Source organism: Pelagicoccus sp. SDUM812003, assembly GCF_031127815.1.
Lineage (GTDB): Bacteria > Verrucomicrobiota > Verrucomicrobiia > Opitutales > Opitutaceae > Pelagicoccus.
The window spans coordinates 1-115343 of sequence record NZ_JARXHY010000013.1 but is presented as its reverse complement, the minus strand read 5'-3'; the positions used below and the strand labels follow the sequence as shown (position 1 = coordinate 115343).

Sequence of the window (115343 nt, the reverse complement as noted above, 5' to 3'; positions counted from 1 at the left end):
AGACGATCGACGTGGCGACCAATCCACCGGACTACGTGGAGCCGCCGTATAGCGCCGACATCCGTCTGCAGGTGGTGGAACTGCGAAACGTAGGCAGCACAAGCGACTACCAGATCACCTTCCACAGTTCGGTGAACAACAAGCTCACCGAGAAGATGCCAAACACGGACACGACTGTGACCAGATCCACGTCGGGATCCACCATCGCCACGGCCGAGTTCTCAGCTCCGAACGCGTTTGGGCAATGGCTATGGGACAATGGATACAGTCTTGACGACGACCGCGCCTCGAATCGAAACGGCGTGCCCTTAGCGGTCCTCTTCGCGTTCAATAGAGCCGCGGCCGATGCTCGTTCGCTACCCTGGAGTTTCTCCACCGAAAACGGATCCCTCATCCTAACCCTGCAACTCCCTGAAAGCGGGATCGCGAAGGCCCTAAGAGTCGAAAGGCGAGACGATCTGTCTACCGGAGTGTGGCAAGCGCTCACCGAGGCGGACTTCCTCGAGAACGATTCAAGCCTGGATAGTGGCGCTTCCGGAGCGAGACGCATTCAGTTTTCCGGGTCCGGCTCTCGGTTCTATCGTGTGGTACCAGACGACGAACGAATCTCGAACTAGCAAAAACCGATACCCATCGCTGCCGCTCGCTTGTACCGGCGGGCCGATGGAGAGCGTACCAAGCAAGCAGCATCGAAGTAGAGCTCTCTTTGTTATCCAATCTTGGATACGCTTCCACACGATAGGCTCAATAGCGTCTACGCTCCATTGACCGGCATGCGTCACGATCACTATTAGCGGCTCCTGCTTTCCGAAAACGATCGGCATCCGCGCGTCCGTCCCGCGTTGGACTCAGCCCTGTGCGCATGCACGACAACTCTTCGTCTCACAAGATCAACCACACACTTTTGTATTCTTTTTCTTTATACTCTCACAACAAGCCGCCCCACTTTTGTTCGTCCTCATGCGCTTAGCGAAACTTGAAGGCGGCTACAGTGACTTCGCCCATCACTGTAGTTACGCTCAACTTGAATGATTTTGAGCGCTCTCGCTACTGGGAATCTACAATGACATTCATAGCATAGGGCGTTTGCCCGGAGGAACGCTCAAGTCCATATGCCCTTCCTTGAAAAGGAATCAAGTCGAGGCTAAAGCAAGAATCCCGACGGGGGTTGGCACCGCAGTTGCTGAACAAGCATCTAACCACACGAACCTAACCCAGAGATCTCTTCGGTATTGAGATCTCGAATACTTAGCTATGAACAACCACCTAAGGACCCTCATCGGAGGGACTGCAACCCTCTGTGCCTTAATCGGGCTTAACGCGACAGCCGCTGAACTCGATGACACTCGCTCCACTTTTATCGAGTGGTCAAAAGTACAGTCGCAGATATCCAAGGAATCAACGGATTGGAAAAACGAAGAAGCTCTTCTAAACGACATGATCGACGCTTCGAAAGCGGAGCTTGAGTCCATCAGCAAGCGAATAGAGGAACTCGAAAACTCGTCAACAGAAGCGGATGAAAAACGGGCGGAGCTTTCCGAGAAGATCGAAGAGGCGAAAGCGACCGCTGCTCTACTAGAGGAGGCTGCAACGAGCTATGAAGGGGTTGCTCGCAGTGTGGTTCCCTTGCTTCCGGAGCCGCTCAAGATGGACATCCAGCCCCTCATCCAGCGTCTTCCCAAGGATGCAGAAGCCGCTAAGAAAGCGCCCCTTTCCCAACGGATTCAAACTGTAGTTGGAATTCTGACACAAGTTGAAAAATTCCATTCGCAGATCTCCATGGTATCGGAAATCAAGGAAGTCGAGCCGGGAGTATCGAAGGAGGTGAAGACGATCTATTTCGGTCTATCGGTCGCCTACTACGCCGACGCCAACGCGGAGAACGCTGGATATGGACATCCCACTCCAGAGGGGTGGACCTGGACCACCGTCGCGGGCGATGAGGCCATGAGTATCGCCGACGCCATCGCCATCCACTCCAACGACGCGCCGCCAGCGTTTGTCACTCTCCCAATCGAAATCCTTTAGCTCCCTTCCCTATTTATGATCACCTTCACCACCATTGGTCTAAGGCGCGTCCTCGCGGCGACGCTTGCTGCCTCGCTCCCCGCTTTCTCGTTTGGCCAGTCCGATCTCGGCGCCATATCCGGGAAAGCTGAAAAACGACTGGAAACCGCTATCCAGGAGCTCGCCGAACTCCGGGAATCCATCGCCGAAAAGAAGATCCCTCTAGCGACCGAGCTGAGAGAGATCGAGCAGATCGTCGAGGAAAAGCGCTCCGAACAACGGTCCCTTCAGCGGCAACGCGACAACTCCGGTTTGGAATTGAGTTCGCTGGAGACCCAACTCAGCGCTCGCGAGGACGAGATTTCCTACATTTCCAACCTTCTGCTCGACTACTCCAACCGGCTCAACGCCTCGATTCATCCAAGCGAGGTGCAGCTCTACGGGGACGATCTGCTCGAGATCCTGAACGCTAGCGAAAAGTCGGGAATCAGTCGCGACGACCTGATAGAAAAGCGCCTTTCGGCCATCGGAATGGGACTGGAACGCGTAAAAGACAATGCCGCCGGCCATTCCTTTGGCGGGAAAGCGATCCTTGCGGACGGTAGCTTCGTCGACGGGCAGTTCGCCTTCCTCGGCCCGATCGCCTTCTTCGCGTCCTCCGACGGCAAGTCCGCTGGGCTGGCGGAGCGTGGCTCCTCCTTGGAGCCGAGACTTCTGGTCTTCGACCCCGAAGCGACGCCGGCGATCGCGGAATTCGTGAAACAAGGCGAAGGGAGCGTGCCTCTGGATACCTCGGGCGGCCGAGCCACGGCGATTTCCGCAACCAAGGAATCGCTCATCGAGCACATCGGAAAAGGCGGGCTTTGGATGTATCCAATTCTTGGTTTCGCATTTCTGTCGCTCGCTATTGCAGCGTTCAAGTTCCTCGAGCTCAGCAAGTACAAGCTGCTTCCCAAGGAAGTGGTGTTCGAAGTGCTCTCGAAACTCTACAAGGGCGACAAGGCAGGAGCCGAGCGGGTAGCGAAGGAGAATGGTGGCGCCGAATCCAAAATGCTGGTCGTCGGAATCAAGAACAGCCACCTGCCGAAGGAACTGCTGGACGAAATCATGTTCGAAAACCTCCTCGAGGAAAAACCCAAGCTCGAGCGCGGGCTGTCCTTCATCAGCGTGACCGCGGCGGTGGCGCCCCTGCTAGGGCTGCTGGGCACGGTCACCGGCATGATCAACACCTTCAAACTGATCACGCTCTTCGGCACCGGCGATGCGAAGTCGCTCTCCTCTGGAATCTCGGAGGCCCTCATCACCACCGAGTTCGGACTGGTGGTAGCCATCCCTTCCCTGCTTCTCTCCGCCTTCCTGAGCCGCAAGGCGAACTCCATGATCGCAAAGATGGAGAAGACCTCCATCACCTTCGTGAACGGGATCGCCGCCCATGCCGCCCCTAACGTAGTGGAGTTCGAAAAACGCATGGCGGGAGGAGCAAAGGCATGATCGAATTCTTCAAAGAAGATGCGCTCGGCCTCTGGATCGAAGGCGGCTGGCTCATGGGTCCGCTCTTCATCCTGGGCATGTTGATCTACTACTCCGTATTCGAAATTTACTTTCGACTGCAGTCGAAGGACTACACCCGCGTGGGTCAAAACGAATGGCGGCACTGGATCGACCGGCCGCAGGAAGCGCGGGGCGACATCGGAAAGATCCTCAAGTTCGTGCTGGCGGACAAGAAGACGCCCGGCGCGGTACGGCTTAGGTTCCAAGAGGTGCGCGACACCTTGATCGAACGACTCAAGCGCCGCATCAAGTTCGTCACCATCATCGTCAGCTCTGCTCCCCTCACCGGCCTGCTCGGCACGGTAGGCGGCATGCTCACTACCTTTAGCGGGCTTTCCTCCAGCGAAGGCTCGAACACAGTGGGGCTGATCGCTGGCGGCATCTCCGAGGCTCTGATCACCACCGAAACAGGCCTCGTGCTCGCCATCCCGGCCCTTGTAATGATCTCTTCAATACGTCGAAAGCTCGACGCTCTCGAGCTCTTTCTCACCAAGCTGGAAACCTCCACCTTCCAACGCCTACTCGATCCAAAGCGCGGACACGCATAAACGAAACGAACATGCCAAGAGCCCGTACACTTTCCCAATCATCCTCCGGCAGCGACGAAATAAACATCTCGCCGCTCATCGACATGGTATTCATTTTGTTGATATTCTTCATCGTCACCACGGTTTTCGTGGAAGAGACCGGTGTGGAAGTCAGCAAACCGCAGGCGTCCTCCGCGGTCGACCTGGAAAAAAACAGCATCCTCGTCGCCATCACTTCAAATGGACAGGTCGTCTATGGAGGCCGCGACGTCGGCGTCGGCGGCATTCGCTCCACGGTGCAGCGACTGACCGCCGAGGAAGACATGCCGGTCATCATCCAAGCGGACCGCACCGTGCCCACCGATCTGCTGGTTCGCGTGATCGACGAAGCCAAACTGGGCGGAGCGAACTCCGTGAGCATCTCCACCGACGACATCAAATAAAGACCGATGATCGAACAAGCTGACTACGAAACTCCACGCTTCGAGGAGGAGGAGTCGTCGGGTGGACCCAAGACTGTTATCGCGATGGTCATCTGCGCCGCGGGGGTCTTCCTGATCCTCCCATTCACCCAGTACATCAGCGGGGGCGGAGATGACAAAAGCGATGTGGTCACGGTGGACGTGGCGCTTCCGCCGCCTCCGCCGCCTCCGCCGGAACCGCCGCCGCCCGAAAACGAAAAGGTCGAAGAGCCTCCGCCGGAAATGCAGCGCAATGTCCAGCAACTGTCGCTCAGCCAGATGGACCTCGCGCTCAACCCCGGATTCGGCGATGCCATGGCAGGCGCCTTCGCCTTCGAGGGCTTCGGGGTCGAACCGGACACAGTGGGCGATCTGCAAATCTTCGACGTGTCCGACCTGGACCAGCCGCCCAGACGCGTGAAGACGGTTCTGCCCGTGTATCCGGCCGAGCTGCGCCGCATGCGAATCAATGGCATGGTCTCTCTCATCCTCATCATCGACACCAACGGTACCGCTACAGTGGAAAAGGTCGTCAGCTCGACTGCTCGCGAATTCACCCAGCCCGCCATCGACGCCATCGAACAATGCCTTTTCGAAACGCCAACCAAAAACGGTGAGCCCGTGCGTGCCCGTTACAAAATCGATGTTCCCTTCCGTATCCAATAAGCTGATCAAAGTCCGAATCACCATGAACAAACTTCTTTCCAAACTAGTGGCCGCCGGCCTGTTTTCCTTCGCTCTCAACGCCCAATCAGCCGTCTACGAGCTGGAAGAAATCAGCTGGGACAATCCCAGCTTCGTCAAAGCCTTCACCGGTTCATACGCCTTCGACACCGAGAAGACCCCGAGCATCAACAGCGAGGAGAAAGCCCTGTTCGAAACGCTCACTCCCTTGATCGCGAACAACCCGCAGGAGGCCATCGCCACCCTCACAACCGCCATCACTCCAGAATCCAGCGGAGCGCTCGACTACACCTTGGCGAACCTGCACTTCCAGGCCGGCAACACCGCGGAAGCGATCAGCGCCTACAAGGCGGCGCTCGACAAGTTTCCCGGATTCGCTCGGGCCTACAAGAACCTCGGCATTCTCTACGTGCAATCGGGAGACTTCGAAAACGCCCTCTCGGCCCTGCTCAAAACGGCCTCGCTCGGCACCATGGATGGTTCCCTGCTGGGGTTGATCGGTTTCGTTTATCTGAACACGGGCGAAACGGCCAGCGCCTTGGACGCCTACCGACTCGCCCTCATTTTCGAGCCTGACAGTCGCGACTGGAAACTCGGAAAAGCGCAATGTCTGATCAACATTGGCGAGAACAAGGAAGCGATCAGCCTGCTGGACGAACTCATCTCGGCCAACCCGAACGACACCAGCCTTCTCATGCTTCAAGCTAACGCCTTCATAGGCGAAGGCGAGGAAATGAAAGCCGCCGCGAACCTCCAGATCGTGAACGAGCTCGGCAAATCCACCGGCACCAGCCTCACGCTGCTGGGAGACATCTTCATCAATCGGGACGCCCCCGACCTCGCGGTCGACTACTACATCGCCTCCCTGAGCCTGGACGACCTGAGCAAGGACCGCCTCATGCGCACGATCCGCGCCTTGGCAATCCGACAAGCCTGGAGCGAGCTTGATCAGCTGATCGCCGCGACCCGGTCCGCTATCGGTGAGCGACTCAGCCCCGAGGAGGAAACCACCCTGCTCAACTACGAAGCTCAAGTCGCCATGGGCACGAACGACGACGATCGAGCCGCATCGATTCTGACCGAAGTCGTGAAGTCCGATCCCTTGAACGGACAGGCTCTGCTCCTTCTGGCCGACTACTACAGCAAGCAAAACGAGCGCGAAAAGGCGGTCCTCTACTACGAACGCGCTCAAGACGTGGAAGAGACTGAAGTGGAGGCCTTGATACAGCACGCTCGCATGCTGGTGCGCGAACGAGACTTCGCCGAGGCAGCGCGACTCCTAGGACGCGCCCAGTCGATCCAGCCTCAGAACAACGTGGAAGCGTTTCTCGTAAAGGTCGAATCCGCCGCGCGTAGTATGAGATAGCGGATACAAATCCCCATCCCCGCCCTCCTCTAAAAGCTCAACCTGAACCGGTCAGTTTCCTCATTCTTCAAACCGAGTCGTAGCGCCCGCGCGACGACCGTTTGGGCAGCGTTGCTATACCACTACAATGAAAGCCTTCCTCTCGCTAGCCTGCGTATTCACGCTTTCAGGGCAGCTTTCCATGGGCCAAGCGATAGAGGGGGCCGAGTCCCTACGAGACCGGAGCCGAATCTTGCAGAAAAAGAACCCAGTTTCTTCCGAAACCTCCGGTTTCTCCAGCTTCGATGGACTCACCTCCAACGGCGATGCGGAAGGCGTCTCCCAGTTCGGCTACCTCTGGGCCACTTCGATTTCGTCGTCGCCATCCGGCTCTATCAACCTGCTCTCCCGCTACAACGCCATGACTGAGAATTTTGGATACGGCGCTCGAGCTCGGTACGAGCACCCCTTCGACGAAAACGGCAGGTACGGCATCTCCATCGACATCGGTACGAATCGCTTCGACCGCCGCTTCGACTCGCTGCAGTATCTTTGGGATGAGGAACCGGACAGTTCGGTGGGCCTCACCCTGCCCAATACAGCTCGCTTCGACGTACGCACCCTGGAAACGGAATCGAAACACGCTCGCCTGTTCGGACAAGCGACTTTTGGAAAGACGCGCGTCTACGCAGTGGGCAGCCATAGCGTGATCGACGACATGGACGAGCGCCTTCGTCTTGAGTACAAGACCAGCGGAGACACGAGTAGCGACGACTCGCTCGTAACATTTCAGAAGAACCGCAAGCGAAACAGCCTGCGCAGAAGCCCGGATCAACGGACCGAAAACGTCTATGGCGTGGGCGCTGAGCTCGCCCTAGAAAACACTCAGTTTCGGGCGGGAGCCGTGACCCGTTCCTGGAAACGTCTCAGACCTGGTACCTACACCGTTCAATTCGAGGACGGCATTCGCGATCAGCTCACCTTGGACTTGAGCGACCCTACCCGCCCTGTAGCGGTCGAGCCTCTGGTTCAGGAGAATCTTTCCACTTTCGAATTTCTTGAAATCCGCTTCGAAGACAAAACCACCCACGACAGCGATGACATCGTCTACTTCGACACGGACATCACGGGTACGACTCCAAACTTCAACTACAAGATCTCCACCGGAGCCCTCTATCGAGAGAAGAATAGAGACAACTTCGAACTCCGCCGAAACTACGACGGCTACGAAGGCGTTTACGGAATGGAAACGACGCTCAACGACCAGCCTGTCGGCGACTTTCTAGAGGGCGACTACACTCTGGGCTATTTCCCCGCAGAACGCCCGGTCCTCGAGCACTTCGAGACTCACCTCGACGGATACCTCTACAACGCAAGTTCCTCAGAACAGGATTCGCTTTCGCAAAACTACGATTCCTACGAGCGCGTTTTGGGCGGCTACCTAAACGCGCTATTCGAGTTCGGAGAGTGGAGCCTTTCGACCGGAGCGCGCTACGAGGACACCAAAATCGAGACCTTTGGGTACGAGGTGATCGCAAACGTAGACGACTCGATAGAAGTGTCGCCTGAATACGGATCGCAAACCTATCAAAACGGCTTCCCGACTCTTTCGATCGCTTATCGGAAATCCGAAAGCTCTTTGTTTCAGTTCAGTTGGCAAACCACCATCGCTCGTCCCGACTATTACGACCTGATCCCCTACCAGATCATCGCCCGCAGCAGCGAAGTCGTCAGATCGGGCAACCCGAACCTACGTCCTACTTTGCTGGATACGGCGACGCTCTCTTGGGCTAAGCAGCTCGGCGACGACTCATCGCTCACACTCGGCATCTCATCGGTAGATATTCAAGACTTCATCTACTCCACCGAAGAGACCATTGTCGACGGGACCTACGAGGGATTCAAATTTCGATCTAAATTCAACGGCTCCTCCGCTCGCATCCACGGCATCGATTTCTCGCTCTCTCGCGTATTCGAACCATCGATACTGAAAGGCAAGGGCATCACAGCGCGCGTGCTTCACCAATACAAGGAATCCACCGCCGACACCGACAACGTCGCCTTTTCGGAAACGCCTCTTCCCATGGTCGCGCGAAACAAATCGCGCCTATCCATCGAGCAAACCATAGGTCGACTGTACTGGCTGCTGCAAATGGACTACACCGACCAGGCCCTCGATCAGTTCGGACCAAGTTTGAGCACCTTCGAATACCTTGATCAAAGGTTAACCACCAACGCCCGAATCGTGTATAAAATCGATCAAAGTTGGGTGGCTCGCTTCGATTTCCTGAATATCGGCAACGCTCCCCTCGACGAATCCATCGGACGTCTAAATCGAATGGGAAAAACGACTATCGATTCCTGGCAATGCCGGGTCGATATCGGCCGAAAATGGTAGAATTATAAACAAATGAAACCGCTCCTTGTAATTTCATTCAATTTCCTAACCCGCCCTTCGACTAATATTCAACTGGGGTGAGGAATGGGCAGTTGGTATACCAACTGCTCTCGATATCGTAACCACACGAACACAAAAACAGATATGAACGAATACCAACACCCAATCCTCGGGAGTACGGTAGGTCGACTGGTTAAGCTGTCAAGCTTGGCTTTGCTAGCAACGTCTTCCACTGTATATCTTTACTCCCAAACCCTGTCGGACGATGTAGAGGGATCTCTGGAGGATCTCGTCACCTATGGCGGCGAAGACCCGAACTTCGTCCTGCCCAACCAGCCGATTGAGGGCGTGCTCGGATTCTCGAAATCCATTCTTGAAACGCCGCGCTCCGCCACCGTCGTCAGCTCCGAGATGATCTCGGACTTGTCCATCAGCGAAGTCTCCGACCTTTCCCGTATCGCTCCTAGCACCAACACCGTAACCCGTTGGGGTGTACAGGGTAACATCGATATCCGAGCCATGACTGCGGATACCTACTTCCGCGGTATGAAGCGCATCGAGCCTCAGGGCAACTCGCGTACCGTCCTTGGCGCCAACGACCAGATAGAAGTGGTGAGAGGCCCGGCGCCCGCCTACTTCGGTTCGGGCAAGATTGGTGGATACACCAACATGACCCCAAAATCAGGACGTTCACGCCAAGGAGCCTATCTTGAGGACGACGAAGGCTTCGTACAGATGATATTTGGCTCCTATAGCAAACAGGAAGTATCACTTGGCATGGGCGGCCCTATCAACTTTACAGGCAATTCGGATCGCCGGGGTGGTTATTATATATACGCCCTGAGCGAGGACTCTGATTCATACTATAAAAATATTCCGATCGGTCAGAAAATTCTGCAAGGAGCTATATCACAGGAACTCACTGACAAGTGGCGTGTGGAAGCAGGCTTCAACTTGCAGGAAACGCGATCCGCTGGCGGCTTTCTAACGCGTCTGACGCAAGACCTGATCGACAACGGCGACTACTGGGGAGGCACCTTCCTCGTCGATCTCGACTTGGACAACAGTGGCAAGATCGGACACATGGAAATGGAGCAGGCATCGCCGGTGATCATCGGCAACACCTCCTCCTCCGGAAACAATGCGCTGCGTCAGCGCTTCGACTCGCGCTACCAGGACGCCCTTGCTGGCCCGGTCCCCACAGTGGCGAATGAAAACAGCGCTTTGGACGCCTTGCAGACCATGAGACCCGAGTTCGCCGCTCTGCTCAGCGACGACAACATGAAGCTGCTCAACGTACTGCCTCAAGGCTTCGTCATGGACCCGGACACCGTCGAGCTCACCAAGATCGACTACAGCCACGTCTCCTTAGAGAAGGAGCTCCTCGCGAAGCTCGGCCTCTTCTACCTCGACTTCGTAAACGACGGCGGAGATGTGAAGATGAAGAACCAGATTCTCTTCGACACTCAGGACCAGTTCAAGGATTCCGAATTGCCCTTCTACCAGAAGCAGGACATCTGGGTCGTGGAGGACAAGTTCTCAGTCGAAACCGAGCTCATAAACTCGGAACGCTTCACCGTGAATTCCATCTCCGCTGTCAGCTTTCGCCACACCAACGCCCAGCGGCATAGCAACTCCGGCGACTACGACAACCGTCCAAACCTGGCCCTGCCTCAGAACGAACGCACGCCAAAGGACCTCTTCATCACTCCTCGGGAAAATTCGGACTACTACAATGGCGGCGCGCCCTACACGAACTGGCGTCATAGCAAGTACGACGAATTCGGGCTCGGCTCCATGTTGGATATCGCAATCGGCGACAAGACCAACATCATCCTTGGCGCTCGCTACGATACGATCTCAATGGAGACTACCGACTACGCGGATCTCGTTTCCGAAGGCGGCGAAGGCATCTACATCTTCGGATCCGGAGCAGACGGCGTTGATCCTCGCTTCCGCACCGCTGACAATACGCAGACCGGTAGCGACGACGGATTCTCCTACACTGGCAGCTTCTTCTACCGCCTCCCCGCGAACCTGAATGTCTACTACACCTACGGCATTCAAACCGCCCTCGCGGACAGCTCCGACCTGACGCTGCCACGAAACCTCGTGGAAGGCGGTCCCTACGCGGAAGCTAAGATCGAGGAAGTCGGCATCAAGGGCTCGCACTTGGATGGCAAGCTCTACTGGGCCCTCGCTGGATACAAGCAGTCACGCAACACGGTGAACGAAGATCCCAACGGCAACCCGCTGCTCGGAAGTCTCGGCCTTCTCTCCGGCGAAGGCATCGAGCTGGAAGTGCGTTGGGTGCCGAGCGAGAAGTTCTACCTCAGCGCCTTCAGCGTAACGCAGAAGACGGTCGATCTTTCCAACGATGGTGGCTGGCTCCGCCTGCACGGCGAAACCCATGGATTCGAGGATGTGCTTGATCCGGAGACGGGCGAAGTCATCTTCCCCGCTCAAGCCTTCACATGGGGCGGTCAAGCCGCTCATCGAGTTGAACCGGGCGAAAAGATCGAAATGCCTGCGTATCCAAATACCAGTCACGGTATCGCCATGGGATACAAAGCGCCTTACGGCCTCTCGTTGACCCTTAGCGGAAACTACATTTCCGAAGTGCAATCAGGCCGCTACGGGGTCATCATGCTGCCGGAAGCCACCACTGCTAATCTTGCCATCGGTTGGAAGAAAGAGAGCTTCTCCGCCAAGCTCGATATCTTCAACCTAACAGACGAGCTCTACTACACAGGACGAAGTGGTAGCACTTCGGGAGACGAGCTTATATCCGTGAAGCCTCCACGTCGCTGGCAGATCACGGTATCAAAGGAATTCTAATTACATAGGAAGTTAGAATAGTAGACTAGACATCCTTGCAGAGCGGGGACGCCCGCTCTGCTTGGAGTCTACCCCAAGCCCACCACCGCCGCAGCGGTTTCCCCTATCCATTTCCTGCCCGCCACGGGCCTAGGCGTAGCCGAGCTATGCCTACATGCACCCGGATTTCGAAGCTCTCACGACTTCGGCACGCCTGATCCCAAGCCTTTCCCATGAACCTGACCCGACTTTCCCTTACGACCGCCATTGGTCTCCTGTCCCTGTGCATCGCAGGAACGACAAGCCTCGCGAAAACCTTTTCCCTCGAAACAGCGACCATCGAGGATATCAACGAAGCCCTCGACTCCGGAGCCCTCACTATCGAGAAGCTCGTATCCATGTATTTGGCACGCATCGACGCGTACAACAAATCGGGTCCGGAGATCAATGCCATCATCACCTTGCAGCCAAACGCCCTCGAGATCGCTCGGGCACTCGACAAGGAACGCGCCGAAAGCGGACCACGCAGCAAGCTTCATGGCATCCCTGTCGTACTCAAGGACCTCTTCGATACTTACGACATGCCGACCTCCGCCGGTTTTCTTCCTCTCAAGGACTCCCAGCCTCTCTACGACGCCACCGTGGTAAAGCGCTTGCGCGACGCTGGGGCCATCATTTTCGCGAAGGTCAACATGAGCGACTGGTTTGGTCGCCCGAAGGATCGCAAGGATCAAAGTACCGTGCTCGGCCGCACCAACAATCCCTACAATCCCGAGCTCACGCCAGGCGGATCCAGCGGCGGCACCGGAGCAGCCCTCGCAGCCATGTTCGGCCAAATCGGTCTCGGTACCGAAACGGGCGTATCCATCCGCAACCCGACTTCCAACAACAGCCTCGTCGGCCTGGCCCCAACGCGCGGATTAATCCCGCGTACTGGTCAAGTCATGACATCCTTCACGCAAGAACGTTGCGGTCCCATGGGACGAAGCGTCTACGACGTCGCTGCAATGACGGATGTGGTGCAGGGCTTCGACGCGGAAGACCTGCTGACCATCATTTCGCCGGGTATGACGCCTGAGGCCTCCTACACAACCTTCCTCGAAAAGGACGGCCTGCGTGGAGCCCGCATTGGCGTATTCAGAGACCTGTTTCGCGAAGGCGAGATGCACGAGGAAGGCGTGGCCTTAGTCGAAGCCGCTATCGAGAAAATGCACGACGCGGGAGCCGTGATCGTGGACGACTTGAGCATCGGCATGGATCTCTTCACCCTCCTCTCTGAAACCCGCACCAACTACTACGAAGCTCAATTCTCCTACGATCTCTACTTTCGCAGACTGGGTCCCGACGCGGTCATCCACAACGTGGATGAACTGATCGAAAAAGGGGGCGACTTGACCAAAGACAGCATCATCAAAGGGCGCGAGGAAATCGACTCCCTTATGCACAACAAGGAATTCCTAGCCCGCCGCGACAGCCAGGAAACGCTCAAGCAGGCCGCCATCGATCTGATGGACAAGTACCGCCTCGACGCATTGGTCTACCCTTTCAAGTCGGTCCCTCCCGAACCGCATGGCACACGCCATTCGGAAAAGGACAACCCGTTTAGCTCCGTCACCGGTCTCCCTGCTTTGCTCGTTCCCGCGGGTTACACCGAGAAGGAAAACGGTCCGATCTCGGTGGAGTTTCTTGGTCGCCCATTCAGCGAAGCGACGCTCTTCAAGCTTGGCTACGCCTACGAACAGCTGGAGCCGGTTCGCAAGACTCCTGAGACGACGCCTCCACTCAAAGGCGAAACGATCAAGTATTAATCGTTCAACTACAATCGAAATACGATGAGGCACCTTATTCAAACAAGCGTTGTCGGCGCTACGTTGGCTCTCTTGACGCCGCTCCAAGCCCAGCTTGATCTCACCACAGCCGACATTAGCGAAATTCAAGACGCGGTGGCGGATGGTTCGCTCACCTACGAAGACCTGTGTGAACGCTTTCTTGAGCGCATCGTTGCCTACGAGTTGAACGGTCCGAGCATTCACTCCGTCATCTCCATCAATCCGCACTGGCGCCAGGAAGCTAAAGCTTTGGATGAGGAGCGCCAGACGAGCGGCCCACGAGGCCCGCTGCACGGCATCCCTATCGCGGTGAAGGACAATGTGGATACGGTTGGAATTCCTAACTCTGGCGGGGCGATCGGTCTCGAGCGCAACTATGCTCCCAATGACGCCTTCGTGATTGAACAACTGAAAAAGGGCGGCGCGATCATCTTTCTGAAAACGAACCTGAGCGAATTCGCTTCGGGTTCGCGTGGCCTGCCTGGCGCCAGCACCTTGGGAGGCCAGCCACGCAATCCCTACAATCTTAGACGACACAGCGACGGATCTAGCTCCGGCACCGGCTCGGCCCTCGCCGCTGTATTCGCGGTTTCAGGACTGGGTACCGAAACCGGATCCTCAGTTCGCGGACCTTCTAGCGCCAACAACCTTGTTGGCCTCGCCCCAACTGAGGGGCTGATCAGTCGCGACGGAGTCATCCCCCTCTCTCCCACCCTCGATCGGGTCGGTGTCATGGCTCGCCACGTCTACGATGTGGCAGCGACGCTTAACTATACCACCGGCGTCGATGACAAGGACCAGGTCACCGCCCGAAGCGAAGGAAAGCTTCCGCCTCAGCCCTACGAATCCTATCTCGACGAATCTTCGCTTGATGGCGCCCGCTTAGGCGTAGTAAACGAACTCTTCGAAGAAGACGATCCCACCTGCGCTGAGGCGATCGCAATCGTCAAAAAAGCCATTGCGGACTGCGAGTCCATCGGAGCTACCTTAGTTCCAGTCTCCACCGGATACGACGACCTGATGGAACAGCTTTCGTTGAGCAACATCACGCCTACGGAAATTGGACCAGCGCTCGAGGACTATTTTGCCTCGCTCGACGCATCGTCCGGTATCCAAAGTTTGGAGGATTTCTACGATACGGGAGGCTTCATCATTGGAAAGTGGGAACGGTATGAAGAAGCTCTGACTTCGGAACCGGATTTCGACGCTCCTGGCTACAAGGAACACCTTGCCCGCCGTTCCGAGATGAGAGCTAGATTGCTGGGACTTCTCAACGACAACGATTTGGACGCTCTGGTCTATATCCACAACAATTACCCGTCGGAATACGTCAACCAGCCATCCACTTACACAAAGGTGCGACTCAGCTCCGTTTCCGGCCTGCCGGCCATCGTCGTCCCCGCTGGCATCACCTCTCACGGCCAGCCGGTCGCGGTGGAGTTCCTTGGCCGTGCGTTCGACGAAGCTACTCTTCTCTCTCTGGCCTACTCGTACGAGCAAGCTACCGGCCACCGTATCCTTCCTCCCAATACACCGACGTTACCAACGGACTATGTTTCCAAATAAACTAAAAACCGCTCTCGTATTTTCTCTCGTCTTTGCCGCAGCCCACGCGTTGCCAGCGAAGGAGTTCAATCTGCAGACCGCAACCGTGGCGGATATCAACGAAGCCTTTGACGCGGGAGCGCTCACCGCGGAGCGGTTGGTCGAACTTTGCACCGCTCGTATTGAAGCCTACGACCAGAAGGGCCCGAAACTAAATGCCGTCATTGCAATCAATCCGAAGGCTCTGGAAATCGCTCGAGCGCTCGACGAAGAGCGAAAGACTTACGGTCCCCGCAGCCCGATCCACGGAATTCCAGTGTTGTTGAAAGATAACTACGACACTTATGACATGCCCACCACCGGCGCCTCCAAGGCCCTCGTTGGCAGCATGGCTCCTGACGACGCCTTTACCGTGAAACAGCTTCGCGACGCGGGAGCTATCATTTTCGCTAAAGTAAACCTCAGCGAGCTCGCCCGCAGCGGCGTATCCATCAGCTCGCTCATGGGGCAGACTCTCAACGCTTTTGATCAGAGTAGAACCCCCGGCGGCTCTAGTGGAGGCACTGGAGCCGCCATCGCTGCTACCTTCGGGATTCTGGGAACGGGCTCCGATACTGGTCAATCCACTCGCTCTCCCTCTTCCGCCAACAATCTCGTGGGCATCCGTCCCACCTTCGGCTTGATCAGTCGCGACGGCATCATACCGATTTCCTACACTCAGGACACCGCTGGCCCCATCACTCGATACGTGGCCGACGCCGCGGTCATGATGGACTATCTAGTCGGCTTCGATCCGATGGACAAGTCGACCTGGGAAGGCGTCGACAAGTATCCAGAATCCTATACGGACTATCTTGACGCGGATTCCCTGAAAGACGCTCGCATCGGATTCGTGCCACAGCTGTTGGGAGACGGCAGCCATTCAGAGCATGCGATCGTGACCGAGGTCACCTTGAAAGCGATCGAGGACATGAAAGCTGCAGGAGCTACCGTATTTCCCGTTCATATTCCCATCCTAGACGAAATCGCAAATGACCGGTTCGACCTTAGCGTTAGCGGTTTCGAATCGAAGTGGACCATGGATGAGTACTTCGCCAGCCTCGGACCCGACGCGAAATACAAGAACCTCAAGGAGTACGTCGCCGCAGGGTTGACCTACGAGCCGATTCTCAACCGGCTCAGGCAGAACGCGGAGATGGAAGACGCGTTACAAGATCCTGAATACGCGAAACGCCTTACTAATCAGTCGCGATTCCAGGATGCTCTCGTTGCCACCATGGATGAATACGGATTGGACGCCCTTCTCTACACCCACCAGAAGCGCCTCGTGGTCCCGGCTACCAAGAACCCTGACCAAGTCGAACGCAACGGTTTCATGGGGTCGAGCTCCGGCCTTCCCGCCATCACGTTTCCAGGCGGCTTTTCTCCCGTAACCAAAGACGCCCCCAAGGGAGTACCCATCGGCATCGAATTCTTAGGACGGCCCTTCAGCGAAGCTCAGTTGATCCGTCTGGCTTACGGCTACGAGCAAGCGACCAAGCACCGTACCACACCACCCAAAACGCCCTCACTCCCGGGCGAATCCTTCTCCTACTAAGCCTGTATCTCCGCCTCCCATCCTCGACATGAATCCTTCCTGTAAAAAACTTCTGAATACCGTTGTAGTTGGTTTCTCTCTACAGGCGCTCGCCACGACCTCATTGCAATCCGAAACCTTCACGCTCACCACCGCGGGAATTCAGGACATTCAGGACGCCATGGCAGCTGGAGCGCTGACCGCGGAAAAACTCATCGAGCTTTCCATCGCCCGTATCGAAGCCTACGATCAAACGGGCCCGGAAATCAAAGCGGTCCTCACCCTCAACGAGGAAGCCCTCGAAACGGCTCGCGCCCTGGACGAAGAGTACAAAACGTCCGGACCGCGCTCTCCTCTGCACGGCATCCCGGTCCTCGCAAAGGATGTATTCGATACGTATGACATGCCGACAACGGGCGGCTACTCTCCCTTGAAAGATGTCACCCCCGCTCGCGACAGCACCATCGTTGCTCGACTGCGCGACGCGGGAGCGATCATCCTAGCGAAAGTTAACCAGAGCGATTGGTATACCCGGCCTGAAATGGTCGCCTCTTCCACCTTGGGCGGCAACACCAAGAACCCCTTCGCTCTCGACCGCACGCCTGGCTGGTCGAGCAGCGGCACCTCGGGTGGGCTCGCCGCAAGATTCGGTACGGTTGGCTTGGGAAGTGAAACCGGATTTTCAATACGCACCCCGACTTCCGATGGAAACTTGTTCGGACTCTCCACGACCTCCGGCCTCATTAGTCGAGCTGGACAAATGTGGAGCTACATCACTGGCGAGCGCGGCGGTCCCATGGCTCGGAGCGTCTACGACGTGTGCGTCACGCTTGATGCGATCGCCGGCTTCGACTCCGAAGATCTTTGGACCGCAAACAGCCTCGGAAAGATGCCTCTCGAGCCGTACGTTAGCTTCATCGATCCCAACGGACTGGAGGGAGCTCGCGTGGGCGTGCTTGCGGAAGCCTGGGACTTCACTCCCGTAGACGAGCAAGTGATCGACCTAGCAAAGGCGTCCATCGAGGTCTTCAAGGAGAATGGTGCCTACGTCTTCGATCCTGTCTCCCTCGGCCTCGACCTACCCGATTACCTGTCTGCCAATCCCTCGCCAAGCCGCTTCGAGCGCATTGCCGCCATCAATCAGTACCTGATTCGTCAAGGCCCCGACTACCCTTACAAAAACGCTGAAGAACTTTTGCTCAGCCATCAGGACCTTCCCATTCGGGATTCCGATGTCCGGGCCATGGAGGATCCGATCGATCTTGATCGCGACCTCGCCTATCGGGCGACGCTGCGGGGCAAGGAAACGCTTCGCCAGGCGGTTCTCGACCTCATGGATAAATACGATTTGGACGCCCTTATCTACCCTCACAAGTTGCACGGTCCCCTAAAACTGGGTCCACGCAACGATCCAGAACGTGAATACACTCCCAACCAGCTCAGCCCGGTCACCGGTCTGCCGGCATTCATTGTGCCGATGGGACTCACGGAAGACGGTTTGCCCGTAGGGCTTGAAATCCTCGGCCGTCCCTGGAGCGAGCCGACGTTGATCAAACTCGCCTCTGGTTTCGAGGCCGTGACTGACAACGTGAAGGTCCCTAGCGCCACTCCTTCTCTACCTGGCGAAACGATTTCCTACTAATTTTCGGATTCGTATTCAGAATATGAAACATCACTTCCTTCCCAAACTCGCGCTCCTCTTCATCGCATTTCTTAGCGGGGCCGCTTACGCTCAAGATCTTCCAACCGTCGCTCTCTTCACCACCGGCGGTACCATTCAGAGCAAGGGCGCCCATCGTCAGAAACTTATGGAATACGGCGAGGGACGCGTCACTCCCGCCGAACTCCTAGCGGACCTTCCGGAGCTGAAGGATATCGCCATCATGGAGGTACACGAAATCAGCAACGTCGGCAGTGGCAGCATCGGAGCAGACCATCATCTTCGCCTCGCAAAGCAGATCACCGAAACCCTTGCTAGAGACGATATTTCAGGAGCGGTCGTAACCCACGGCACTACCACCCTTGAGGAGACGGCCTACTTCCTCCAGCTCACGGTGAAGTCCGAAAAACCGGTTATCGTCGTCGGAGCCATGCGTCCGTTCACGGCGGCGAGCCGCGACGGACCGTTCAATCTCTACAACGCGACGCGCGTCGCCATCGAACCAACCGCGGTCGGCAAAGGAGTTATGATTGTGCTCAACGACACCATCCACTCCGCCCGCTTCGCCACCAAGGGGCATACCTACCATGTGGAGACCTTCGACTCGCGTGACATCGGGCCGATCGGATACACCGACTCCGACCGCGTCGTCTTCTACCGAACTCCGTTGGTAAGGCACACCGCGAATAGCGAATTCGATGTGATGGACTTGGATGAGCTACCCAAAGTGGACATTGTCTACGGTTATCAGGAAGCCTCTGCCGCTCCCATCCCGGCGCTGGTTGAAGATGGCATCGACGGTCTCGTCTTATCGAGCGGATCGAGGAACTTTGGCGGCGAAATCAAAAAAGCCCAAGCGGCCGGAATCATCGTGGTAAACAGCGACCGCAAAGGAGCAGGTCGAGTGGTGCTAAGCGACCGGCGTTTCTCGTCCGGCTATATCACCGCCGACAATCTGAACCCCCAGAAGTCACGCATTCTCCTGCGTCTCGCCCTCACCAAAACCTCGAGCCTCAAAGAAATTCAACGCATCTTCAATGAGTACTGATCTTTCAACTACAAAGGCTCGCGCCATACAACCTTTCGCCCGCAGCGCCGCAACTGTCTGCCTGGCAGCGCTCATGTGCAGCCTATCTCTCCGAGCTCAGGAAATTCCTTCCGCCTACCCGGTTCCGGGTACCGAGCTGCCAAATGTACGACTCGTTTCCCTCGGAGGGACCATTTCCGGTACCGCCAAGGAACGTCTCAACATTACCAACTACGGAGCGCCACGCGTGGACCCTCAAGGCTGGATCGACGCTCTTCCAGAACTGGCGCTCGTGGCGAACGTTACACCAGAAGACCAACGGCAGCCAGAGGATCGTGATCAGCGGGGCCCCACGGAACAGCATTGGATGAAGGTCGCAAAACGTCTCCAGGAACTGGCTACAGACGACAGCGTTGACGGAATCGTGGTCACCCATGGGACCAATACCATGGCGGAAACTGCATTTTTCATGAACCTGACGGTCGACATCAAGAAACCGGTCGTCTTCGTGGGAGCTCAGCGTCCATGGACGGGACTGAGTGGGGATGGTCCGGTAAACATGTACAACGCGGTCCGCGTAGCAGCCCACTCTGAGGCTACCGGCAAAGGCGTACTGCAATGCATGAACCAAAGCATCCACGCCGCTCGCGATGTCACGAAGACCAGCGCCTATCGCCTTCATACCTTTCAATCTATCGACTTGGGCATGATGGGGGTCGCAGATCCGGATATCGTTAAGTTCTACATGGAGCCGACGCGCAAGCACACCTACCTGTCGGAGTTCAACATTTCGGAACTGCCCGAAACCTTGCCCAAGGTCCACATCGTCTACGGCTATTCGGACGCCGCCGAATTCCTCATCGACGCCCTCATCGAAAATGGTGTCGAAGGCATCGTCGTAGACGGCACTGGCGCCGGTTCCCTCAGTGGGTATAGCGACGCCGTGGAGCGTGCTCAGGAAGCTGGCATTGTAGTCGTCGCTACCGCTCGAACCCGAGGGGGGCGCGTTCAGGAAACGCCACGCCGCCTGGAGGCCAACGTGGTCCCTGGCGACAATCTTCCCCCTGAGAAAGCTCGCATCCTTCTCCAACTCGCCCTGACCAAAACCAAAGATGTATCCAAAATATCAGAAATATTTGTCGAATACTGAAGGACTCCTCACCGTCGCCCTTCTCGCCGCGGCGCTTCCTTGCCTCGCTTACGCGAAAACCGTCGACTTGAGCAACGCGACCATCGACGACATCAACGCCGCCTTCGACGCCGGTACGTTGACGTCAGAAGAACTGGTTAAACGCTACCTTGCCCGCATCGAGGCCTACGATCAGAAGGGGCCAGCGGTGAATTCGATCATCGCTATCGCTGAAAACGCCCTCGAACGGGCCCGGGAACTCGACAAGGAGCGGGCCGAGAGCGGGCCGCGCTCCCCTCTTCATGGCATTCCCTTCGTTGCAAAAGATACGGTCGACACGATCGATGCCCCCACCGCGGGCGGTTGTATCGGACTTGCCAATACCTTCCCACTCGACGACTCGACTGTAGTACGCAAACTGAAGGACGCGGGGGCCATTCTTCTGGCCAAGGGCAATCTTGACGAATTCAACCGCGGTTCCCAAGGCTTAAGCTCGCTGGGAGGCCAGGTCCTCAATCCCTATGATCTCTCTCGCAATCCCGGCGGCTCCAGCGCAGGGCCGGGAGTGGCGGTCAATTGCGGATTCGCCACGCTTGGAATCGCCACCGAAACAGGTGCCTCTATCCGAAGTCCCGCTTCCAACAACAGCCTTGTCGGCTTCGCTCCCAGTCAGGGGCTAATCAGTCGAGCTGGATTGATCGCCATTTCTTATACGCAGGACCGGGCGGGAGCCCATGCCAAATCGGTCAAAGACGCCGCCATTATGGCCAGCTACATGCGCGGTTTCGATGCCGAAGACCTTTTCACACACGCTCAATTGGGCGTCGTATCCGATTCGCCATACACGGATTTCCTCGATCCAGAGGGGCTCAAAGGAGCAAGGGTCGGGGTCTTCCGGGATCTGTTCCGCAAAGGCGATCAGTTTCAGGAAATCAATGATCTAATCGATCTGGAAATCGTAAAGATACAGGAGCAAGGAGCCCTCGTCATCGACGGTCTCTCCATCGGGATGGACATCGTCAAATTCTTCCCCCTGGCTCGAGCCAGCAACCACGAGTTCTACGAGGCCTATCGCGCCTACATCGCTTCGCGGGGCGACACGGTTCCCTACAAATCACTAGAGGAATTGTATGAATCTGGCGAATACCTCGACGGTATGGGTCCACGATACTTGCGCTCCATCGAACTCGGCAACGTGGAGTACGACGACGAATACCTCGCCCGTCTCAAGAATCGCGAAACGCTAAAGACCATGATCATCGAGCTGATGGACAAACATCAGGTCGACGTGCTGGTTCACCCATTCAAGTCGCTCACTGCCCCTCCTCTTGGCACGGGCGACCGCGGCCCCCGTGACAACCCGGTCAGCTCCGTCACAGGCCTCCCCGCCCTCGTCCTTCCCGCAGGTTTCAACTCCGAAGGACTCCCAATCTCCATCGAGTTGCTAGGTCGCCCTTTCTCCGAGCCCACTCTCTTCAAACTGGGATACGCTTACGAGCAAGCGACACAGCACCGGAAAGCGCCTGAAAGCACCCCACCACTACCAGGAGAAGCAATCACCTACTAGGTATTCAATTATCAATACAATTTCTATGCGTCTAAACTATCTATCACTCGCCTTCATTCTCGCCCTTCAAATCGGCTTGTCCGCATCCTCGCTACGGGCCGAATCCATCGACCTCGCCAACGCGACGATCGAGGATATCAACAAAGCCTTCGATGCCGGCACGCTCACCTCCGAAAAGCTGGTGCAAATGTACCTCGACCGCATCGAAGCGTACGACAAAGAAGGCCCCGCGATCAACGCCATGATCTACGTCGATCCGAAGGCTCTGGAATTCGCTCGCGAACTGGATAAGGAAAGAGCGGAAAAGGGTCCTCGCTCTACGATTCACGGAATTCCCTTTATTCTTAAAGATCTCTTCGATGCCGAAGGGCAGCCGACCACAGCTGGATTCGTTGGACTTGAGGGTTCCATGCCATGGCGCGATGGATGGGTCGCCAAAAAACTCCGTGAAAACGGCGGCATCATTCTGGGAAAGACGAACATGAACGACTGGTTCGCCCGCGCTCCCTGGGGTGCGAGCACGCTCGGCGGTCAAACCCTCAACCCCTACGCCCTCGAATACGTTCCCGGCGGCTCGAGCTCAGGCTCGGGAGCTGGCATCGCGGCGGCCTTCGCGCAGGTCAGCTTCGGCAGTGAAACCGGTGTTTCCATCCGCAACCCGACTTCGGAAAACAACCTTGTCGGGCTCGCGCCTACCCTCGGTCTGGTCAGCCGCACCGGCATGATCATGAACGCCCTCACCCACGAGCGTGGCGGTCCCATGAGCCGCAGCGTCTACGATCTCGCGGCCACCTTGGAAGCGGTCGCTGGCTTCGATCCCGAGGATCTGGTTACGATGGCCTCCCGCGGTCATGTTCCAGAAGGTGGATACGTCCAGTTCGTCGATCCCGAAAGTGGTTTGCAAGGGGCTCGCATCGGGGTGCTCCGCGATATGTTCCGCTCTGGAGAGATCCATGAGGAAGCCACAGCTTTGATCGAAACTGCTATCGAGCAGATCGAAGAAGCCGGCGCCACCGTGATCGACCCGCTCAGTACTGGATTGCCGCTGCTTAGCCTCGCTACCAATACCCGCGTTTCCGCATGGGAAAAGAAAGCGGCCACCGACTACTACCTTTCCGGTCTCGGCCCCAACGCCCGATACAAAAACATGACGGAGATGATCGACGCCAACCCGGATCATCTGGAGCGACTCCGCGAGCGGGATCAAGTGGACGACCTAGACTTCAACGGTCCCTACCTGAGCAGACTCAAAAACCGCGAGATGATGGGCGAAGCCCTGATCCGATTGATGGACGAGTACCAGCTCGACGCTTTGGTGTTCCCTTTCAAAACACTGCCCGCATCGAAGATCGCCGATGGCTGGAGCAACCGGGAGGGTGACAATGCCCTCTCCTCCCAAACCGGATTTCCCGGCCTTCTTGTGCCAGCTGGTTTCACGGAGGAAAACCTTCCGATCGCCATCGAGTTTCTCGGACGTCCCTTCAGCGAGCCTACCTTGATCAAATTGGCTTCCGGATATGAAGCGGTATCCAAAAATCGGAAACTTCCCGAAAACACTCCGCCCTTGAAAGGGCAAACAATCTCCTACTAGCCCAACGCCTCACAACCACAGGTTCCTCATGTATCCGCTCTCGCCTGACAACCATACCGATCGCCGCCGTTTTCTTCAAAAGACTGGCTTGGGGGCTATCGCCCTCGGCATCGGCTTTCCGCAAATCGTCAAATCGGCAAGCTCGAAAAACGGCGGGCTCTCCATCGAAAGCTCAGCCACCAAGCTCGCTGAGGCGGTCAAATCGGGAAGCATTTCAAGCGTGGAGTTGGTTCAGGACTACCTGAGCCGCATTAGCGAAGTAAACCCAGCCATCAACGCGGTGGTGGCCACCTGTCCCGAGCGAGCTCTAGTAGAAGCGAAAGAAGCGGACGCGGCTATCGCTTCAGGTAGCCCAGTCGGGCCGTTACACGGAGTTCCTTTCACCATCAAGGACTCGCTCGACACGGAGGGGGTTGTATCCACCGCGGGAACACTCGGCCATGCCACTCGTATTCCAGACAAAGACGCTACCGTAGTGGCGCGTCTGCGGGCTGCCGGGGCCATATTGATCGGAAAAACGAATACGCCTGAATTCACCCTCGGCGGCGGGGGAAAAGGTACGTTTAACCTCGTCTACGGGCAAACCTTCAATCCGCACAACATCGCCCACTCCCCCAGTGGTTCGAGCGGCGGAGCGGGAGCCATCGTTTCTGCCTGCGGATCGGCATTCGATATCGGAAGCGACTTTGGCGGCAGCATTCGCGGCCCTGCTCACGCCAATGGCATCTGCGGCATCAAACCGACCACCGGTCGCGTGCCCCGAACCGGCCATTGGCCAGGGTACGGAGGAGCCTTCGACGCCTATCAGCAGCTGGGCCCGCTCACTCGCTACGTGGAAGACCTCGCCACCATTCTACCCATCATCTCCGGTCCCGACTTTCGCGACGCAGCAGTGATACCGGCTAAGTTAGGCGACCCTTCGGGCGTTTCGCTTTCCACGCTTCGCGTCGCCTACTATTTCGACAATGAGCTGTCCCCGCCTACTCCGGAAACGCGTAAACTGGTGGCGGACGCCGTCAAGCTGCTAAAACCCAAGGTCGCCAGCGTGACCGAAGACTATCATCGAGGCGACCAAGTCGTCTATCCGCTACGCAACCAGATCACCGATGCCGATGGCGGGGCTTGGCTCGAGCGCCTGCTCGCGAAATCAAGCACGAGCAAACCCTCCTCTGGTCTTATGCGTCGCATCAACGGAGAACCCATTTCCACTCCAGAGTTCACCGCGCTGCTCGAAAAGCAGGACGCCTTTCGTTCGAAGATGGCGTCATGGTTTTCCAAATACGACATTATCGTCTGCCCGGCGAACGCCTCCCCTTCCCGTCGCTTGGACGAAACCTCCAGCAGCGGAGGCGGCGGCTACACGCGTGTCTACAATGTCACCGGTTGGCCAGCGGCGGTCGTTCGCGCCAGTGAAGGCCCGGATGGCATGCCCATCGGCCTACAGATCGTCGGCCGCCCTTTCAAAGAGGACAACGTCCTAGCGGTCGCGTACGAGATCGAAAAGGCCTTTGGCGGCTGGAAAGCCCCGAAACTCACCGGAGCGGAGTTCAATTCTTAAGCTACGACCATGAAGCAAGAACCACTTTCGCTAAGCAAACGCTCCTTTCTGAAATCGCTAGGAGTTGGAGCGATCGCCTCCACGCTCGCCACCCCACGGCCGAGCAAAGCGGCTTTTTCGTACAAGCCCCTTCCTGAAAAGCTTCTTGTCGCTGGTATTCGCGAATCGAACGACCCCGAGGATGAACTGCATTTCATGTCCGCCACCAAGCTGGCTTCGCTCATTCGGTCTAAGCAACTCTCATCGACGGAGGCGGTTCAGCTTTTCGTGGATCGTATTCATAAAGTGAATCCGTATATAAACGCGGTGGTCACGCCTTGTTTCGAACGCGCTTTCGATGAGGCCAAAAAGGCCGACGAGCTGCTCGCCAAAGGCCAGTCGCTGGGCCCTCTGCATGGAGTTCCGATGACCATCAAGGATTCGATAGACACCGAAGGAGTCGTATCCACGGGAGGAACACAGGGACGCTCTCATTTCGTTCCGGAAAAGGATGCCACCACCGTGGCTCGTCTCCGGGGAGCTGGGGCCATTCTTCTGGGAAAGACCAATACGCCTGAATTCACCTTGGGAGGCGTATCCGGGTTGAATACCACTTCCAACATCCTTTTCGGCATGTCCCGGAACCCCTACAATACGAAGTTCTCCACCTACGGCTCCAGCGGTGGAGCGGGAGCGATCGTGGCGGCAGGAGGCTCCGGTTTCGATATCGGCAGCGACTTCGGAGGCAGCATTCGCTCTCCGTCCCATGCCAATGGCGTCGCCGGTCTCAAACCGACCACTGGTCGCGTCCCGCGCACTGGCCACATCGTCGACTACGGCGGGATGTTCGACTCCTACCAGCAGCTTGGGCCTATGTGTCGAAAAGTGGAAGACATCATCACCTTGATGCCGATCATCTCCGGTCCCGACCACCTTGACGCCATCATCCACGACGTGCCCATGACCGATCCGTCCACGGTCGATATTTCAAAGCTTCGCGTGGCCTACTACCTGCAGCAGGGCGCTGGTGGCATGCGGGCGACGTCCGAGGTTCGCGACGTCGTGCTAAAAGCTGCCAGAGCCATGGAAAACGCAGGCTGTCCGGTTTCCGAGGATACGCCGCCTCGCATTTTGGAAGCGATCGACATTCGCAGCGAGCTCCGCAACGCGGATGGCAATGCCTGGCAGGAGCGCTTGACCAAGAGGTACGGCACCATCGTGCCCGGCCCTTCGCGTCGCTTCGACTACCCGCTGGTGCCCATGCCCCGCGTAACCGAGCTGCTGGAGCTTCAAGACGAGATAAAGAGCGAAATCCTCACCTTCATGGAGGACTACGACATTCTGCTCTGTCCGGTGCGCGGTTTCCCGGTGAGCGAGATCGGCGACCCTCTGGACACGCGTTCCCATCCGGGAGGCAGCTTCACCGCGATCTACAACGTCACTGGCTATCCCGCCGGAGTTATCAGAGGTGGCACCGACAGCAATGGCGTTCCGATCGGCTTCCAAGTCGTTGGTCGCCCATGGGCGGACGGCGTCGTCATGGCAGCCATGTCCTATCTCGAGTCTCAGCTTGGTGGATACATCAAGCCCAATCTTTGATCACCAACTAAGATGAACCGCCTCCTAAAAACAATCGGGATCGCTTCCCTCCTTTTGGCTGGAAGCGCTCCCCTGTCTGCCAAGACCTTCGATCTTTCGACCGCTACCATCGCCGACATCATCGACGCCACCGATGCCGGTGCCTTGAGCTCCGAGAAACTTGTCCAACTCTATCTGGATCGCATCGAGGCCTACGACAAGCAGGGACCGAAGATCAACTCGATCTTCTACCTGAACGAAGAGGCTTTAGCCGAGGCGAAGGCTCTTGATAAGGAAAGATTGAATACAGGCCGCCGATCGCCCTTGCACGGGATTCCGGTCATGGTGAAGGACCTCATCGACGTGAAAGGCTTTCCCACGACAGCGGGTTTCAAGCCTTTCGGCTATCCGATGCCTGAGCGGGACGCCGAGGTCATTCGCAAGCTCAAGGAGGCCGGGGCGATCGTGCTAGCGAAGGTTGCCACCGTGAACTGGTACGGCAACGGCGGTTTCGATTCGGAACAACACCCGACTGGCTGGACGCTGAATCCTTACAATATCGAGCACTCGCCCGGCAGCTCGTCCAACGGTACAGGCGCTTCCATCGCTGCCTGGTTCGCTACCGTGGGCCTGGGAACCGACACCGGGGGCAGCGTGCAAATCCCCTCCTCCTATTCCAGCCTCGTGGGCATGGTCGGCACGCAGGGTCTGGTTTCGCGCAGCGGCATCGTACCGCGCGGTCCCACCCAGGACCGGGCCGGACCGATGACACGTTCCGTCTACGATACCGCGGCCCTTTTTTCGGTAATCGCAGGATGGGATGTGGAAGACCTGACAACGGCCGACGGCATTGGGTACTTTCCCGAAAGCGACTGGGCGGAGCTGCTGGGTACGCCTTCTCTTGAAGGCAAACGCATTGGCGTATTAAGAGAGATGATACAGGACCCCTCCGATCCGGAAGTGATTGAGCGCTTCGAGGCTGCGGTGCAGGATCTGAAGGATGGCGGAGCCCTCGTCGTCGATCCCATTCTCACCGGCACCAACTTGCGCGAATTTTCGGGCAGCCCGATCACTGGCACCACCCATCCTTACGAGCTTGTCCCCGCGTCCAACGCCTACTTGAGACGCCTCGGACCGGACCGCCCTTTCGAAACGATTCAAGACATGTTCGAAGCGGCTGGTATGGATATCGCCCACCCGCGCTACGTGACCGCCATGAGCCTGCCGTCTCCGGAAACGATCGAAGACTACCAAGGACGCCACAAGTTGCGCCTCGCCCTTCGCGAACTGATTGAGGAAACCATCGACAAATGGCAGCTGGACGCCTTGGTCCTGCCTTATCGCACCTTGCCTCCTCCCGCGATTTCCACCGGCCGCACCAGCGGCGATGGCGATCGCAACACGCTCACCTCAGTGACCGGACTGCCTGGCATCATCATGCCGGGTGGATACACCAGCGAAAACCTGCCGGTCGGTATCCAGTTTGTGGGGAAGCGTTTCTCCGATCTCGATTTGCTTCGTGTCGCCTACGGATACGAAGCCGCCTCCCAAAACCGTAAGCCGGCCGAATCCGTGCCCGCTCTTCCCGGTGAAGTCTTCGAATACTAAACGTATGCCAATCCATCTGCTAAAACCATTTGTCGCAGCTAGCATCCTGATCACCGGAGCCCTCGCTCCCTGCTCCGCCAAAACGTTCGATCTGTCCACCGCCAACATCGCCGACGTGCAAGAGGCCATGGACGCGGGCGCCCTCACGGCTGAAAAGCTGGTCCAGCTCTACCTCAATCGCATCGAGGCCTACGACAAGAAAGGGCCCAAGATCAATACGGTCATCACCCTGAACCCGAACGCGCTCGCTGAAGCCCGAGCCTTGGACAAGGAGCGAGCCGAGAGCGGACCGCGTTCGCAGCTGCACGGCATCCCCGTGGTTTTCAAGGATCTGGTAGACATCGTCGGACTTCCCACGACCGCAGGCCACGTTCCCTTCGGAGCACCCATTCCCAAGCGCGACGCCACTCTGGTGGCGAAGCTGAAAGACGCGGGAGCCATCATGCTCGCCAAGGTCTCCACTCGCAACTGGTTCGGCAGCTGGGAACAGCATCCCATCGGCCTGACGCTCAATCCCTACAAGCCGGGCTATTCGCCGGGCTTCACCAGCAACGGAAGCGGAGCGGCCATCGCCAGCTATTTTTCCCAACTCGCCATCGGCACCGACAACAGCGCCTCGGTGCAGCACCCGTCCGCCAACTCCAGCGTGGTCGGCATGGTCGCCAGCCAGGGAATGGTCAGCCGCGCGGGCGTGTTGACCAACTCCGCCACCCAAGATCGCCCCGGCCCCATGGCCCGCAGCGTCTACGATGTCGCGGCTATGATTTCCGTCATGGCGGGCTGGGACGCGGAGGACTTGATGACCTTTCGCCCCATGGGCCACTTTCCGGAGAGCGATTGGTCATTGGAACTTGGAGACAACGAACTTGTGGGAAAACGCATCGGCGTGCTCCGCGAGATGATCTACGAGGGCGAGAAGCACGAGGAGGCGCGCAAGCTTTTCGAAATCGCTCTGGAGGACATGCGCCGCGCCGGGGCCTTCGTCGTCGATCCCATCCTCACCGGAATTGACCTGAAGGAGATGACTCGCAGCGCCTACATCTCACCCGCTCGTTACGAGAAGCGCCCTCATCAGGAAGTTTATCTTAAGCGCCTTGGAGACGCCACAAAGTGGGACTCCATCCAGACCATGTACAATCAGACCGTCGAGCCCGAGGAACCGCTTCCGATGCCCGGAACGGCCGAGGATTCCAAGGCCCGCTACGCCGCTCGCCAGGCCATCATCGACTTGATTCACGAGACCATGGATCGCTTTGATCTCGACGCCATCGCTCTGCCTTATCGCACGCTCCCGCCGGAGCCCTATCCCGGCCCGCGTCCTCCCGAATCAACTACCAACCTCACCTCCTGCACCGGATTGCCCGCTGTCATCGTTCCTGGAGGCTACATTCCAGACAATCGCCCCATCGGTATCCAGATTTTCGGACGGCAGTACGATGATCTGAACGTGCTCAAGATCGCCCACGGCTACGAGCTCGCTAGCAAAAACCGCAAGACGCCCGCTCTCACGCCTCCACTCGATGGCGAAGTATTCGAATATTAAACACACCGCTTCTTTCCCGATCCCTCGCCTTCTCATGTCCTACCTAAAAACGATCACCCGCTGGTCCGCCATGCTCGCTTGCGCCGCCTCGCTCAACGCGGAGACCTTCGATCTATCGCGGGCAAGCATCGCGGAAATTCAATCCGCTATCGACGCGGGAAAACTCAGCTCCGAAAAGCTGGTCCAGCTCTGCCTGAACCGCATCGAGGCTTACGACAAGAAGGGGCCTGAGCTGAAAGCGATTTTTCATCTGAGTCCTGACGCGTTGGATACAGCCCGCAGGCTTGATGCTGAGAGGGCCCAGAGTGGCAAACGCTCTGCCCTTCACGGCATTCCAGTCATCGTGAAAGACCTCGTAGACGTCGCCGAATTGCCCACCACTGGCGGTTTCAAGCCGTTCGGCACGCCGGTTCCCGCTCGTGACGCGGAAATCGTGCGGCGCATCAAGGAAGCGGGCGGGATCATTCTGGCGAAGGCGGCCACCACGAACTGGTTCGGCAACGGCTTTGACGAAACCCATTTCCACGGTCCCACCAAAAACGCCTACAACCCGCTTCACTTTCCCGGCAGCTCCAGCAACGGTCCGGGCGCCGCCATGGCCGCCTGGTACGCCCCCATCGCCATTGGCACCGATACCGGCGGCAGCGTGCGCATCCCCAGCGCCCATTCGGGCCTCGCTGGCATGGTCGCTACGCAGGGCATGGTTTCGCGAGCGGGCATCATGCCGCGCGGGGCCACTCAAGACCGGGCCGGGCCGATGGGACGCTCCATCGAGGATATCGCCACCATGCTCACCGTCATTTCCGGTTGGGACGTAGAAGACGTCATGACCTTCCAGGGATCCGGGCACTATGCCGATCCTAGCTGGTTGGAGGAAATCAAGGCTGCCGATCTGCGAGGCAAACGTATCGGCGTGCTTCGGGAGATGATCTACGAAGGACCGGAGCACGAAGAGGGCCTGACGATCTTCAAACAGACGCTCGAGGCGCTCGAGTCCGCTGGCGCTCAAATCATCGACCCGGTGGTGACAGGGCTCGACTTGAAAACGCTTTCCACTTCCCGCGTGGGCCGAACTGCCGAATACGAGAAAATCTTCGCCCAAAACGCCTACCTTGCCCGCTTCGGAGACGACCGTCCCTACGCCTCCATACAGGAGATGATCGCCTCAAATGACGACGCGCTTTTCTCGGACGCCATGCACAGCGCCCTCGAGCTCGAACATCCCGACACCAGTCCCGAGTATCAAGCGCGGCTCCGACTGCGTACCATGCTGCGAAGCGCCATTTCGGATACAATCGATACCTACGATCTCGATGCCCTGATCTTTCCCTTCAGCACCCTTCCGCCTCGTCGCATCGATAGCGACCAACCACGAGCTCCCGGTGGCAGCAACAGCCTGGCCTCCAACAACGGTCTGCCATCCATCATCCTTCCCGGAGGATACACCAGCGAGAATCTTCCCATCGGTATCGAATTCATCTCAAAGCCCTTCGCGGATCTCGAGCTTCTCAAAGTCGCCGCTGGAGCGGAGAAGGCCATGGAGATGCCAAAGCTCCCTACCACCACGCCTGCCCTTTCGGGAGAGGTATTCGATTACTAGATACACAGTTTAACACCACACGAACACCGAACAACGCCTAAGACCATATGATCAAAGCAAAATCGATACCCCGTATCCTGCTCGCAGCCGGATCGCTACTTGCGACGCAACTTCCGGCAAAAACCTTCGACCTCGCTACGGCGACCGTCGCTGACATCAACGACGCCATGGACGCCGGAGCTCTAACCTCCGAGAAACTTGTCCAGATGTACATCGATCGCATCGAGGCCTACGATAAGAAGGGGCCCGCCGTGAACTGCGTCATCCACTTAAATCCGAAAGCGCTGGAGCAAGCTCGCGCCCTCGACAAGGAGCGAGCGGAAAGCGGACCCCGGTCTCCGATTCATGGCATCCCAATCGTGCTGAAGGACCTCATCGATGTGGCCGGTCTGCCTACCACCGGTGGATTCACCCCTCTGGGAGCGCCCGTGCCGGATCGCGACGCCACCATCGTGGGAAGAATCCACGACGCAGGGGGGATCATTCTCGCCAAGGTTTCCACTACTAACTGGTTCGGAAACGGATTCGACGAGACCCATCCCATCGGCGTAAGCAAAAATCCATACAATCTCGACTACTCTCCGGGCGGCTCGTCCAATGGCAGCGGCGTCGCTATGGCTGCTAATTTCGCTACGCTCGCCATCGGCACCGACACCAGCGTGTCCGTGCAGAGCCCCTCTTCCAACTGCAGTCTCGTTGGCATGGTCGGCACTTACGGCATGGTTAGCCGAGCAGGCATTATCCCTCGCGGAGCGACCCAAGACCGACCCGGTCCCATGGGACGCAGCGTCTACGACGTCGCGACCCTCTTCAGCATTATTTCCGGCTGGGACGCGGAAGACTTCACCACCTTCAATCCGATTGGCCACTTCCCGATGAGCAATTGGGCAGAGGAACTTGATATGCCAAGCCTCGCTGGCAAGCGCATTGGTGTATTGAGAGAAATGATACCTGAAGGTCCCGAGTTCGAAGAAGGCACCGCCATTTTCGAAAAGGCCCTGGTGGACATGCGCGAAGCGGGAGCTTTCATCGTCGACCCGATCCTTACCGGAAACCCTTCCATCGCGGACGAGACCTCGCAACCTCGCCTGCGCACGGCTGAGTACGAAAAGATTCACTTCACCAACGCCTACCTAGCTCGCCTTGGAGCCAAGGCTCCCTTCAAGAACGTGGCCGAATGGATGGAGGCTGTTGGCGAAGACAAATTCTCACGCCGCATGGTAGAGGCCATGTCATTGGAATCTCCTGACAAAAGCCTCGACTACCAAGCTCGCTACCGCACACGTGTGATGTATATCGCTCTCATCGAGGAGCTCATGGATCGCTATGAGCTGGACGCCATCGTGCAGCCTTTTACCGCTGACCCTCCGCCTGCCCTCGACCGCGAACGCCGCCGCGGCGATGGCAACTGGTGGACCGCCAGCCCTGGCACCAACAATCTCTCCTCCTCCCTCGGTTTGCCAGCAGTGGTCGTCCCAGGTGGATACACGGAGGAAACGAACCTTCCGATCTCCATCCAATTCATCGGAAAGCGTTTCGAAGACCTCGACGTTCTCAAGATCGCCTACGGCTACGAGCAGAACTCCATGAACCGCGTATCGCCTCCGACCACTCCTCCTCTCGAGGGCGAAACCTTCGACTACTAAAACGATCAATCCGAGGAGAAAGATCATGAGCGACGGCGCATGGCTATTTACACATCCAGGGAATACAGAAAATTTAGCAACCATAGTCCTTGGCTCGGAAACCAGCCAATCGGTACAGAACACGTCGTGTCTCAAGCGCGGCGTCGGTATGGTGAAACCCTTCGGATTGGTGAGTCGAGCTGACGTAAGGGCGCGCTCCGCCTGGCGCGATCGTGTGGGGCCTAAGGCGAAATGCGTCGCAAATGCAGCCGTCTCCTCTTCCGCCATTTCCGGCTGGGATGCCGGAGAGCTGACGACATCTGACGCGCTCGACCACCATCCGATTCACAACCGGGCTCTTGAGCTCAAGCATGCGATTCGATCGCTCGCAACACCCGAATACCTGAAACTAAGTTATGAATACAAGCCGCATCGTCCGTTACAAGAATCGCCTTAGAGGCGCTTGGCTCCTCTTGCTCTCTTTCGCTGCGCCTCTTCTCTCTCGAGCTGAGTTCGAGCTGATAGAAGCCACCATCGCCGATGCCCACCGGGCTTTCCGCTCCGGCGAGCTCACCGCTAAGGAGCTCACCCAGATGTACTTGGATCGCATCGAAGCCTACGATCAGAAAGGCCCCGCGATCAATTGCGTCATTTCCATCAATCCGGATGCCCTTGAGGATGCGGAGGCTCTCGACGCGGCGTTCGCGAAGGACGGTTTCGTTGGGCCCTTGCACGGCATTCCCGTTCTGGTGAAGGACGAAATCGATGTCGCCGACATGGCCACCACCCTTGGAACGCTGGTATTCAAGGACTACGTCACGCCCAAAGACGCCTTTGTCATTGAAAAACTGAGACAAGCAGGAGCCATAATACTCGGGAAGACGACTTTGAGCGAGTACGCAGGTGGCGACACCTATGGATCCTTTTTCGGAGCATCGCTCAACCCCTACGATCTGACGCGCACCGTGGGAGGATCGTCAGGCGGCTCTGGCGGGGCCATGGCGGCGAACTTCGCCATGATTTCCCTCGGAGAGGAAACCTACGCCTCCATTCGTCGTCCCTCGACATGGAATGGCGTGGTTGGCCTGCGCCCTACCCCTGGTCTCGTAAGCCGCACCGGCATGTGGGATGGCTACCCGACCGTCGCGGCTCAGATGGGTCCCATGTGTCGTACCGTGGAGGATACAGCGAAGCTGCTCGATGTCATGGTCGGGTACGACCCAGAGGATCCTTCCACCGCATGGGGCATCGGCCGAGCTCCGAAAAGCTATACCGACGCTCTTGAAAAGGAGGGTCTGGTTGGGGCTCGCGTTGGCGTTATCCGCGAAAGCATTGGCGGGCGTTCCGACCCGAGCAGCGACGATTTCAAGATCGTGCAAAAGGAATACGATCGAGCGGTCGATGAGCTGAAAGCGGCGGGAGCGATCGTCATCGACGACTTGAAGATCCCGGAGCTAAAGGAGCTCATGTCGCTGCGTTCGGATGATCGGTGGCTGAATGAGGAAGCGCTGCGCATCTACCTGGCTCGCAACCCGGACTCTCCCATCAAAACCCATCAGGATATCGGCAACTCGCCTTATATCGACCAGTCCATTCCCCCACGAAAAGGCGAACGCTGGACTAGCCCGCCTCGCGAAACCGACTACCAGGCAGCCATTGAAGGCAACCGAGCCCGACAGGAACTGCTCACGCGCATACTGGCGGTGATGGCTGAACACGATCTCGACGCGATCGTGCATAATTCCGTCGAGCACCAGCCTTCCCTCGTCAAAGACGGCTTCAATCCGCCCTATGTCAGCGGCAAAGGTGTGCCCTCGATCAATACCAACGTGCGTATGCTTTCCGCCATTACGGTACCGTCAGGCTTCACCTCCATGGGGCTGCCAACTGGGATCACCTTTCTGGGACGCCCCTACGACGAAGCCACCATTTTGAAACTGGCCTACAGCTACGAGCAATCCTTTCCCCATCGCAAGTCGCCGGAAACCACTCCGCCTCTTTCGGACTCCTGAAAAACGCACCTTTGAATCGAGCATAAATTGATTGGGTGGGGGTATCGCTTCGATGCCCCCGCCCTCTCAAATACCAGCAAACACTCTGAAAGCCCTTTCAACTATGATCCAAACACGCCTTTCAAAAACGATGACGCTATTCGCCATCGCTCTCGCTATTCCGCTCGCCGCGACCTCGCTCCAAGCGAAATCGAAAGTTCATGTCCTCGGCACGGGCGGTACCATCTCTGGCGCCGCTCCCAGCCCTGAAATGCTTTCTGGATACAAGTCCGGAACCTATCCCGTCGCCGATCTACTGGCCGAAGTCCCCGAAATCACCGAACTCGCCGACGTCACGAGCGAGCAGATCATCAACGTCGGCTCGGGTCGCATCACCGGCGAGATCCTCCTAAAACTTTCCAAACGCATCAACCAGCTTTGCCAGGAGCAGCCGGACATCGATGGCTTCGTAGTAACCCACGGAACCGGAACGCTGGAGGAAACCGCCTACTTTCTCAATCTCACCGTCCTCAGCGACAAGCCAGTGGTAGTGGTCGGAGCCATGCGTCCATGGACCGCAATCAGCGGCGATGGCCCGCTCAATCTCTACAACGCCGTTCGCGTCGCCTCCGCTCCCGAATCCCGTGGCAAGGGCGCCATGATCGTGCTCAACGACGAGATCAACTCGGCCCGCGAAGGAACGAAAACCGATACATACCGCGTCGAGACTTTCAACTCGCGCGAGTACGGCTTTCTTGGATACGCCGATCCGGATAAAATCGTGTTCTACCGCAAGCCGCTCAAACGGCACACCTTTCAGACTGAGTTCGACGTTACCAAAATCGATGAGCTTCCCCAGGTGGACATCGTCTACGGTTATCAGGAAGCGTCTCGCGGATCGGTCGATGGACTGGTAGCCGCAGGGGTAAAAGGCATCGTCTCCGCATCTGGCTCGCCCGAGATATCCGATGCCCTCGAAGACGCTCAGGCGAAAGGCGTGATGGTCGTGCGCAGCGACCGGAAAGGACAAGGTCGCGTCCTAAACAGCGAACGTCGCCTCGAACAGGGAACCATCAGCGCCGACAATCTACGGCCGCAAAAGGCCCGGCTGCTTTTACAGCTCGCGCTGACCAAGACCAGCGACCCCGTCGAAATCCAACGTATTTTTAACCAGTACTAAGAAAGCGAACCGATATGCGATTCAAAAAACTCTTTCCTTCTTCTCTCGCCCTTGTTGCGACCCTCTCGCTCGCCGCGCTCGCTAGCGCGGCTGTACCCACCGTTGTGATACTGGGGACTGGCGGCACTATTCAGAGCAAGGGTGACACCCGCATGACGCGCTACGACTACCGCGCGGGGCGATTCGACATCACCGAAATCATCGATCTCATTCCTCAAGTAAAGGACCTAGCGAACCTAGAAGCCGAACAGTATACCAACATCGGGAGCCCCAGTATGACGCCCGAGGTCTGGAAGGGCCTGGTCGAGAAGATCAACGAAAAGGCGCTTCGCTCCGATGTATCCGGATTCGTGATAACTCACGGCACCAATACCCTGGAAGAGACAGCGTTCTTTCTCCACCTCACGGTGCAAACCGACAAGCCGGTCGTTGTCGTGGGAGCGCAGCGTCCTTCCACTTCGATCAGCGCCGATGGTCCCATGAACTTCTACAACGCGGTACAAGTCGCGGCCTCTCCCGACGCTCGTGGCAAGGGCGTCTTCATCTGCATGAACCAACAGATCAACAGCGCCCGCGAAGGCACCAAGACCAGCGCCTACAAGGTGGAAGCGTTTCAATCGCGCGATCTCGGCTTCCTCGGCGTCGTCGATCCTGACGGCGTGCATTTTCTCCGCGCTCCCGTTCGCCGTCATACCTACCTTTCGGAATTCGATATCAGCGACATTTCCGAATTCCCGCGCATTGACGTCATCCCTTCCTTCGCGGACGCTTCTGGCGACATCGTGGATTTCGTGGTGGGTGCCGGAGCGAAAGGCCTCGTGCTCGCCGGTCATGGAGCGGGGGGAGCCTCTCCCGCTCAAGGCGACGCCTTCAAGGCCGCGATCAGCAAGGGCGTACCCGTCATCGCTTCCTCACGAACCGGCAGCGGTCGGGTCATCGAAAGCTCGCGCATGACGGAGTCGGGCATCGTCGCGGGAGACAATCTGCTCCCACACAAAGCTCGCATCCTGCTCATGCTCGCCGTGGCCAGCGGCAAGACCGATCGCGAAGAGCTGAAGCGTATCTTCGACCAGTACTAGTTTTAAAACGCCTTTTCCAACTCCGAGATTTCTCCATTCATGATCCGTACACGACTCGCCACTTCATTCATCGTATCCATTTTTCTGATCGTATCCGCCTACGCGGAAAAGGTTAAGATCCCTCTTCACGAAGCGACAATTCTGGACATCCAGAATGCCTTTGATCAAGGGACCTTGACCTCGGAAAAGTTGATACGGATGTATCTCAAGCGCATCGAGGCCTACGACCAAAAGGGTCCTTCTCTCAACGCACTGCTCACGCTAAACGAAGATGCCATCGCGGAAGCGAAGAAACTTGACGCTGAACGCAAGAAGAGCGGTCCGCGCAGCTTGTTGCATGGCATTCCCATTATACCGAAAGACAACTTCGACACCATGGACCTAGCGACCACTGGCGGATTCAAAGGGCTCGAAGGCTCGGTCCCGGTTCGTGATGCGTTCACCATTCGTCGTCTGCGAGAGGCGGGAGCCATCATCCTCGCCAAGTCGAACCTCGACGAGTTCAACAGTGGCTCCAGCGGCACCAGCGGCCTCGGCGGACAGGTTCTCAATCCCTACAATCTCGAAAAAGTGCCGGGCGGCTCCAGCGCCGGCTCAGGCGCGGCGATCGCAGCCGTCTTCGGACAGGTCGGCCTTGGCACGGAAACGGGTTCCTCGATCCGCAATCCTTCTACCAAAAACAATCTGGTAGGCATCGCCTCCACCAACGGTCTGGTGAGCCGCGCCGGCATCGTACCCAGTTCTATCATACTGGACCGAGCAGGCCCCATGGCTCGTAGCGTCACTGATGCTGCCATCGTTCTACATGGGATGGCCGGCATGGACGCGGCCGATCTGACCACCATCGCTAGCATCGGCAAGCTGCCCAAAGAGGGATACCTCTCCTACCTCGACGAAGAGGCCCTCAACGGAGCCCGCATTGGCGTGTTGAGAGCAAATTTCGGCAGCGATCCGGAAGACGAGGAGGCCCTCGCACAAATTGAGGCTGCCATCGAGGCTCTCTCGGAAAAAGGCGCCACCTTGATCGATCCGCTTCCGGTGGGCGAAATAGACATGTTCAAAATGCTGCGCACCGTGAGCGGTTCTCGCGGAGAACGTATGGAGGCCATGAACCACTACCTGGCAGGTCGCGGACCGGACGTGCCCGTCAAGACCTTGAAGGATATCGCCGACAGCGGACTGGCCCTCGGCAAGCTGCAAGAGGGATTTGAACGCGCTCTGGAAGAGCCGCCAATGTATTTCAACGAGAACTACGCCAACTTCGTTCGCAATCGCGAAGCCTTTAAGAGACTCGTTCTGTCATGGTACGACGACTACGAACTCGATGCCATCATCTACCCTTACCAAACCAAACCTGCGTACACCATCGAGCAGGCCGTTCCCGAAGGCGGAGCGGTTCGCGCCGAATACAACAACTACGACGTTATGGGACGCGGCACCCGCATGAGCACCGTGACGGGTTTTCCTGGCATCACCGTACCCGCGGGATTCACGGAAAGCGACGGCATGCCGGTGGGACTGGAGTTTCTTGGAAAGCCGTTCGACGAGGGCAAGCTCATCGGCCTTTGCTACGCCTACGAACAAGCTCATCCCATGAGGAAACTCCCCGCTACCACTCCCGTGCTCAAGGGAGAATGGATCGAATACGAAAAGTAACGAGCGCCTCGCCCTCTCGGTCCCGAGCAAAACCAAGCAATCCATAGTCCGATGAGCCTGCCACCTTGTGCTCATCCGTTCGCTTCGCTCGATGGGCGTCGCCTTCGCTCTTCTCGCTACCACTCCGCTGCACGCGGATTTCGGTCCGTTGCCAGCTTACTCCACGAACAAGGACGACTAACCCCAGCTTAGGTCCTCCTTCGACAAGGGGAGACGGCGTATCCGTTTTCCGGTGGCTGCGAAAATCGCGTTGGTCAAAGCGGGCGGAACCGGAGGAAAGACCGGCTCGCCCAGCCCGGTTGGCGGATTGTCCGTGATCAGAAAATGCGTTTCGATCTTCATGGGAGCCTGATCGATACGCAGCAATGGCATGTCCTCAAAGCCGCTTTGTTCGACTCTGCCTCCCTCGATGGTGATCTCCTGCATCAGCGTGGAGCTCAAAGCATCGCAAACGCAGCCTTCCGCCTGGTTTTCAGCTCCACTGCGGTTCACAATCTGACGTCCCACATCGACCGCCACCACCACACGCTCCACCGTCAGCTTTCCTTCTTTGGAAACATCGACTTGAGCGACGATCGCTGCGTATCCAAGGTGACTGAATCGAAACGCGATTCCTCTTCCCTTTCCTTTAGGAAGGGTTGCTCCCCAATTGGACTTCTCGGCCGCCAGCCTAACGACGCCTGCCATGCGTCCGGTGTCGAAGTCCGGCGAACGCGGGTTCTCCGCTGGCAGAATCCTCGCGTCTCCTAGCAGGTCGAGCCGAAAAGCGACGGGATCCCGACCTGCGGCATGGGCAAGTTCGTCCATAAAGCTCTGCTGGGCGAAACACTGGGCATTCGCTCGCGGAGCGCGATACGGGCCCAAAGGGATGCCATGCTGCATCGGTTCTTGTCGTATCAAGCAATTGGGCACGAGCTGACTGGGGAACTCGTCGGTCCGCAGGCGAGCGACGCCTGACACCTGAGAGGTTTCGTATCCATCGGAAAAGGTCACGAAATGGTCGCTCCAAGCAACGAGTTTTCCCTGGGGATCGACCGCTCCGCGAAAAGAGTGATAGCCCGCGGGACGATACCAGTCGTGCTGCATGTCGTCTTCCCGCGTCCACAAAAGCTGGATGGGGATGCCGGGCATCTCCCGCGCGATGACCGCCGCCTCTACCATGAAATCGTTTCGCAAACGCCTGCCGAATCCCCCACCGATCCGCGTTAGATGCACCGTCACCGCTTCAGGATCAATCTCCAGAACGCGAGCCACGTCGTTGCGGCCTCGTTCCGGAGCCTGCGAAGGCGACCAGATTTCAACCCGCCCTTTGTCAAAAAGCGCCACGGTATTCTGCGGCTCCAAATTCGCGTGCGAGATAAATGGATACTGATAGCGCGCCTCGATTCCAATCGCGTCTTTCTGAGTGAATGCGCTCTCGAAATTCCCATCATTTCGCAAGACCTCTCCCCCGTCGCCTTTTTGCCAAGCCTCTTCCGCATAGCGATAAAACGTCTGATCAGACTCTTGGGAAGTTCGCCCTTCATCCCAGTCGAGTTCCAAGAGCTCTCTAGCCTTCATCGCTTGCCAAGTAGTCTCAGCGACGACGACCACTCCCGAAGCCACCCCTTTCACCGAAATCTCGAACACCTTCAAAACGCCCGCCGCGGACCGAGCTTTGTCGAGTTTCGCGGACCGCAGCGTGCCATTGAACACCGGACACCTGACGAAGCAGGCTACTTTCTGTTGGGGCCGACGAACGTCGATCCCGAACAAGGGTTTCCCCGTCACCAGGGCGCGGTTGTCCACTCCGCTGATTCGCTTTCCCAAAATGTTAAACGCTTGCGGCTCCTTCAGTCGGAGCTGGGACGGATCCGGCACCGCTACGTTCGATGCCTCCATCGCCAGGTCACCGTAGGTCGCGACCTTTCCCGACTTCGAATGCCTCACTTGCCCACGTCCATCCGTATCCAATTCTTCATACGGGACGTTCCAACGCTCCGCCGCCGCCCTCACTAGCATAACCCGCGCGCTGGCGCCAAGGATGCGGTACGGCTCGTAATGCGTGGGCGTGGCTCGGCTTCCTCCCGCCACTTGGCGGCCGTAGTCCTCGTTAAGATCGCCTTGGGTGACAGTGACTTGCTCCCACGCCACGTCGAGCTCCTCCGCGATGATCATGGGCAGGGAGGTTTTCGTACCTTGCCCGCATTCTGGATTGGACGCGATGATTTCGATCTTTCCCTCCGGGCTAATGCTCACGAACAGGTTTGGCGAAAAGTCGGCGCCGCTCGCCGCGTCCTTCGATCCTACAAATGCGCTGGCAAACGTAACCTTGGGCACCATCAGAGCAAGGGCGATCCCTCCACCAGCTAGACTCACCCGCTTGAGAAAGGACCGTCGATCCAATGCCGGCGCGCTCGTCTCGTTTGGAGGAAAGGTGATGGGGTCGATTTCTGAAAGATCCATATACTGATAGGGTAACTGTTTTTGTCGGGAGGTCAAAAGCCCCCTATAAAGCAGGAAAGCCTTCGGGCGGTTCACGGTGTCCGGTGCCTGCTTCATAGGCAGCGGCGATGCGGATGAGCAAGGGCTCGGAAAATGGCCGCCCAAGAAAGTCCACTCCGACAGGCAACTTCGCTGGCACCGGACCGACGAGAATGGTTTCTCCCGGCGTATCAGGATCCTCTATACGGTCGTAGACCTCGGTGGTGAACCCTGCCGGCATGGAGATCGCGGCAAATCCATTTTGCCCTAAGATATTCCAGGAAGAACGCCCAGATCGTCCGTTCTTATTCGGTTCGTTGGGAGCGCCCAAAATAGGAGATGGAATATTTCCAGTCGGATAGACCAAGGCGTCGATATCCAGATCGGCCATCGCCTGCAAGACGGCTTGCTGAATGGCGAAGCGCCGCTGCATTCTATTTCGCGTATCAAGGGTCGTGTCCTTCGAACGCTCGATCAACGCGGCTTGACGATCGATAAAACGGTCGTCTCTGAAAAAGCGGGCTTTGGTGATGAGGTCAGCGATCGACTTGATGTTTTCATCTCCCCGACGCTGCAAGTAGGTCTCCAGCCAATACCGACTTTCGCCCTCGGTGGGCGCTGGACCGAAACTTCTCATGGTCGGTCCCGTGAAAGGCGTTTCATTCAACGACACCAATTCCTTCAAGTGATCGCTGGTCGGCTGGCCCTCAGCGTTCACTGGAAAGCGCTCCGGATACTGAGCCGTGAAAAGGGCGTTGTCTCCACGAGGGAAATACCGATCGATATACGGCTGGAAAAGACTGCCGCCTTCGCCAGGGTCCAAAACCGTAGCTCCCAGCTCCTTCAAGTCCTCGATCGCTTGCTCGACAAGAGCGATGCTCTGCTCGTCGGCCACCGTGAACAAGCTGCGATCCATAAACTCGCGCACCACCGCGATCCGCACTCCTTGCAAGCTCGGATTGCGAGCAAAGGATACATACGGTTCATCGGGCAGTCTCCCAACGCTGAACGCTGTCAACTCGTCGTCGGGATCGTATCCAGCAATCACATCCAAAACGATCGCCGCATCCTCGACGGTGCGAGCGATGGGACCGGTCCGCGTATTCATTCCGGCCCCCATCATGCCGTGACGAGATACCAGCTCCTGCGTGGGGGCGATGCCAACCAAATTGTTCATCCGAGCGGGAGTGCGGATGCTAGCTCCCGTTTCCTCGGCGATAGCAACGGTCACCAGGCTGGCCGCCACCGAGCTTCCCGATCCACCACTGGAACCTCCGGGATAGCGGTCCGTCGCATAGGGATTTCCAAACGTACCTCCAAAGGAACTACGAGCTTGCGGCGACGCGTATTCACCCAGGTTAGACTTCGCCAGAATGATCGCTCCTGCCGCGCGAAGCCGTTTCACGAAATTGGCGTCCTCCGGTGGGCGGTCATTGGCATAAAACGCATCCGCGCCTGCGGTTGTGCGCAGATCGAAAGTATCGTACTGGTCCTTGATCGCGATCACCACTCCGTGAAGCGGTCCGATCAATTCGCCTGTCCGGGCGAAGTGCTCATCAAGCTGATCGGCCACCTCCAGGGCATCCGGCATGTTCGGATCGTCATCCACCAAATCCGTCATCGAGCGAGCCTTGCGCTCATCGAAACCCCACGCTTGGCGAGACGCCGGCCGAAGGTTGAGCGTGCTCAGGGCATTGATCTGACCCGCGTTCGGAATGGGAATGACGTATCCAAGAATCCCATCCGGCTCTTCGACGCACACGCCATTGTAGGCCTGAATCCGTCGAAGGTAGGATTCCACGATCTCGCGTGAGGTAGCCCGCCCTTCTTGAATCGCTGCATGCACATCGGCAATTGTGGCTTCGTGCGGCTCGAAACCGCCATTCGCTCTTGAAAGGCTAGCGATGGATAGCAGCCCTAGAAGCGCCAATACGCTACGCACCCGTGTCTTTGATAAATGAATACTCGGAAGGTTTTGCATGGTTTGCTGGGTGATCGGGATTATTTCGTAGCCAAGGCCTTTGATGCCTGGTCTTCCTTCATGCGAGTCCGGTAGATCTCACGCGCTTCTTCAAACTGCGAAAGCACATGATCGATCTCTTTCTGCGATCGCCAATCCGGCCACTCCAGAGCCATCGTTTCCAACTTGTCTATCCAATCGAGGGAGTACTGGGCGGAGGCGGCATCACGAATTGGCTGGCCGGCCACTTCGATCCAAACGGGGTTGGTAAAGCCTTGGGCGTAACGGGCGTCCAAGGGAAAGCGCTCGTCGCTGCTTCCCTGAGCTTTCACATGTATCCAACCACTCTGACTGACTTCGATTTCGCGTTCGATCTGCAAGGAACGACGATCTCCATCGAAGGCGATTTCCTCGATCACCTCCCCGTCCTGAATAAGGTAAAACGTTTCGAGCGGCACGATCGACTCTACGCTCGCCTTGAGGGTAACCGAGTTTCCCGAACGCTCGAGATCGATCTGCTGACCGGGCAACTTTCCTTCGATGGTCATATCCATCAGCGGTCCGTTGGAGACGAAGACATGCCCCTTTCGAATCGCCTCGAGCCAGTTTCGCAAGGTCATTTCCTGGTCACCTAAATAAGCGAAGGTGCGCATGGTCGCAATCAAAGCGGTTTGATGCAGATCGCTCAGCGAATCCTCGCCCCCGACCGCCGCTACCCGGAGTCCGTTGTTCCAAACCGAATACAGCGGGAAAAAGCCAGAGTTCTGGGCTCGCGACCATTCCAAGGCGTCCGTCGTACCCAAGGCAGCGTCCACCATGAACGCCTTGCCATGGCCCAGCTTACCTTGCAAAGGGTCGCTTTCACCCGAGAATGGATGCACGAAACCGGTCAACGCGCCTTGCCGTTTCGCTTTTCGGAACATGTCCGTATTGCTTGGATACAGACTTTCCACCCCCGTAGCTTCGTAGCCCGTGAGGTAGGGAGAAATCAGATGCTCCTCTAGTCCAATCATGAAGACATGTCCCCAAAACGGTGGTCGGTATTCCTGAGCCGCCACCACGAGCACATCGTCGCGGGAGCTCGAGTGTTCCTTTCCTCCTGGTTCGAAGAAGTGATAATCGAGCACGCGATTGTCCTTGTTGGCGATCTGGTCTACCGCGATGTCGGCATCCTCCGCCGAGGTCATCATCATGAGATTCTCAAGCGAGTTGAGCAGATTCGCCCCGTAGTTGACGTGCGAATGGGTCGATCCGCTATACCAACCTTCTTTCTCCAGATCGGCGAATCGATTCAGCGTCACGGTCCGTTCTAAAACTTCTCCCGGAGCGAGGGAAAGCTCCAGCTTTTCGGGTTCGTATTCAAATCCCCTGACAAAATAGAGCTCCGTCTTTCCTGCGGGCAGGTCCACTTCGAAGACTCCCTCGTGGTGAAATACTCGATCCCCTGCCCGGCCAATTCGAGCGTAGGCGTCGCTCGGAGCGTAGAACTTCCCATCCGACGCCGTGATCAGCGCCCGCGTGCCCATCAGCTTCCCCGTGTCCTCGTCAACCGTGCGCAACTTGAGCGTCGCCATCGGTTCCTTCCAGTTGCGTTCGGTGATTTCGATAACCTTGTTTTTGCCGCCATAGGTTTCCAGAAGCGCCAGCTGCGGCAATCCATCGCGGTTGTCGATGTAAGCGATCCATTCCCCGTCCGGCGACCAACGCGGATGAAAGGCGTCGTTCTCCAGGAACGTCAGTTTGTAGGGATAGCCGCCATCAACCGGCTGCACATAGAGATTGTTGAACTGGTCCGCCGCTCCCGAGGTGGAAGCATAGACGAAGCGTTTTCCATCGATCGAAACATCCGGTTTGGTGCGATAGAGCGTTTGCTCACGAAGAACGGTATCCGCTCTATCGATACCTCTTTCTTCAGCCGGCACCTTCAGAACGTTTCCCGATCCCAGGGGCACGTCTCGGTTCGACACCAGCAGCAGGAACTCTCCATTCGGAGTCCACGTGGGAGAAATGTGCATATCCCATTCCCCGAAATACAAGCGGCTGTTCGCATAGCTATTGTCGTAAGTTATCGGAATCGCTTCCCCCTGCCACGCTCCCTCTCCCAAGGAGCGAACGAAGACATTGAAGTAGCCCGATGGCTGATTCGAAACGTAAGCGAGCTTGCTTCCGTCCGGCGAAAAGACCGGATCCAAATACAAATGCTCGTCGTCCGTCAGTTTCGTCACCTTGCCCGATTCCGTGTCCAGCAGTTCCAGCTGAATGGTCTTTTCGCCGTCGTTGGCCACGTAAACGAGCCAGCGACCGTCGGGCGACCAATCGGGGGACGAGTGATACGTTTCGCTCCGCGTCAGCTCCGTCGCGACTCCGCTAGAGGGGTCGACATTCCAGATGGAGCCAGACATTCCCACCGTGATGGCGGACCCATCCGGGTGCCATGCAGGGGCCCATGGGGTTGAGCTCGGGGCGGGCGGAAGGTAGAAGTTGTACATGTAGTTTCCGCCATGCTTGGAACTCGGATAAAAGTCCTTCGTCTGGGAAAAGCAACTACAGGCGATTGCAATCAAGCTGGGCAACAGACTTCGTCTCGCGACCTGACTGGATCGGGACGAAAGACGAATAAGGCAGCGCGAGAAACCCGGCCACCTGATAGCGACCGACCCCCTGCCGGGAACGGGTATATGGTAAGAGAACATAGCGAGAGCCAGGCAAGCGATGCGATTGCCCGTATTTATTTTTTGTATTCGTGTGGTTGCCTGCCCGCAGCATAAGCAGGGCCAAACCCCCTAGCGGCCGACGATTCGCAAACGATTTTTGAAGCTACCAAACAGGACCGTCTTGGCGGGCCAACTCAGCGTATCTGGCCCATATTCGAGCTCCGTAAAAAACGCTGCGTCTCGTATTCATATTTTCTCTACCTATGAAGTCCGACTCTCGCCTGGAAAAGCCACTCGCGCCTACTCGAGGGCGCAAGGCGAAGCGCCCATAGAGGCTCTAGACGCGACAGGTTTGCACGCGAAACAGATCAGCGGCCCAGTTCGGCAGGGAATGAGCATCGCCGCTGCTCTTGTTTTGCGTACTTGCGCAAAAGAACCTCCAAAACGCCTCCACATCCTCGATCGTCAGGGCAGGCCCGTCTCCTTCGGGGCGTTGAAACCGGCATCGAACGCCATCTTCGCCGCCAACGCCGACAGGATGAAACAGCCCCAGCAGTTGCTCATCGTCCAGCTCCCAGCTTTCTGGGCGGAGGATCTCGAGCAACGTTTCGCCATTATCCGGATCGGCGATCCACTCCGCCGCTCGATTCAACAAGCCCGATATCTCCGCGTAAAAGCCATCGTTGGTACGCAGGAAGTCGTTTTTGATCGCCAGGATACGCGTCGCTCCCGCCTGCGTCCCTTCGTCGCTAACGCGAGTCAAGGCTTCTCCGATGCCATGCTTCCGAGCGATCTGAATCCATGGTTGGTAGCTTAGATAGGCATCCACGAATCCCTCCTTGATCAGCGAGATGCTCTGGGTCACGGGAATTGGCACGGTGACCAGTTTCACCTCCTGAATCGACAAGCCATTATCACGCATCCAATGCTCGATCACGCAGGAATCCGGGAAGTCCGGACTGAACGTGCCGAAGCGAAGCTCGCCCTTGCGGCGGCATTGCTCCGCGAAGCTTTGCGTGGAGGATCTTCCCACCAACGCCATGCCTCCGTAGCTCATGCCGAAGCAGCCACGGCAGTTGAGCTGCTCCGATCGACGTCCCGCGGCCATGGCGATCAGCATGGAAGGATGCATGATCCCTCCGTCCAACTCGCCGTAGAACAAACGATTCGCCAAGGACCTCCAGCCGACTTGGCGCGTCAAGCCGAGCTGCCATCCGCGCTGCTGAAACCACCCCAGGTGCTTACAAACGAGCAGCGGAGTGGCCGCCAATGAGCTAATGTATCCAATTTGGAACTTTTTCATCGAGCAGAACTAGACAATCTACGCACTACAGGCGCTGTGGCGCACCTAATGCAACCACCCCCGCATCAGCACTCGAAGCGCCACAAATCCGGATATATGAGAGAAGATCCAATAGATAGTCGCCAGATGCAGATTTTCGTGGCCCTAGCCCATGGTGGCAGCCTACGGGCCGCGGCCACCCACCTCAAAGTCACCGAGTCCGCCATCAGCCACGCCATCCGAAATCTGGAAAACAACCTCGGGACGAAACTCTTCGCGCGCGTCGGCAAGGGCCTGTCTCTGACCGAGGACGGAAAGCTCTTTCGCACCGAGGCGGTGAAGATTCTCTCCCGTATGCAGGACCTTCGCAGCCGCTTGTCCAACCGCTCCAGCAAACGCTTGAACGAAATCCACCTGACCTGCGCCACCTCGTTCATCCAATTCGCTTTGCCTGACATTCTGAGGGAATACCGCCGCTGTTTCCCAAACGTGGAGGTCAAAGTAAGCCCGGCGGATCGAGACACCTGCCTGAAGCGACTGGAAACCGGCAATACTACCGCGGCGATCCTGGTGAACATGCCGCCCGAGTCGCCAAAATACCAAGGCTCTCCGCTCTTCGTCGACGAACTGCAGGTCCTCATGGCCGCCGACCATGAACTCGCCGCTCACGCCGCCATTCCGGTGCATCGGCTCAGCGCCGAAAACGTCTATCTGCAAAACCACAACAACTTCACCTCGCGCATGGTTCTCAGCGAAATCCAGCGCTGGTCGTTCCAGCCGAAGAACCTGACCTACGTCGGCAACCCCGAAGCCCTGCGCGAGCTGATCAAGATGAAACTGGGCATATCCCTGCAGCCCCTCTGGGCTTTCCGCGAAGGACTGGATAGCCATCACTTCGTTTGGCGCCCCGCGGAGGGATTGAACCTTCAAAGAAAATGGTACTTCGCCTGGCCGCGAAACTCCGTCAAGGACCTGCGCGTGCGCTCGCTGATGTGGCTCTGCGAGGCTGCCGGTCAAGGACTCGAGCAGGGAAACCTGCGCAGCGCCCCCGCCGTTTGACTGCTTTCCTCACCGGACCGATGCGCCGATCGCCAGCAGCGAAGCGGGCTGAAACCCGATAGCTCGTAGCCCGAGCTAGGCCTTATCGATTTCGCTCTTTAGCTCGCTCAGGTAGTCCGTAAAGGCGTCCCACTTCTTTCTGGTCTCCAGCTTCACTTCCTCCCAGTTTTCAGACGTGGCGTTTTTCGCCTTTTCGATCTGCAGGGAGAGCTCCTGGCGCTTGATCTTCAAATCGTCGATGGCATGCTCGGTTTCCTGCTTGGCCTCCGCGGACAAGTCCTTGGACCTCGCTCGCAACTCATCGAGCTGCTCATCCGCCGCTTCCACCTGCTCTTCTAGAAAGACGACCGCTTGATCCCGTTTCGCCAAACTGTAGTTGGAAAATGAATTCCATGCCTCGACCGAACGCTCTTTTAGTTCGCTCGCCGCTTGCTTGGTTACGGATGCTGCCTTTCCGACAGCGGTTTTAGTTTCTTCCGCTAGATTCATTTCGTCTCCTTTCGTATTCTCATTTTCGCTACATCCAAACAGGCCGATCAGGACCAAAGGCGCCAACGCGACCCGTGTTAGTAACTTCTGTGCAGTCTTCATAAAATTCTTCCTAGTTTTCAACTTCCCGAGAACTCCTGCCTCGTCCTGAAAACGCGGATACCGTGCACGCGAAAAGCGATACGACAAAAAGGACCAAAGTGATCCGCGACGCTCCTCCAGCCGCTCCGGAGAGAGTAAGCGTCCCAGAGACCATCGCTAGAAGGAAGTAGATGAGGGTGCTTTTCATGGTGTGACGTGTCAGGTCTAGCGTTCCAAGATCGAATGCCCCTCCTCTCTTGCACGCAGAGCGCCACCTCCCGTACGCAGTGAACTCTCAGCGACGCTTCCTCCTTATATCCAGGGACTTAAGAGATCAAGATTTCACCGGCGGCCGCAAACCGTCTCAGGTGTCGAGGCCTTAACGTTGCAGGGCGCACGATCGGAGACCGACGCGACCCATCTTCAGCGCCGTCCGCATATCCTCGATCGTTCGCACGTCAGTTCGAGACCTGGGCTCGATCGGCCCATATCCACCTCAACACCCACAACAGCAAAAAAAACCCGGAAGCTGCATCGCGCAATCGCGCATTCCCCCGTTTCTCTGGGCGCCAGAAGTATCCATCCTTTCTCTACGAGCCGTCACGGCCACGTCCGCATCAGGGCAAGGGGCGACTCGTTTTCAGGTTCGTTCACGCTCTGTACGACAAATGTCGAGCTCCTGCTCGTACGAACGGCCAGCGGTCCAATCAACGTCGAAACCGCCGCTTTGCAGAACGCACCCTGTTTTCGGGAAATAAATGCAAACGGCAAACGATCTGAACCGCCTTCCGCCAACTCCTATCCGTAATCACCCGAGGGCCCAAGCCTGCTCACCCTTGATTTCTAATAGGAAACCCACGACCGTATTCGCTCCAAACGCACGAAGCATCGCGAACTAACAATTAGACACAGCTTCCCCGTCCCTCCGCCATCGGTCCATGGAGCGCTTCTCTCGTAATGCGAATTCGACCACCGAAGCTGAAGACGCGAGCGATCCGCTTCATTTTCCTCGATCAAAGGCCCGCTCCCGCAACGCTCGGTCGCCCCGAAAGGCCCAAAGCGAGACTCTAGCGCTCCGAACCAGACGGTTCTAGACTCAAGCGTTTTTGGATACGCCGCTTCTGCGACCCCTACCAGCGCGCAATCGGATAGGCCGTTTCCAGCGCTGCGATCAGCCTTCCAATGACGCCGTGTTCATTTTCAATCTAGCTCCTAAACACCCTACGTATTCGCACCTCAACTACTACCCTAGGTTTTTCTGTTCAATATAAAGCAAACTATCTCGAAAGAGCAGACCGCAGCCTTCAACACCGCTCGAAGAACACCGGACCCTAGGCATTTTCTCGCCATGGCAAACCCTCGACACTTGTAACAATCTTTCGGATACCTTCGCGATTCCTAAAAGGAATCTCTTTCTCCGAGAAGAGGCGCCCGAACTGCTCGCTCGAGTCGCGCCCCGACGCCCTACAGTCGCAGGGCTCGACAGCCGCCCTTTGTAATCAACGAAAGGATACACAAGGACTTCACTACGATCTTTCTAGTGTAGTTACGTAATCAACGATCCTTGGCCTTTCACCTGCTATCACCAGCGGAACCAACTCGAAGCCTGATGCCGTCGCCGACCCAACGCATCTCCGGATTGCTCTGAGAGAGATTCGAGAGCGCGCCTGGGTCGCGATCGCTGCCAACGTATCCAAACCTTAACCCGACTCGACTGTAACATGCCTACTACAAGAAAAGACGGTCTGGTGACCTTAACCATAGCAATACAGACCATCGTGATCTGCGCGATCTTCATCGTTTGGTCTGAGCTGTTCCTCCAGCTAACGCACAAACTTCAAGGACAGCCGCCGCCCTACGCGCTGTGCTTTTCCGCCTTCGTCCTTGGCATGCTTGCCACCTTTTGGAGAGTGCGACATTCTCTTCCACTCAAGGGAGCCTGGCAATGGTCCAACGCGTTCCTGCTCGGCGCCTATCAGAGCTTCCTCGTCGGCTGCATCCTCAGCCTGGTGCTCTTCGCCTTCGAGCAAGACTCCTTGAGCCGCTCCTTCGTGGCGTCGTTTCTCGGCATTTCGTTTATCATTCTCACCATCAGCAACAAGGTGTTGCCCAAATGGCTGCTCGTCGCGACAAGCGCCAGAAACCTGAAGAAACGCTACTTGATCATCGGCGGAGAAGACTCGATAGAGGCCTTGGAGGATTGGGTCGCCGAGGAGCGGGCCCTGGATACCGATTTCGTCGGATACCTCGACGCAAACCCGCAGAACGCCCGAACGGCTGGCATCGACCATGTCGGAGGCCCGAACGAACTGCGACGGGCTATCCATGAATACAACGCGACCCATGTCGTGGTGCTGGATATGGTCAACTCGAAGTCATGGTGCCAAGACATCGTGAGCACCATCGAAGCGAGCGGCTGCCGATTGGTGATAAAAAACCCGCTGGAGAACCTGGTGGAGCGGCGGCTCAGCCACTTCTCCTCCGAAAACCGTCTCTTCTTCACCCTGCAGCGAGAGCCGCTGGAGAATCCCGTCAATCGCATCATCAAGCGCGTTTTCGATCTGGCGATCTCCATCCCCGTCTGTCTGCTGGTGCTGCCACCGCTGTTTCTGCTGGTCGCGGTCATGCAACGAAAGCAAGCCCCGGGGCCGATCCTGTTCAAGCAGAAGCGCTACGGACGAAATCGCGAGCCGTTCTCCATTCTCAAGTTCCGCTCCATGTACCACGATCCGGATACGTCGGAGAAGGCGGAGCGCGAGCGGGCCTTGCGGCAAGCCACTAGAAACGATAGCAGGATCTATCCCTTCGGCTCCTTCCTCCGCAAGACCAGCCTCGACGAGTTTCCTCAATTCATCAATGTGCTGATCGGACAGATGTCGATCGTCGGCCCTCGTCCGCATCCCGTGACGCTGGACGAAAAGTACGTCTACATGATTCAGTCCTACGCCTCGCGGCATTACGTCAAGCCGGGCATCACCGGGCTGGCGCAATGCAAAGGTCTTCGCGGCGAGACCGCTCTGCTGGAGCTGATGTCCAAGCGCATCCAGCAGGACATCGCCTACTTGGAGTCGTGGAATCCGGTTCTCGACGCCCACATTCTCTTCAAGACGTTCACCCAGATCTTTCGGTCGCCCAACACGGCCTACTAGAGAGGAGCCAACCATATGCAATACGCTCTCGCTCAAAATCAGGTCCTGGCTGCCGCGCCCAGCAGGTGCCGGATCATCTCGGTCGACGTCAACGTCTCCGACTACGCTCACACTGTCGATCAGATCACGCGCTGGTCTCAGCATCGAGTGGGCAAGTATGTGTGCGTGTCGCCGGTGCATCCGATCATGGAGGCCTACGACGACGAAAACTACCGCAACATCATCAACGGAGCCGACCTGGTGACTGCCGATGGCATGCCGGTCGTCTGGGCCCAGCACATGCTCGGCTTCAAGCACGCCACGCGGGTCTACGGTCCGGAACTGACCTTGCGTCTTTGCCAGGCGTGCGAGCAGGAAGGCATCTCCGTCGGTTTCTACGGGGGCAGCGAAACGACCATAGAACAGATGATTCAAAAGCTGAATACACGCTTTCCGAAGCTCAAGGTCTCGTACGCTTACTCCCCTCCGTTTAGAGGGCTCCAACCCGAAGAGGACGAGGAAATCGTATCCAGCATCCTCGATTCCGACTGCCAACTCCTGTTCGTCGGCCTTGGCACCCCGAAGCAGGACGTGTGGATGAGCGAGCATCGCGATCGTTTGCCTCTTGTTCAGATCGGCGTCGGAGCGGCATTCGACTTCATCGCCGGAAACAAGAAGCAGGCGCCCGCCTGGATGCAGCGCAACGGGCTGGAGTGGTTCTTCCGTCTTTGCTCGGAGCCAAAGCGTCTTTGGTTTCGCTACCTGTGGCACAATCCACGCTTTGTCGCCCTTTTTTCACTACAGGTGCTTCGGCACCGTTTTTCTCACTGATCCAACGCTCAAATCCAACACAGGCGACTCACGCCACGTCGCCACCAGCTCTTGCCTATGACCAAACCTAAACTACTGATAACCGGCGGATCCGGATTCATCGGCACCAACGCCGTGGCCTTTTTCGACAAGCTCGGATGGAAGGTGACGAATCTCGACAAGAGCCTTCCACTCAACTCCAAGCAGCTGGAGAACTGGGAGCCTTGCGATATTCTCGAGATCCGGGAGTTGAAGGAGCTCTTCCAGCGCCTTCAGCCCGACTACGTCATCCACCTGGCCGCTCGCGCTGAATGCGATGAGTCGACGACCGTCGAAAAAGGGTACCGGGCGAACACCGAGGGCACGGAGAACGTGCTGTCCGCCGTCCAGAGCTGCGAGTCGATCAAGCGCCTGATTGTGACCTCCAGCCAATTCGTATGCGGACCTGGATACACGCCCGAGGGTCCGGAAGACTACAGTCCCGGGACCGTCTACGGCCAGAGCAAGGTCATCACAGAAAAGCTGACCCGAGCAGCCAAGCTGGACTGCGCCTGGACCTTGATTCGACCCACCAATATCTGGGGTCCCTGGCACCAAAGGTACCTGAGCGAATTCTGGCGGATCGCAGCCAGAGGACTGTACATCCATCCCGGCGGTCAGGCTGTCACTCGATGCTATGGATACGTGGGAAATCTCGTTCACTGGCTTCGCGTGATTCTGGAAAGCGAAGCGTCCGTGGTGGATAGGGAAACCTTCTACCTCAGCGACCCGGCGGACGATATCTACAAATGGGCGAACGCGTTTTGCCGAGCCCTCAATGGCCGCAGAGCGATTCGGGTGCCGAGGCCTGTCCTCGCAACTCTTGGCCACGCAGGAGACCTGATCTCGATGATCCAGGGCAAGCCTTTCTACATCAATAGCTCGCGCTATCGCAGCATGACCAGCGACTACCTCGTCCCTGGCGAAATCGAACGAACCATAGAGGCGCTGGGGCCTGCTCCGTTCTCGCTCGAAGAAGGCGTGGAGACCTCGGTGAAGTGGATACGATCGACAGATAGACGCACCGCCTCCAGCGCCAGGCACGGAGAGAGCGACCAAGCGATCAGCGCTGCATCGCCACAGCCTGCTCGCACCTAGCCTATGCCACTTTCCACATCCAGCAGAAAACCGCGCATCGTAGTTGCAGGACAAATACCGCCTCCATTCGGTGGCCAGAACGTTTCCATAAAACAGCTGGTAGACGACCTGTCGCTCGACGCCTCCGTCGAAACCGATCGCTTGGAGTTCAGATTCACTCCCGAGTTCAAGGCAGTCCGAGCGGTCGGGCTGAACAAGCTCCTGGAATCCGCCCGGGTAGTCTTCCGTCTTTTCAAACTGCGCGTGAAAGGCCCGATCGACCTGCTGGTCTATCCGGTGGGCGGTCCGCAAAGCGTGCCAATCTTGCGGGACCTCATTCTCCTGCCCTTCATCCTGATCGCGGCGCGCAAGCTGGTTCTACGCTTCCACGCAGCCGGCTTCGCCAATCGAAAACTGCAGGGAGACCTGCTCTCCAAACTCGCCGCAGCGCTCTACCGTCAAGCGAGCGCCGCCATCGTAATGACTCCCTACAACCGCCGCGATCCCCAAAGCTGCGGGATCGAGGAGATCGAAGTCCTGCCCCACCAGCTGCCGGACCAGTTCTCGGAAGACCACCTCAGCCGAAGCTCCGAAGAGCAGCGACTGCTCTACATGGGGCATCTTTGCCTGGACAAAGGCACGCCTTACCTGCTTGAGGCCTTCGCGAAGATCGCTGCTCGATTCCCTCAGGCTCATCTCGAGCTCGCCGGAGAGCCGCTTCCCCCGCTGAGCATCGAGACGATTCAACGCGATCTGATACGCCTCGGGATCCAAGACCGCGTCACTTTGCTCGGCCTCGTGAGGGACGAAGCCAAAAGCGCAGCCTTCGGCCGGGCCAATCTCTTCGTTTTTCCCTCCATCGCTCCCTACGAATCCTATGGACGGGTCACCGTGGAAGCCATGATGTGGAGGCTGCCGATCGTCATATCCGATTGGAGGGGAAACTCGGACGTGGTGGGTCGCGAGCACGGAGGAGTCCTGTATTCAATCGATGGCGACATGGTTTCAAACTTGGAAAACGCCCTGCAATTCGCTTTGGAAAACGACGGGCAATGGTCCGCTTGGGGGCAACGAAATCGTGACCGGTACCTAGCCCATTTCGGCGGCTCCTCGCCCATTGTCGAAGTGTTGAAATCCTACCTGAGCTCTAACCGGGTCCCCTCCCGACAACTCGCCCTGGAGACAGAAAACTAGCATACGCCATGAGAATTCTTCTATCAGCTTTCGCTTGCGGCCCCGGACGGGGCTCGGAACCTGGAGTGGGCTGGGCAGTGGCGACCCGTCTCGCCAAGCGACATCACGTGCACGTGCTGACCCACCGATACAACCAGAAAGGGATCGAGCAGCATCTCGACGAGCATGGCGACATCGAGAATCTCGAGTTCTCCTACTATGGCTCGCCTCGGCCCTACTACGACCACGGGATCAAATCATTCACCATCCAATTCTACTACTACTATTGGCAGCGAAAGATCGCCCAATGGGCCCAGGATGCCATCCTGGCGTTCAAGCCGGATGTCATTCAGCATGTCACGCTGGTTCGCTACTGGACTCCGAGCTCTTTGGCGAGCATGGGCATCCCCTTCATCTTCGGACCGGTCGGCGGGGCGGACGCCACCCCAAAAGGGTTCATCAAGACCCTAACCCTGCGCGGCCGGATCACCGAACGCGTGAGGAGCCTAGCCCAAGGCCTGAGCGAGCGCGATCCTGCCATGAAACGGACCATACGCTCGGCCGCAGCCGTAGTGGCAACCACGCGATCCACCGCCGAGAGAGCCCGCTCCTTAGGAGCGAAACGCGTATCCATAATCGGCGAATCCGCCCTGGACGAGGGACTCATGCCCGCTAGCAGTTCAATCAAGAAAACGCCCGATCGCCCCGCACGCTTCATAGTATCCGCTCGCCTGATACATTGGAAAGGCATAAATCTCTCCATACAGGCCTTCGCGAAGTGCCGCGATCTCGACGCCACTCTCGAGATTTTCGGCGACGGCCCCGAGCGACAGAATCTGTGGACCCTAGTGAAACGGCTCAGACTCACCGATCGCGTAATCTTCCGCGGCCATGTCGCCCGCAACGACTACCTAAAGCGCCTCTCGGGCAGTATCGCCCTGCTTCATCCCAGTCTTCACGACTCGGGCGGCTGGGTTTGTATCGAAGCTATGGCGACGGGCGTACCCGTCGTTTGCCTCGACGCCGGAGGTCCAGCGACACAGGTCGACCAGTCCTGCGGCTACATCATCGATCCGATCGCTTCGCGCTACGTCATCAACAAGATGGCCATGGCCATGCGAGAGCTGACGACCAATCCCGCCCTTCACGCCCAAAAGAGCCAGGCAGCTAAAAAGGCGGTCCGGGATCGCCACACATGGGACAGCAAGATCGATTCCTTTGAAGCCTTGTACGAACGGGCCATCCACCCACGCAAGCAAGAGCCCAACGCATCAACGAACCAGCTCGAAAAAAGCCCGACGCCACTCTCCTTGTAGCGTCTCCATTCCATGCGCAGCTACGCGACCAAGCTACCTATCCCCGGCTTCCTCAGAGGAGCCCTCAACTCGCCCGGAGCCAAGAAGGTGCTCAACAACTTCGCTTGGCTGGTAGGCGAGCGCGGCATCACTCTGCTGCTCGCCTTGTTCGTCAACATCTGGCTGGCCCGCTACCTCGGTCCGGAGCTTTTCGGCGAGCTCAGCTACGTGATCGCTTTCGTGGGCTTGTTCGGAGCCTTCACCTATCTGGGCATCAACGGCATCGCGGTGCGGGACCTCATCGAAGAGAAGGAGAAAGCCGACGAAATACTGGGCACCGTTTTCGCCCTGAAAGTCGGTGGGTCCCTGCTAGGCATAGCGGCCATACTGGCTTTCACCTGGGGACGAAGCGCACAGGCCAACCAGCTGCTGATTTCCTTGCTCTCGATCAGCATGCTTTTCGACTCGCTGGGCGTGATCGGTTTCTTTTTCCAATCCAAGCTCGACGCGAAAACGACCACTCGAGCGACCGCCTACTCGCAGATCGTGAGCGCCCTTCTCAAGATCCTGCTGATCGTTCTGAAGGGACCGCTCATCGCTTTCGTTCTTGTAACGCTTTTCGAATACATCGCGCGCTCCCTCGCTCTGGTCTATTTGTACCAATCCAGCGGATCGAGCATTTCGCGCTGGAGCTTCCGCTGGAAACGCGCGAAGTCGCTGCTGCAGCAATCCTGGCCCTTGATTCTCTCTGGCATCGGATCGATCATCTATTTGAGAATCGACCAAGTGATGATCGCCGAAATGCTCGACACCACCGAGGTCGGCATCTACGCGGTCGCGGTCAAGTTTTCCGAAGTCTGGTACTTCATCCCCACCGCCCTGGCTGCGTCGCTGTTCCCCACCATCATCCGGTACAAGAAGCAGGACAGCGCCATCTATCAGCAGAAGATGCAGCGTCTCTACCGGATCATGGTCCTGCTGGCCCTTGGCATCGCCCTAGCGGTGACCCTCACCTCGGGACTTCTGATCAACACGCTTTTCGATCCCGCCTACGCTCGCGCCGCGGACATCCTGCGCATCCACATCTGGGCCTGTCCCTCCATCTTCATGGCCGCTGTGCTTTCGAAATGGCTCATCTCCGAACGCCTGCTCATCTTCTCCCTGGTGCGTCACGGATTGGGGGCCATCGCGAATGTCGGTCTAAACCTCGTCCTTATTCCGCGCTATGGAGCCACGGGAGCCGCTATCGCCACCGTCGTTTCCTACACCATCTCGTCCTACCTCGCCTGCTTCTCCTACAAGAGGACCAGCCGTACCGGCCTTATGATGACTAAAGCTCTGCTAACCCCCTTCAAAGACTTCAAGAAGCTGCCCGCAATGGTTAGCCCTGCATCCAATTCCTGAATACCATGGAAAATGTGAAATCGATCTTCGCTCTCGCGGGCATCCGTCGCGGTTCCGCCACCTACGCGTTCTTCAAGCGCTTGAACTCGGAGGTGATCAAGCCGCTGCGCAACGCTCCCCTGCGACTGGCCGCTCGCTCCCGGGTCCTCAGCGCCCTCTACTACGCCCTCGGCTCGTCCGCCTTCTCCCGCGAGCAGCAAACCACCTTGGCAGGGAAACTGGTCTACCAGCAAAGCCTCGCTTCCGCGTCCGCGTCGGTGTACGGCCTTCGCCGCAACGTGCATCGGCTCGAAAAAGGCCTCATCATGCGCCCCCGGAGAAAGGTCTTCGCCGTGGACTACATCGACGAGACGGTTGAGGCCTACCTTTCCCTCAAGAGCGGGCCCCACGCGGAGACGTACAAGGACGAACTCCAGTGGTCCCGCGACGTGCTGGGCGAATACTTCTACGCAGTGGGAAATCGGGACGAAGTTCGAGGCGCCCGCAATCGCTTCATGCGAAGCGGCGAACCGGCATCCCAGGATCCGAGAACGCCCTATCAACGCGATCTGAGTTCCGGGCCGAGCGTAGACTACGATGCCCTGAGGGCTCTCAGCGTTCGACGCCGCTCCGTCAGGTGGTACCGCCCCAAGACCGTGCCGCGATCGCTCACCGACCAAGCCCTGGAAGTCGCCGCCCAGGCCCCCAGCGCCTGCAATCGTCAGCCCTACCACTACCGCATTTTCGACAATCCCGCTGAGGCCAGCCGCATCGCCGCGATTCCGAACGGCACCAAGGGCTATTCGCAAAACGTGCCCGCGCTCGCGGTGCTGATCGGAGATCAAAGCGCCTACTTCTCCGAGCGCGACCGTCACGTCATCTATATCGACGCCTCCCTTTCCGCGATGTCGTTCGTGCTCGCCTTGGAGTCGCAGGGTCTGAGCTCGTGCTGCATCAACTGGCCGGACATCGAGCCGCTGGAGCGAACCATGGCGAAAGAGCTTGGCCTCAAGGCGCACCAGAGGGTGATCATGCTGATCGCCTTCGGCTACCCCGATCCCACGGGTCACGTCCCGCGATCGCAGAAGCAGTCGTTGGAGAACCTTAGAACGTATCAAACATAGGACTACGCGATGAAGAAAAAGGCATACCGAACCATCGAGCTCACTGGAGCCGCGTTTCGAAACAAAGGGGCCGAGCTGATGCTCCGAACCGCCGTGTTCGAACTGAGGGAGCGCCTGCCGAACTGCCAGCTCGCCATCAACCACCTGCACGGTACCGCTGAGCAGAAGAGCGCCCTAGGTCTGAGGAATGTGGTGTGGCTGCACGCGAACCAGCCCTATGTCGTTCGCAACATGCTCAACGGACTCGCCACCTTCTACGGCTGCCAAAAGAAGCGCTCCACCAGCGTCAAGGCGCCGGACGTATCCGGATCCGGTCTCCTCACCAAGACGGTGGGTTCGCTGCAGTGGGCTCGAAAGGCGCGCGACGCCGACTCCCTGCTCCCATCGGATATCGACATCGCGCTCGATCTGGCCGGATACGCGTACGGCGAAGCCTTCGGGGCGGAGAGGATCCTGCGCTCCGCCGTCTACTACGAACAGATCAAAAAGCGAGGGGGGGCGGTCGTTCTCCTGCCGCAACAGATCGGTCCCTTCCAAAGCGATGATTGTCAACAAGCCTTCGCGAGACTGGCCAACACCGCCGACCTCCTTTTCGCCCGAGATCGCCTCTCCTTCGAAGCGGCCCTTCCCTTCGTCGAGCCCAGCAAGCTGCGCTTGTCGCCGGACTTCACCACCCGTAGGCATGCCACCAGCACGCGCGAGGACTTGGTGGGCAGAGCGTGCGTGATACCCAACTACAAAATGGTCACCCACACCGAATCCCAAACCGGGGACACGTACCGGGAGTTTCTCTCGCGCAGCCTAAGCCACCTCAAGAGTCGAAATACGAAACCGTATTTGCTCATCCATGACAGCTCCGGTCAGGACATCGTACTGGCCAGGGAACTGCAGGCCAAGTATCCGGACACGGAAATCGTGCTCGAAGAGGATCCCTTCAAGATAAAAGCGATCATCTCCACGGCGCTCGTGACGATCGGCTCCCGTTTCCACGGCCTGGTCAACGCCCTTTCTCAAGCCGTGCCTTCGCTGGGCACCAGCTGGAGCCATAAGTACCGCATGCTCTTCGAGGACTACGATTGCTCCGAATGCCTCGTCGACGTCGACATCTCTCCCACGGAACTGAGAGCCCGCATCGACTACCTGCTCACATCGGATTCCCGCGAGAACCTGATTCAACGCCTCCGCATCGCGGAGACCGCTCGAAAGGGCAGCGTGGACAGGATGTGGCAGGAGATCATCGATTTCATACGAACGCCGACTGCCGAAAAGGCCACCGCCTAACCGTCTTGCTCCACATCATGAATACAGGACCGACAAGAGGAGCGACCATCGAAACCGATCCCATTACGGACTTCGAGACGATGGTTCGTCGACTGAAAGCCAGCATCATAATACCGGTCAAAAACGACGCCCGCCTGCTCGAGCAAACGCTGAAAGCGCTCAGGCCGCAGCTCGAGCAGCTTCCCAATACAGAGGTCATCGTGGTGGACAATGGGTCGAGCGACGAAACCGAATCCGTCGCGAAAGCTCATGACGACGTTTACTTCCTGCAGGAGCTTTCGCACGATTCCAGTCCCTATTCCGCCCGCAATCTCGGCGTCGTAAACGCCATCGGTGACGTGCTCATCTTCCTCGACGCGTCCTGCGTACCGTCTGAAAGCTGGCTGATAACCGGGTTGCGAGCAATGGTGGAAAACGACTGCGACCTGCTCGGAGGGAATGTCGTATTCACTTATTCAGCGCGGCCCTCGCTCGGCGAGATTGTGGACTCGATCAAAAACATTCAAAACGAACGCACCATCACTCGTTTCGGTTTCGCCGCGACTGCCAACCTGTTCGTCAAGCGCGAGGTGTTCGAAACCCTTGGTCCGTTTCCTTCAGCGATCAGAAGCGGAGGGGACGTTCGTTGGACGAAACTTGCCAGCAGCCAGGGCTACCTGATCAGCTACTGCCCTCAAGCCATCGTCCACAAGCCCGCTCGCGGCTTCTCCCAGCTGGTCCGCAAGGAAAGACGAACCTCCCAAGGCAGCGTGGCGATCGGCAACGACAGCGGACGCCACGCTCCGATGATTCGAAACAAGCTCACGCGCTGCCTCCTCCCCTTTGATCCCATCAGGGCGTTTCGCAAACTGTCGGAAGTCCAGCCCGGCAAAGCTCCTATGCTCATTCTCCCGGTGATGGCCACGCTCTGGTACCTCAGAGCGGTATCGCTTATCAGCTACCTGCGGGAGCTAGCTAGGCAGAGAGCTTCAACGCGATGAACGTTTGGCATCTCAGCGCCAACCCAGCGGTCGAATCGACCAATGGCATCAGCAACCGCATCTGGAAGACGGCGGCCATGCAGAACCGTTACGGCATCCGCCCTACCATCGCTCTTTTCGAGTCCGCACGACCTGAGGCGGTGAGTTTCGCTCAGCAGAACGGAATACGCCTTCTGGTCCTCGACAAAACCACCTCTCTGCCAGTCCTGATCCGGGAACTGAAATCGGAGAACGCTCCGGACCTGCTACACGTCTACTCCGTTTTTCACTACCGAAACGCCCTACTCTTCTCCGCTATCAGACTGTATCGCAAAACCAAGTACATCGCCCATCCGGCCGGAGGACTTTCGCCGCATATTCTTAAGCGTAACCGAGCTCTGAAGTCGATTTACGCGGTGGCGCACGAGCGGCGCTTGATCCAAAACGCGGATACGGTCATTTGCCTGACCGGGGACGAGGTCGGAGAGGTCCAAGCATTCGCCCCGAAGCAGAGATCGTGCGCCGTCCTTCACAACCCAAGCCTTGACGAAACGGGACTCACCTTTTCATGGGAAGGAAAAGTCCGGCAAAGGACCGCCGTCTACCTCGGCCGGTTCGATGTGGAGCACAAGGGGCTAGACCTGATTTGCCAGGTTGCTAAGCGCTGTCCGTCCTTCTCCTTCCACCTCTACGGTGCCAGACCCTCAAGCGCCTCCTTCCGCGACTTCGAAACGTCGCTGCCTTCGAACGTCGCCTTGCGCGATCCCGTGTACGGCTCGGAAAAGGCGGAGGTTCTCAACAACGCCAGCGTGTACATTCACCTTCCTCGCTGGGAAGGATTTGGAAACAGCATCATCGATGCGGCCGGCCGAGGCGTCCCCGTGCTGCTCTCCCAAGAGGCCGCCCTTTCCAAGGAGCTCCAGAAACGCCAAGCCGCCTTCGTAGCCCCTGGAGAACGCGCCGAACTCTTCGCCGATTTTTTGAATCAGAACCCGCGAACGCTCGAGAGAGAGACCGCGCTGCTCAGCGTCAATGGATACAACTTCGCACTCATGAGCTGCGATCCTAAACGATACGTAGAGCGCCTCGCCGTCATCTATCGGCGCTCGACTGGCGAGCTGCCGCCAAAACTAGCCGTCTCGCCGCAACTGGCCAAAACCTCCACCTGAACCGGAGAAACCGCGAGTTTCTAGGCGGTGTCCTTCCCCAACTTCTGGATACGCTGACCAGCCAAGCAAAGCAGCAGCGCCGGGATGGTCACGCCTTGCACGAACTCCACGTAGTTCTCCACGAAGCAGCAGAGGAAGAAGGCCATCAGAACGGTTGAAACGACATAGGCCAATCGGGCTCGCTCGCCGTCGCTCTTCCTCAGGACCGCTATGTTGCGAAACAGGGTCCGCCCGAAAAAGAAGAGCAGCGTCGCGGCCACTGGCACGCCCCATTCCAAAGGGATCGCAATTGCCGAGGCGTAGGGCTGGGCGATGGCGCTGCTTTCTCCCACTTCCTTGTAGCGCTTTCGCTGCGGCTCGATGATCTCCCGATACGCGTGGGACGGCTCCACCAGAAACGAAGGAAAGCTCACCGTGAGGTACTTGCCGGATGCGATCAAGCCGGCCCGGCTGCAGAATTGCCCCGGGCCTACGCCAAAGAAAAACGCGCTCGGATTTCCCAGTTCATCGATGCCCGCCAGGGCCACGTTCTTCTTGGGCGATTCGTGAACGATGGTTTTACGGTACCAGCTATGCGTGGTCTCAAGCGTCGTCGGGTGAAAACTCAACAAGGTGATGGCAAACAGCGCCCCGATCAGCACGACTCCCAGCATCAGCTTCACTCGCTTACCCTGCAGGATCGCGAGCGCTACCGCCGAAGCGAAGAGAAAGATCGTCTGGTGGCCGGACTGAGCCAGGATCGCTGCGAAAAGCCCCGAAAGGGCGGCTAGGGTTAACCAACGCCTTCTCCCGCTGGCGAGAAGTACGAGGCTTACAGGAAACACCGTACAGGTAAACATGACCTGGGAAATAGTGACCGACCCGCGAAACACGTCGAAGAATCCAAAGGTCCCGCTGACCATGTCTCCATTCTGCCCCAGCGCGAACTGCATAACGCCTATCGCCGATTGCAAAATGAGCCATCCGCCCAGCACCTTGAGCAGCCACTGCCAGCTCTCCTCGTTCATTCTCGGCAAAAAGCGAGCGTACACGGGCAGCAGCAGCATGACGCCATGCGTGACGGGATAAAACGCTGCCGCTGGGAGACTTAACTCGACTCCTCTGGCGAGTAGAAAGCTGAAGGAAACAAAACTCAGAAAGGCCAGCGCCATGCACCATTTTGCGCACCACGCCACCACGCCTGGAGTGCGAAGCAACAAAAGCGCGACAACTGGAGCCGCATAGTAAAGCGACGTACTGGGAAACGAGACGAGCCCGAGAACTAGCAGAAAATAGAGACGCTCCCGCCTGCCCCACTCGTTGGCCACGTCCCTGTCCGGCGAGAGCCGCGTATCCACGAAAACGTTCGGCCGCGGGTACCAAAGCGAGTCTGCAACCGTAGGTCTCATAAGGGTAATCGTCTACTCGTGTATTTCATTCCAACTACGTTCATTCTGGATTGCCGACAGGCATAAGCGTTCACCTTCGACGAGCGCCACATCGGGCGAAACTCCTGTCCAGCGTAGCGCCTGCCCAGCTAGCAATCGACATGCCACAAACCGCCCTCATTCCTGCTCGAATTCCGTATCCAAAATTGCGATTCGCCGCTTCATTTTGATCAAGCCACCTAATTTGCCATCCTGTTACGCGCCTCTCCGTAAGGGCCGCCGCAATGGTCTGTCACTTGCTTTAGCGAAGCCACTTCCTGAATCCTAACCAACTCTTAAACCAGCATTTGCGACAAGCTTGCGCCGCTAGGCCCATATTGTCTCAACCCTGCGCCAAACCGTTGCAAAAGCGTATTAGATCGATCATTACACTATGAACTACCGAAGCGTTAGCAATCTTTGCGATCAACTGGTCCAATGGACGCATGAGCTTCCACGGGATCTCGACCTTATCGTAGGAGTTCCCCGCAGCGGGCTGCTGGTCGCCAATCTCCTCGCCCTCTATACAAACGTGCCCATGTCCGACGTGAAGGGCTACCTGGATGGCAGGATTCTCAGCACCGGCCCGAGATTCAAGGGTCGCAAGATCGATCTGAAGCGCGAGGGGCTCAAGGTCCTGGTCGTTGATGACAGTCTCAGGTCCGGGGGCCAGCTTTCGAAGGTGAAGCAAAGCCTGAGCGAACTAAGTCGGAAGCACACTATCCTGTACGGTGCCGTCTACGTCCGCCCGGGGACTCAAACCATGGTGGACTACGCTTGCGAGCTGCTCGATACGCCACGCGTATTCGAATGGAACATACTGCACCACGACCTGCTGGAGGAATCATGCGTGGACATCGATGGGGTGCTTTGCCGCGACCCGAGCGAAATGGAGAACGACGACGGCGACCGGTACCGGGACTTTATCTCGTCAGTGCCTCCTTTCAACCTGCCAAGCCAGCCGATCGGTCGACTCGTCACCTGCCGCTTGGAGAAGTACCGGGACCTCACGGAAGCGTGGCTCGAAAAGCACGGCGTGGTCTACAAGGAGCTCGTCATGATGGATCTGCCCGACGCCCAGGCCCGGCGCAAGGCTCGCTCCCACGGGTCGTACAAGGCCGAGGTCTACAAACGAACCCGATCGCGCCTTTTCATCGAGAGCTCCATCACCCAAGCCATCGAAATCTCAAATGCCTCCGACATGCCTGTCTTCTGCATGGATACGCGCCAGATGATCTATCCCGGCGTGGAGCCCGGCATCAGCAAAGCCAAGCTCTCCAGCAGGGTTCACTGGTTCCTCTTAAACGCTCGCCGACACCTGAGTCAGATGATTCGCAAACCGGGCCTAGCGAAGTAGCGACGTAGATTTGATCGACAACCGAAGCCCGAACCAACGATCCCATAGCCGATGAAACGCGCTCGAACCACACCCATGCCTTTGATTCTACGCCTTGTCACCGCATTGACGTTTGGATACGCCTGTGTCCATGCCGCCGAGACCTCCCATACCAGCATCCCGATTCTTCCAAGAGACATCATAAGCATCACGGTCTTCGACGAACCCGGTCTGTGCATCGAAGAAAGTCAATTGGACAACGTAGGGAAAGTTTCCATACCGCTGCTCGGTACGGTCACGATCGGCGGTCTCACAGTGCAGGATGCCGAGCAGCTCATCGAAAAGCTGTATCTCGACAGAGACATTCTCAAGCGCCCAAAGGTTTCGCTAGCGATCGACGAACGTTATCTGCACGAGGTTTCGGTAGTGGGTGAAGTCAACGACCCGGGCGTGATTCGGTTTCCCCTCGCAACGGAAAACATGGGCATCCTGTCCGCCATCGGCAGAGCTGGTGGTACATCCCGCCGCGCCCAAGCCAGCGCGGTGCGCGTGACTCGTCGGGCCGAAAACGGCGAGGAACAGGTCTTCGTGGTCGATGTCGCCGCCTTGCTCAAGGGCACCGACAAGCGTGAGGAGTTTCGCGTGCGGCCAAACGACGTCATTTTCGTTCCGGAAAGCGTATTTTAAAATCACCTACACGATAGGAAAACATGCCTGATACATCATCAACATCCGACTTTCGCAACCTGATGCTCGCTATTCGCGAGCGTTGGGTCAGCTCCGCCCTGATCGCGCTGAGCGTCTCACTGCTTCTCGCTTCCTACCTGCTCACACGGCCAGCGGAGTACGAAACCAGCGCCGGGCTTCTCGTCGAGCGCTCGAAGGAGATGGTGCTCAACGTGGAACAGGTGGTGAACACCGAAGTGGAGCAGGACTTTCTGGACTCGTTTCTGAGCACTCAGATCGAGCAGCTGACCACGTCGTCCTTTCTCGCCGAGGTCGCGAAATCGTTTTCCGAGGAGGAACTGGAGCTGGTCCTCGCGAGCTACGGACTGATCCCAGGAGAAGGCCCACCGCAGACGAACCTGCTGAAGACCGTCAAGAACGAAGCGAAACGCTACCTGAGCATGCTCGTTCCACAAACGGAAGCTCCGCCCAAGAGCATCGAAGAAAAGGCGGCTAGCCTGCTGAACGAAACGGTTCGGGTGGGGCGAGTCAAAGACACCATGTTTGTCCGAATCACCGTCACCCACCGCAATCCGTTCGCCGCCCAACTGATCGCTGACCGCATGGCGAAGGTCTATGTCGACGGCCTGGCGAGATCCAACGATTCGAGTATTGAGACTGCGAATACATTTCTTGCCCAGAAGTCCGAAGATCTTGGGTCGGAGATCGCCAGCCTCGAGTCGAGGATGCAAAGCTACCGTCTCGAAAACAACCTAGTAGCCCTCAAGGACAAGCAGAACATCGTCATCGAGCGCTTGAGACAGTTGGACGACGCTCACACCAAGGCCCGCCTGAAACGGATCGAGCTCACCTCGCAGCGTCAGCAGATCGACGCCATCTACCAGGACGGCGACCTGCAAAAGCTCGCTGCGGCCACCCAGTCTCCGGAAATGATGGAAACGCAACGAGAGCTCGACCTAAAGCTGGTCGAGCGCGGCGTGCTCTCCGAACGCTACGGAAAAGCGCACCCGGCCATGATTGGAAATCAGGATGCCATCAATTCGCTGAATTCCGTGCTCGACGAGCAAGCGAAAGCAATCCACAGCATCGCCACCCTGCAGCTAGAAAAGGCGATCGAGGACGAGGAACGACTTCGCGAGGAGTTGACCCAGGTCGAGCAGGAATCGCTTCGCCTGGACGAGCTCGCCGCTGGATACGAAGCGCTGGAGCGTCAACTTGAAACCACCAAAGCGACCTACCTGAAAGTGCTGGAGCGCAAGCAGGAAACCGATCTGGCCAAGCAGCTGGACGAGCCGAACGTGAAACTCGTGGATCCCGCCTCCCTACCGATCAAGCCTGTTTCACCCAACCTCGGGCTGGTGCTCATCGTATCCGTCGGGCTGGGTGGCTCCCTCTTTCTGGGCTTCCCAGTGGTATTGGCAAGCATCGACGGGCGCATCAAATCCTACAGCGAAATCGGACACTCGGAAAACCGAGAGCTGCTCAGCGAGATACCTCGATCGCGGGGCATCCGCCGGCGCGACCGCGATCTCATCGTGGCCCACCAGTCCGCCCAGCCGGTGCTGGAATCTTTTCGCAGCATCCAATCCAACATCTCACCGGCGGAAACGGTAGCCTTCTCCAAGACCTACCTGGTCACCAGCACTGTGCCAGGCGAAGGCAAGACCTTCGTGGCAAGCAACTTCGCGTCGTCCTGCACTCAATACGGGAAAAAGACGCTGCTGGTCGACGCGGACTTTCGCCGCCCTTGCCTGCACAAGATCTTCGGCTTGAAGAACGATCGCGGCATCATTCCGAAACTGCACAACCCGCACGCACTGGTGAACTCCGACCCACTGACCGATCCCGATCTCGGCTTGGTGGAAGTGCAGCCCGGACTGTGGCTGCTCCGCTCCGGAGCCGTCAGCTCCAAGCTTCTGGAGAATCTCGCCACCAGCGAGCTCCCGCACCTCTTGCGCACCCTGCGCAGCGCCTTCGAAGTGGTGATCCTCGACACGCCTCCGGTAGGCGTCTTCCCAGATGCGGAAGGGCTCGCTCGCTACTCGGACGAGATCCTCTACATCTGCCGCTTCAACAAAGCGGACAGCAGCTATGTGCAGAAATCTCTGGCTCGTTTCGAGCAACGGCAAAAACGATTTATTCGCATCATCATGAACGGAATGCCGAGAAACCGCTCCGGCTCCTCGTACTACGCAGGCTACAGCTACGCGTATGCGCAAAAGAAATACGCATACTGATCGCGCTTCGGTCGATCCAATCGCGTGAAATCGGTACCGCTCCCATTCGATAGGACGCGGGGCTCGAACAGTCGCTTCGGAGCGTCCCTGCCCGCTAAGGCGACTCTTCCCAGATCAGTTCCCGTATCCAGATCGGCGCCTTGGGTTTCGTTTCGCTTTCCCCTTCCTGCGTATCCAAAAAGCCGGACACGGGAGCACTGGTATCGATCAGTCTAAGGGCGAAGTCGTAGGCCTTCACCGTCAGACGACCGCTTCCAGGAAAGCTCAAGCGAAACTCGATCGGCTCCACCACCACCGGCCAGCGGCCTCGTTCGAGGATGGCTTTCGCCTGTGCGGTCGGATCGCTGGAGTCCGTTTTCTCCATAGCAAAGCCTTTGTTGTACGCATCCGCCACCGAGCTCACGAGCCAGCGCTGCCCGCCGTCGGGCTGGGGGCCGCTTCTCACCATGGCGAAGGCGATCCACGGCGCTGGACTGGTCAGCTCGAATCCATCCGACCAGCGCCAGGAGCCGCCATGCAAAGGACCGACGTAGGCCTTGGCGGTCGGCGTGTCGATGACCAGACGCTCGTTTTCCCAATCCCACAACACCGCTTCGCCTGATCGGACTTGCCCCGTCCCTGGCTGCGGATTCCGTCCCTCGCTCCAGTGTTCGCCGGCCACGTCGTCGAAGACGATCCTGGCCCCTTGCTCGAAGGCGGCGTTGCCCACGCTGGGCCCGCTGGCGAACTCGTAGCTGAAGATCGAATCCGGCCCGAAATGGTACCTCACGGGTTGAGGCCCGGCTGGCAGACGGTTCTGCAAAAAGAACCGTCCAGCGATGGCCATGGCGGAGGTCATCACCGGGTCGCTCTGATGATGAACCGCGCTCCAATAGTGCTCAATCGTTGGATACGGCATGTCAGCGAGCAGGTACGAAAGGTCGCTAGCCTTGTCCCCTTGCCAGTAGTGAAAGAAAACGGCATCCCAATCCTGCCAGGAGGCCAAGGCAGCCAGCTTGTGAGGATACTCCGCTCGGAAAGGGCTGGGACGGGCGCGGTTCGTTTCGTAGATGATGGTAGGCTTTCCGTGCACCGTCAGGCTGTCCATGACGCTCGCGGAGGGGCGTTCGCCAAGCTCGCTTCCCATGGTCCAGAAATAGTTTCCAAAGCTGGCAACATCGCTACGGCTTTGCGAATAGAGCCAGGGGATGCTGTGCCGATACTGGGTGTCGAAGCTAAACGGCGCGACCGCCACGCCGACTCCTTCGGGAGCCTGGGCCCGAGCGTGGGTCCGCAGGGTCTGGTAATGCCGGTCAGCCAGCTCGATCACAAAGCGCACGAAGTCCGAGGCGCGCTGTTCGGAGAAGCCCTGGCGCTGCGCGAAACTCGGCCCCAGTCGCACCGCTCCCCAAGTCTCACCGTCGCTGAGAGCGTCCCACGCCTGCAGCAGCTCGCCTTCGGATCGATAGCGCTCGAGCACCCAAGCGTTCCATCGCTGGCGCAGCTTCGATCGGAAGTACTCCGGCCAGCTCTGGTAGTCTCCTTCAAGCAGGCGGGGCACGAAACCGAATTCGTTGTTCAGCTCCCAAATAGCGATCGCCTCCTCTTCCGCGTATCGACGATTCGTATACGGATTCACGTGATTCAACACGTTTTCGATGTGGGCCAGACGGGCCTCAAGCAGACGCTCGTCCACAAATGCGAACAAGCGCGGCCCGTTGGACACTTCGCTCGCTGCGATGGCCCCCTTCCACTGCTCCCAATCCTCCCCTTGAGAGACGAAGGAATCATCCGCTAGCAAGGCATGTACCGGCACCATGCCCATCAGTTGCGTTGCCATGATGAAGATGCCGCTCTCCTTCATGTCGGCCACCGCGCGGTCCAAGGTATCCATCTCCGAGCCATCGCCAGGAACGATGGCCGGCAACTTGCCCGCGCCACCGAACCGAGAATCGTAACCCCCTACACCCATGGGCCACAGCCTCCATGCGTTGAAGCCCATCTTGCGCAGCCTGTCCGCGTCGCCTCGTCCCAAGGTGCCCCACAAGCGCAAGCGCTCGCCCCCATAGGACAGATGGCCATTCTCCACTGTAGTGTATACGCCACTACGAGGCTTTATCGCGTGATCGAATAGCGAATGCCGTTCCTTCTCCGGCAGCCCCACGCTTAAGCGGGGCCTGTTCGCCTCATCCGCCGCGGCTCCAGCGATGGCCAGACCAGGGCGGGCTCGGACTGTGAGGTGGAAAGCAGCAGTTTCGTCGGCGTCCGCCAGCCGATCCCGCAAGAGCTCCGACAACCCCGTCACCGTGAGCGCTCCCTGAGAGAAGGACCAGGCCATGCGTTTCCCTTCGACTTCCACCGACGCGATCGGCATGGGATTTCCCCCGCTGTTTCGCGCAGCGAGCACGAGCCAGGCCTCCCGTAAGTCCTTGCTGCTGGGACAGATTCGCCAGAGGGCGTCGGGATCGACCTCGAACTCCAGCTCGATGGGTTCGCCGCCTCCGGAGAGTATCCAGTCTTCGCTCCGCTCGCGCCGAGTCTCGCTGGACGAGAGGTTGACCTGAGTCGCCTCTCCGCTGAGTTGGGCCAGGAATCCGAAATTGGCCTCGGATCCGTCCAACCAGCTTGCGACCATCGATCCAAAACCGGGAACGATCAGTGGCCCCGCGAGCAGAGCGTTCCCTCCCGACGACCACCGGCTGAAGGGGTCGTCCGAGTAGTCTACCGATTTCCTCAAGCCATCCCAAAGGACGAGCTGGGAATCGAGCCCATTGTCCGTCCAGGAGGCGTTTTCGTTCCAAGGCTTCAGCATTCTGTAGAACCTCATGCTCGCCGGCCCTTCCCGCTCCACCCATTGCACGTGCGCGTGAAACTCCGCCCATTCGACGGAATGCCCCCTTGGCAAATGCGATAGATCCGGAAGGAAAAGCCCTTGATGCCAGCTATGGCTCCGCAGCTGCACCGCGCTGCTGCCCGTATCCGATCTGTCATCACCATGCAAAATGGAGGTATCGATGCTCATCGGGGCCACATACGGCTCCGCGATAGCGCTCAGCTTTATGAGCAAATAGGGGGCTTGGGCGCCCGCTTGCCAGTCCGCAGGCAGACGCCTCTCCCTCGCCGCCTTCAACTGTATCGGAAAGGAAACGACCTCGCGCCCGTCCGCTGCCGATTCGCTCATCGAAAGCTGGCTCGGCGTCTCAACCGGTTCCACGCCCCGAGCCGCCACCAGGCCGATCAGTCCAAGCCCCGCGACGAAGCGCTTCGCCAAACGGCTCGCCCAGCTGAGACGTCGATTCGCCCCAGAACTGCGCGCAGTCCGTATTGATTTCCTCGTGACAACCGAAGCGCCCAGCCTGGCAGGATGCTTCGCCGCTGCTCTCGAGCCGCCGCTCCTCTCCGCCATATCGCTCGCTGTTTTCATTGCGTTCAACCAGATTGAATCAACCTCGGCGACCCAGTAGCAGGACTCCCGCCAAATCAAGCGAAACCTCCTGCCATGACCTTCGTACTCACCCGAGTACGCCTTCGTATTTTTCGTCGGGATACAGCGAGGCATATCGGCGAGTCGGAGCCGGCTCCGAAAAGATGAACGTCGAAGACGCTTGAGCGTGCAGCGTTTATCAATACCGTGTTGGAAACCGTCGCCCACTCCGAAAACCCGAGGACCGTCCCGCTTTACGCTGGGCAGTCCTAGCAGATCGCGCTAAGGGCATACACTAGCTTATGAATATCCTGATCGTAGACGACGAATCGAATATCCAGAAGACCACGTCCCTGACCCTCAAGACCATGGGGCACAAAGCCCTGAACGCCTACAACGGCAAGCAGGCTTTGAGAATTGTGGAGGAGGACCGAGTCGACGCCATCTTCCTCGACCTCCGCCTTGAGAGCGAAAACGGATTGGAGGTCTACGATCGGATTCGCGAGGCCGGTCACGACATGCCAGTGATCATGTTCACCGCCTATTCCTCCGTGGAGACGGCGATCGAAGCCACCCGCAAGGGAGTCTTCGACTACGTGCCCAAGCCATTCGTACCCGAGCAGATTCGCCAGGCGCTCAAGAAACTGGAGGAAAAGAGCAAGCTGGTTTCCCGTGTCAAGGAGTTGGAGACCATACTCGCCACCACCGATCCCGTTCTCATCTTCGAATCCAAGGAGCCGAGCATGCAGGACCTCTACGCCATGGCGGACAAGGCCGCCAGATCGGACGCCAACATTCTTCTGCTTGGCCCCAGCGGCACTGGCAAAACGGTATTGGCTCGGCGGATACACGAAGCCAGCGATCGCAGCAGCGGTCCCTTCGTAGTCGTGCATTGTCCCAGCCTCTCCAAGGAGCTGCTGGAGAGCGAACTGTTCGGACATGTCAAAGGAGCCTTCACCGGAGCCGTCAAAGACACCTGGGGAAAGGTCGACGCCGCGGATGGAGGCAGCTTGTTTCTGGACGAGATAGGCGACCTCCCGCTGGAGATCCAGGCCAAGCTGCTCCGCCTGCTGCAGGATTTCAGCTACGAGCGCGTGGGGGAAACCAAGACCCGCAAGTCGAACGTGCGCATCATCGCCGCCACCAACCGCGACCTCAAGGAAGCGGTGGACAAGAAGGCGTTTCGCGAGGACCTCTACTACCGCTTGAACGTGATCGCTCTCCAGCTGCCCGGTCTTGCGAACCGACGAGCCGACCTACCCGCCTTGATCGATAGCTTCCTCGAGTTTCACGCCAAGAAGATCGGGCGCGACAAGATCGAGCTGGACGACGCGGCCCGCGCCGCCCTGCTCTCCTACGATTGGCCCGGCAACCTGCGCGAACTCAACAACATGATCGAGCGCTGCATCATCCTCAGCGCCGGCAAGCGCATCACCCTGAACGATCTCCCATCCAACTTGGCGACGAACTCCGGAAGCAAAACGTCAGTGGTGGCCAGCGTCGGCAGCCAAGTGAGTCTCCAGGAGCTGGAGGAAGCCCACATCCGAGCGGTGCTGGAACACACGGACAGTCTGGAAAACGCGGCAAACATCCTAGGCATCGACACCGCCACCCTGTACCGCAAACGCAAGAAGCTAGGCCTTCTCTAAGCGATGCTACGCCTGCGACTCTACATTGGGATGCTGCCGGTGGCGGGGCTTCTCATCGCGATCTGCCTGTATTCCGTATACAACTACAAGAAGCTCAACGATCGACTGGAAGCCCTTCAAACCGTTCACTACACCACGGTATCCGAAATCGAGCGCCTGCTTTCCTCCACCGCCCAAATCGGCCGAGCCATTCGCCTGAACCAGTTCGACAAGAACGAGAGCGCTCAGGAGATCTACCAGGAGAACAGAAGCGTGCTCAGCGAGTGGAAGCCTTCTCCGGACAGCAGCAACCCGCGGGAGTTCGACCTCGCCGAGCTGGTCGCCCAGCTGGAGGCGCTGGCGATCGACCAGTTCGCCGACGAGGTCGATCTGCAGGAGGTCGATCAGCTCATTCCCCTGCTGGCGGCGATCGAAGACAATGGCCGAGCCGCGATCGCCGACCGCAACGCCACCATTCTCGCGATCAACCAATCATTCCAGGAGCAGGCCCGGACCCACTACTACGTGGTGCTCGGAGGCATTTTGCTTGGCATCGGGCTGATGGCGTGGGCCGCGTATTCACTCAGCCAGCGCATCCTCACACCGATCGATTCCTTAGCCCAGTTCGCCTCGCGACTGGCCGACGACGATTGGGAAACCGACTTCAAGCCCAGCAGCAAGGATGAGATTTCGGGTCTGGAAGAGGCCTTTCTGGAAATGGCTCAGCGCATCCGCCTCTACAAGCGAGAGACCGACAAGAAGATCCTGCGCACCCGACGGCGCATGGAGGAGTGTTTCAGCAACCTGCCCTACCCCGTCTTCTTCATCAATTCGAAGCGAGACATCGTCTACCGCAACCCCTCCGCCAAGGAATTGATCGACGAACTGGATTGGCAAAGCTCGTTCCCACCTTCGATCAACGCTCGCATCGAGCGAGTCTTCGGCACCGGCGAAGAGATGGTGACCACCGAATTCGACGAAACCATCACCTTCAAGGTCGACAATCACCCGCAGCACTACCTGCCGACCGTCCTGCGTATCGACAGCGAGGATACCGAGGAAATCGAGTGCGCCCTGATTCTGCAAGACATCACCCAGCTGCGCCTCTCCGACGAGCTCAAGAGCGACATGGTCGCCACCATCAGCCACGAGATCAAAACGCCCGTAACCGGAGCGAACATGGCCCTGCACCTCCTGCTCGAGCAGGGGATCGGCAGCTTAAACGAGGACCAGCGCGAGATGCTGGAAACCGCGACCGAAGATCTGCGACGCCTGCAGCGCCTGCTTGAGCACCTGCTGCAGATCGCTCGACTGGAGCGAAAGTCCCCGTCGCTCAACACCACTCCCGTGCGCCCCGCCCGCATCGTGCAAACCGCCATCGAAGCGCATGCCCACCACGCCGCCAGCCAGTCCATCACCCTCAGAGCCCAAGTGGAGGCCAATCTGCCGCAGGTGCTGGCGGACCCCAACATGATCGACGTGGCCCTCTCAAATTTCATTTCGAACGCCATCAAGTACGGCGGAGCGAACTCCCGCATCGACATCTACGCTAGGCTCGGACGCGACGATCAAGTGCAGATCGGAGTCCTCGACGAGGGGCCCGGCATCCCGGATGAGGACGTGGACAAGGTTTTCGAAAAATTCTACCGCTCCTCCAAGCACGACTCGGTGAAGGGCATCGGTCTCGGCCTCTCCATCTGCAAGGACATCGTCGCCGCCCACGGCGGTTCCGTCGGCTGCCGCAATCGCCCCAGCAAGGGGGCCGAGATGTTCTTCTCCTTGCCCAAGCACGAGAGCGATGCCTCTCGCCCCTCGAGCTGATCCAGGCCGCTCCCAGCCCTGCGTCCAGGGCAATCAGGCAAAATGCATGGTGACCCCCGCGATTCCAATGCTTCTTGCATGGCGAACCAGCGGCTCTCCCCTTGCCGAAGGTGTGGCGCGAAATCCGCAATAGGCCACCCGAAATAACCACGCCCTTTCACTTAAAGGAGGAGAAAAATGCTAGAAGAATCGAAAACGATCATCTCGAAGGATGACAGCTACACGACGCAAGGTCGAGAACGCGGTAGGATCGCGATGATCTCCACCCACGGCTACGTCGCCGCGGAGCCCCCGCTCGGCATGCCCGATACGGGCGGGCAGGTCGTCTTCGTTATCGAACTCTCCAAGATGCTTGCCGAACTCGGATACGTCGTCGACATCTGGACCCGCCAATTCGACGACCAGCCCGAACGCGAGAAGGTTGCCGAAAACGTCGAGATCCGGCGCGTCCCCTGCGGTGGTCCGGACTTCATTCCAAAGGAATACCTCTACAAGAGCCTTACCGAATACACCAGCAAAGCGAAGAAGATCATCGCCGAGGAGAACATCTCCTACGACTTCATCAACAGCCACTACTGGGACGCCGGTCTGGTGGGTCAATCCTTGTCGCAACATCTGGAAACGCCTCATGTGCACACGCCGCACTCCATCGGCTCGTGGAAGCGCAAGCAGATGGAGGAGGACTTTCCCGAAGATAAGGCAGCCTTCGAAAAGACCTACAACTTCACCGAACGCATTCGAAATGAACAAGCGATCTATCGGGAGTGCGACACCCTCGTAGCCACCACGCCAATACAAGTCGACCTGTTCGAAAGCGACTACGACATTTCGTCCAAGAAGATCGTCATGATTCCACCCGGATACGATGACAGCCGCTTCTACCCGGTCAGCGCAGCCTCGCGAGAGGTCATCCGCGACCACATGGGATTCAGCGGCAAGCAAGTGGTGACCTCCATCGGGCGACTCAGCCGCAACAAGGGCTTCGACCTACTGGTGGACGCCTTCGCCGTCGCCGCGGAACGCAACCCGAACGCCTACCTCTTCATGGCCTTGGGCACCGAGACCGACGAGACCACCGAGGACCCCATGCTGGAGGAGATCGTCGCCAAGGTGAAGGATCACGGCATCGAGGATCGCGTCACCATCGGTTCCTCCCTGCCCGACGACGCCATGGCAGACTTCTACCGCGCCAGCGACGTCTTCTGTCTTCCGAGTCGCTACGAGCCGTTCGGCATGACCGCAGTGGAGGCCATGGCTTGCGGCACGCCTACCGTGGTGACCACCAACGGCGGTCTGTACCGGACCTTGGTATACGGATCCGAAGCCTTGTACGCCGACTCCTTCGACCCGCACGACTTCGGCCTGAGCATCGCCAAGATTCTAAAGTTCAAGAACCTTTCCGACCGACTCTCCGACAAAGGCGCCCACAAGGCCAGAAGCCTCTTCACCTGGTCCGGCATCGCCCAGCAGCTCATCAATGCCGTGCACGCCAGCAAGGCGCCGAAACTCAGCTTCGTATAGCTTCCCACAAGGATCAGCATTCAAGACCAACGACACAACGAAACTTCACACACGGCATCGCCTCTCCCCCAAGGGAGGGGCGAGCCCCTTACGGCTACACCCATGCCTCCTTCAGAAAAACCGATTCGCCTCCTCTCAACCGACATCGATGGAACGCTGCTAGGCAACCCCACGGCGCTCCTTCGTTTCAACGCCACCTGGAAGTCGCTCGACCCAGAGAAGCGTCCCCTGCTTTGCTACAATACCGGCAGGCTGCTCGACGACCTGCTGCAGCTCATCGAAAAGGAGCCGCTGCTCGAGCCGGACTTCATGATCTGCGGCGTAGGCACCTGCGTGTACGATTGCAAGAAAGGCGAAAAGCTCAAAAGCTTCAGCAACATCCTGGAGGAGGGCTGGGACCTGAAGGCGATCGACAGCATCCTGCGCAAAAACGAGGTCACCGACAAGCAGCCGATGCGCTACCAGAACGCCTACAAGTCGAGCTGGTACCTGAACAACGCCGACCAGGATCGTATCCACGATCTCGAGACAGCGCTCGATTCGAATGGTCTCGAGGTAAACGTCATCTACTCGTCGAATCGCGATCTCGACGTCATCCCGAAGTACGCCAACAAGGGTAACGCCTTGGCCTGGCTGCTTAAGAAGCTCGGCATCCGACGCGACGAGACCCTCGTCGCTGGCGACACCGGAAACGACAGCGCCATGTTCCACAAGCGTGGCGTGCGAGGCATCGTGGTGGGCAACACCCAGCCCGAGCTCCACGAAGCCACCGTGGGCCTCCCGGTCTATCGAGCCCAAGGCGTTTGCGCCGACGGCGTGCTGGAAGGACTGCTCCACTATGGAGTGATCTCCGAAATCGTCGAGGTTCCAGAAGCGCAAACGCCGAAGCCGAGCGACACCAGCATGCAGCCGCGCATGCGGCAGATCCTTCAGCAGGAGGACTGTCAAACGCTGAGCGACAAGGATCGCGAGTATTTGACCGAAGGATACCACCAAGCGGTTGAAGGCCTGAGACGGTGCATGACCCCCATCGGCTTCGCCGCTTGCTCCCCCACCGACAACAGCACCTCCGGCACCGACGCGAACTACCGCAGCGTGTGGGCTCGCGACGGCTCCATCACCGTGATCGGCAGCCTAGGACTGCGCGATCCCGACATCCAACGCTGCCAGCGAGCGACCTTGGAGACTCTGCTCGAGCACATTTCCATTCCCGGCCAGACCCCGGCCAACGTTTCCCTCGACACCCAGGAGGCGGACTACTCCGGAGTCGGTGGAATCTGCTCCATCGACAGCGGCATCTGGCTCATCATCGCCTGCTTCGAGTATTCCCGACACTACAAGGATATCGATTTCATCCGAAAGTGGCGCTCCGTGCTCCAACGCACCATGGACTGGCTGAGCGCCCACGACTCCAATAACGACGGCTTGCTTGAAATCCCCGAAGCGGGAGACTGGACCGACCTCTTCGGTCGAAGCTACAACGTGCTCTACGACGAGTGCCTCTGGTTCCGAGCCAACATCTGCTACGGTCGAATGCTCGAAATGAGCGGAGAATGGCAAATGGCGGGCGACTACCTTCGATGGGCATCCGTAATCAAAAAGTCGATACTGGAGAAATTCTGGCCATCCACCCTCGCCCGAGAAAACGGCGTCTACAGCTTCGCCGATCAGCAATCCTCCATCGGCGACACCCAGTACCTGATCGCTCAGGTCACTCCTTTCGACTTCGATTGGCGCTGCGACGTCTACTCGAACATCCTCGCCTTTCTCTTCGACGTCATCAATATCGAGCGAGCGCAGAAGGCGTTTCGCTTCATGTGGGGTGTCGGAGTGAACAATCCCTTCCCTGTATCCAATCTTTACCCACCTGTTCAAGCTGGCGATCCAGGCTGGCGGGACTACTACACGGTAAACTTGCTGAACCTACCAAACCACTACCACAACGGCGGCATCTGGCCGTTCATCGGAGCTCAATGGGTCCGTTTCATCAACAAGCTTGGCATACGTGACCTCGCCGAAAAGGAGCTGATGAACGTCGCGAGAATAAACGAACAAGGCGTCACGCGCGCCTGGGAATTCAATGAATGGGCCCACGGGGAGACGGGGATCCCCATGGGCAAGGCTGTGCAAGCCTGGTCTTGTTCGGAATTCATCCATGCCTGCCATGAACTCAAAATCGTAAAGCCCTCATGAATCAAACGCCCCCAAAACAGCAACCGCAGGTCGCCTGCTTCGGCGAAATCCTCTGGGATTCCATGCCGCACGGGCTCTTCATTGGCGGAGCCCCTTACAACGTCGCCTACCACCTGGCTCGACTCGACCAACCGACCCTGCTCGTCTCAGCCGTCGGGAGCGACGAACTGGGAAAGCTAGCCCTCGAGAAAGCGAAGGACTCTGGAGTCGACGTTTCCTGTATCCAAATTTCGGACATCTATCCAACTGGCATCGCCGACATCTTCATCAACCAGGACAACGATGCGGACTACGATATCCGCAAGCCGGCAGCGTGGGATTTCGTGGAGCTAACGCAGCTGGTGGAGGAGAAAGTGGCCAACTGCACGGCTCTGGTATTCGGCACCCTGGCCTCTCGCTCCAGCGTCACGCGGGCTACCTTGTTCTCGCTGCTCGAGGGCTTCAAAGGCCTCACGGTCTGCGACGTCAATCTGCGCAAGCCCTACGACGATCGCGACCTGGTGCTTTCCATCGCCAGCAAGGCTCAGGTCGTCAAGCTCAACGAGGACGAGCTCTACACGCTCAGCCAGCTCAACTCGGACACCACCTCGCTGGAACAAGCTCTCAACACCTTCAAGGATCTGGTCGGCGCCCAGATGATCTTCCTCACGAGAGGAAAGGATCCAGCGGTCTACTTCGATGGGACCCGCATGATATTCGCCTCGCCGCCAGATCGTGGCGACGTAGCGGATACCGTGGGGGCTGGCGATGCCTTCACCGCCGCCATCATCCAAAGCATGCTCTATCAGAACGACGTGGAAACGAGCCTGGATCGCGGCGTTCGCCTTGGGGCCTACGTGGCTACGCAGCACGGAGCCCAGCCGATCTACGAGCCCGAAGCCGCCATGGCCTAGGAAAGGCGAGAAAGCGAAACCATCTACAAGGGGGCTGCCACTGTGGCAGCCTTTTTTTCGGGCCCTAGGCCTTCAGCTCCGCTTTGTGGTCCTTGGCGATCAGCATGTACACCGACGGCACGATGAACAGGGTGAAAAGCGTGCCGATGGCCATGCCGTTTACCAAAACCAGACCGATGGAGTTTCGGGCCGCCGCCCCAGCGCCGCTTACGAAGATCAGCATGATGTGGCCGAACACGGTCGCCGCGGTGGTCATCAGAATCGGCCGCAGACGGGTGCGCGCCGACTCGCGAATGGCGTCCAGCTTCGACTTGCCCTGCCGCTGCAGCACGTTGGCGAATTCCACGATGAGAATCGCGTTCTTCGCCACCAAACCGATCAGGGTGATCATGCCCACCTGCGAATAGATGTTCCAACTGGTGGTCCAGCCCCAGGTCCAGTTCGGCACCCAGCCGTCCCCTGGAGCTCGAAGCGAGGTGAAGATCAGGGCTCCGAACATGGCGAGCGGCGTCGATCCAGCCAGGATCACCAGCGGATCGCGGAAGGAATTGAACTGCGCGGCGAGCACCAGGAAAATCAGCAGCAAGGCCATGCCAAAGAGCTGCACGAATCCGCCGCTGGCAGTGCGGAGCTGGCGCGACTCGCCTCCGTAATCCACGACGTACCCAGTAGGCATGACCTCGTCCGCCAAGCTTTCCAAGGTCTTGAGCGCCTGGTCCAAGGGCACCATGGGAATGCCGCTGATCTTGACCGCGTTGAGCTGGTTGAAGCGATTCAGCGAGCGCGGTTCGGTGGAGTTTTCCACCGTGGCAAACGTGGAAAGCGGCACCAGCTCCCCTTGCGGGCCCGTGACATGGATGTTCGCCAGCTGGTCGGGACTCAGTCGCTCCATGCGCTTGATCTGAGGGATGACCTTGTAGCTGCGGCCTTGCTTGCTGAAGCGGTTCACGTAGCCGCCGCCAAACATGGCTCCCATGTCCGCTCCGACTTGCTGCATGTCCAGACCCAGCGAGGTCACCAGATCGCGATCGAGCACGATCTCGGACTGAGGCAGATCGATCTTCAAGTCGATCTCCGGCGGCATGGCGAACAGACCGGTTTGCCCGGCCCGAGTAGCGATTTCCTTGGCCACCTCGTAGATCTCCTCCGTTTCCGCGGTCGATGCGATGATGAACTCCACCGGGAAATTGCTCGCCCCTGGAAGGGCCGCCGGAAGGATGGGAAACATGGTTACCCCCGGCAAGCTGCTCAGCCCCGGAAAGAGCTCCTGGCGGATCTCGAAAATGGTGCGCTCCCGCTCGCCCCATGGCTTGGCGATCATGCCTCCGAAGCCGCCTCCCGGAGTGGTTATCTGAAAGGATTGCTCGTATTCGGGCACGCTTTCAAAGGTCTCCTGAATCCGGTCCGTGTAGAGCAGGGTTTGCTCTAGCGTGGCGTTGGACGGTCCTTGCACCACGCCGAAGACGATGCCTTGGTCCTCCGCAGGCGCCAGCTCAGTGGTCATGGTTGACAGAAAGAGCATCGGCAAGGTCAGGACGCTCAATCCGATCCACATCACGTAGACCGCCGGTCGCGCTTCGAGAGAGCTGTCCAGCAATCGCCCGTAGAGGTTTCGCAAGCGGTCGAAGCCGCGGTTGATGGCCCCTGCGAGCCCTTTCTCCTCGCCCTCCTGCGTCAAAAGCAAAGAAGCCATCATGGGCGATAGCGTGAGGGCGACCACCCCGGAGATCAGAACCGCTCCCGCCAAAGTGATGGCAAACTCGCGGAAGAGCGAACCCGTCAAGCCGCCGCGAGCGGCGATCGGGGTGTACACCGCGGCGAGCGTCAGCGTCATGGCGATGATGGGCCCCACCAGCTCTCGAGCGCTCAAGATGGCGGCATCCACCGGGGTTTTCCCTTCCCGCAGATGTCGCTCTACGTTCTCCACCACCACGATGGCGTCATCCACCACCAGACCGACCGACAGCACGATAGCCAACAGGGTGAGCAAGTTCACGCTGAAGCCGAATACCTGCATCAGAAAAACGGCCCCGATGAGCGACACCGGAATCGCGATCACCGGCACGAGCACGGTGCGGATACGTCCTAGGAAAAGAAAGATGACGATCACCACTACCGCCAAGGTTTCGCTCAGCGTGCGGATCACCTCGTTGATCGCATCGTCGATGTATTCAGTGGCATCATACGCGACTCCTCCCGTGAAGCCCACCGGGAATCGCGTTTCCAGCTTCTCCAGCTGGGCCGTCACACGATCGATCACATCAAGCGAATTCGCTGTGGGCAGCACCCAAATCCCCATAAACACGGCCTTCTCGCCCGAAAAGCGAACATCCGAGTCGTAGTTCTCCGCCCCCAGCACCACGTCCGCGACTTCCTCCAGCCGCACGATGGAAGCCCCGTCCTCCTTGATGGGAAGCGCTTTGAAATCATCTACCGTGGTCAGGTTGGTATTGGCGGTGAGGTTCACCTGAATGTAGCTGCCTTTGGTCTGGCCAAGAGCCGAGAGGTAGTTGTTTCGGGCCAGGGCCTGACGGATGTTCGAGGGGCTCACGTCCAAGGCCGCCATGCGATCGGGCTTGAGCCAGATGCGCATCGCATAGGTGCGCCCTCCAAGAATGTCCGCTTTCTGAACGCCTGGCACCGCAGTGAGAGCGGGCTGAACCACGCGCACCAGATAATCGGTCACTTCGTTGGCTTCCAGAAGATCGGATCCAAATCTTAGATACATCTGAGCGAACTGCGAGTCCGCGGTGGCGATGTTGATGATCGGCACTTCCGACTCCGGAGGCAGATCGGCCCGTACCTGATCGACTTTGGAGGAGATCTCCGCTAGGGCTTTGGTCGGATCGTAGTTGAGTTTCAAGCGCGCGGTGATGGTCGACATGCTTTGCGTGCTCGATGACTCCAAATAGTCGATACCATCCGCCGATGCGATAGCGCGCTCCAACGGACTTGTGATAAAACCGCGCACCAATTCCGCGTTGGCTCCTATGTAGACGGTCGTCACGGTCACGGACGCGTTTTCGCTTCGCGGATACTGGCGCACCGTGAAGTCGCCCGAGCCGCTAAACGCGTTGTAGATCGCCTGCCCACCCGCGATGAGAATAACGAGATTGACCACGATGGCCAAAACCGGACGACGTATGAAAATGTCGGTGAAACTAGATTTCATCCTAAAATATCTCGGTGTTTCGTACTTCGTACCCTAAATTCGGATACTCAGCTGTCGCTCACGCTCGGCGTCAACGACAGCTCGGGATGATCCGTGTTATCGACCATGATGGGACGGCCGTTGCTCAGTTTGAAGGCTCCCATGGATACGACAGGTTCGCCCGCCTCCAAGCCGCCAAGCACCGCCACGTAGTCTCCTCGCGTCTCGCCAAGGCGAACGAATCGCTGCTCGGCGATCAGGCCGGACTGCCCTTCCTGCTTGGATTCCACCGCCACGAAAACGGTGTCGCCAAAGGACTGGTAGAAGACCGCGGTGACGGGGATGACCACTACCGACCGGGTTTCCGGTCGCACCACCTCGACTTCGGCGAACATGCCCGGTCGCAGGAGATCGCTAGCGTTCTCCAGCGTGGCCTGCACCGTCAAGGAGCGTGTCGCGGGGTCGATCTGCGGGCTGATAGCCGTGATCTTTCCCTCGAACTCGCGCTCTGGCCAGGCGTCCGCCTTGACCCGGACGGTGTAGCCGATCTCCGCCTTGCTCAGCTGCTGCTGCGGCAAGGAAAAATCCACGTGGATCGGATCGAGCGACTGAAGGGTCACGATCGGGTTGCCCGGAGCGATGACCTCGCCTAGATCGACCTGCCGAATTCCGAGACGGCCGGTGAACGGAGCGCGGATCGACTTCTTGGCGATGGCCGCTTTGATGTTGTCCACCTGAGCTTCCGCCTGCAGGGCGCTGGCCCGGGCGGAATCGTACTCCGACTGCGAGATGGTTTCCTTGCGGCGCAACTCTTCGGCCCGCTTGTAGCTGATGTTAGCCAATTCCGCCGAAGCCTCCGCTGCCCGGAGCTGGGCTTGCTCGACGGACGAGTCAAGCTCCACCAGGAGATCCCCCGCCTCCACGATCGCTCCCGATTCGAAGGCGATTTTGCTGACCAACCCGGAAATCTCGGTCGAAACCACTACGCCTTGATCCGCCCTCAAGGATCCGACCACCCGCACGCTCTCCTCCCATTCCTGCAGCTCGGCGGCGTGCGTCGACACCGCAGTGGGCGGAAAGGCCGCCGGGGCCATGCCCGAGAACTGCTTGCCTTTGATCAGAACGATCACCGCGACGATCGCTGCCAAACCGAGAAAAGAAAGGAAGACTTTGAGTTTCATAGGAAGAGTGAGGGATAAAAAGGCTCAGGTGGTCGGAGATCCAACCGAAAACGAATAAGGCGATCTCCTGCGTTCAAAGAAAAGGACACCTCCCTAGACTCGCCCATGCGAACTTGAAACTAAAAAGTTTCGCCAGCCTCCACTCTCTTCTCCTAATCCCAGCGATTATCGTCGCTAAATCGGTTGGCGCGCTATCCGCTCCGCACTCCGGCGTCTGACCTACTTCCACGCTCCGCGAGCGAAACGCCTCCTATGACCGCCACTCAAATCGCCATCGCTATCGCCGCCATCCTGTACCTCGCTTTCATGGCCGTCACACGTCGTCGCGTCTCATTCGACGAGTTCGCTACAGCTGGACGTAGCATGGGCCCTTGGCTCACCTTCGCAGGCCTCGCCGCCACCTTCGTGGGTCCCGCCATGACCATGGGGCTCACCCGCGCCGGCTACCAAGTTGGCTGGCTCTATCTTCCTTGCGCCATCCTAGCCGGGACCAACCTCCTGCTCATCTCCCAATACGTCGCCCAACCGATGCGGAGCAAATTCGCCGGGGCTCGATCGCTTGGCGAGGTGACCGCCGGCCCTAAATCGCACAACAGCAAGACGGTACGGCTGCTTATCGCATGTATCGGCTTTTCACTCACAGCCGCCATTTCCATCGTCATGAGCAAAGCCAGCGGGGAGCTGCTCAACCACGCTTTCGGCTTGCCTCGGATCTGGGGAATCCTACTCGGCACCGGACTTGTGACCGCCTACTCCTGTCGCGGCGGGATTCGTGCCACCATGCAGACCGACGCAGTGCAGCTATGCGGATTCGCTCTGCTCGTGCCCATGCTTCTGGTTTGCATGGTCGCCTCGCCAGAATTCTCCTGGACCGCCTGGAAGCAAAGCTCGCTTCAGTCCACTCAATCCGCCTTCGACTCCCACTCCACGATCGCCTTCTTCAGTCTTTTCGTGTTCTGGTTTCTTGGATCCGGCTTCGATCCGACCAACGTAAACCGTATTCTATCGGCCCGAAGTCCTTCCGTATCCAAACGTTCGATGCGTCGAAACGGCTTTTTCGTCATCGTTTGGATGAGTGTCATGTACCTGCTCGGTACCATTGGCCAATCCGTGGCGCCCGCCCTGCCCATCAACGATCAGATCATTCTCGCGCTCGGACAAACCTACTTCGGCAGCATCCTCTACGCCCTTTTCATCGTGGCCATGCTCGGCGTGATTCTATCCACGCAGGACAGCATGTTGAACGGGGCTTCCGTGCTGCTGGCCAACGACATCGCTCGCTGCATGCGACCAAAGCTCACCGAGCGTCAGCAATTGAGAATAGCGGTGCTATCCACCCTCGCTCTGGGCGTCCTCTCGGTATCGGTCTCCTTTCTCGTCGATTCCATACTCCAAGCGATCATCTTCATCTGGTCCGTTTACACTCCCTCGGTCGCTCCCGTTGTCATCGCCTCCCTTTATCTCGAAAAGCCAAAACCGTTTCCCGCCATCGTATCCATAATCTCAGGATTCTCCATCAGCAGCTCCATCGTCTTTTCCGGTTATTCCTCCCATATTCCAGCCGTGTTCGCTGGCTTGCTGGCCAGCTCGGCCGCCTACCTCATCGCCCATCGAAGCGTCAGGAAATCCGTACTGAAAGAGAAGGAGCCCTGCCACGTCCGTTTGTCTTAAGAAGGTTTACGCGATTGACCTTCCCCTTGGCTTTCATTGACTTAGGGGAAATGCTTGCCAGTGAAAGACAATCCCAGATAGGCGCCTTCATTCAGGCGGCTGGTTCCGCTCGCACCACCGAGTTGGCTAAGAAGTTTAGCGTAACCGAAGAAACAATACGTCGCGACTTCGAAGCCTTGCACGAAGCAGGCATCATTCAGCGCACCCATGGAGGCGCTATCGCCCTGGACCATCCGCGCCGCACCCTCAGCGCGGATCAGCGCTCGATCCGCAACGTGGAAGCGAAACGCGTCATCGCGACCATCGCCACCGACTTGGTGCGCCCCCGGGAAATCATCTTCATCGACGCCAGCTCCACCGCCCTGCAATTCGCCATGGCCTTGCCCGACATCGACCTGAAGATCATCACCAACGCTCACGACGTCATCGCCGCGCTCGCGGAGCGCAAATCCATTTCAGTGGTCGGTACCGGAGGCAACTTCGACCGCGAATCGCGTTCCTACGTCGGACCGCAAGTGGCCGAATGCACCGCCCGCTACCACATCACGAAGATGTTCTTCTCCTGCGACGGCATCGACCCGGAAAAAGGAGCCAGCGAGCAGGACGAATCGCAGGCCCTTCTCAAGCAGGCTGTGCTGGAGCACGCCGATCAAGCATTTCTGCTGGCCGACTCCAGCAAATGGAGACGCCGTTCCGCCTACTACTTCTGCCCCTGCGCCCGTATCAGCGGTATCATTACAGAGGCGAAGGAACTCTTCACTGGCGACAGCGGCCAGAGCGACCTGCAAATCATCTCCGAATAGAGGTTCCCCGGCCAGCGCCATCAAAGCATGTGGCCCCAATTCGGCGACCTACAAGGCTGTCCCTCCGCCAACCCGCCCGAGCAAAAAGGGCCGTCCCACCCACAGTGAAACGGCCCTTAACTACCCAGAACCTAAGCGTAAAAATGACTCCGGCGACTTAGCTGACCTTGGCGAACGTGTTCTGAAGCGCTCGCGCAGAGGCCACGAGGCCTTGCTTTTCCTTAGGCCAAAGCTCCAGCTCAACATGGCCTAGCACGCCTTTGCGACCCACCACCGTTGGAACGCTGATGGATACGTTGCGCAGCCCGTAGGCGCCCTGCTGCAGCGAAGAAACGGGAAGCAGCTGCTTCTTATCCAAAGCGATGGTGTGCACCACCTCCGCGATGGTTTGCCCGACAGCCCAGCCCGCTCCGCCCTTGCGGCGGATGACCTCGGCCCCGGATCCCTTGGCGCGTTCGAAAAGCTTGTTTTGGAAACTGGCGTTGTAGCCCTTGAGTCCGGCCATGGGCATGCCATTGACCGTGGCGCTCGACCAGATGGGAAGCATGCTATCGCCGTGCTCGCCGAGGATGAGAGCCTTCACCTGAGTGGGAGCCAGTCCGAGATCCTGAGCGATCAGTGAACGGAAGCGAGCCGTGTCCAGCATGGTGCCTAAGCCGATAACCTGCTGCCATGGCCAGCTCAGTTCCTGAATTGCCATCTGGGTCAGGATGTCCACCGGATTGGATACCACGAAGATCAAGGCGTCCGAGCGCAGCCCTGAGGTTTTCAGACTCTCCAGAATCTGGCGGAAGAGCGAGACGTTGCGATTGATCAGATCGAGGCGCGATTCGTCCGGCTTGCGGCGAAGCCCGGCGGTGATGACCACGATATCGCTGTCCGCCGCCCGCAGGTAGTCGCCAGCATAGATGCGCTGGTCGGCGATGGAGGAACTGCCGTGCAGCAGATCGAGGGCCTCCCCTTCCGCGAGGTCCTGATTCGCATCAAGTATCTGGATTTCCGATACGATTCCCGCGCACTGCAGCGCGAATGCCGCGTTCGATCCTACGCGACCGCCTCCTCCGATAATGGTTACTTTCATCTGCCTACGCTCCAATCTGTTTTAGGATTTCATTGGTGATGCGATGAATCAAGCGCTCCGCATCGTCGTCCACGCCGCCTCCTTGCGGAGCGGTCGGCGTCTCTTCGGTGGTCGAGCGGCATGCCATGCCTGGGCGGAATCCATCATTCTGACAGAGTTCACACTCCTGCCAATCAGCACGCGGATCGCTCATGCCGAGCGACTTGCGCAAAGCGATAAGTTCCTTCGCCTGCTTGCCGGAGATGGGAGTCAGTTCGTTGCCGAGCTGCGATGCCACCCAAATCGTCTTACAATACGACTCGGTGTTCTCCATTTTCCAATACGCGTCTTCGATGTCCTTGCCCCAAGTGATCACCCCATGGTTCAGCATCAAGACCGACATATGCCCCTTCTTCGCTGCTTCGCCCACGACCGTGGCGTTTTCAGGCGTGCCGGGAGTCTGGTATTCCGCCATGCCGATCTGACCGAGGAACACTTCCGCCTCCGGAATCAAACATGTCGGAGGCTGCACCTTGGCCACCGCATACGCTGTGGCGTGTGGCGGGTGGGCGTGGCAGCAGGCCTTGGCCTCCGGCACCCGCTTCATGATAGCGAGGTGCGTCATGGCTTCGCTGGTACGCTTGTACTTGCCCGCCAGCTGCTTGCCATCGAGGTCGACCAAGCACATGTGCTCGGGCTTCATGAAGCCCTTTGAAATCAGAGTCGGAGTGCAGAGACAAAGATTGTCGCCTACCCGAACGGTGAGGTTGCCTCCGTTGCCATCGGTGTATTCACGCTTCCACATCCGATCGCCCATTTCGCACATGCGAACCTTGATCGCTTCAATCTCGGGCGAATAGAAAAACGCCTTGATCTCGGCCGGCGTCTTGGGATCAGAACCGGGCGTCCACTTGTATTCGTAATCCGGAACAATCGGCGCCGCATCATCGGCTACGCTTGATTGAGCGCTTACGACCGACTTGGATCCGCCACGATTGAACCCGGCGATCACATCTCTCGCCGAGGGCGTGAGCAAGGCGCCGGATGGCAGCGCTTGTCCCGACTTCAGAAGCGCTTCGGCTTCCTTCGCTGTGATTAACTTTTTCATTTTAAATTCTCTAAATATCGTTCGGCTTGTAGTGTATCCGGTCTATCAATGCGCAGCAGTAGGCATCGATCGGTATCGGATTCTCAAAGGGAGCCGTTGCCTCAGCCCCTTCGGAAAAGGCGATCACATCCCCTCTCCCTGCTCCTAAATTGTCATAAACCACGAGGCTGCTTGCTTTCGCGAGCGGCAGCAGCCCGGCCGTCTTAGCGAGTTGTTCTCTATTAAGCGGCTGAACCATCAGAAAGCGGCCGCCTTTATAGGCTGCATCCTGAGCGCAAAGCGTCACTCGGCCGATCACTTGCCCCATTCTCATGACGCTCGCTCCGCTTCCTCCTTGTCGTCCACGATAGCCAACACTGTGTAGCGAAGCGGCGAATGATCGTCGCCCACCACTTTGCGGGTGTTTAAGCCATCACTGGTCAACATGACGATTTGTCCGAACCCCGCGCCGAGCGTATCAACAGCCAGAATAGGATCTCCCGATGCGACGCCATCGCCGTCCACTGGCTGGCAAATAAGCAAACGCCAGCCTTGCAAACTGCGATGACACACCGTGGTGGTCACATTTCCATCTACTCGGGCGAGGTTCATGTCGTCAACAAGCGTATCGTTTTAGTAAATACGCAGATTATCCACCATCACACAGCGACGCTTTCGCGTGAAGGTCGAGGGAGTCGTGATGCCCTCGCCTGTGGTGGTGGCGATCGAATAGCTCAAGTAGCCCTCGCCTCCCAGGCCGAGACCAGCGACGCTTGGACCGTTTTTCACGAAAACCGTGCAGTCCAGAGCTCGCGCCATCTCAGTCATGCTATTCACATCGTGCGAGTGAATCATGGCCGAGTGCTTGTAATTGTGCTCGGACAGTTTGGCGAGGCGGACGCCTTCGTGCACGTCGCGAACTTTCACGATCGGCATCACTGGCATCATCTGCTCTTCCACTACGAACGGGTTTTCCGCATCGGTGATAGCGTAAATCATCGGTGTATTCGCCGCGACTGACAATCCCGCACGTTGAGCGATCTTAGCCGCGTCCATGCCGACGAGCTCACGGTTCAGCACAGGATGTGAGCAGCCGCCGCCATCTTGCTTGTAAGTGAACACTTCGCCCGTCAGGCGCTCAAGCTGGGCATCGTTCATGCGTGCCGCGCCCGCTTTTTCGAATTCGCGTATGAATCGATCGAATACACTTTCGACTACAAAGACCTGCTTTTCGCCGATACAGAGGAGGTTATTGTCATACGCTCCTCCCGCGATAATATCCTGAGCAGCCTTGGCAATGTTAGCGCTGACGTCTACCAGCACTGGCGGGTTGCCGGGACCAGCGCAAATTGAACGCTTGCCGGACTTCATGGCTGCTTCGACGACCGCCGGCCCACCCGTGATCGCCATCAAACGAACGTGCTCGTTCTGGCAGATCGAGTTGAAGGATTCCAGCGATGGCTTTTCGACGCAGCACACCAAGTTTTTGATCCCGGTCTCGCGCTCGATGGCTTCATTGTAAACGCGGATAGCCTTAGCGGCGGACTTCGCTCCGCCTGGGTGGGGATTGAATACCACCGAATTGCCAGCCGCTACGATATTGATGATATTGCCGCTGAGCGTTGGGACGGAGTGCGTCACTGGAGTGATCGCTCCCACCACCCCGAACGGGGTGTACTCTTCCATGGTGATTCCATGGTCGCCGCTGCGAGCGTCCGGGCGAAGCCATTCCACACCCGGGACAAGCTTCACGATTTCCAGCTTTTCGATCTTGTGCTCGAGACGACCGATCTTGGTCTCCTCGAACTCGTAGATCCCCCACTCTTTGGCATTCTTGGTGCAGAGGGTCTTTACGATCTCCACAACCTTGGAACGGGCTTCGACCCCTTTCTCCTTCAATTGGAGATAGGCATCGTGAGCCGCGGCGCAGGCTTCGTCAGCGTCTTCAAAAACGCCCAGGGCGTTGGAACGGCTCGAACAGGCGCCGCCACAACCGCAGGAGCTGCCAGCGCTGGAGCTCTGAATTGCAGGTGCCGGGGGCGTTCCGTTTTTCGGCAGAGCGCGTATCACCTGCTCGACTACCTGCCTAATCGATTCTTCGTCTAAGAGAGTTTTCATTACGATCACACGTCGATTCCCACGACGCTCTATTCGCTATCTTTTGATGTGTAGATCTTCTTACCGAGAACATCCACCGTATCCACGATGCCTGTGATGACTGCGTCCACCGGCAGATTCTTCATGCCCGACGCTTGTCGAGCGGAACTGCCCTGACAGAACAAGACCATTTCGCCCTTGCCCGCGCCCATCGCATCCACGGCCACGATCGTATTCGATCCGGGGCGCAGCTTGGAGGGATCCGCTTCGTCCACCAGCATCGGACGCAGGATAAGCAACTTGCTGCCCTGCATCGCGTCGTCCTTTTTGGTAGAGACGACGGAGCCAATTACGCGAGCTAAGAACATCAGTTCAGTCCTCGCTTACTTGGCTGCCCGCTTCGCTGCTGGCTTCGCGTTCGGAAGAACACTGGCAACATCGTCATGAGGACGAGGGATAACCTGTACGCTAACGACTTCGCCAATGGTTTGAGCGGCCTGGGCGCCTGCGTCGGTCGCAGCTTTCACCGCAGCCACATCGCCAGTCACGATCGCAGTGACAAGAGCGCTGCCTACCTGCTTCATAGGGCCGACGAGTTCCACGTCCGCCGCCTTCAACATAGCGTCAACGCCATATACCAGAGAGACGAGTCCACGCGTCTCGAGAAGTCCCAATGCTTTTTGTGCCATTGTATTTACTTTCTAAGAATTTGTATTTTTTGAAATTTCGTATCAGACGGCGTCAGTCTTTGGCGCCGCTTTGCAAAAGACGGTAGCATTCGCGCGCCACCACCAGTTCTTCGTTCGCCGGAATCACTAAAACTCGCGTTTTCGATCCCTTGCTTGCGATGTCTCCTTCCTTGCCACGCAGCGATGCGTTCGCTTCCAGATCGAGCTCGAAACCGAGACCGTCGAGATTTGAACAAACCGCTTCGCGCAGCGCCGTATCGTTTTCTCCGATACCAGCTGTGAACACCAGAGCGTCGCATCCACCGAGCTCTAGATAGAACGCTCCGATCCAATGGCGTATGGAATGGGCCAATACATCGAGAGCGAGCTGAGCTCGTTTGTTTCCCTGCTTCGCCGCCTGCCCGATGTCACGCACGTCATTGCTGACGCCGGAAACTCCGAGCAAACCGCTCTGCTTGGTTAGTTGCTTCTCCACTTCCTCGAGGCTCAGCCCTAGCTTCTTCATGGCATAGGGAATCGCCGCCGAGTCGAGATCGCCCACCCGATTATTCTGCGGCAGGCCGCTTTGAGGGCTGAATCCCATGCTGGTGCCGATCGCCACGCCGTTGCGGATACCGGTGACCGAACTGCTGCCGCCAAGGTGGCAGCTGATCACCCGCAGATCGGCGCCCTCGGGGGGTTGCGGCCCCTTTTGGTACAGCGACTGCGCGACCTTCGACACGTCTTCTCTCCCAAGCAGTTGAGCCGAGCGTTCTGCGATGAACTTATGGCTAGCCCCGTGAAATCCGTAGCGACGGATGCCGATGGCCTGCCATTCCTCGGGGATCGCGTAGCTGCGACTTGCCTCGGGAGCGAATTGATAGAAAGCCGTCTCGAACAAGGCGACAAGCGGCGTATTCGGAAGAGCGCTACGGAACTGCTTGATACCGTTAGCGTACGGGATGTTGTGAGCCGGAGCGACCTCCTTGAATCCCTCAAGGGCAGCGATCACCGCATCATCGGCGAAGACGCAACCTGACAGATCCTTTCCGAGCACGGTTTTGAAACCGACCGCGGAAAGCTCTTCGAGATTTTTCAGATGACCGCTCTCCTGCAACGCTTGCAGGCAGGATTCGATAGTCGACGCGTAGTCCTCGACACGCTCATAGCCGCCCGAACAGAGTAGCTCCGCGCCGTCTTCGTTCATCGAATACAGGCGATACTTCAGCGAGGTCGAACCAATGTTTGCGACAAGGATTTTCATCAAGTTTCGAAGCGAACGTTTCGGGAAGCGAGTTGTTTAGGAGGCGATCCAGGAGCCGAGCTTAGCCAGATCGTCGTGCGGACGAGGGATCACCTGCACGCTGACCACTTCGCCTACGCGAGAGGCCGCTTCCGCGCCTGCGTCCACCGCAGCCTTCACTGCCGCGACATCGCCTGCGAAGAATGCTGTCACCAAACCGCTGCCGACTTTTTCCCAGCCAGTGAGCGTAACGTCCGCCGCCTTGAGAGCCGCGTCGCTGCCTTCGACGAGAGAGATAAGCCCCTTCGCCTCGATCATACCAATTGCTTGCTTAGCCATATTGATTTTATGTAGTTAGAAGTTCGTTACACATCGAACTGCTTGAGCAGATCGGAGTGAGGACGAGGGATCACATGAGAGCCCACCAATTCGCCAACGCGAGAGGCTGCTTCGGCGCCAGCTTCCACTGCCGCTTTCACGCTTCCAACATCGCCCTTGGCCAAAACAGTGATGAAGCCACCACCGATTTGTACGTGTTTCACGAGCTCTACGCTCGCAGCCTTGACCATGGCATCGCTGGCTTCAACGCAGCCAACATAGCCCTTGGTTTCGACCATTCCTAATGATTCACTCATAGTTGTATGTGTTTCTGTTGATAGACTTATTTGAAATTCGGATACGCGTTAGCGTCTCGCCTACTTGATCAGTTCGCAGGGCGTCTCGGGACCGAGTCCGCAAGCGTTGCCCTCGTCCGTATCGATATGCACCTCCAGCTTCAGCCCCTCGCCTACGCGAACCAGGATATTGGAGAAGGTCACGCCGAGCTCGCCGCCCACGCGCAGCTTCATCACATCGCCGCCCTTCACACCATAGAACGCAGCATCCTCGGGCGACATGTGCACGTGGGGGGCGGCGCGAATGACGCCCTCGCTCATGTCGAAGAAGCCCTTCGGCCCCATTAGCATGCAACCCGGCGTTCCCTCGATGTTGCCCGAAAGCCGAACCGGAATATCGAAGCCCAGAGCGATGGCGTCGGTGTAGGCCAGCTCGACCTGATTGATGTCACGACACGGGCCCAGAATGCGCAAATTCGATATCACGCGGCTGCGCGGGCCGATCAAAGTGACCGATTCCTTCGCCGCGTAATAGCCATCCTGATACAACCACTTCACGGGAGTGAGCTCGTAGCCCGGACCGAAAAGGGCCTCGACCGCCTCCTGAGTGAGGTGGATGTGACGCGCGCTGACGTTGACAACCAAGGGATTGGGAGCCGCCGCAGTGCGAGGCGTCGGCAGCCCCATGCGGCTGTACACTAGCTCTCTCACGACTTTCTCAATCGCTGCTCGGTTCGGAAGATTGCTCGTTTCTGTTCCCATAAGGCGGAATGTGAAAATTTGGGTTCCAAAGGGGTAAAACCAAAGATTTCAAAGGTTTTGCCGAACAAACACAGATTTATCAAGATAATAGTCGCCTATTTTCTGCGTATCAGCGGGCAGATCTGCGCTTTTTTGCGTTTTTCGAATTATGCCTCCGCCCACGGAAAACGGGTCCGGCACGGCCGCGCGGAGCCAGCGGCCGAAGAATCACCCTACCCGAAAACGGCGGCCACATGGACACCGCGAACCACTGTCAGTTTTTAAACCAACAGAACTGCTTGGCGGCCGGGACCGTGCACGCCTTCGATCAGAATGCCTTCGATGTCGGCGGTTTTGCTTGGCCCCGTCACGAACACGATGGAGGGATCGTCTCCGAATTGGGCCACCGCGTCACCTAGCGTCGCTACGATTTCGGACTTCTTCAGCACCGCGATGTGCACCCAAGGAGCCAGCGCCGCCAGACGATTGCTGGTGACGCGATCCTTCAAAACGACAGTGCCGGTCTCGGCGACACCCAAGCTGGCTCGAGTGATTCCAAACTGGATCGCATCGACGCGGGCTCGGTCGTATTCCGTTCTCGCACCCGCCAGCTCCTCAATGCCTAGCATCGGGAGGACGGATGGATCGATATAGCCGTCGCCCACGTTTTCCGCTTTTAAAAACGTCTTCAAGTCCGCCACGCTCTCCAGCAGCAAGCCGCTGGCTTCCTTCCAACGCTTTGCGAATGTGGCCGCCAGCGTCGCCTCGTCGTTCGCATTCGGGACAAGCCTACTCTTCAGAGCGGCTACCTCGCGCGTATCCGGCAAAGGGGTACGATCGGGAAGAGCCTCGGTTATCTTTCGAACTTTCGAAAGCAGCTGGTTTCTCGTTTCGCTCATTTGGAGTTCTCCTTCCCTTGCGACTTCGCATCATGCTTCAGCCAGGAACGAAACTCGCCCCCCTCAAACGGCGGCAGGTCGTGGTTCTTTTGCCACGCTTTGGCGGACGGGTGAATGTTCAAAAGCGACTTCGGCGTCAGGTTCATGGCGTGTCCGGCGGTCAAGCCAGCCTTCCAGACCAAGGGAGAGCTCGCCGCCATGGCCCATGCTCCAAAGCCTGGCGTGTCGATGCTGGTGCGAGGAGAATGCTCCTCTTTTCCCTTGTTGCGCAAACGAACCAGCAGATCGGGAATCGGAATATCGACCGGACAAACCTCCTGGCAGGCTCCGCAAAGGCTGGATGCCTTGGGAAGATCCGCCAGCTCCGAAAAGCCTCCGCGATTGAGCAAGGGACTGAGCACCGCCCCAACAGGCCCGGGATAAACGTGGCGATAGGCGTGCCCGCTGACCTGTCGATAAACGGGGCAAATGTTCATGCACGCGCCGCAGCGGATGCAGCGCAGGATTTCCCTGCAGTTGCTCTCCAGCACCTTGCTACGCCCATTGTCCAGGAAAACTACGTGCGTTTCCTCGGGCCCCTCCTGCTGCGACTCCGCTTTCGGGCCGCCGATGAACTGAGTGTAGACGGTCAGTCGCTGACCGGTGGCCGAGCGGGCGAGCAGAGAGAGAAACAGTGGCAGATCGCTATCCCTCGGGATAAGCTTCTCGATGCCCACCATGGCGATATGCGTCTTGGTGGCGGCCATGCTGAAGCGTGCGTTGCCTTCGTTGGTCACCAGAACGATGCGTCCTGACTCCGCCACTACGAAGTTAGCCCCCGTCAACCCGACGTCCGCCTCCAAGTACTTCGCCCGCAAGTGCTGGCGAGCCATGGCGGTCAGCTCCTCGGGACTTTCGGTATAGGGCCCGAGCCCTTCGCGCTCGAAACTGGCGGCGATCTCCTTGCGGTTCTTGTGAACGATCGGTGTCACGATGTGGCTGGGATGATCCCCATCGATCTGCACGATGAACTCGCCGAGGTCGGTTTCTACCGCTTCCATGCCGCGCTCTTCCAAGTATGGCACCAGCTCGGTTTCCTCGCTCACCATGCTCTTGGATTTGACCATTTTTCTGGCGCCGCGCTGCACCATGATATCGTGCACGATCCGGTTAGCCTCTTCGCCATCGGCCGCCCAATGCACGTGGACTCCATTGCGTTTTAAGGACGCTTCCGCTTGCTCCAAATAGTCCGCGAGGTGCTCCAGCGTGTGCTGCTTCACCTGCCCGGCCATCTTGCGTACCGCATCCGCATCATCGAACTCCGCGGCGAGGATGTCCATGCGCTTCTCGGCCTTGATCTTGGAGGAGCCGTGCACCGAGGCGCGGGTTTCGGGCTTCATGCCCGCGACAAATCGATCGATATCCTGAACTAGTTTCGCCATCGCTGCTGTTCTCCTATTTTTCTACGCTCTCCAAGGCTTGCAGCAAGATCTGGGCGACGTGCAACCGAGGCGTCTTGATTCCCTGCCGATCCATCATGCCGCCGAAATGCATGGCGCAAGCCATATCCAAAGAAGCGATACAGTCCGGCATGTTCGCGATCAGGTGCTCGATTTTCAACTGTCCCATCTCCTTCGATACATTAGGAAAACTCACTGAAAAGGTGCCGCCAAAGCCGCAGCATTGGTCGAGCTCGCCCACTTCCACGAGCTCCAGGCCCTCTATCGAAGAGAGCAGCTGCACCGCGCTTTCGTAGGCCTTGGTGCCTCGCGTATGGCAACTGCGGTGCAACGCGACCTTTTTCGGGAAACGCCCTTTCCAAGAACCAACTCCCAGCCCTTGCACGATGAATTCGCAAAGCTCCCAAGTCCGGTTCGCCATGGAGCGGGCATCCGCTTCGCCAGACTGACCTTCCATGCAGAGCAGCGCTCCATGACGCGACATGGCCGCGCATGAGCCGGACGGCACCACCACCGGTTCGTTCCCTTTGAAAACCTCCAGCGTATGCTCGACCACCTTGCGGGCGCTTTTCCAATCCCCTGCGTTGTGCGCTGGCTGACCACAGCAGGTCTGGCCTTCCGGGAAATCGATTTCGCAACCGAGATGCTCCAGCACCCGATAGCTGGCCTTGGCGACATCGCCGTAGAAGCTGTCGCACAGGCATGTCGCCATAAACTTGATACGTTTTTCCGCTGTTGTTGGGGTGATCATAGGGATAAATTCGTTTTCGCCAAGGTCTCGGAGCTACGAGCGGGTTGATTCCAGGTCTCGGTCGAGAAGTTTAGCGAATCGCTTGCTCGCCTCTTCGTACAAGGAGCTCTTATTCGGCTCGAAACGCTCGATGGCAAACGAACGCTTCACCATTTCGCGCGCCGAAGCCAGATCCGCCAGCTCCTTGTTCGCGATCAGCTGGCTGCAGATATTGCCGATGGCCGTGGCTTCCGAAGGCCCAGCGTAAACCGGCACACCGAGCGCGTCCGCCGTCATCTGGTTCAGCTGCTCGTTGCGCGAACCGCCCCCAAGGATGTGCAGGCCTTTCAACGGGCGCGGGGCGAAGCGTTGCAGTTTTTCGAATACAAATCGATACTTCAGAGCGAGGCTATCGAAAATGCTGCGAGCTACCTGACCAACGCTCGAAGGCGCAGGTTGTCCGGTCGCCTTGCAGTAGTCGACGATGCGCTGCGGCATGTCACCAGGCGACGAGAAGACGGGGTCGTCCGGATCGAAAAAGCAAGCCATCGGCTCCGCTTCCCGAGTCAGCTGGGCGATCTCCGAGTACTCCAAGTCCTGACCTTTGCGTCTCCATTGGCGCAGGCTTTCCTCGAGCAGCCACATGCCGCAGATATTGGTCAAAAAGCGGACGGATCTCCCGTATCCAATTTCGTTGGACAAACCAGCATCCATCGCTTCAAGGGAGCAGTTCGGCTCTTGCAGCTCCACCCCCATCAAGGACCATGTGCCGGAGCTGAGAATTCCGTAGTCCGGCTCGTTTCCGGAAAGCGCCATGAAGGCGCTGGCCGTGTCGTGCCCCGGAGCCGCCACCACCTCGAAGGCATGGGAGCCTAGCGATTCCTGCACCGAAGCCTGGATCGGCCCCAAGCGCGTGCCCGGCTCGACGATCTTGCCCAAAAGCGAACGCGACACACCTACCGCCTCCAGCAGAGGCTCCGACCAATCGCCCGTTTTCGGATTCAGCATCTGACTCGTGCTGGCGATCGTGCGTTCGGTCGCCTTCACTCCGCTGAGCCAAAAATTGATCAAATCAGGCAAAAACAAAGCTCGATCCGCATGCAAGTAGGCCGTCCTGCCATCGCGAGCCTCCGCCGCGTGCTGGTAGAGCGTGTTGAAGAACATGAAGTCGATTCCCGTTTCAGCGTAGATTCTCTCCTTGCTCAAGGTATCATGCAAATCGTCGGAAACGCCTTCGGTTCGACTGTCCCGGTAGCAGATGGGATTGGCAAGCAGTTCACCCTCCTCGTCGAGCAAGCCATAGTCGACGCCCCACGTATCCACTCCAACGGATACAACGGACTCGCCATAGCGCTGCACCGCTTTGCGCAGCCCTTCCTCGACGCTCGAATAGATGCTAAGAATATCCCAATGCCAATACCTGCCGATTTTTACGGAAGGGGTCTTGAAACGATTCACCTCCTTCAAGCTCAGCTTGCCGTCATTCCACTCCCCAGCCATCACGCGACCGCTGCTGGCCCCGAGATCGACTGCGAGATAGACTTTTCGGCCGGGCTCACTCATACCACATCCCTTGGGCATTCGAAATCTAGGCGTAGGAGCTCGCCTGGGTCAGGCCCAACGCTTCGCGACGGCGAGTGCGTTCCTCTTCGATTTCCCGAGCGTACCCACTCTTTCGGTACGCGATTAGAGGATCGGCTTCCAGCCCCTTGCCGATGCGCCAGTCCTGCAAATAACCGGAAACATCGCTATTGAAGGCTCCCTTCAGCAGGTTTTCCGCATCCACGATTTCACCCCTCAACTGATGACGGGCAAGCATCTCGCGATCGACCAGAGCCGCCTTGGCCCAAAGCTCCTGAGCGGTCATGACCGTTTGGATCATAGCTTCCATCTTCGGTTTCAGGTTGTGCGACTGATCCACCATGTAGGCGACATCTGGATACTTGCCCATTTCCGCTGCATAGCCATGGATCTCGCTGAAGATCCGGAAGATCTGATACGGATCAATGGAGCCGAGGGTCAGGTCGTCATCCGCATAGCGGCGATCGTTGAAGTGGAACCCGCCTAGCATTTCCTCGTCGAGCAACCAGGCCACGATCTGCTCGATGTTCTGGGCATTGTAGTGGTGCCCCGTGTCCACAAGCACCTTGGCTCGCTCGCCGAGCTTCTTGCAAAGGGCGTAGGACATGCCCCAGTCCGCGACGTCGGTGTGGTAGAAGGCGGGCTCGAACGGCTTGTACTCCACCAGCATGGTCTGCGACGGAGCCATGCTTTCGTAACACGCCTTCAGAGCGGACTCGAAGCGACGCTTGCGAGCGCGGATGTCGTCCTGCCCTGGGTAGTTGGTGCCGTCGGCAAACCAATAGGAGATCAGATCGCTGCCGACCGCGGCTCCGATCTCATTGCAATCCTTGGCGTGCTGGATGGCCTGCTCGCGCACCTCCGGGTCAGGGTTTCCGAAGGAACCCAGCTTGTAGGCCTGATCCTGAAAGAGGTTTGGATTGATCGAGCCAACCTTGACTCCCGATTCAGCCGCCATGTCCGCGACTTCCTTCGGATCCTGGCCTTCCTTGAAATCCCAGAGCACGTGAACCGCCACGCTGGGGCAGCAGCCGGTGACCTTGTTGACCATGCCAGCGTCGGCAAACTTGTCGGCGGTGTCGATGGCCGATGCGGGTTGGAAGAACTTGCCGAAGCGCGTTCCGGTATCGGCGAATCCCCAGGAAGGGAGTTCGATCTGCAGCTGGTCGAGAGCCTTGAAAACGGAGTCTTTCACGATGCCAATAGGGTTGGGGTTAAAAAAAAGTGGCCGAACATCGAGCGATTCGCTCGCCTCGAAACAGAATCGGTCAAAAGCCACATGTTAGCAACCTAGAGCCGATTTTGCCATAGACAGAATGACTATTGATATACAATTTCTGACACAATGCCGAGCGACTTCGCCATCTACCTCCCGCGCACCGACGAGCCCTCGGCCTGGATGATCGACATCCTAGGGACGGGGTTCGCCGCCGTCGGTCCCAACGAAGCCTACCCGAGAGACCAACACCCCGAGGATCACAGCTTCGAGTGGAGCAGAGGTCGAACATTGTCGGAATACCAGGTCATCTTCATCGCTCGCGGAAACGGTCTGCTGGAAACGGAAAACTCGGGGGCGATAGCGGTGGAGGCTCCCGCGGTTTTCGTATTGTTTCCCAAGGTCTGGCACCGCTACCGCCCTGCTCCCGAATCGGGCTGGGAGGAGCACTGGATCGCTTTCGACGGGGCCTACGCGGACCGCATTCGAGAGCGAGGAGTGCTCGACCCCAGCTCTCCCCTTCGCCAAGTCGGACACGCGGAGGCGCTGCTCGGACAGTTTCAGCTGGTACAGGAGGAAGTTCGCAGCGAAGCGCTGGGGTTCCGATCCATCGCAGCCTCGGCAATTATACAAATACTGGCACTTTCCACAAATCTCCCCTTGCGCCGAAAGGAAGAGAGCCAAGCCATCCGCTCCGTGATCCGCAAAGCCACCTTCATGCTACGCGAGCACGACCACGCGGCCATCTCCCCAGAGGAAATCGCCGCGAAGTTGAATGTCGGATACACCTACTTTCGCCGCATGTTCAAGCAATACACTGGAATGAGTCCCAAGCAGTACCATTCCCAGCTCAGACTCGAACGAGCCAAACGCATGCTTCTCTACTCGGAAATGAACGTCAGCCAAATCGCGGAAGCCCTCTCCTTCGGCTCCCCGTTTCATTTCTCCAACTGGTTCAAAAAGCTCTGCGCCCAAGCCCCCAGCGACTGGCGCGAATCCAACAGGCCGCAGTGAGCGAGCGATTCAGGCCACGTCCGCACGAAACACCTTCCTAGACGCAAAACAAAACCGAGCCCCCTGTATTCGCTACCACCAAACGCAATGACGACACTCGAGCCACTCCAGTGGCGAGACATCGAACGCAGTTCGACGTAGATGGCGGCGCAACGAAGTGGAGCCGCTCATCGGTACCGAGCGAAGCGACACTCGAGCCCCTCCAGTGGCGAGACATCGAACGTAGTTCGACGTAGATGGCGGCGCGACGAAGTGGAGCCGCTCATCGGAGTCGAACCGACGACCTACTCATTACGAATGAGTTGCTCTACCAACTGAGCTAGAGCGGCAACCAGACCCAAATCTCTGCGAGCCGACGCATCCGACGCAAGCAGAAAACTCCGTTTCGAAAACCATCGCCTGCAACTCTTTTTTGCAACGTTGCAAATAAGAGTTGCATGACCTCGCCGCAGCAGGACTCCGATTGCCAAGGCTCGACACCCGACCACTTCCTGCTTTGCCTCAACTATCGTGACTCAGAACAAAATCGCGCTCCGCATCGCCTCCAAAAACATTCATCTCGACGATGGCGAACTCGCCTCCGGCGTCCTCACCTGCGCCCCCGGCGAACCGCTGGCCATCGATCTCGGCGACACGACTTCGGCCGACATTTCCCTGCCCGATAGCGCCCACGTCGCCCTCGGCCGCTTCGATCCCCACGTGCACTTTCGCGAAGCGGTCATCCCCACGCCGGAAGAGGTCGAAGAACACGGCCCAGAAGGCGTCGACTACCGTACGCTCATCGCCACCATCGAAAAGGCCAACGCCCTGTACAGCGTGCGAGCCGGTTCCCTGGCCGCTCTTCGCGGAGGCGTTACCGCGGTCGGGGCCATGGGCAACACCGCCTGGGGCCCCGTAGGTCCCTACCGACACCAGCGTACTCAAGACCACTACAGCGAGCGTAGCTTCATCCCCATCGTCATGTGGCCGCGCATGGAGCCCGGCGCTCCCGCCATCGACGGTCACGAGGGCAAGGACTTTGGCTCCACTTTCGGCGGCTCCGGCCTCACCGGGCAAACCCGTCGCGACATGTTCGAGCTCTGGCGCGGACAGGCCGTTTCCTACCACAACGACCAAGCTCGCCCCGACGAAACCATTTCCGAATTCAAGGAGCGCACCGACCCCCATCCCGCCCTGCTCCATCACGAGTACTTCAACGGCGACACCGTGCTGGCCTGCCAAAAGGAAACCATGGCCCTAGCTCGCGACGCTGGCCTCAAGAGCCTACTCGCCCGACACATCCCTACTGGTCCAGCCCTGCAGCAGATCCTCGACGCCCGCAGCGAAATGCCATACGCCCTGCCGGCAGAAGTCGGGCTGGACTACGTCTACTGGTGCCGCGAGCGCCTGCTCACCCAGAAGGACGAGATCGCTTTGATCAACTACCGTCGCCCGGCCCATCCCACTCGCGAGGACCAGCAAGCGCTCATCGAGATCACCCGCGACGCCATCCGCGGCGGCGATTCCACTGTTTTTTTCGGCACCGACCACGCTCCGCATCCGCTGGCAGCGAAAGCCTTCAAAGACGGGCTACCCGGCGCCCCCGGCACCCGCAACATCGAGCACAGTTTGCAGCTCTACCTCGAGCTCGTCAGGAATTACGGATACACATGGCAAAACATCGATCGCCTCGCCGCCATCAATCCCGCCAAGCACATGGCCCAGTTCTTCGAATTCCCCTACGAAGTCGGCAGCATGAAAAGCGGGGCCATGGCCAATCTCGCCATATTCGACCCCGATCAACCTTACACTGTCGACGAACGCAAACTCGCCGCCGAACTCAAAGATCCCCACTACCACAGCGCTCTCAACGGAGAAAGCGGCCTTTTCGGCAAAAGCCTCTTCACAGTCGCCAACGGCCGCGTCTGGGACGTGCAAAGCAAGCTCGCCCCGCTCAATTAGCAAAGGTGGGACGCGACCTCCGGGCGCGTTCCTTTCGCGCATCCAAAGCCAAACGACGCCTCCATCAAAGAGAGGGCCCGGAGGTCCCGCTCCACCTTCTTCAAACCTCTACGCCTCATCGCCCTTCGCCAGCCCTTTCACATCTTCCAAGGCCAGATACAGGCACGGCACCAGCACCAGAATGATCGCTGTGGCGAACACGATACCGAATCCCAGCGAAATGGCCATGGGGATCAGGTAAAACGCCTGCCGCGAGGTCTCCAAGATGATGGGCGTCAATCCGCCGAAGGTCGTCAAGGTGGTCAGCAAGATCGGCCGAAAACGCCGCAGCCCAGCCTCATGGATAGCATCAAACGCGTCACGATCGCCCCGCTTGCGATTCGCGTAGTCGATCATGATCAGCGAGTCGTTCACCACCACTCCGGACAAGGCGATCACTCCCATTACACTGATCAGCGACAGATCGTGCCCCAGCAGGATGTGCCCGATCACCGCCCCGATGATGCCGAACGGGATCGCTACCATTACGATCACCGGCTGCGAGTAGCTGTTGAAGGCGATGGCCAGTAGTGCGTAGATCACACCCATGGCGATGGCGAAACCGCCCCACAAAGCCGCGGTCGACTCTCTCATCTCGGCTTGGCTTCCCTCAAAACTCCAAGTAATCCCCGGAAAATCCGCCCGCAACTGCGGCAACACTTCCCCATCGATCGATTCCAATACCCGCGTGATGGCTCGCTTGGGCTCCACGTCCATGCCGACCGATACCACGCGTCGCCCATCGCGACGATTGATCGAGGTAAACGCCTCGCCCTCGCGCACCTCCACCACATCCATCAGCGGCACTTCAACTCCATCAGGCGTGCGCACCATGAATTCCTCGAAGTGATGAATATCTTCGCGCTCAGGCTCCGGCAACTTCACCCTCACCTCGATTTCGTTGGTCCCACGCAGCTGACGCAACGCCAAGGCCCCGTAAAACGCGTCCCGAACCTGCTGGCCCACATCCACCGCAGTCAGACCGAGATTTCGTCCTTCTTCTCTCAATACAAGGTCATACTGAGCTTTGCCCTTGTTGTAGTTGTCGTTCACGTCCCGAGTCGCTTCAAAGCTCTCCATGCGCTCCACGAAGGCCGTGCTAGCCCGCTCCAACACGTCGATGTCGCTGTGACTCAAATCCACGCTGATGTCCTGACGCCAGCCACCAGGCCCGCGCTCGGCCTCGAAGGTGATTTGATCCACACCTTCGATGTCGCCAATCTCATCACGCCACAGAGCGATCACTTCCCGAGCCGTCATGTCTCGCTCTCCGGGCGGCTTCATCACGATCTCCACATCGATAAAGCTCTGCCCGCGCACGTTGGTCTTCACGCCTTCCGCCACTTCGAAAAGATTGTGCTCCTCGAACATACGCATGGTAGAGTTGGTGATCTCCGTGGCCACCTTGCCCGCTTGATCGATGGTAGTACCCACCGGTAGATTCACCCCGGCCTCGATTTCGTCAGCCGACACTTCCGGCATCATGATCATGCCCATGTGACCGCTGTATCCATATCCCCCTACGATGATGAACAGCCCCAGCGCCGAGCTCAGCGTGATGTATCGATGTTTCAAACACACTTTCAAGAAGCCGCGATAGTATTTGTCGATAAACCGACTCGTTCCTTTGGAAAACGTTTGCTGCCAGCCGTGCAAACGATCCGTGAAACGTCCACGCTTTCGCTCCGACATATGAGCTAGGTGAGCGGGCAGGATGAACAAGGCCTCCATCAGAGAAACCGCGAGCACCGTCATCACCACCGCAGGCAGCGGCAACCAGAATTTTCCCGTAGTCCCGGGCATGTACAGCAGCGGTACAAAAGCGATCAGCGTGGTGATAATGCTGAAGGTGACCGGGCGCGCCATTTCCTTAGCCCCGAGCACCGCCGCCTCCATGGCGCTCTTCCCCTGCTGCCGATACTCGAAGACGTTTTCCCCCACCACGATGGCGTCGTCGACCACGATGCCGAGAGCCACCAGGAAGCCGAACATTGAGATCATGTTGATGCTCACTCCGATCAAAGGCAGGAAGACAATTCCACCGATGAAGGAAATGGACATGCCCATCATCACCCAAAACGCCAACCGGTATTCCAAGAAAAGGGCCAGTATCACCAAAACAATTACGATCGCCATGGCCCCGTTTTCCAGCAGCAGCGACAAGCGATCCTGATAGTCGCGGGCATTGCTGCTATCGATACGCACCTGCACGCCCTCAGGCAAAGTGGTCTCCATCTCATCGAGGATCACACTCACCGCTTCCGCGATTTCCAAGGGCGACTGCTCGCCAACACGATAGATTTGGATTTCCACCGATGGCTGCTGGTTGAACTGCGAATGAAAGCCCGCCTCTTCAAACCCGTCGCGGATCTCCGCCAAATCGCCCAGGGTGAGCACCGCGCCTTTCTCCGACGAAACCACCACGATTTCCGCGAAGTCCTCCGCCCACTGCTTGCGCTCCTTCATGCGCAGAAGGATCTCTCCCGCATTGGTCTCCACCGCCCCGGCCGGCACGTCGGAGCTGGATTGACGAATCAAGTTCGCCACCTGTCCCAGCGTCAACCCGTACTCGCGCAAACGGGCCTGCGGGATCTCCACGTGCGTCACATAGTCGGGCACATTTCCGATCTCCACCTGAGTGATGGATGGGTTGCTCAACAAACGATCGCGAAACCGCTCCGCCAATTGGCGCAAGGTCCACACATCGACGTCACCATACAATCCGAACTCCATAACCTCGGTCTGCCGCGACTGCAGTCGCACTTCCGGCTCCTCGATATCGTCCGGAAAGGTGCGAATGCGATTCACCGCCTGGTCGATTTCCTGAAACGCCTTCATGCGATCCAGTCCACTCACCAACTCGATCGACACCTGCCCCGATCCCTCGTAAGCGGTCGAAGTTAGCTCCTTAATTCCCTGCACGCCTCGCACCGCTTCCTCGATGGGCAGGATGATGCCCTGCTCCACCTCCGCCGGAGCGGCCCCGGGATAGCTCACGCTCACTTCCACAATATCCAGCTGGAACTGCGGAAAAACCTCCTTCTGAATGTTAAACGCCGTCCAAATGCCGCCGCCAATCAGCACCAGCATCAGCAGGTTGGCGGCGATGGAGTTGCGGGCCATCCAGGCGATAGGGCCGCCCCCAAGCTGCTTGGACTCGTTCTCTTTTCCCTCGTCCGACATCTAACGGTCCTCCCCAGATTCCGACGCCTCGTCCGAAACCGTTTCCTCGCCCTCTAGCCTCAAGGGAGAGCCATCGATTGGCGTAGCCAGATTGGTCGTCACCACACGATCGCCATCCTCCAACCCTTCGGAAACATAGGCATACTGCTCGTCCTGAAACTCGATATCCACCTTCCGAATACGAAGCGCATCCTCTTCGTCCATCACCCAAACCGTTGCGCCTTGACGCACGTAGTCGCGATCCACTCGAACGACGTTTTCGATAGGACGGGCGTTGATCAACACCTCGACAAAGGCCCCGATCATCAAGACGGGCTTATCCGAGCTCACCACTCGATCGCCCAACGGATCCGGCACCTCGACCAGGACTCGAGCCATGCGCGTGGCGGACTCCAGCGTACCCACCAACTGATACACTTCTCCCTCGCGATAAACGCCCTCCGGCCAAGCAGCTCGGTTGCGGACGCGGGCCTTGGCTGGCTGACCATCCTCCCCTTCGCCAAACTCGATCCAGCGCAGCTTCGATAGCGGCACCGCCGTGGCCACCCAATAGCGATCGCGTCCCACCAAATGACCCAGCGTGTCGCCCGGTCCGACCTGCGAACCGACCGTCACCTCGCGCGTCAGCACCTGAGCGTCAAATGGCGCCTTCACCTCCGTGCGCTGCAGGTCCAGCTCCGCTCGCCGCACCGCCGCCTGAGCCGCTTCCACTCGAGCCTGGGCCGTTTGCAGCTGCGGTTCGCGCAACACCAGCGAACGACGTTCCGAGTTCAAGTCCTCGCCCAACAATTCGAAATCGTCCTCCGCGATCGATTGCCGTCCCATCTCAATGTTCAAATCCGCCTCAGCCTGCTGCAACTCGCTACGCCGCTCCGCCAACGCCGCTTCGTAATCCGCCGCATCGATGCGAATCAGCATTTCGCCTTTCTCCGCGACGCCACCTGGCGTGAATACCGGCGAACGCTCCAGCACTTCGCCGCTTACCCGCGGGCTGAGCATCACCTCTTCCGCTGGCTCCACCGTGCCCATAGCCGCGATCACGGGCTTGTAGTCGCCACGCTGAACAGTTTGCACCTCCACCAGCATGGCGGTGCGCTTAGTCGCACCCTCGCGCTGGGCGGTGGGCTCGGTGAAAAAGATCACCGTAGTCACCCCGGCCGCCAAGGCCAAGACCGCCAAACAAATCAAACCCGTCACCCATCGACTCATGACATGCTCCTTTCTTCGCGCGAACACCCAATCGCTCGCACTGTATCTGGTTTTCCCTTACACGTCATAGCTCTCATGATTCATCCTCCTCTTCACGTGGGGTCTCAAATCCCCCTGCCAGCGCTCGATACAATGCGATGCGGTATTCGTAGAGTTGAAATCGGCCCTCCAACAGATCCCGTCGCAGCTGCTGCAAATCCGTCTGGGCCGTTAGCACGTCGATGTAGTTCCCCACGCCATTGAAATACTCCACGCGCAGCTGCTCGTAGGATCGATCCGCCAAGCGTTCCTGCTCCTGCAAGCTCTGCAGACGCTTCTCTTGCCCTCGCTCTCGAGCGAGAGCGTCCTCCACTTCGCGAAACGCATCCAACGCCGCCTGCCCGTACTCCGCCAAGCGCTGCTCCGTCACCGCTCGCGTACGCTCAGCTTCCGCCGACAACGCTCCACCAGCAAACACGGGAGCGATCACGTCCGCCGCGATGCGACGTATCCAGTCGTCAAACACATTCTCAATCTCATCCCCCTCGCTGAGCAGCTCTCCGCCCAAGCTCAGCCGCGGCAGACGATCTCTCGCCGCTCGAGCGGCATCCGCGCTGGCCGCCTCCAAAGCGAACGCTGCGCCACGCAGATCAGGCCGCCGCTGCAGTAGATCGCTAGGCAAACCGGTTTCCGGCAACGGCGGCAAGTTCGGCAACATCCCTTCAGCATAGGAAAAATCTTCTTGCGGGGCTCGACCGAGCAAGGTTTGCAGCAGGTGCTCCAAAACCTGAATACGGGCCTCGGAAACGTAGACCTGTTCACGAGTCGCTTCCACGAGCTGCCGCTGACGCAACACATCGACGCTGCGCAGTTGGCCGCTGCTGAAGCGGTTTTCGATCAGCTGCAACACTTGTTCGTTGGCGGTGAGCTGATCTTCCAGCAAATCATGCTGAGCTTGGGCGGTGATCCAGGCGAACCAGTTTCGCGTAATCTCCGCAGACAAGGTCAGGGCTGCCGCTCGATAGTCCTCCCGCGTGGCCGCGGCCTCGAAATCCGACGCTCGGGCGCTTGCCCGCACCCGTCCCCAAAGATCCACCTCGTAGTCCGCCGCCAAACCGGCGCTGAAGCGATCGCCCGAAGTCCTATCCTCTGGACGATTCCGACTAGCCGACGCCACCGCATCCAAACGCGGATAGAGATCCGCCTGAGATCGCCGAGCAACGGCCCGGGCCGCTTCGAGGCGATTCCAAGCCGCCTCGAGACTGATATTTTCCGACAAGCCAGTTTCAACCAGCCGATCCAGTTGCTCATCCTCAAAGGCCTGCCACCATCGCTCCTCCAGCGACACCTCGCCGCTCCGAGAAAAAGGCGCCGCCTTCGTGACCGCATCATCAAGCGAGCCCGTGTCCACCGAGGCGCAACCCGCTAGCCAGATGCAAAGCGCAGCCGCGAAGAAGCAGCCCGAAAGCCGATCTCCTACTCCTTTTTCCTTTCCGTGTCCCAAATCGATGTTCGTTTTAAGTGACTCAGCCGCAACAGTTCGCCGTCGCAGCCCATCTCCCACTAAGCTTACGGCTCGACCCCGCTTTGGAATGCAGGCCCTGAAAAACCTTCCTCGTCCACAGCGAAGTCCAAGCCCCGCCGCAAGCCGGTCTCCTCTGTCTCAGCCTCTCTTTCCGACAGCATTTCAAGTCGGGAACCACCCTTCCGATAACCATCTCGCGCCTAGCAGCTTACGAAGAGGACGATCCCCAATGCGGCCACCTCGATGTCCCGCGAAAACGCCCCTCTTCCCACGCCGGAAAATTTGCGAAAATTCCCATTGACGGCGCCCCGCCCCATCCTATTGTCCGTGATCTTTCTAGCGGCGGCGGGATAGCTCAGTTGGTAGAGCAGAGGACTGAAAATCCTTGTGTCCCCGGTTCGATTCCGGGTCCCGCCACCACTTATTGTCTCGGCTCACTCCCGTGAAAAAACGCCTCCAGCAATGGGGGCGTTTTTTGTGCGTTCTGGGACCCTTCATCTTCGATGCTTCGTCGCTGTGGCTCCTCAGGTGTCGCTGCGCTCGGTAACCGGGTCCCGCCACCACTTATTGTCTCGGCTCACTCCCGTGAAAAAACGCCTCCAGCAATGGGGGCGTTTTTTGTGCGTTCTGGGACCCTTCAGCTTCGATGCTTCGTCGCTGTGGCTCCTCAGGTGTCGCTGCGCTCGGTAACCGGGTCCCGCCACCACCTATTGTCTCGGCTCACTCCCGTGAAAAAACGCCTCCAGCAATGGGGGCGTTTTTTGTGCGTTCTGGGACCCTTCATCTTCGATGTCTCAGCGTGCGAGACGCTTCGAGAAACGGCAGGCCACACTCCGCGGTTGATCTCGGGCGGCAGCCTCCCATGCTGGCCGATTTCCCTCGCCCATGAAGTTTCTCCACACCGCTGACTGGCACCTAGGTCGAATTTTCCATCAAATCCATCTCACTGACGATCAATCGGCGGTTCTTGATCGGATAGTGGAGATCGCCAAAGCGGAAAACGTGGCCGCCGTGATCGTGGCGGGCGACCTATACGATCGGGCCGTACCTCCTCCAGAGGCGGTCGCTTTGCTGGATCGCACTTGGCAGCGGATCATCAGCGAAGTCAACGTTCCCATCATCGCCATACCGGGAAATCACGACAGCGCCACGCGCGTCGGGTACGGCTCCACGCTGTTGCAGAAAGCGGGACTGCACATCGTAGCAGACTTCGAGCGCGCCTTGACTCCGATCACCCTTGGCGATGTGGACATTTTCGCCCTGCCCTTCGCCGAGCCGGCGGAGGTGCGAGCTTGGTCGGGAGATCTCACCGTCCGGGATCACGCTTCGGCTGTGGCCTGTTGCATCGAGCGCATGCGGGATCGCTTTTCGCCGGACCGTGCGCGCGTCCTGGTGGCGCACGCTTTCGTGGCGGGAGCTAGGACGGAATCCGATTCGGAGCGTCCACTCTCCGTGGGCGGCGCCGGCACTGTGCCGGTCGACGTTTTCCAGGATTTTCACTACACAGCCCTCGGCCACTTGCACGCAGCTCAAAGCGTATCCGAACGCTGCCTGTATGCGGGCTCTCCTATGAAATACTCCTTCTCGGAAGCGGACCACGTCAAATCCGTCACCATCGTGGATATCGACGACGCGGGATCGGTATCCACCAAACACATACCCATGACGGCTCGACGAGACGTGCGCACGATCGAAGGGGAGCTTGGCCAGCTCATCGCAGCCGCTCCGGACGATGGACAGAGAGCGGACTACTTGCGCGTCGTTCTGACTGACCAAGGCGCCTTGCTCAACGCCATCGGTCGACTGCGCGAGGCGTATCCGAACGTACTTCAGCTGGAGCGACGATTCCTCACTCGCGAGGCCAGCGCCGTTTCAAACGTCGCCAAACGCCAGCAGGCTACCGAGAGCGAGCTGTTTTCCAGCTTTTTCAGCGAGGTTCTGGAACGAGAGCCCAGCACGCTTGAAACCGCCCTCTTCGAGGAAACGCTAGAGGAGCTTCGTCGCGAAGACGCCGAGCGACAGGAGGTTTCTTCATGAGGCCGCTTCGCCTGACCTTGGAAGCGTTCGGTCCCTACGCCAGGCGCCAAACGCTCGACTTCACCGATCTCGGCCAACACGAGTTCTTCCTCATCCACGGGCCCACCGGATCGGGCAAGACCACCTTGCTCGACGCCATGACCTACGCCCTCTACGGCGAAACCTCCGGAGCTGGCCGCAGCGCCGCCCAGATGAGAAGCCAGCAAGCGGGACCGGAATTCGAAACCTTGGTCCGATTCGACTTTCGCATCGGCGCCGCCATCTATCGGGTGGAGCGCTCCCCAGAGCAGGAAGTCGCCAAGAAACGCGGTACCGGCACGACCAAACGTCCCGCGGAAGCCCGGCTATTCCGTACCCAGATTTCGGGCACGGATCCAGGAGATGGCGACGACGGCTGGACGCCTCTCGCGACCAAGGCTGGTCTGGTCAACAGCGAAATCGCTCGATTGCTGGGATTTTCCGCGGAGCAGTTCCGTCAGGTCATCCTCATTCCGCAGGGACGCTTCCGCGAGGTGCTGGAAGCGGATTCCAAAAAGCGCGAAGAAATCCTCGAGACCTTGTTCGGCACCGGTCTCTACTCGAAGCTAGCGGAGCGCCTGAAAGCCAAGGCCCGTTCGATCGAAGAACAGGCTCGAGAAAGCGAGCGCCACAAGCTCGCCCTGCTGCAAACCCATGGCGTGGAGACGCCTGACGCCTTGCGAGAAAAACGCGCCTCCCTTCGGCGACACCTTTCCCAAATAGATACGGACCTCAAACCGCTCCTGGAGAAAAAGGAGAAAACCGCCACAGAACTCGAAGGCGCCAAACGGCTCAGCGAGCAGTTCAAGGAGGCCCTTGCCGCCAGGAAAGAGCTGAGCGAACTGAAGGCTCGCAAAGAGGAAATCGAGGCTCTTCGCAAACAGTTGACTGCCGCTCGCCAGGCGTCCGCCATTCGCTCTGAACGGGAAATCTGGATACGCGCGAAGAAGCAGTCGTCCGAGATCGGGGCCGAGCTGGAATCCGAGAAAAAGCAGCTGCCCGCTCTCAACACCGCTCTGGAGAGCGCTCGGTCCTTGCGCGAAAACCACCAGAAGGAATCCGCCCGCAAGACGGCCTTGCAGGAGCGCATATCCCAGCTCCAGCCGCTAATCGCCAAACTCTCCATCTGGACCAAAGCGAACGCCGAGCACGAAGCGAAAGCGAAGGAAGCGAAATCCCTCTCGGCGGAGGCTGAACGGTTGCTGAAAGCAGTTGCCGCAGGAGAAGAGAAACTGCCGGAAATCGAAAAGCGGCGGGCCCAAGCCCTCGAAGCCAAGTCGAGCATCCCCAAGCTCGAGGCGGACCTGAAGAGCGCCCAGGAACAGCTGGCGATTCTCAAGCAAGCGGGAGAACTCGACACGCAACTGAAGCCGAAGCTGGCCGAGCTGAGCAAAAAGAAAGACGCTGGGCTGCGTCTGTCGGAGGAGCTCAAGAAGCAGCAGACGCAGCTGCAGGAAGAGCAAGAGCGCTGGGACTCGGGACAAGCCGCCGTGCTGGCGAGCCAGTTGACTCCGAATACGCCCTGTCCAGTTTGCGGATCCGAGCACCACCCCGCGCCGCATCTGAGCAAAGGAGACTCCCTGCCCTCCGAGCAGAAGCTGAAAGCCGCCCGAACCGCCGTCGCCCAAACCGAAAAGCGTCTGGAAGACGCCCGCGAGGAGTGGAAGCTCGCCAATTCCGAAGTCGAACGGCTCAAGGCGAAACGCGAGGCCCTGGCCGAGGTCAAAACGGCTCCTCAAGCGCTTCAGGATCAGAGCCGAACGCTGAGCGAGCAGCTGGCGAAGGCCCGAAAACTGGTTTCCGAGCTCGCAGAAGACGCTCTTGAGAAAGCCAAGAAACAGCTCGCGGAAACGCAAGCCGCCTACCGAGCCGCGGAGGCGAAACGCGTGGCTGGGCAGACCGAGCTGACGCAGATCCAGACCTCCGTTTCCCATCTTTCGCAGGACATTCCAGAGGACCTGAGGGCGCCGCAGGCTCTACAGAAACGCCTCGATCAAGCGGAGAAAGACATCTCGGCCATCGATCGCGAAACCAAGCGAATCGACGATCTGTATCAGAAAAGCCTTACATCGCTGCAAAAGTCCCAGACCCGCATCGAATCGCTAGCCAAGAGCGGCGAAAAAGCTGACAAGGAGGCGCGGGAAGCGGAAGAGGTTTGGCAAAAGGCCTTGCAGGCAGCGGCCTTCGAGAACGATGAAGCCTGGCAAGCCGCTCAGCGGCCTCCCGAAACTCTTCGAGGGCTGGAAGAGCAGTTGGAGGAGCACGAAAAGCGTCTCGCCGCGGCGAGAGACCGAAGCCGACGGGCCGAGGAAGCGCTGCGCAAAGCCGACGCCGAAGCGCCGCCCGATCTGGAAGCGACCCAAGCCCGAGCTCGAGCGGCTGAAACCGCCTTGCAGAGCAAACGGGACGAGCGCGCCGGCGCGATCAAGGAACTAGAGGATTTGGACAAAGCCCTGCTGCGCCTAGCGGAGCTCCAGAAGGCCTACGGAGCGCTGGAGGAAACCTTTTCCGTGGCCGGACGAGTCAGCGACGCGGTCAACGGCAGAAACGCCCTCGGCATGACCCTGCAGCGTTTCGTTCTGACCGCCTTTCTCGACGATACCTTGCTGGCCGCCACCACTCGCCTGGAGCGCATGAGCCGCGGACGCTATCGATTGGAGCGTCGACGCGAGCGCGAGGATATGCGCCGCGCCTCGGGTTTGGATCTGGATGTCTTCGACGAGTTCACCGGGCAAACCCGCAGCGTCAATACGCTCTCCGGCGGCGAGTCATTCCTGGCCTCGCTCTCACTAGCCCTCGGACTGGCTGACGTGGTGCAAAGCTACGCCGGCGGCATCCGCATGGAAGCCCTCTTCATCGACGAAGGCTTCGGCACTCTAGACCAGGAAGCCCTCGACGAAGCCCTGAAATCCCTCATGGACCTGCGAGAAAAAGGTCGATTGGTCGGCATCATTTCCCACGTGCCCGAACTCAAGGAGCGCATCGACGTGCGCCTGGAGGTCACCTCCGATCGAGACGGCTCGAGAGCTCGCTTCCGCCTTCCTGAGAGCGCCCTCTGAGGAAATCGGAAGCCCTGAAGTCGTTCGCCAAGCTCCAAATCAGGACAGCGATCGCCCTGCCCCGCCTCCCCCAAATGGGGGAATTGGATCTGCTTGCCCATCCACGACCCCGCCAAATGATAGCCACCATACTCCGCCCGAAACGATCACCCCGGCCGAAACACGTCATGCCCTATCGAAACTCACCGCTCCCTTCCCCCACTTCCTTTCGTCCCCTGAGCGCCTTGCTCAAGGCCTCGCTCGCATCGCTGGCCGCCATGGGCACCGCCCTGCTGGCAGCCGACCCAGCCGGCTACCTCTTCGCGACCTTCAAAGGCGAGCAAACGCCGCTCACCGAGCAAATCTACTTCGCGGTCAGCCGCAACGGCCAGGATTGGAAGGCGCTCAACGACGGCGAGCCGGCGCTGGTCAGCGACAAAGGTGAAAAAGGCCTGCGCGACCCCTATCTGCTTCGCTCCCGCGACGGCGAAACGTTCTACATGGTGGCCACCGATCTCTCGATCAACCTCAACCCCGACTGGGGCCGCGCCGTGACCGAGGGCAGCCACAATATCGTGGTTTTCGAATCAAGCAACCTGGTGGACTGGTCCGAGCCGCGCCTAGTGGAAGTCGCCCCCGAAGACGCCGGTTGCACATGGGCTCCGGAGGCGATCTACGACGAGGAGAATGGCGAATACCTGGTGTTTTGGGCCTCCACCACCGGCCGCGACGACTTCGCCAAGCACCGCATCTGGGCGGCCCGCACGCCGGACTTCGTGAGCTTTGGGGAGCCGTTCATCTTCATCGAAAAACCGACCACCGTGATCGACACCACCATCATCAACGATGGGGAAAACTACTACCGTTTCACCAAGGACGAGAAATACAAGTCCATCACCATGGAGACCGCCGCTCGCCTCTCGGGTCCCTGGAGCGACGTATCCGGCTTCTCCCTTTCGCGCCTGCGCGGCTACGAAGGTCCGGAGTGCTACCAGCTCGATCCGGAAACCGGCCGTTGGTGCCTTATTCTCGACCAGTACTCCAAGGGCACCGGCTACCAGCCGTTCGTCACCAGCGACCTGGCCTCAGGGCGGTTTGAACCCGCCGACGATTTCACGTTTCCGTTCCATTTCCGCCATGGCTCGGTGATCCCGCTCAGCGCCGAAGAACTGGAGCGCGTCGAAAAGCGCTGGGGCGTTTCTGAATCCGCCCATTAGCAGCCGCCTCTTGAAGCGCCTCAGCATCACCCGACTTTCCCCTGATCGGGGGATGGACGATCCGGCGCGATCCTTATATCCTTTGGCAGGAGTCCGGGCCTCGGGCAACGGACTGCGCCCCGACCTCACCCCCCGTTTCAAACGATAACCCAGCCCATCACCCCCAATCATGGCCATCGCCAGAAAAACCCTTTTGACCGTCTCAGCAGCGATCGCTTGCTCCTTCAGCCTCTTCGGCCAGGGGAACGAGCTCGACACCCCGGAGATCTTCCAGATCAACCGCGAGGCCCCGCAGGCAAA

The 115343-nt window shown here is 58.4% G+C and carries 82 protein-coding genes and 2 tRNA genes (1 of these 84 running past the window's edge); 55 read left to right on the top strand and 29 right to left on the bottom strand.

The window, feature by feature from the left end; genetic code table 11:
- From QEH54_RS16845 to QEH54_RS16710, 28 genes are all read left to right on the top strand, one after another.
- Positions 1-617, top strand: partial view of a hypothetical protein gene (locus tag QEH54_RS16845; protein ID WP_309019879.1) — the end only. Its footprint begins 622 nt before the window's first position; only the last 617 of its 1239 coding nucleotides appear in the window; its start codon lies beyond the left edge, outside the window; it ends in the stop codon at positions 615-617.
- Positions 618-1254: 637 nt separating this feature from the next.
- Entirely contained in the window at positions 1255-2028 is a 774-nt protein-coding gene (locus QEH54_RS16840; RefSeq protein WP_309019878.1) for a DUF3450 family protein, read from the top strand.
- Positions 2029-2043: 15 nt separating this feature from the next.
- A complete protein-coding gene (locus QEH54_RS16835; RefSeq protein WP_309019877.1) occupies positions 2044-3498 on the top strand; it encodes a MotA/TolQ/ExbB proton channel family protein in 1455 nt (484 codons plus the stop codon).
- The gene (locus QEH54_RS16830) at positions 3495-4106 is read left to right on the top strand and encodes a MotA/TolQ/ExbB proton channel family protein (protein WP_309019876.1); all 612 of its coding nucleotides are present in this window, start codon (positions 3495-3497) and stop codon (positions 4104-4106) included. Before QEH54_RS16835 ends, QEH54_RS16830 begins: the two co-directional genes overlap by 4 nt.
- An 11-nt stretch (positions 4107-4117) precedes the next feature.
- Positions 4118-4528, top strand: a complete 411-nt coding sequence (locus QEH54_RS16825) for a biopolymer transporter ExbD (protein ID WP_309019875.1) — start codon at positions 4118-4120, stop codon at positions 4526-4528.
- Between the two features lie 6 nt (positions 4529-4534).
- Complete coding sequence (locus QEH54_RS16820) at positions 4535-5212, top strand: energy transducer TonB (protein WP_309019874.1); 678 nt, start codon at positions 4535-4537, stop codon at positions 5210-5212.
- A gap of 22 nt (positions 5213-5234) precedes the next feature.
- Positions 5235-6596 (top strand): tetratricopeptide repeat protein, encoded by a 1362-nt coding sequence (locus QEH54_RS16815; protein ID WP_309019873.1) that lies wholly within the window; start codon positions 5235-5237, stop codon positions 6594-6596.
- Positions 6597-6723: 127 nt separating this feature from the next.
- On the top strand, positions 6724-8973 hold the full coding sequence (locus QEH54_RS16810; RefSeq protein ID WP_309019872.1) for an outer membrane beta-barrel protein: 2250 nt from the start codon (positions 6724-6726) through the stop codon (positions 8971-8973).
- 144 nt (positions 8974-9117) lie between these two features.
- Positions 9118-11811, top strand: coding sequence for a TonB-dependent receptor plug domain-containing protein (locus tag QEH54_RS16805; RefSeq protein ID WP_309019871.1), 2694 nt, complete (start codon positions 9118-9120; stop codon positions 11809-11811).
- Between the two features lie 212 nt (positions 11812-12023).
- On the top strand, positions 12024-13598 hold the full coding sequence (locus tag QEH54_RS16800; protein WP_309019870.1) for an amidase family protein: 1575 nt from the start codon (positions 12024-12026) through the stop codon (positions 13596-13598).
- A gap of 24 nt (positions 13599-13622) precedes the next feature.
- Complete coding sequence (locus QEH54_RS16795; RefSeq protein ID WP_309019869.1) at positions 13623-15185, top strand: amidase family protein; 1563 nt, start codon at positions 13623-13625, stop codon at positions 15183-15185.
- Complete coding sequence (locus QEH54_RS16790; protein ID WP_309019868.1) at positions 15172-16761, top strand: amidase family protein; 1590 nt, start codon at positions 15172-15174, stop codon at positions 16759-16761. The genes QEH54_RS16795 and QEH54_RS16790 overlap by 14 nt, the downstream gene beginning before the upstream one ends.
- Before the next feature lie 28 nt (positions 16762-16789).
- The gene (locus tag QEH54_RS16785) at positions 16790-18382 is read left to right on the top strand and encodes an amidase family protein (RefSeq protein WP_309019867.1); all 1593 of its coding nucleotides are present in this window, start codon (positions 16790-16792) and stop codon (positions 18380-18382) included.
- Between the two features lie 22 nt (positions 18383-18404).
- Positions 18405-19448: a type II asparaginase gene (locus QEH54_RS16780; protein WP_309019866.1), complete on the top strand. Its 1044-nt coding sequence runs from the start codon at positions 18405-18407 to the stop codon at positions 19446-19448.
- The gene (locus tag QEH54_RS16775; RefSeq protein ID WP_309019865.1) at positions 19438-20577 is read left to right on the top strand and encodes an asparaginase; all 1140 of its coding nucleotides are present in this window, start codon (positions 19438-19440) and stop codon (positions 20575-20577) included. Before QEH54_RS16780 ends, QEH54_RS16775 begins: the two co-directional genes overlap by 11 nt.
- The gene (locus QEH54_RS16770; RefSeq protein WP_309019864.1) at positions 20564-22123 is read left to right on the top strand and encodes an amidase family protein; all 1560 of its coding nucleotides are present in this window, start codon (positions 20564-20566) and stop codon (positions 22121-22123) included. Before QEH54_RS16775 ends, QEH54_RS16770 begins: the two co-directional genes overlap by 14 nt.
- 25 nt (positions 22124-22148) lie before the next feature.
- Positions 22149-23714, top strand: a complete 1566-nt coding sequence (locus tag QEH54_RS16765; protein ID WP_309019863.1) for an amidase family protein — start codon at positions 22149-22151, stop codon at positions 23712-23714.
- Between the two features lie 28 nt (positions 23715-23742).
- A complete protein-coding gene (locus tag QEH54_RS16760; protein ID WP_309019862.1) occupies positions 23743-25272 on the top strand; it encodes an amidase in 1530 nt (509 codons plus the stop codon).
- Positions 25273-25281: 9 nt separating this feature from the next.
- Positions 25282-26850 carry an amidase gene (locus QEH54_RS16755; RefSeq protein ID WP_309019861.1) on the top strand — a complete coding sequence of 523 codons (1569 nt, stop codon included), beginning with the start codon at positions 25282-25284 and terminating at the stop codon, positions 26848-26850.
- Between the two features lie 12 nt (positions 26851-26862).
- Positions 26863-28437, top strand: a complete 1575-nt coding sequence (locus tag QEH54_RS16750) for an amidase (RefSeq protein ID WP_309019860.1) — start codon at positions 26863-26865, stop codon at positions 28435-28437.
- A 4-nt stretch (positions 28438-28441) separates the two neighbouring features.
- On the top strand, positions 28442-29980 hold the full coding sequence (locus QEH54_RS16745) for an amidase family protein (protein ID WP_309019859.1): 1539 nt from the start codon (positions 28442-28444) through the stop codon (positions 29978-29980).
- 34 nt (positions 29981-30014) lie between these two features.
- On the top strand, positions 30015-31580 hold the full coding sequence (locus tag QEH54_RS16740; RefSeq protein ID WP_309019858.1) for an amidase: 1566 nt from the start codon (positions 30015-30017) through the stop codon (positions 31578-31580).
- A 47-nt stretch (positions 31581-31627) separates the two neighbouring features.
- Positions 31628-33226, top strand: coding sequence for an amidase family protein (locus QEH54_RS16735; protein ID WP_309019857.1), 1599 nt, complete (start codon positions 31628-31630; stop codon positions 33224-33226).
- A 25-nt stretch (positions 33227-33251) separates the two neighbouring features.
- Entirely contained in the window at positions 33252-33662 is a 411-nt protein-coding gene (locus tag QEH54_RS16730; protein ID WP_309019856.1) for an amidase family protein, read from the top strand.
- Positions 33622-35217: an amidase family protein gene (locus tag QEH54_RS16725; RefSeq protein WP_309019855.1), complete on the top strand. Its 1596-nt coding sequence runs from the start codon at positions 33622-33624 to the stop codon at positions 35215-35217. Before QEH54_RS16730 ends, QEH54_RS16725 begins: the two co-directional genes overlap by 41 nt.
- A 103-nt stretch (positions 35218-35320) precedes the next feature.
- A complete protein-coding gene (locus tag QEH54_RS16720) occupies positions 35321-36376 on the top strand; it encodes an asparaginase (protein WP_309019854.1) in 1056 nt (351 codons plus the stop codon).
- A gap of 14 nt (positions 36377-36390) precedes the next feature.
- Positions 36391-37455 (top strand): asparaginase, encoded by a 1065-nt coding sequence (locus QEH54_RS16715; protein WP_309019853.1) that lies wholly within the window; start codon positions 36391-36393, stop codon positions 37453-37455.
- Positions 37456-37494: 39 nt separating this feature from the next.
- Positions 37495-39111 carry an amidase family protein gene (locus tag QEH54_RS16710; protein ID WP_309019852.1) on the top strand — a complete coding sequence of 539 codons (1617 nt, stop codon included), beginning with the start codon at positions 37495-37497 and terminating at the stop codon, positions 39109-39111.
- A 177-nt stretch (positions 39112-39288) separates the two neighbouring features.
- On the opposite strand, the gene QEH54_RS16705 is transcribed toward QEH54_RS16710, so the two are convergent.
- From QEH54_RS16705 to QEH54_RS16690, 4 genes are all read right to left on the bottom strand, one after another.
- Complete coding sequence (locus tag QEH54_RS16705; protein WP_309019851.1) at positions 39289-41556, bottom strand: molybdopterin cofactor-binding domain-containing protein; 2268 nt, start codon at positions 41554-41556, stop codon at positions 39289-39291.
- Positions 41557-41599: 43 nt separating this feature from the next.
- Positions 41600-43555, bottom strand: a complete 1956-nt coding sequence (locus tag QEH54_RS16700; protein WP_309019850.1) for an amidase — start codon at positions 43553-43555, stop codon at positions 41600-41602.
- Between the two features lie 20 nt (positions 43556-43575).
- Entirely contained in the window at positions 43576-46098 is a 2523-nt protein-coding gene (locus QEH54_RS16695) for a CehA/McbA family metallohydrolase (RefSeq protein WP_309019849.1), read from the bottom strand.
- 427 nt (positions 46099-46525) lie between these two features.
- Complete coding sequence (locus QEH54_RS16690) at positions 46526-47491, bottom strand: ABC transporter substrate-binding protein (RefSeq protein ID WP_309019848.1); 966 nt, start codon at positions 47489-47491, stop codon at positions 46526-46528.
- 96 nt (positions 47492-47587) lie between these two features.
- On the opposite strand from QEH54_RS16690, the gene QEH54_RS16685 reads away from it, so the two are divergent.
- Positions 47588-48529, top strand: coding sequence for a LysR family transcriptional regulator (locus tag QEH54_RS16685; RefSeq protein ID WP_309019847.1), 942 nt, complete (start codon positions 47588-47590; stop codon positions 48527-48529).
- A gap of 75 nt (positions 48530-48604) precedes the next feature.
- Here the strand turns inward: QEH54_RS16685 and QEH54_RS16680 are convergent, their stop codons facing one another.
- Complete coding sequence (locus QEH54_RS16680; protein ID WP_309019846.1) at positions 48605-49018, bottom strand: hypothetical protein; 414 nt, start codon at positions 49016-49018, stop codon at positions 48605-48607.
- A gap of 1802 nt (positions 49019-50820) precedes the next feature.
- Here QEH54_RS16680 and QEH54_RS16675 point away from each other — a divergent pair.
- The 10 genes from QEH54_RS16675 to QEH54_RS16630 are packed head-to-tail and all read left to right on the top strand — an operon-like array spanning position 50821 to position 62537.
- Positions 50821-52248, top strand: coding sequence for a sugar transferase (locus tag QEH54_RS16675; RefSeq protein ID WP_309019845.1), 1428 nt, complete (start codon positions 50821-50823; stop codon positions 52246-52248).
- A 15-nt stretch (positions 52249-52263) separates the two neighbouring features.
- Entirely contained in the window at positions 52264-53058 is a 795-nt protein-coding gene (locus QEH54_RS16670) for a WecB/TagA/CpsF family glycosyltransferase (RefSeq protein WP_309019844.1), read from the top strand.
- Positions 53059-53115: 57 nt separating this feature from the next.
- Entirely contained in the window at positions 53116-54174 is a 1059-nt protein-coding gene (locus QEH54_RS16665; RefSeq protein WP_309019843.1) for an NAD(P)-dependent oxidoreductase, read from the top strand.
- 3 nt (positions 54175-54177) lie between these two features.
- Positions 54178-55347: a glycosyltransferase family 4 protein gene (locus QEH54_RS16660; RefSeq protein WP_309019842.1), complete on the top strand. Its 1170-nt coding sequence runs from the start codon at positions 54178-54180 to the stop codon at positions 55345-55347.
- 8 nt (positions 55348-55355) lie between these two features.
- On the top strand, positions 55356-56642 hold the full coding sequence (locus QEH54_RS16655) for a glycosyltransferase family 4 protein (RefSeq protein ID WP_309019841.1): 1287 nt from the start codon (positions 55356-55358) through the stop codon (positions 56640-56642).
- Between the two features lie 12 nt (positions 56643-56654).
- A complete protein-coding gene (locus QEH54_RS16650) occupies positions 56655-58025 on the top strand; it encodes a flippase (protein WP_309019840.1) in 1371 nt (456 codons plus the stop codon).
- A 5-nt stretch (positions 58026-58030) separates the two neighbouring features.
- On the top strand, positions 58031-59128 hold the full coding sequence (locus tag QEH54_RS16645; RefSeq protein ID WP_309019839.1) for a nitroreductase family protein: 1098 nt from the start codon (positions 58031-58033) through the stop codon (positions 59126-59128).
- 9 nt (positions 59129-59137) lie between these two features.
- A complete protein-coding gene (locus QEH54_RS16640) occupies positions 59138-60409 on the top strand; it encodes a polysaccharide pyruvyl transferase family protein (RefSeq protein ID WP_309019838.1) in 1272 nt (423 codons plus the stop codon).
- A gap of 17 nt (positions 60410-60426) precedes the next feature.
- The gene (locus tag QEH54_RS16635; protein WP_309019837.1) at positions 60427-61389 is read left to right on the top strand and encodes a glycosyltransferase family A protein; all 963 of its coding nucleotides are present in this window, start codon (positions 60427-60429) and stop codon (positions 61387-61389) included.
- Entirely contained in the window at positions 61386-62537 is a 1152-nt protein-coding gene (locus tag QEH54_RS16630; protein WP_309019836.1) for a glycosyltransferase family 4 protein, read from the top strand. Before QEH54_RS16635 ends, QEH54_RS16630 begins: the two co-directional genes overlap by 4 nt.
- A gap of 20 nt (positions 62538-62557) precedes the next feature.
- Here QEH54_RS16630 and QEH54_RS16625 read toward each other — a convergent pair whose 3' ends face one another.
- Positions 62558-63925, bottom strand: coding sequence for a hypothetical protein (locus QEH54_RS16625; RefSeq protein WP_309019835.1), 1368 nt, complete (start codon positions 63923-63925; stop codon positions 62558-62560).
- Between the two features lie 412 nt (positions 63926-64337).
- On the opposite strand from QEH54_RS16625, the gene QEH54_RS16620 reads away from it, so the two are divergent.
- From QEH54_RS16620 to QEH54_RS16610, 3 genes are read left to right on the top strand one after another with little or no spacing between them, the layout of a single operon-like run.
- Positions 64338-65300, top strand: coding sequence for a phosphoribosyltransferase family protein (locus QEH54_RS16620; RefSeq protein WP_309019834.1), 963 nt, complete (start codon positions 64338-64340; stop codon positions 65298-65300).
- A gap of 51 nt (positions 65301-65351) precedes the next feature.
- A complete protein-coding gene (locus QEH54_RS16615) occupies positions 65352-65966 on the top strand; it encodes a polysaccharide biosynthesis/export family protein (protein ID WP_309019833.1) in 615 nt (204 codons plus the stop codon).
- A gap of 23 nt (positions 65967-65989) precedes the next feature.
- On the top strand, positions 65990-68203 hold the full coding sequence (locus tag QEH54_RS16610) for a polysaccharide biosynthesis tyrosine autokinase (RefSeq protein WP_309019832.1): 2214 nt from the start codon (positions 65990-65992) through the stop codon (positions 68201-68203).
- Positions 68204-68297: 94 nt separating this feature from the next.
- Here the strand turns inward: QEH54_RS16610 and QEH54_RS16605 are convergent, their stop codons facing one another.
- The gene (locus QEH54_RS16605) at positions 68298-71453 is read right to left on the bottom strand and encodes a beta-galactosidase (protein ID WP_309019831.1); all 3156 of its coding nucleotides are present in this window, start codon (positions 71451-71453) and stop codon (positions 68298-68300) included.
- 455 nt (positions 71454-71908) lie between these two features.
- On the opposite strand from QEH54_RS16605, the gene QEH54_RS16600 reads away from it, so the two are divergent.
- From QEH54_RS16600 to QEH54_RS16580, 5 genes are all read left to right on the top strand, one after another.
- Entirely contained in the window at positions 71909-73255 is a 1347-nt protein-coding gene (locus QEH54_RS16600) for a sigma-54 dependent transcriptional regulator (RefSeq protein WP_309019830.1), read from the top strand.
- Positions 73256-73258: 3 nt separating this feature from the next.
- Entirely contained in the window at positions 73259-75055 is a 1797-nt protein-coding gene (locus tag QEH54_RS16595) for an ATP-binding protein (RefSeq protein ID WP_309019829.1), read from the top strand.
- A gap of 177 nt (positions 75056-75232) precedes the next feature.
- Positions 75233-76576, top strand: a complete 1344-nt coding sequence (locus QEH54_RS16590) for a glycosyltransferase (protein WP_309019828.1) — start codon at positions 75233-75235, stop codon at positions 76574-76576.
- Positions 76577-76678: 102 nt separating this feature from the next.
- Entirely contained in the window at positions 76679-78769 is a 2091-nt protein-coding gene (locus tag QEH54_RS16585; RefSeq protein ID WP_309019827.1) for an HAD-IIB family hydrolase, read from the top strand.
- The gene (locus QEH54_RS16580; protein ID WP_309019826.1) at positions 78766-79662 is read left to right on the top strand and encodes a carbohydrate kinase; all 897 of its coding nucleotides are present in this window, start codon (positions 78766-78768) and stop codon (positions 79660-79662) included. The genes QEH54_RS16585 and QEH54_RS16580 overlap by 4 nt, the downstream gene beginning before the upstream one ends.
- A 64-nt stretch (positions 79663-79726) precedes the next feature.
- Here the strand turns inward: QEH54_RS16580 and QEH54_RS16575 are convergent, their stop codons facing one another.
- Positions 79727-82834, bottom strand: coding sequence for an efflux RND transporter permease subunit (locus tag QEH54_RS16575; RefSeq protein WP_309019825.1), 3108 nt, complete (start codon positions 82832-82834; stop codon positions 79727-79729).
- A 47-nt stretch (positions 82835-82881) separates the two neighbouring features.
- Positions 82882-83994: an efflux RND transporter periplasmic adaptor subunit gene (locus QEH54_RS16570; protein ID WP_309019824.1), complete on the bottom strand. Its 1113-nt coding sequence runs from the start codon at positions 83992-83994 to the stop codon at positions 82882-82884.
- Between the two features lie 252 nt (positions 83995-84246).
- Here QEH54_RS16570 and QEH54_RS16565 point away from each other — a divergent pair, with 252 nt between their 5' ends.
- Entirely contained in the window at positions 84247-85665 is a 1419-nt protein-coding gene (locus tag QEH54_RS16565) for a sodium:solute symporter family protein (RefSeq protein ID WP_309019823.1), read from the top strand.
- 50 nt (positions 85666-85715) lie between these two features.
- On the top strand, positions 85716-86468 hold the full coding sequence (locus QEH54_RS16560; RefSeq protein ID WP_309019822.1) for a DeoR/GlpR family DNA-binding transcription regulator: 753 nt from the start codon (positions 85716-85718) through the stop codon (positions 86466-86468).
- Between the two features lie 157 nt (positions 86469-86625).
- On the opposite strand, the gene QEH54_RS16555 is transcribed toward QEH54_RS16560, so the two are convergent.
- The 16 genes from QEH54_RS16555 to QEH54_RS16480 form a co-directional block, all read right to left on the bottom strand.
- Positions 86626-87549, bottom strand: coding sequence for a lactate/malate dehydrogenase family protein (locus QEH54_RS16555; RefSeq protein ID WP_309019821.1), 924 nt, complete (start codon positions 87547-87549; stop codon positions 86626-86628).
- 4 nt (positions 87550-87553) lie between these two features.
- Positions 87554-88636, bottom strand: coding sequence for a class II aldolase/adducin family protein (locus tag QEH54_RS16550; RefSeq protein WP_309019820.1), 1083 nt, complete (start codon positions 88634-88636; stop codon positions 87554-87556).
- Positions 88637-88646: 10 nt separating this feature from the next.
- Positions 88647-88943, bottom strand: coding sequence for a EutN/CcmL family microcompartment protein (locus QEH54_RS16545; RefSeq protein WP_309019819.1), 297 nt, complete (start codon positions 88941-88943; stop codon positions 88647-88649).
- A gap of 2 nt (positions 88944-88945) precedes the next feature.
- Positions 88946-89227 carry a EutN/CcmL family microcompartment protein gene (locus tag QEH54_RS16540; RefSeq protein WP_309019818.1) on the bottom strand — a complete coding sequence of 94 codons (282 nt, stop codon included), beginning with the start codon at positions 89225-89227 and terminating at the stop codon, positions 88946-88948.
- Positions 89228-89248: 21 nt separating this feature from the next.
- Positions 89249-90733, bottom strand: a complete 1485-nt coding sequence (locus QEH54_RS16535; protein WP_309019817.1) for an aldehyde dehydrogenase — start codon at positions 90731-90733, stop codon at positions 89249-89251.
- A gap of 29 nt (positions 90734-90762) precedes the next feature.
- Positions 90763-91080 (bottom strand): EutN/CcmL family microcompartment protein, encoded by a 318-nt coding sequence (locus QEH54_RS16530; RefSeq protein WP_309019816.1) that lies wholly within the window; start codon positions 91078-91080, stop codon positions 90763-90765.
- 15 nt (positions 91081-91095) lie between these two features.
- The gene (locus QEH54_RS16525) at positions 91096-91401 is read right to left on the bottom strand and encodes a BMC domain-containing protein (protein WP_309019815.1); all 306 of its coding nucleotides are present in this window, start codon (positions 91399-91401) and stop codon (positions 91096-91098) included.
- A gap of 52 nt (positions 91402-91453) precedes the next feature.
- Complete coding sequence (locus QEH54_RS16520) at positions 91454-92644, bottom strand: acetate/propionate family kinase (RefSeq protein WP_309019814.1); 1191 nt, start codon at positions 92642-92644, stop codon at positions 91454-91456.
- Positions 92645-92680: 36 nt separating this feature from the next.
- Positions 92681-92962: a BMC domain-containing protein gene (locus QEH54_RS16515; protein WP_309019813.1), complete on the bottom strand. Its 282-nt coding sequence runs from the start codon at positions 92960-92962 to the stop codon at positions 92681-92683.
- Positions 92963-92988: 26 nt separating this feature from the next.
- Positions 92989-93258: a BMC domain-containing protein gene (locus tag QEH54_RS16510; protein WP_309019812.1), complete on the bottom strand. Its 270-nt coding sequence runs from the start codon at positions 93256-93258 to the stop codon at positions 92989-92991.
- A gap of 60 nt (positions 93259-93318) precedes the next feature.
- Entirely contained in the window at positions 93319-93999 is a 681-nt protein-coding gene (locus QEH54_RS16505) for a phosphate propanoyltransferase (RefSeq protein WP_345785668.1), read from the bottom strand.
- Between the two features lie 260 nt (positions 94000-94259).
- Positions 94260-94877: an LUD domain-containing protein gene (locus QEH54_RS16500; RefSeq protein WP_309019810.1), complete on the bottom strand. Its 618-nt coding sequence runs from the start codon at positions 94875-94877 to the stop codon at positions 94260-94262.
- A complete protein-coding gene (locus QEH54_RS16495) occupies positions 94874-96298 on the bottom strand; it encodes a LutB/LldF family L-lactate oxidation iron-sulfur protein (RefSeq protein ID WP_309019809.1) in 1425 nt (474 codons plus the stop codon). The genes QEH54_RS16500 and QEH54_RS16495 overlap by 4 nt, the downstream gene beginning before the upstream one ends.
- Positions 96299-96311: 13 nt before the next feature.
- Complete coding sequence (locus tag QEH54_RS16490; protein WP_309019808.1) at positions 96312-97067, bottom strand: (Fe-S)-binding protein; 756 nt, start codon at positions 97065-97067, stop codon at positions 96312-96314.
- 33 nt (positions 97068-97100) lie between these two features.
- The gene (locus tag QEH54_RS16485; RefSeq protein WP_309019807.1) at positions 97101-98609 is read right to left on the bottom strand and encodes a rhamnulokinase family protein; all 1509 of its coding nucleotides are present in this window, start codon (positions 98607-98609) and stop codon (positions 97101-97103) included.
- Between the two features lie 25 nt (positions 98610-98634).
- A complete protein-coding gene (locus QEH54_RS16480; protein ID WP_345785669.1) occupies positions 98635-99831 on the bottom strand; it encodes an L-rhamnose isomerase in 1197 nt (398 codons plus the stop codon).
- A gap of 141 nt (positions 99832-99972) precedes the next feature.
- Between QEH54_RS16480 and QEH54_RS16475 the strand changes: the two genes are divergently transcribed.
- Complete coding sequence (locus QEH54_RS16475; protein ID WP_309019805.1) at positions 99973-100857, top strand: AraC family transcriptional regulator; 885 nt, start codon at positions 99973-99975, stop codon at positions 100855-100857.
- A 253-nt stretch (positions 100858-101110) separates the two neighbouring features.
- Here QEH54_RS16475 and QEH54_RS16470 read toward each other — a convergent pair.
- Positions 101111-101186 (bottom strand) — tRNA-Thr (locus QEH54_RS16470).
- A 181-nt stretch (positions 101187-101367) separates the two neighbouring features.
- Between QEH54_RS16470 and QEH54_RS16465 the strand changes: the two genes are divergently transcribed.
- The gene (locus QEH54_RS16465) at positions 101368-102798 is read left to right on the top strand and encodes a hypothetical protein (protein ID WP_309019804.1); all 1431 of its coding nucleotides are present in this window, start codon (positions 101368-101370) and stop codon (positions 102796-102798) included.
- Positions 102799-102906: 108 nt separating this feature from the next.
- Here QEH54_RS16465 and QEH54_RS16460 read toward each other — a convergent pair whose 3' ends face one another.
- The 3 genes from QEH54_RS16460 to QEH54_RS16450 all read right to left on the bottom strand — a co-directional run bounded on the left by QEH54_RS16460 (position 102907) and on the right by QEH54_RS16450 (position 108712).
- Entirely contained in the window at positions 102907-106020 is a 3114-nt protein-coding gene (locus QEH54_RS16460) for an efflux RND transporter permease subunit (protein ID WP_309019803.1), read from the bottom strand.
- The gene (locus tag QEH54_RS16455; RefSeq protein ID WP_309019802.1) at positions 106021-107229 is read right to left on the bottom strand and encodes an efflux RND transporter periplasmic adaptor subunit; all 1209 of its coding nucleotides are present in this window, start codon (positions 107227-107229) and stop codon (positions 106021-106023) included.
- A gap of 73 nt (positions 107230-107302) precedes the next feature.
- Positions 107303-108712, bottom strand: coding sequence for an efflux transporter outer membrane subunit (locus tag QEH54_RS16450; protein ID WP_309019801.1), 1410 nt, complete (start codon positions 108710-108712; stop codon positions 107303-107305).
- Between the two features lie 365 nt (positions 108713-109077).
- On the opposite strand from QEH54_RS16450, the gene QEH54_RS16445 reads away from it, so the two are divergent.
- From QEH54_RS16445 to QEH54_RS16430, 4 genes are all read left to right on the top strand, one after another.
- Positions 109078-109153 (top strand) — tRNA-Phe (locus QEH54_RS16445).
- A 465-nt stretch (positions 109154-109618) separates the two neighbouring features.
- The gene (locus QEH54_RS16440; RefSeq protein WP_309019800.1) at positions 109619-110770 is read left to right on the top strand and encodes an exonuclease SbcCD subunit D; all 1152 of its coding nucleotides are present in this window, start codon (positions 109619-109621) and stop codon (positions 110768-110770) included.
- Complete coding sequence (locus tag QEH54_RS16435) at positions 110767-113847, top strand: AAA family ATPase (RefSeq protein ID WP_309019799.1); 3081 nt, start codon at positions 110767-110769, stop codon at positions 113845-113847. The genes QEH54_RS16440 and QEH54_RS16435 overlap by 4 nt, the downstream gene beginning before the upstream one ends.
- A gap of 167 nt (positions 113848-114014) precedes the next feature.
- Positions 114015-115043 carry a glycoside hydrolase family 43 protein gene (locus QEH54_RS16430; protein WP_309019798.1) on the top strand — a complete coding sequence of 343 codons (1029 nt, stop codon included), beginning with the start codon at positions 114015-114017 and terminating at the stop codon, positions 115041-115043.
- Positions 115044-115343: the final 300 nt, after the last annotated feature.

Coding starts and splice junctions, on each gene's coding strand:
- QEH54_RS16840 (WP_309019878.1), top strand. CDS start 1,255: ATGAACAACCACCTAAGGACCCTCATCGGAGGGACTGCAACCCTCTGT.
- QEH54_RS16835 (WP_309019877.1), top strand. CDS start 2,044: ATGATCACCTTCACCACCATTGGTCTAAGGCGCGTCCTCGCGGCGACG.
- QEH54_RS16830 (WP_309019876.1), top strand. CDS start 3,495: ATGATCGAATTCTTCAAAGAAGATGCGCTCGGCCTCTGGATCGAAGGC.
- QEH54_RS16825 (WP_309019875.1), top strand. CDS start 4,118: ATGCCAAGAGCCCGTACACTTTCCCAATCATCCTCCGGCAGCGACGAA.
- QEH54_RS16820 (WP_309019874.1), top strand. CDS start 4,535: ATGATCGAACAAGCTGACTACGAAACTCCACGCTTCGAGGAGGAGGAG.
- QEH54_RS16815 (WP_309019873.1), top strand. CDS start 5,235: ATGAACAAACTTCTTTCCAAACTAGTGGCCGCCGGCCTGTTTTCCTTC.
- QEH54_RS16810 (WP_309019872.1), top strand. CDS start 6,724: ATGAAAGCCTTCCTCTCGCTAGCCTGCGTATTCACGCTTTCAGGGCAG.
- QEH54_RS16805 (WP_309019871.1), top strand. CDS start 9,118: ATGAACGAATACCAACACCCAATCCTCGGGAGTACGGTAGGTCGACTG.
- QEH54_RS16800 (WP_309019870.1), top strand. CDS start 12,024: ATGAACCTGACCCGACTTTCCCTTACGACCGCCATTGGTCTCCTGTCC.
- QEH54_RS16795 (WP_309019869.1), top strand. CDS start 13,623: ATGAGGCACCTTATTCAAACAAGCGTTGTCGGCGCTACGTTGGCTCTC.
- QEH54_RS16790 (WP_309019868.1), top strand. CDS start 15,172: ATGTTTCCAAATAAACTAAAAACCGCTCTCGTATTTTCTCTCGTCTTT.
- QEH54_RS16785 (WP_309019867.1), top strand. CDS start 16,790: ATGAATCCTTCCTGTAAAAAACTTCTGAATACCGTTGTAGTTGGTTTC.
- QEH54_RS16780 (WP_309019866.1), top strand. CDS start 18,405: ATGAAACATCACTTCCTTCCCAAACTCGCGCTCCTCTTCATCGCATTT.
- QEH54_RS16775 (WP_309019865.1), top strand. CDS start 19,438: ATGAGTACTGATCTTTCAACTACAAAGGCTCGCGCCATACAACCTTTC.
- QEH54_RS16765 (WP_309019863.1), top strand. CDS start 22,149: ATGCGTCTAAACTATCTATCACTCGCCTTCATTCTCGCCCTTCAAATC.
- QEH54_RS16760 (WP_309019862.1), top strand. CDS start 23,743: ATGTATCCGCTCTCGCCTGACAACCATACCGATCGCCGCCGTTTTCTT.
- QEH54_RS16755 (WP_309019861.1), top strand. CDS start 25,282: ATGAAGCAAGAACCACTTTCGCTAAGCAAACGCTCCTTTCTGAAATCG.
- QEH54_RS16750 (WP_309019860.1), top strand. CDS start 26,863: ATGAACCGCCTCCTAAAAACAATCGGGATCGCTTCCCTCCTTTTGGCT.
- QEH54_RS16745 (WP_309019859.1), top strand. CDS start 28,442: ATGCCAATCCATCTGCTAAAACCATTTGTCGCAGCTAGCATCCTGATC.
- QEH54_RS16740 (WP_309019858.1), top strand. CDS start 30,015: ATGTCCTACCTAAAAACGATCACCCGCTGGTCCGCCATGCTCGCTTGC.
- QEH54_RS16735 (WP_309019857.1), top strand. CDS start 31,628: ATGATCAAAGCAAAATCGATACCCCGTATCCTGCTCGCAGCCGGATCG.
- QEH54_RS16730 (WP_309019856.1), top strand. CDS start 33,252: ATGAGCGACGGCGCATGGCTATTTACACATCCAGGGAATACAGAAAAT.
- QEH54_RS16725 (WP_309019855.1), top strand. CDS start 33,622: ATGAATACAAGCCGCATCGTCCGTTACAAGAATCGCCTTAGAGGCGCT.
- QEH54_RS16720 (WP_309019854.1), top strand. CDS start 35,321: ATGATCCAAACACGCCTTTCAAAAACGATGACGCTATTCGCCATCGCT.
- QEH54_RS16715 (WP_309019853.1), top strand. CDS start 36,391: ATGCGATTCAAAAAACTCTTTCCTTCTTCTCTCGCCCTTGTTGCGACC.
- QEH54_RS16710 (WP_309019852.1), top strand. CDS start 37,495: ATGATCCGTACACGACTCGCCACTTCATTCATCGTATCCATTTTTCTG.
- QEH54_RS16705 (WP_309019851.1), bottom strand. CDS start 41,556: ATGGATCTTTCAGAAATCGACCCCATCACCTTTCCTCCAAACGAGACG.
- QEH54_RS16700 (WP_309019850.1), bottom strand. CDS start 43,555: ATGCAAAACCTTCCGAGTATTCATTTATCAAAGACACGGGTGCGTAGC.
- QEH54_RS16690 (WP_309019848.1), bottom strand. CDS start 47,491: ATGAAAAAGTTCCAAATTGGATACATTAGCTCATTGGCGGCCACTCCG.
- QEH54_RS16685 (WP_309019847.1), top strand. CDS start 47,588: ATGAGAGAAGATCCAATAGATAGTCGCCAGATGCAGATTTTCGTGGCC.
- QEH54_RS16680 (WP_309019846.1), bottom strand. CDS start 49,018: ATGAATCTAGCGGAAGAAACTAAAACCGCTGTCGGAAAGGCAGCATCC.
- QEH54_RS16675 (WP_309019845.1), top strand. CDS start 50,821: ATGCCTACTACAAGAAAAGACGGTCTGGTGACCTTAACCATAGCAATA.
- QEH54_RS16670 (WP_309019844.1), top strand. CDS start 52,264: ATGCAATACGCTCTCGCTCAAAATCAGGTCCTGGCTGCCGCGCCCAGC.
- QEH54_RS16665 (WP_309019843.1), top strand. CDS start 53,116: ATGACCAAACCTAAACTACTGATAACCGGCGGATCCGGATTCATCGGC.
- QEH54_RS16660 (WP_309019842.1), top strand. CDS start 54,178: ATGCCACTTTCCACATCCAGCAGAAAACCGCGCATCGTAGTTGCAGGA.
- QEH54_RS16655 (WP_309019841.1), top strand. CDS start 55,356: ATGAGAATTCTTCTATCAGCTTTCGCTTGCGGCCCCGGACGGGGCTCG.
- QEH54_RS16650 (WP_309019840.1), top strand. CDS start 56,655: ATGCGCAGCTACGCGACCAAGCTACCTATCCCCGGCTTCCTCAGAGGA.
- QEH54_RS16645 (WP_309019839.1), top strand. CDS start 58,031: ATGGAAAATGTGAAATCGATCTTCGCTCTCGCGGGCATCCGTCGCGGT.
- QEH54_RS16640 (WP_309019838.1), top strand. CDS start 59,138: ATGAAGAAAAAGGCATACCGAACCATCGAGCTCACTGGAGCCGCGTTT.
- QEH54_RS16635 (WP_309019837.1), top strand. CDS start 60,427: ATGAATACAGGACCGACAAGAGGAGCGACCATCGAAACCGATCCCATT.
- QEH54_RS16630 (WP_309019836.1), top strand. CDS start 61,386: ATGAACGTTTGGCATCTCAGCGCCAACCCAGCGGTCGAATCGACCAAT.
- QEH54_RS16625 (WP_309019835.1), bottom strand. CDS start 63,925: ATGAGACCTACGGTTGCAGACTCGCTTTGGTACCCGCGGCCGAACGTT.
- QEH54_RS16620 (WP_309019834.1), top strand. CDS start 64,338: ATGAACTACCGAAGCGTTAGCAATCTTTGCGATCAACTGGTCCAATGG.
- QEH54_RS16615 (WP_309019833.1), top strand. CDS start 65,352: ATGAAACGCGCTCGAACCACACCCATGCCTTTGATTCTACGCCTTGTC.
- QEH54_RS16610 (WP_309019832.1), top strand. CDS start 65,990: ATGCCTGATACATCATCAACATCCGACTTTCGCAACCTGATGCTCGCT.
- QEH54_RS16600 (WP_309019830.1), top strand. CDS start 71,909: ATGAATATCCTGATCGTAGACGACGAATCGAATATCCAGAAGACCACG.
- QEH54_RS16595 (WP_309019829.1), top strand. CDS start 73,259: ATGCTACGCCTGCGACTCTACATTGGGATGCTGCCGGTGGCGGGGCTT.
- QEH54_RS16590 (WP_309019828.1), top strand. CDS start 75,233: ATGCTAGAAGAATCGAAAACGATCATCTCGAAGGATGACAGCTACACG.
- QEH54_RS16585 (WP_309019827.1), top strand. CDS start 76,679: ATGCCTCCTTCAGAAAAACCGATTCGCCTCCTCTCAACCGACATCGAT.
- QEH54_RS16580 (WP_309019826.1), top strand. CDS start 78,766: ATGAATCAAACGCCCCCAAAACAGCAACCGCAGGTCGCCTGCTTCGGC.
- QEH54_RS16575 (WP_309019825.1), bottom strand. CDS start 82,834: ATGAAATCTAGTTTCACCGACATTTTCATACGTCGTCCGGTTTTGGCC.
- QEH54_RS16570 (WP_309019824.1), bottom strand. CDS start 83,994: ATGAAACTCAAAGTCTTCCTTTCTTTTCTCGGTTTGGCAGCGATCGTC.
- QEH54_RS16565 (WP_309019823.1), top strand. CDS start 84,247: ATGACCGCCACTCAAATCGCCATCGCTATCGCCGCCATCCTGTACCTC.
- QEH54_RS16560 (WP_309019822.1), top strand. CDS start 85,716: ATGCTTGCCAGTGAAAGACAATCCCAGATAGGCGCCTTCATTCAGGCG.
- QEH54_RS16555 (WP_309019821.1), bottom strand. CDS start 87,549: ATGAAAGTAACCATTATCGGAGGAGGCGGTCGCGTAGGATCGAACGCG.
- QEH54_RS16550 (WP_309019820.1), bottom strand. CDS start 88,636: ATGAAAAAGTTAATCACAGCGAAGGAAGCCGAAGCGCTTCTGAAGTCG.
- QEH54_RS16545 (WP_309019819.1), bottom strand. CDS start 88,943: ATGGGGCAAGTGATCGGCCGAGTGACGCTTTGCGCTCAGGATGCAGCC.
- QEH54_RS16540 (WP_309019818.1), bottom strand. CDS start 89,227: ATGAACCTCGCCCGAGTAGATGGAAATGTGACCACCACGGTGTGTCAT.
- QEH54_RS16535 (WP_309019817.1), bottom strand. CDS start 90,733: ATGAAAACTCTCTTAGACGAAGAATCGATTAGGCAGGTAGTCGAGCAG.
- QEH54_RS16530 (WP_309019816.1), bottom strand. CDS start 91,080: ATGTTCTTAGCTCGCGTAATTGGCTCCGTCGTCTCTACCAAAAAGGAC.
- QEH54_RS16525 (WP_309019815.1), bottom strand. CDS start 91,401: ATGGCACAAAAAGCATTGGGACTTCTCGAGACGCGTGGACTCGTCTCT.
- QEH54_RS16520 (WP_309019814.1), bottom strand. CDS start 92,644: ATGAAAATCCTTGTCGCAAACATTGGTTCGACCTCGCTGAAGTATCGC.
- QEH54_RS16515 (WP_309019813.1), bottom strand. CDS start 92,962: ATGGCTAAGCAAGCAATTGGTATGATCGAGGCGAAGGGGCTTATCTCT.
- QEH54_RS16510 (WP_309019812.1), bottom strand. CDS start 93,258: ATGAGTGAATCATTAGGAATGGTCGAAACCAAGGGCTATGTTGGCTGC.
- QEH54_RS16505 (WP_345785668.1), bottom strand. CDS start 93,999: ATGGGAACAGAAACGAGCAATCTTCCGAACCGAGCAGCGATTGAGAAA.
- QEH54_RS16500 (WP_309019810.1), bottom strand. CDS start 94,877: ATGAGCGAAACGAGAAACCAGCTGCTTTCGAAAGTTCGAAAGATAACC.
- QEH54_RS16495 (WP_309019809.1), bottom strand. CDS start 96,298: ATGGCGAAACTAGTTCAGGATATCGATCGATTTGTCGCGGGCATGAAG.
- QEH54_RS16490 (WP_309019808.1), bottom strand. CDS start 97,067: ATGATCACCCCAACAACAGCGGAAAAACGTATCAAGTTTATGGCGACA.
- QEH54_RS16485 (WP_309019807.1), bottom strand. CDS start 98,609: ATGAGTGAGCCCGGCCGAAAAGTCTATCTCGCAGTCGATCTCGGGGCC.
- QEH54_RS16475 (WP_309019805.1), top strand. CDS start 99,973: ATGCCGAGCGACTTCGCCATCTACCTCCCGCGCACCGACGAGCCCTCG.
- QEH54_RS16460 (WP_309019803.1), bottom strand. CDS start 106,020: ATGTCGGACGAGGGAAAAGAGAACGAGTCCAAGCAGCTTGGGGGCGGC.
- QEH54_RS16455 (WP_309019802.1), bottom strand. CDS start 107,229: ATGAGTCGATGGGTGACGGGTTTGATTTGTTTGGCGGTCTTGGCCTTG.
- QEH54_RS16440 (WP_309019800.1), top strand. CDS start 109,619: ATGAAGTTTCTCCACACCGCTGACTGGCACCTAGGTCGAATTTTCCAT.
- QEH54_RS16435 (WP_309019799.1), top strand. CDS start 110,767: ATGAGGCCGCTTCGCCTGACCTTGGAAGCGTTCGGTCCCTACGCCAGG.
- QEH54_RS16430 (WP_309019798.1), top strand. CDS start 114,015: ATGCCCTATCGAAACTCACCGCTCCCTTCCCCCACTTCCTTTCGTCCC.